Annotated in this window: 99 protein-coding genes, 2 pseudogenes and 1 riboswitch (2 of these 102 running past the window's edge); of the genes and pseudogenes, 51 read left to right on the plus strand and 50 right to left on the minus strand. The window is 71.0% G+C overall.

All coding sequences use genetic code 11. The features are described from left to right. The 4 genes in view from BMW88_RS20465 to BMW88_RS20480 are tightly spaced (each overlapping or abutting the next) and all read right to left on the minus strand, a layout consistent with a single transcriptional unit that may run on beyond the window. On the minus strand, positions 1-781 hold the beginning of the coding sequence (locus BMW88_RS20465) for a thiamine pyrophosphate-requiring protein (protein WP_089952933.1). The gene continues 977 nt to the left of window position 1, outside the view; only the first 781 of its 1,758 coding nucleotides appear in the window; it begins with the start codon at positions 779-781; its stop codon lies beyond the left edge, outside the window. Continuing rightward, entirely contained in the window at positions 778-1,500 is a 723-nt protein-coding gene (locus BMW88_RS20470) for a metallophosphoesterase family protein (RefSeq protein WP_177221210.1), read from the minus strand. Before BMW88_RS20470 ends, BMW88_RS20465 begins: the two co-directional genes overlap by 4 nt. Beyond that, positions 1,497-1,745: a phospholipid-binding protein gene (locus tag BMW88_RS20475; protein WP_089952935.1), complete on the minus strand. Its 249-nt coding sequence runs from the start codon at positions 1,743-1,745 to the stop codon at positions 1,497-1,499. Before BMW88_RS20475 ends, BMW88_RS20470 begins: the two co-directional genes overlap by 4 nt. After that, positions 1,708-2,301: a nucleotidyltransferase family protein gene (locus tag BMW88_RS20480; RefSeq protein WP_089952937.1), complete on the minus strand. Its 594-nt coding sequence runs from the start codon at positions 2,299-2,301 to the stop codon at positions 1,708-1,710. Before BMW88_RS20480 ends, BMW88_RS20475 begins: the two co-directional genes overlap by 38 nt. 78 nt (positions 2,302-2,379) lie before the next feature. Here BMW88_RS20480 and BMW88_RS20485 point away from each other — a divergent pair, with 78 nt between their 5' ends. The 3 genes from BMW88_RS20485 (at position 2,380) to BMW88_RS20495 (ending at position 4,393) form a co-directional block, all read left to right on the plus strand. Then, positions 2,380-2,607 (plus strand): zinc-ribbon domain-containing protein, encoded by a 228-nt coding sequence (locus tag BMW88_RS20485; RefSeq protein ID WP_089952939.1) that lies wholly within the window; start codon positions 2,380-2,382, stop codon positions 2,605-2,607. 278 nt (positions 2,608-2,885) lie between these two features. Continuing rightward, positions 2,886-3,569 (plus strand): SRPBCC family protein, encoded by a 684-nt coding sequence (locus tag BMW88_RS20490; protein ID WP_089952941.1) that lies wholly within the window; start codon positions 2,886-2,888, stop codon positions 3,567-3,569. Next, positions 3,566-4,393 (plus strand): alpha/beta fold hydrolase, encoded by an 828-nt coding sequence (locus BMW88_RS20495; protein WP_089952942.1) that lies wholly within the window; start codon positions 3,566-3,568, stop codon positions 4,391-4,393. Before BMW88_RS20490 ends, BMW88_RS20495 begins: the two co-directional genes overlap by 4 nt. Before the next feature lie 117 nt (positions 4,394-4,510). On the opposite strand, the gene BMW88_RS20500 is transcribed toward BMW88_RS20495, so the two are convergent. Next, on the minus strand, positions 4,511-4,909 hold the full coding sequence (locus BMW88_RS20500; RefSeq protein ID WP_245777931.1) for a DUF2000 domain-containing protein: 399 nt from the start codon (positions 4,907-4,909) through the stop codon (positions 4,511-4,513). Between the two features lie 49 nt (positions 4,910-4,958). Here BMW88_RS20500 and BMW88_RS20505 point away from each other — a divergent pair, with 49 nt between their 5' ends. Genes BMW88_RS20505 through BMW88_RS43365 form a run of 3 tightly spaced genes read left to right on the plus strand, consistent with a single transcriptional unit; the run spans position 4,959 to position 8,489 of the window. Beyond that, positions 4,959-5,720, plus strand: coding sequence for an AraC family transcriptional regulator (locus tag BMW88_RS20505; RefSeq protein WP_089952943.1), 762 nt, complete (start codon positions 4,959-4,961; stop codon positions 5,718-5,720). A gap of 4 nt (positions 5,721-5,724) precedes the next feature. Beyond that, positions 5,725-8,325: an ATP-binding protein gene (locus BMW88_RS20510; RefSeq protein ID WP_177221211.1), complete on the plus strand. Its 2,601-nt coding sequence runs from the start codon at positions 5,725-5,727 to the stop codon at positions 8,323-8,325. After that, positions 8,322-8,489, plus strand: a complete 168-nt coding sequence (locus BMW88_RS43365; RefSeq protein WP_245777932.1) for a hypothetical protein — start codon at positions 8,322-8,324, stop codon at positions 8,487-8,489. Before BMW88_RS20510 ends, BMW88_RS43365 begins: the two co-directional genes overlap by 4 nt. Here BMW88_RS43365 and BMW88_RS20515 read toward each other — a convergent pair. Genes BMW88_RS20515 through BMW88_RS20525 form a run of 3 tightly spaced genes read right to left on the minus strand, consistent with a single transcriptional unit; the run spans position 8,476 to position 10,694 of the window. Then, positions 8,476-9,315: an FAD-dependent monooxygenase gene (locus BMW88_RS20515; RefSeq protein ID WP_089952947.1), complete on the minus strand. Its 840-nt coding sequence runs from the start codon at positions 9,313-9,315 to the stop codon at positions 8,476-8,478. The two genes, BMW88_RS43365 and BMW88_RS20515, sit on opposite strands and share 14 nt — an antisense overlap. A 34-nt stretch (positions 9,316-9,349) precedes the next feature. Further along, positions 9,350-9,946, minus strand: a complete 597-nt coding sequence (locus tag BMW88_RS20520) for a DUF305 domain-containing protein (protein ID WP_089952949.1) — start codon at positions 9,944-9,946, stop codon at positions 9,350-9,352. 4 nt (positions 9,947-9,950) lie between these two features. Beyond that, positions 9,951-10,694: a lytic polysaccharide monooxygenase gene (locus BMW88_RS20525; RefSeq protein ID WP_089952951.1), complete on the minus strand. Its 744-nt coding sequence runs from the start codon at positions 10,692-10,694 to the stop codon at positions 9,951-9,953. Positions 10,695-11,044: 350 nt separating this feature from the next. Between BMW88_RS20525 and BMW88_RS20530 the strand changes: the two genes are divergently transcribed. The 3 genes from BMW88_RS20530 (at position 11,045) to pip (ending at position 13,308) form a co-directional block, all read left to right on the plus strand. Next, a complete protein-coding gene (locus BMW88_RS20530) occupies positions 11,045-11,464 on the plus strand; it encodes a hypothetical protein (protein ID WP_089952953.1) in 420 nt (139 codons plus the stop codon). Between the two features lie 74 nt (positions 11,465-11,538). Further along, positions 11,539-12,081 (plus strand): DUF305 domain-containing protein, encoded by a 543-nt coding sequence (locus BMW88_RS20535; protein ID WP_089952955.1) that lies wholly within the window; start codon positions 11,539-11,541, stop codon positions 12,079-12,081. Positions 12,082-12,360: 279 nt separating this feature from the next. After that, the gene (pip, locus tag BMW88_RS20540) at positions 12,361-13,308 is read left to right on the plus strand and encodes a prolyl aminopeptidase (protein ID WP_089952957.1); all 948 of its coding nucleotides are present in this window, start codon (positions 12,361-12,363) and stop codon (positions 13,306-13,308) included. Here the strand turns inward: pip and BMW88_RS20545 are convergent. From BMW88_RS20545 to BMW88_RS20555, 3 genes are read right to left on the minus strand one after another with little or no spacing between them, the layout of a single operon-like run. Further along, positions 13,305-14,858, minus strand: a complete 1,554-nt coding sequence (locus tag BMW88_RS20545) for a tannase/feruloyl esterase family alpha/beta hydrolase (protein WP_089952959.1) — start codon at positions 14,856-14,858, stop codon at positions 13,305-13,307. The two genes, pip and BMW88_RS20545, sit on opposite strands and share 4 nt — an antisense overlap. Before the next feature lie 50 nt (positions 14,859-14,908). Continuing rightward, positions 14,909-16,882, minus strand: a complete 1,974-nt coding sequence (locus tag BMW88_RS20550; protein WP_089953214.1) for an APC family permease — start codon at positions 16,880-16,882, stop codon at positions 14,909-14,911. 27 nt (positions 16,883-16,909) lie between these two features. Then, on the minus strand, positions 16,910-19,039 hold the full coding sequence (locus BMW88_RS20555; RefSeq protein ID WP_245777933.1) for a bifunctional diguanylate cyclase/phosphohydrolase: 2,130 nt from the start codon (positions 19,037-19,039) through the stop codon (positions 16,910-16,912). A gap of 502 nt (positions 19,040-19,541) precedes the next feature. On the opposite strand from BMW88_RS20555, the gene BMW88_RS20560 reads away from it, so the two are divergent. After that, positions 19,542-22,214, plus strand: a complete 2,673-nt coding sequence (locus BMW88_RS20560) for an AfsR/SARP family transcriptional regulator (protein ID WP_177221212.1) — start codon at positions 19,542-19,544, stop codon at positions 22,212-22,214. A 15-nt stretch (positions 22,215-22,229) separates the two neighbouring features. On the opposite strand, the gene BMW88_RS20565 is transcribed toward BMW88_RS20560, so the two are convergent. From BMW88_RS20565 to BMW88_RS20575, 3 genes are all read right to left on the minus strand, one after another. Beyond that, positions 22,230-23,438: a peptidase inhibitor family I36 protein gene (locus tag BMW88_RS20565; RefSeq protein ID WP_245777934.1), complete on the minus strand. Its 1,209-nt coding sequence runs from the start codon at positions 23,436-23,438 to the stop codon at positions 22,230-22,232. Between the two features lie 62 nt (positions 23,439-23,500). Then, on the minus strand, positions 23,501-23,926 hold the full coding sequence (locus BMW88_RS20570) for a hypothetical protein (RefSeq protein ID WP_089952963.1): 426 nt from the start codon (positions 23,924-23,926) through the stop codon (positions 23,501-23,503). A gap of 75 nt (positions 23,927-24,001) precedes the next feature. Next, on the minus strand, positions 24,002-24,421 hold the full coding sequence (locus tag BMW88_RS20575; protein ID WP_089952965.1) for a DUF2690 domain-containing protein: 420 nt from the start codon (positions 24,419-24,421) through the stop codon (positions 24,002-24,004). Positions 24,422-24,614: 193 nt separating this feature from the next. Between BMW88_RS20575 and BMW88_RS20580 the strand changes: the two genes are divergently transcribed. After that, entirely contained in the window at positions 24,615-25,277 is a 663-nt protein-coding gene (locus tag BMW88_RS20580; RefSeq protein WP_089952966.1) for a DUF2306 domain-containing protein, read from the plus strand. Between the two features lie 27 nt (positions 25,278-25,304). Further along, positions 25,305-25,949, plus strand: coding sequence for a peptidylprolyl isomerase (locus tag BMW88_RS20585; protein WP_089952968.1), 645 nt, complete (start codon positions 25,305-25,307; stop codon positions 25,947-25,949). On the opposite strand, the gene BMW88_RS20590 is transcribed toward BMW88_RS20585, so the two are convergent. Beyond that, on the minus strand, positions 25,921-26,874 hold the full coding sequence (locus tag BMW88_RS20590; protein ID WP_143116167.1) for a hypothetical protein: 954 nt from the start codon (positions 26,872-26,874) through the stop codon (positions 25,921-25,923). The two genes, BMW88_RS20585 and BMW88_RS20590, sit on opposite strands and share 29 nt — an antisense overlap. Positions 26,875-27,038: 164 nt before the next feature. Between BMW88_RS20590 and cobF the strand changes: the two genes are divergently transcribed. The 3 genes from cobF (at position 27,039) to BMW88_RS20605 (ending at position 30,827) form a co-directional block, all read left to right on the plus strand. After that, positions 27,039-27,782, plus strand: a complete 744-nt coding sequence (gene cobF / locus BMW88_RS20595) for a precorrin-6A synthase (deacetylating) (RefSeq protein ID WP_089952972.1) — start codon at positions 27,039-27,041, stop codon at positions 27,780-27,782. A 204-nt stretch (positions 27,783-27,986) separates the two neighbouring features. Next, positions 27,987-28,877, plus strand: coding sequence for a helix-turn-helix transcriptional regulator (locus BMW88_RS20600; protein ID WP_245777935.1), 891 nt, complete (start codon positions 27,987-27,989; stop codon positions 28,875-28,877). Between the two features lie 177 nt (positions 28,878-29,054). Continuing rightward, a complete protein-coding gene (locus tag BMW88_RS20605) occupies positions 29,055-30,827 on the plus strand; it encodes an alpha/beta hydrolase (RefSeq protein ID WP_089952975.1) in 1,773 nt (590 codons plus the stop codon). A 57-nt stretch (positions 30,828-30,884) separates the two neighbouring features. On the opposite strand, the gene BMW88_RS20610 is transcribed toward BMW88_RS20605, so the two are convergent. Further along, the gene (locus BMW88_RS20610) at positions 30,885-31,580 is read right to left on the minus strand and encodes a PP2C family protein-serine/threonine phosphatase (RefSeq protein ID WP_089952977.1); all 696 of its coding nucleotides are present in this window, start codon (positions 31,578-31,580) and stop codon (positions 30,885-30,887) included. A 52-nt stretch (positions 31,581-31,632) separates the two neighbouring features. Here BMW88_RS20610 and BMW88_RS20615 point away from each other — a divergent pair, with 52 nt between their 5' ends. Beyond that, positions 31,633-33,015, plus strand: coding sequence for an HsdM family class I SAM-dependent methyltransferase (locus BMW88_RS20615; protein ID WP_342715167.1), 1,383 nt, complete (start codon positions 31,633-31,635; stop codon positions 33,013-33,015). Between the two features lie 109 nt (positions 33,016-33,124). Further along, entirely contained in the window at positions 33,125-34,075 is a 951-nt protein-coding gene (locus BMW88_RS20620; RefSeq protein ID WP_089952981.1) for a serine/threonine-protein kinase, read from the plus strand. Here the strand turns inward: BMW88_RS20620 and BMW88_RS20625 are convergent. Together BMW88_RS20625 and BMW88_RS20630 are read right to left on the minus strand one after the other, a co-directional pair. After that, positions 33,981-34,844 carry a DNA-3-methyladenine glycosylase family protein gene (locus tag BMW88_RS20625; protein WP_089952983.1) on the minus strand — a complete coding sequence of 288 codons (864 nt, stop codon included), beginning with the start codon at positions 34,842-34,844 and terminating at the stop codon, positions 33,981-33,983. The genes BMW88_RS20620 and BMW88_RS20625 overlap by 95 nt on opposite strands. Before the next feature lie 138 nt (positions 34,845-34,982). Then, positions 34,983-35,693 (minus strand): response regulator, encoded by a 711-nt coding sequence (locus BMW88_RS20630; protein WP_089952985.1) that lies wholly within the window; start codon positions 35,691-35,693, stop codon positions 34,983-34,985. 204 nt (positions 35,694-35,897) lie between these two features. Here BMW88_RS20630 and BMW88_RS20635 point away from each other — a divergent pair, with 204 nt between their 5' ends. Further along, positions 35,898-38,297, plus strand: a complete 2,400-nt coding sequence (locus tag BMW88_RS20635) for an ATP-binding protein (protein WP_089952987.1) — start codon at positions 35,898-35,900, stop codon at positions 38,295-38,297. Between the two features lie 452 nt (positions 38,298-38,749). Beyond that, the gene (locus BMW88_RS20640) at positions 38,750-40,360 is read left to right on the plus strand and encodes a glycosyl hydrolase family 18 protein (RefSeq protein WP_089952989.1); all 1,611 of its coding nucleotides are present in this window, start codon (positions 38,750-38,752) and stop codon (positions 40,358-40,360) included. An 81-nt stretch (positions 40,361-40,441) separates the two neighbouring features. On the opposite strand, the gene BMW88_RS20645 is transcribed toward BMW88_RS20640, so the two are convergent. From BMW88_RS20645 to BMW88_RS20655, 3 genes are all read right to left on the minus strand, one after another. Next, positions 40,442-41,533 (minus strand): serine hydrolase domain-containing protein, encoded by a 1,092-nt coding sequence (locus tag BMW88_RS20645; protein WP_089952991.1) that lies wholly within the window; start codon positions 41,531-41,533, stop codon positions 40,442-40,444. A 91-nt stretch (positions 41,534-41,624) separates the two neighbouring features. Then, positions 41,625-42,704, minus strand: a complete 1,080-nt coding sequence (locus BMW88_RS20650; protein ID WP_089952993.1) for a serine hydrolase domain-containing protein — start codon at positions 42,702-42,704, stop codon at positions 41,625-41,627. Positions 42,705-42,718: 14 nt separating this feature from the next. Then, entirely contained in the window at positions 42,719-43,996 is a 1,278-nt protein-coding gene (locus BMW88_RS20655; protein WP_089952995.1) for a M14 family zinc carboxypeptidase, read from the minus strand. A 229-nt stretch (positions 43,997-44,225) separates the two neighbouring features. Between BMW88_RS20655 and BMW88_RS41965 the strand changes: the two genes are divergently transcribed. Then, positions 44,226-44,363, plus strand: coding sequence for a hypothetical protein (locus BMW88_RS41965; RefSeq protein WP_177221213.1), 138 nt, complete (start codon positions 44,226-44,228; stop codon positions 44,361-44,363). A 19-nt stretch (positions 44,364-44,382) separates the two neighbouring features. Then, on the plus strand, positions 44,383-45,147 hold the full coding sequence (locus BMW88_RS20660; protein ID WP_089952997.1) for an alpha/beta fold hydrolase: 765 nt from the start codon (positions 44,383-44,385) through the stop codon (positions 45,145-45,147). Here the strand turns inward: BMW88_RS20660 and recD2 are convergent. Beyond that, on the minus strand, positions 45,129-47,306 hold the full coding sequence (recD2, locus tag BMW88_RS20665) for an SF1B family DNA helicase RecD2 (RefSeq protein ID WP_089952999.1): 2,178 nt from the start codon (positions 47,304-47,306) through the stop codon (positions 45,129-45,131). The two genes, BMW88_RS20660 and recD2, sit on opposite strands and share 19 nt — an antisense overlap. Before the next feature lie 116 nt (positions 47,307-47,422). Between recD2 and BMW88_RS20670 the strand changes: the two genes are divergently transcribed. The 5 genes from BMW88_RS20670 (at position 47,423) to BMW88_RS20690 (ending at position 56,384) form a co-directional block, all read left to right on the plus strand. After that, entirely contained in the window at positions 47,423-48,112 is a 690-nt protein-coding gene (locus BMW88_RS20670) for a response regulator transcription factor (protein WP_089953001.1), read from the plus strand. Between the two features lie 23 nt (positions 48,113-48,135). Then, complete coding sequence (locus BMW88_RS20675) at positions 48,136-49,107, plus strand: HAMP domain-containing sensor histidine kinase (RefSeq protein WP_089953220.1); 972 nt, start codon at positions 48,136-48,138, stop codon at positions 49,105-49,107. A gap of 71 nt (positions 49,108-49,178) precedes the next feature. Further along, positions 49,179-51,350, plus strand: a complete 2,172-nt coding sequence (locus BMW88_RS20680) for a DUF4153 domain-containing protein (RefSeq protein WP_089953003.1) — start codon at positions 49,179-49,181, stop codon at positions 51,348-51,350. Positions 51,351-51,450: 100 nt separating this feature from the next. Next, the gene (locus BMW88_RS20685; protein WP_089953005.1) at positions 51,451-55,188 is read left to right on the plus strand and encodes a Pls/PosA family non-ribosomal peptide synthetase; all 3,738 of its coding nucleotides are present in this window, start codon (positions 51,451-51,453) and stop codon (positions 55,186-55,188) included. Then, positions 55,185-56,384 carry a M1 family metallopeptidase gene (locus BMW88_RS20690; protein WP_089953222.1) on the plus strand — a complete coding sequence of 400 codons (1,200 nt, stop codon included), beginning with the start codon at positions 55,185-55,187 and terminating at the stop codon, positions 56,382-56,384. Before BMW88_RS20685 ends, BMW88_RS20690 begins: the two co-directional genes overlap by 4 nt. 11 nt (positions 56,385-56,395) lie before the next feature. On the opposite strand, the gene BMW88_RS20695 is transcribed toward BMW88_RS20690, so the two are convergent. Genes BMW88_RS20695 through BMW88_RS20710 form a run of 4 tightly spaced genes read right to left on the minus strand, consistent with a single transcriptional unit; the run spans position 56,396 to position 60,204 of the window. Beyond that, positions 56,396-57,025: an NUDIX hydrolase gene (locus BMW88_RS20695; protein WP_089953006.1), complete on the minus strand. Its 630-nt coding sequence runs from the start codon at positions 57,023-57,025 to the stop codon at positions 56,396-56,398. After that, positions 56,976-58,208, minus strand: coding sequence for an adenylosuccinate synthetase (locus BMW88_RS20700; RefSeq protein WP_177221214.1), 1,233 nt, complete (start codon positions 58,206-58,208; stop codon positions 56,976-56,978). The genes BMW88_RS20695 and BMW88_RS20700 overlap by 50 nt, the downstream gene beginning before the upstream one ends. 2 nt (positions 58,209-58,210) lie before the next feature. After that, the gene (locus BMW88_RS20705; protein ID WP_245777936.1) at positions 58,211-59,197 is read right to left on the minus strand and encodes a hypothetical protein; all 987 of its coding nucleotides are present in this window, start codon (positions 59,195-59,197) and stop codon (positions 58,211-58,213) included. Then, complete coding sequence (locus tag BMW88_RS20710; protein ID WP_089953010.1) at positions 59,194-60,204, minus strand: serine/threonine-protein kinase; 1,011 nt, start codon at positions 60,202-60,204, stop codon at positions 59,194-59,196. Before BMW88_RS20710 ends, BMW88_RS20705 begins: the two co-directional genes overlap by 4 nt. Before the next feature lie 153 nt (positions 60,205-60,357). On the opposite strand from BMW88_RS20710, the gene BMW88_RS20715 reads away from it, so the two are divergent. The 3 genes from BMW88_RS20715 (at position 60,358) to BMW88_RS20725 (ending at position 63,185) form a co-directional block, all read left to right on the plus strand. After that, positions 60,358-61,440 (plus strand): mechanosensitive ion channel family protein, encoded by a 1,083-nt coding sequence (locus BMW88_RS20715; protein ID WP_245777937.1) that lies wholly within the window; start codon positions 60,358-60,360, stop codon positions 61,438-61,440. Positions 61,441-61,462: 22 nt separating this feature from the next. Beyond that, entirely contained in the window at positions 61,463-62,809 is a 1,347-nt protein-coding gene (locus BMW88_RS20720) for an MFS transporter (RefSeq protein WP_089953012.1), read from the plus strand. A gap of 76 nt (positions 62,810-62,885) precedes the next feature. Beyond that, positions 62,886-63,185 carry a hypothetical protein gene (locus BMW88_RS20725; protein ID WP_089953014.1) on the plus strand — a complete coding sequence of 100 codons (300 nt, stop codon included), beginning with the start codon at positions 62,886-62,888 and terminating at the stop codon, positions 63,183-63,185. A 54-nt stretch (positions 63,186-63,239) separates the two neighbouring features. Here the strand turns inward: BMW88_RS20725 and BMW88_RS20730 are convergent, their stop codons facing one another. Further along, positions 63,240-66,470, minus strand: a complete 3,231-nt coding sequence (locus BMW88_RS20730) for a S8 family serine peptidase (RefSeq protein ID WP_089953016.1) — start codon at positions 66,468-66,470, stop codon at positions 63,240-63,242. Between the two features lie 278 nt (positions 66,471-66,748). Then, positions 66,749-67,264, minus strand: a complete 516-nt coding sequence (locus BMW88_RS20735; RefSeq protein WP_143116168.1) for a hypothetical protein — start codon at positions 67,262-67,264, stop codon at positions 66,749-66,751. Between the two features lie 100 nt (positions 67,265-67,364). On the opposite strand from BMW88_RS20735, the gene BMW88_RS20740 reads away from it, so the two are divergent. Continuing rightward, positions 67,365-68,054 carry a hypothetical protein gene (locus tag BMW88_RS20740; protein ID WP_089953020.1) on the plus strand — a complete coding sequence of 230 codons (690 nt, stop codon included), beginning with the start codon at positions 67,365-67,367 and terminating at the stop codon, positions 68,052-68,054. On the opposite strand, the gene BMW88_RS20745 is transcribed toward BMW88_RS20740, so the two are convergent. Both BMW88_RS20745 and BMW88_RS20750 read right to left on the minus strand, forming a co-directional pair. Next, on the minus strand, positions 68,038-68,481 hold the full coding sequence (locus BMW88_RS20745) for a DUF6098 family protein (protein WP_245777938.1): 444 nt from the start codon (positions 68,479-68,481) through the stop codon (positions 68,038-68,040). The two genes, BMW88_RS20740 and BMW88_RS20745, sit on opposite strands and share 17 nt — an antisense overlap. Positions 68,482-68,745: 264 nt before the next feature. Next, on the minus strand, positions 68,746-69,171 hold the full coding sequence (locus BMW88_RS20750) for a cupin domain-containing protein (RefSeq protein ID WP_089953022.1): 426 nt from the start codon (positions 69,169-69,171) through the stop codon (positions 68,746-68,748). A 70-nt stretch (positions 69,172-69,241) separates the two neighbouring features. On the opposite strand from BMW88_RS20750, the gene BMW88_RS20755 reads away from it, so the two are divergent. Beyond that, positions 69,242-70,897, plus strand: coding sequence for an FAD-binding dehydrogenase (locus BMW88_RS20755; RefSeq protein WP_089953024.1), 1,656 nt, complete (start codon positions 69,242-69,244; stop codon positions 70,895-70,897). 74 nt (positions 70,898-70,971) lie between these two features. Continuing rightward, a pseudogene (locus BMW88_RS44445) lies at positions 70,972-71,364 on the plus strand (NADPH-dependent FMN reductase); the annotation flags it as partial. A 30-nt stretch (positions 71,365-71,394) separates the two neighbouring features. On the opposite strand, the gene BMW88_RS41970 reads toward BMW88_RS44445, so the two are convergent. Both BMW88_RS41970 and BMW88_RS44450 read right to left on the minus strand, forming a co-directional pair. Further along, entirely contained in the window at positions 71,395-72,102 is a 708-nt protein-coding gene (locus tag BMW88_RS41970) for a hypothetical protein (protein WP_177221204.1), read from the minus strand. Positions 72,103-72,143: 41 nt separating this feature from the next. After that, positions 72,144-72,413, minus strand: coding sequence for a hypothetical protein (locus BMW88_RS44450; RefSeq protein WP_425434673.1), 270 nt, complete (start codon positions 72,411-72,413; stop codon positions 72,144-72,146). A gap of 138 nt (positions 72,414-72,551) precedes the next feature. Here BMW88_RS44450 and BMW88_RS44455 point away from each other — a divergent pair, with 138 nt between their 5' ends. The 4 genes from BMW88_RS44455 to BMW88_RS20775 all read left to right on the plus strand — a co-directional run bounded on the left by BMW88_RS44455 (position 72,552) and on the right by BMW88_RS20775 (position 76,266). Then, positions 72,552-72,761, plus strand: coding sequence for a hypothetical protein (locus tag BMW88_RS44455; protein ID WP_425434674.1), 210 nt, complete (start codon positions 72,552-72,554; stop codon positions 72,759-72,761). Continuing rightward, entirely contained in the window at positions 72,749-73,159 is a 411-nt protein-coding gene (locus BMW88_RS42825) for a GNAT family N-acetyltransferase (protein ID WP_245777939.1), read from the plus strand. The genes BMW88_RS44455 and BMW88_RS42825 overlap by 13 nt, the downstream gene beginning before the upstream one ends. Positions 73,160-73,332: 173 nt before the next feature. Further along, entirely contained in the window at positions 73,333-75,366 is a 2,034-nt protein-coding gene (locus BMW88_RS20770) for a putative bifunctional diguanylate cyclase/phosphodiesterase (RefSeq protein ID WP_089953025.1), read from the plus strand. A 66-nt stretch (positions 75,367-75,432) separates the two neighbouring features. Beyond that, on the plus strand, positions 75,433-76,266 hold the full coding sequence (locus BMW88_RS20775; RefSeq protein ID WP_089953027.1) for a S1C family serine protease: 834 nt from the start codon (positions 75,433-75,435) through the stop codon (positions 76,264-76,266). 135 nt (positions 76,267-76,401) lie between these two features. Here the strand turns inward: BMW88_RS20775 and BMW88_RS20780 are convergent, their stop codons facing one another. Both BMW88_RS20780 and BMW88_RS20785 read right to left on the minus strand, forming a co-directional pair. Next, a complete protein-coding gene (locus BMW88_RS20780) occupies positions 76,402-77,634 on the minus strand; it encodes an SAM-dependent methyltransferase (protein ID WP_089953029.1) in 1,233 nt (410 codons plus the stop codon). Then, a complete protein-coding gene (locus tag BMW88_RS20785; protein ID WP_089953232.1) occupies positions 77,635-78,885 on the minus strand; it encodes an FAD-binding oxidoreductase in 1,251 nt (416 codons plus the stop codon). It lies immediately after the preceding gene. A gap of 170 nt (positions 78,886-79,055) precedes the next feature. Between BMW88_RS20785 and BMW88_RS20790 the strand changes: the two genes are divergently transcribed. After that, positions 79,056-80,591, plus strand: coding sequence for an acyl-CoA dehydrogenase family protein (locus BMW88_RS20790; protein ID WP_089953030.1), 1,536 nt, complete (start codon positions 79,056-79,058; stop codon positions 80,589-80,591). On the opposite strand, the gene BMW88_RS20795 is transcribed toward BMW88_RS20790, so the two are convergent. From BMW88_RS20795 to BMW88_RS20815, 5 genes are all read right to left on the minus strand, one after another. Continuing rightward, positions 80,588-83,314, minus strand: coding sequence for a hypothetical protein (locus BMW88_RS20795; protein WP_089953032.1), 2,727 nt, complete (start codon positions 83,312-83,314; stop codon positions 80,588-80,590). The genes BMW88_RS20790 and BMW88_RS20795 overlap by 4 nt on opposite strands. 128 nt (positions 83,315-83,442) lie before the next feature. Continuing rightward, entirely contained in the window at positions 83,443-84,594 is a 1,152-nt protein-coding gene (locus tag BMW88_RS20800; RefSeq protein ID WP_089953034.1) for an acyl-CoA dehydrogenase family protein, read from the minus strand. Positions 84,595-84,599: 5 nt separating this feature from the next. Further along, the gene (locus tag BMW88_RS20805; RefSeq protein ID WP_089953234.1) at positions 84,600-86,513 is read right to left on the minus strand and encodes an acetyl/propionyl/methylcrotonyl-CoA carboxylase subunit alpha; all 1,914 of its coding nucleotides are present in this window, start codon (positions 86,511-86,513) and stop codon (positions 84,600-84,602) included. A 2-nt stretch (positions 86,514-86,515) separates the two neighbouring features. Next, entirely contained in the window at positions 86,516-88,108 is a 1,593-nt protein-coding gene (locus BMW88_RS20810) for a carboxyl transferase domain-containing protein (RefSeq protein ID WP_089953036.1), read from the minus strand. A 138-nt stretch (positions 88,109-88,246) separates the two neighbouring features. Beyond that, the gene (locus BMW88_RS20815; RefSeq protein WP_089953038.1) at positions 88,247-89,032 is read right to left on the minus strand and encodes an SGNH/GDSL hydrolase family protein; all 786 of its coding nucleotides are present in this window, start codon (positions 89,030-89,032) and stop codon (positions 88,247-88,249) included. 216 nt (positions 89,033-89,248) lie between these two features. Here BMW88_RS20815 and BMW88_RS20820 point away from each other — a divergent pair, with 216 nt between their 5' ends. Next, positions 89,249-89,821, plus strand: a complete 573-nt coding sequence (locus BMW88_RS20820; protein WP_089953040.1) for an SACE_7040 family transcriptional regulator — start codon at positions 89,249-89,251, stop codon at positions 89,819-89,821. Positions 89,822-90,050: 229 nt separating this feature from the next. After that, positions 90,051-90,512, plus strand: a pseudogene (locus tag BMW88_RS44460) (phospholipase A2 family protein); the annotation flags it as partial. 1,369 nt (positions 90,513-91,881) lie between these two features. On the opposite strand, the gene BMW88_RS43370 reads toward BMW88_RS44460, so the two are convergent. The 4 genes from BMW88_RS43370 to BMW88_RS20845 form a co-directional block, all read right to left on the minus strand. Further along, entirely contained in the window at positions 91,882-92,904 is a 1,023-nt protein-coding gene (locus BMW88_RS43370) for an acyltransferase family protein (protein WP_425434669.1), read from the minus strand. Further along, positions 92,901-93,605, minus strand: coding sequence for an alpha/beta hydrolase (locus tag BMW88_RS20835; protein WP_089953046.1), 705 nt, complete (start codon positions 93,603-93,605; stop codon positions 92,901-92,903). Before BMW88_RS20835 ends, BMW88_RS43370 begins: the two co-directional genes overlap by 4 nt. A gap of 62 nt (positions 93,606-93,667) precedes the next feature. Further along, complete coding sequence (locus tag BMW88_RS20840; RefSeq protein WP_089953048.1) at positions 93,668-94,330, minus strand: response regulator; 663 nt, start codon at positions 94,328-94,330, stop codon at positions 93,668-93,670. After that, complete coding sequence (locus tag BMW88_RS20845) at positions 94,327-95,445, minus strand: sensor histidine kinase (protein WP_089953236.1); 1,119 nt, start codon at positions 95,443-95,445, stop codon at positions 94,327-94,329. The genes BMW88_RS20840 and BMW88_RS20845 overlap by 4 nt, the downstream gene beginning before the upstream one ends. 120 nt (positions 95,446-95,565) lie before the next feature. Here BMW88_RS20845 and BMW88_RS20850 point away from each other — a divergent pair, with 120 nt between their 5' ends. Beyond that, positions 95,566-96,072 (plus strand): hypothetical protein, encoded by a 507-nt coding sequence (locus BMW88_RS20850; RefSeq protein ID WP_089953050.1) that lies wholly within the window; start codon positions 95,566-95,568, stop codon positions 96,070-96,072. Here BMW88_RS20850 and BMW88_RS20855 read toward each other — a convergent pair. Then, the gene (locus tag BMW88_RS20855) at positions 96,044-97,159 is read right to left on the minus strand and encodes an erythromycin esterase family protein (RefSeq protein ID WP_089953052.1); all 1,116 of its coding nucleotides are present in this window, start codon (positions 97,157-97,159) and stop codon (positions 96,044-96,046) included. The genes BMW88_RS20850 and BMW88_RS20855 overlap by 29 nt on opposite strands. 78 nt (positions 97,160-97,237) lie before the next feature. On the opposite strand from BMW88_RS20855, the gene BMW88_RS20860 reads away from it, so the two are divergent. Continuing rightward, positions 97,238-97,924: a TioE family transcriptional regulator gene (locus BMW88_RS20860; RefSeq protein ID WP_089953054.1), complete on the plus strand. Its 687-nt coding sequence runs from the start codon at positions 97,238-97,240 to the stop codon at positions 97,922-97,924. Here BMW88_RS20860 and metX read toward each other — a convergent pair. Beyond that, positions 97,887-98,900: a homoserine O-acetyltransferase MetX gene (metX, locus tag BMW88_RS20865; protein ID WP_089953056.1), complete on the minus strand. Its 1,014-nt coding sequence runs from the start codon at positions 98,898-98,900 to the stop codon at positions 97,887-97,889. The genes BMW88_RS20860 and metX overlap by 38 nt on opposite strands. After that, the gene (locus BMW88_RS20870; protein ID WP_089953058.1) at positions 98,900-100,186 is read right to left on the minus strand and encodes a bifunctional o-acetylhomoserine/o-acetylserine sulfhydrylase; all 1,287 of its coding nucleotides are present in this window, start codon (positions 100,184-100,186) and stop codon (positions 98,900-98,902) included. The genes metX and BMW88_RS20870 overlap by 1 nt, the downstream gene beginning before the upstream one ends. Positions 100,187-100,381: 195 nt before the next feature. Between BMW88_RS20870 and BMW88_RS20875 the strand changes: the two genes are divergently transcribed. Continuing rightward, complete coding sequence (locus tag BMW88_RS20875; protein ID WP_089953060.1) at positions 100,382-101,389, plus strand: Gfo/Idh/MocA family protein; 1,008 nt, start codon at positions 100,382-100,384, stop codon at positions 101,387-101,389. A 22-nt stretch (positions 101,390-101,411) separates the two neighbouring features. On the opposite strand, the gene BMW88_RS20880 is transcribed toward BMW88_RS20875, so the two are convergent. Continuing rightward, complete coding sequence (locus tag BMW88_RS20880) at positions 101,412-102,089, minus strand: NUDIX hydrolase (RefSeq protein WP_218148150.1); 678 nt, start codon at positions 102,087-102,089, stop codon at positions 101,412-101,414. Positions 102,090-102,148: 59 nt separating this feature from the next. Between BMW88_RS20880 and BMW88_RS20885 the strand changes: the two genes are divergently transcribed. Together BMW88_RS20885 and BMW88_RS20890 are read left to right on the plus strand one after the other, a co-directional pair. Continuing rightward, positions 102,149-103,096 (plus strand): SPFH domain-containing protein, encoded by a 948-nt coding sequence (locus BMW88_RS20885; protein ID WP_089953064.1) that lies wholly within the window; start codon positions 102,149-102,151, stop codon positions 103,094-103,096. Between the two features lie 50 nt (positions 103,097-103,146). Next, positions 103,147-103,944, plus strand: a complete 798-nt coding sequence (locus BMW88_RS20890; protein WP_245777940.1) for an NAD(+)/NADH kinase — start codon at positions 103,147-103,149, stop codon at positions 103,942-103,944. On the opposite strand, the gene BMW88_RS20895 is transcribed toward BMW88_RS20890, so the two are convergent. Continuing rightward, complete coding sequence (locus tag BMW88_RS20895) at positions 103,876-105,153, minus strand: MFS transporter (RefSeq protein WP_089953067.1); 1,278 nt, start codon at positions 105,151-105,153, stop codon at positions 103,876-103,878. The genes BMW88_RS20890 and BMW88_RS20895 overlap by 69 nt on opposite strands. 87 nt (positions 105,154-105,240) lie before the next feature. Here BMW88_RS20895 and BMW88_RS20900 point away from each other — a divergent pair, with 87 nt between their 5' ends. From BMW88_RS20900 to BMW88_RS20925, 6 genes are all read left to right on the plus strand, one after another. Continuing rightward, the gene (locus BMW88_RS20900; protein ID WP_089953069.1) at positions 105,241-106,110 is read left to right on the plus strand and encodes an SGNH/GDSL hydrolase family protein; all 870 of its coding nucleotides are present in this window, start codon (positions 105,241-105,243) and stop codon (positions 106,108-106,110) included. Between the two features lie 87 nt (positions 106,111-106,197). Then, entirely contained in the window at positions 106,198-106,590 is a 393-nt protein-coding gene (locus tag BMW88_RS20905) for an SSI family serine proteinase inhibitor (protein ID WP_089953071.1), read from the plus strand. Positions 106,591-106,746: 156 nt separating this feature from the next. Then, positions 106,747-108,624, plus strand: a complete 1,878-nt coding sequence (locus tag BMW88_RS20910) for an ABC1 kinase family protein (RefSeq protein WP_089953072.1) — start codon at positions 106,747-106,749, stop codon at positions 108,622-108,624. 72 nt (positions 108,625-108,696) lie between these two features. Further along, positions 108,697-109,347: a TVP38/TMEM64 family protein gene (locus BMW88_RS20915; protein WP_143116171.1), complete on the plus strand. Its 651-nt coding sequence runs from the start codon at positions 108,697-108,699 to the stop codon at positions 109,345-109,347. A gap of 504 nt (positions 109,348-109,851) precedes the next feature. Continuing rightward, on the plus strand, positions 109,852-111,441 hold the full coding sequence (locus BMW88_RS20920; protein ID WP_089953076.1) for a TROVE domain-containing protein: 1,590 nt from the start codon (positions 109,852-109,854) through the stop codon (positions 111,439-111,441). Positions 111,442-111,516: 75 nt separating this feature from the next. Beyond that, positions 111,517-111,870 carry a winged helix-turn-helix transcriptional regulator gene (locus BMW88_RS20925; RefSeq protein ID WP_245777941.1) on the plus strand — a complete coding sequence of 118 codons (354 nt, stop codon included), beginning with the start codon at positions 111,517-111,519 and terminating at the stop codon, positions 111,868-111,870. A gap of 1 nt (position 111,871) precedes the next feature. On the opposite strand, the gene BMW88_RS20930 is transcribed toward BMW88_RS20925, so the two are convergent. Both BMW88_RS20930 and gcvH read right to left on the minus strand, forming a co-directional pair. Beyond that, positions 111,872-113,236, minus strand: a complete 1,365-nt coding sequence (locus BMW88_RS20930; protein WP_089953080.1) for an L-serine ammonia-lyase — start codon at positions 113,234-113,236, stop codon at positions 111,872-111,874. A gap of 63 nt (positions 113,237-113,299) precedes the next feature. Continuing rightward, a complete protein-coding gene (gene gcvH, locus BMW88_RS20935) occupies positions 113,300-113,683 on the minus strand; it encodes a glycine cleavage system protein GcvH (RefSeq protein WP_089953082.1) in 384 nt (127 codons plus the stop codon). A 62-nt stretch (positions 113,684-113,745) separates the two neighbouring features. Further along, a riboswitch (glycine riboswitch) is annotated at positions 113,746-113,838 on the minus strand. Between the two features lie 228 nt (positions 113,839-114,066). Here gcvH and ald point away from each other — a divergent pair. Continuing rightward, positions 114,067-114,212, plus strand: the beginning of a protein-coding gene (ald, locus tag BMW88_RS20940; RefSeq protein ID WP_089953084.1) for an alanine dehydrogenase. The gene runs 967 nt beyond the window's last position; the window shows 146 of its 1,113 coding nt (coding positions 1-146); its start codon is at positions 114,067-114,069; the stop codon falls past the right edge of the window.

Genomic DNA, 114,212 nt, shown 5'->3' on the forward strand with positions numbered 1-114,212 from the left:
TGCCGAGCAGCCCGATCGACCCGGTCACGTACGGCAGGTCGTCGGGCAGGACGTCCTTGCCCAGCAACGCCTTCGCCACGCCGGCGCCGAGCAGCTCGGCGACCTCGCCGACCTCGGCCGCCGCCCCGCGGGCGCCCTGTCCGATCAGGATCGCGACCTTCTCGCCGGAGTTCAGCACGTCGGCCGCGCGCCGCACCTCCTCGGTGGCCGGCACGACGGTCGACGAGGGACGCGACGGCGGGCTCGACGGGATGTACTTGAACTCGTGCTTCGGGGCCTCGTAGTCCTGCTCCTGCACGTCGTTCGGGATGATCAGCACGGCAGGAGCGCGGTCGGCCCGAGCCGTGCGCATCGCCCGGTCCAGCGCGTTCGGCAACTGCTCGGGCACCGTGACGTCGACCAGGAACGAGGCGACGTCGCGGAACACCGAGTGCAGGTCGACCTCCTGCTGGTAGCTGCCGCCCTGCGCGGTGCGGGCGGTCTGGCCGACGATCGCGACGACCGGCACGCGGTCGAGCTTCGCGTCGTACAGGCCGTTGAGCAGGTGGATCGCGCCGGGACCGGAGGTCGCGAGGCACACGCCGACGTCGTCGCTGAACTTCGCGTACCCCACGGCGGCGAGCGCGGCCATCTCCTCGTGCCGGGTCTGGATGAACTTCGGGTCGTTCTCCGCCTTGCCGAACGCCGCCACGATCCCGTTGATGCCGTCGCCGGGGTAGGCGAACACCTGCTTGACTCCCCAGTCCCGCAGGCGCTGGACGACGAAGTCCCCGACGGTCATGAGCCGTTCCCTTCCAGCACGTAGACCGTGTAGGCGGAACGGATGATGGGCTGCGCGACGTTGCGGACCCGCACGCCGCCCGGCGTCATGCCGTGCTCGGTGCCGAAGTGGGCGTGGCCGTGCACCGCGAGGTTCGTGCCGGTCGCGTCGATCGCCTCGCCCAGCAGGTACGAGCCGAGGAACGGGTAGATCTCCGGCGGCTCACCGCGCAGCGTGTCCGGCACCGGCGCGTAGTGCGTCAGCGCGACCTTGACGTCGGTGTCCAGCTCGGACAGCGCGCCCTTGAGGTTCTCGGCGATGTCGCAGGTGTGCTGGATGAACGCCTTCATCTCGCGTTCGCCGAACGCGCTGCCGCACTTGCCGGCGAACCCGCCGCCGAAGCCCTTGACCCCGGCGACGCCGATCGAGCAGCCGTTCACCCGGTGGGTGAACGTCGTGCCCTCCAGCACCTGGATGCCCTTGTCCTGGAGGGTCTTCGTGACCTCGAGCGGCTTGTCGTCGTGGTGGTCGTGGTTGCCGAGCACGGCGACGACGGGCACCGGCAGGTCGGCGAACTCGTCCGCGACCACCTCGGCCTCGGCGACTGTGCCGTGCCGGGTCAGGTCACCGGCCAGCAGCAGGATGTCCGCGTGCTCGCCGACCTTCTCCAGCGCGGGACGGAGGTGGCCACGCATGTCCTCGCCGAGGTGCACGTCCCCGACGGCGGCGACGCGGATCATCGCAGGTCCTCCTCACCCTCCGGCTCTCCCGCCGGAGTCACCCGCACGTCGTTCAGGATCTTGAGCTGCGGCGCGGCCTCGTGCAGGACCTCCTCCAGCACGGCGCGCCGGTCGGCGCAGGCCACGTCGCCGGAGAGCATCACGTTGTCACCGCGCACGGTGATCCGGATGCCGAGCTCCGCGGTTCTGGGGTCCTCGGCCACCGCCCTACGCAGATTTGCCGCCAGGTACTGCTCGGATTCCATTGGTGCCCCTCCCGATGATGTCCAGGCGCTCGATCAGCAGCAGGAACGCCTCGGCGTACGGGGAGTGCTGCGTCTCCTCGCGCACCTGGTCCCAGTCGATCTGCTCGCGCAGCGCCCTGGCGAACGGCAGCAGCTCGCTGAAGTCGCACCGGTGGCCGTCGAGCACGAGCAGCTTGCTGATCAGCACGAAAGTCGCCGGCATGACGGGCAGCATCGCCGACCCGACGGGCATCTCCTCGGCCATCGCCAGGATCTCGTCGGTGACCGGGCGCTCGTTGGGCCGGAACAGCAGGTCCACCAGCGAGTCGCCGTCGTAGACCTTCAGCAGCCAGTCCTCCGGCGGTTCCGCGGCGCGCAGCCCGCGCTGCACCAGCACCCGCACGGCTTCGGTCGCGTCCTGCTCGCGCACGAGGAGGTCGACGTCGTGCTCACTGGTGGGCCCGCCGCGCGCGTAGCCCGCACACCCGCCCGTCAGCGCGAACGGAATTTCCGCACTGCGTAACGCGGTGGCGACTTTGGTCAACGTCCGCAACAGCTCGTCTTGCACGTCGCTCATGCACGCCCGGTTACCCACCTCAGCGCAACGAGAACCACCAGCCGTGCGTCAATGGGTGAAACGACCCCAGGAGCACACATGGTCATCTTCGGCTGGCGGACGACGATCGAACAGCTGCGGATGCTGACGCTGGTGTGCGGCCACTGCCACCACCAGTCCGCGCACAACCTGTTCCGGCGCTACACGAAGCCCACGATCTTCTTCATCCCGCTGTTCACGATCAGCAGCAGGTACGGGCTGCAATGCACGTTCTGCGGCGTGTCCTACGACATCAGCAAGATGCACGCTCACCAGCTCGTCGGCTGACGGCACGCCGAGCAGCCGGGCGCGTCGTCATCGGTGGTGACGCGCCCGCAGCCGGGGCAGACCAGCTCAAGGAGGCAGGCAGGCTCTGCCTCGGGGACGCGACCGAGGTCCACGGCCACCCGATCGTGTTCATCACCGCGAGCCATCCACCGAGTTTACGCGCGACTCGCCAACGGTCCCTCCGACAACTTTTCTAGTCAAGACTAGTTTCGCCGTCTTGACTAACAGAATCTTCGGCAGCAGGATGGGGCATCCACCGAGCCGGCAAGGGAGCACCGATGGGCCACGCGTTCGAGAGCACCGACGAGTTCGAGGTGCCCGCCTCGGCCGAGGAGGTGTGGGAGGCCATCGCGACGGGACCCGGTATCGACTCGTGGTTCATGGGCCGCAACGAGGTGGCGAACGGGCAGGTCAAGCTCGCCTTCGGCGGGTACGAGCCGACGAGCGGGATCACCGCCTGGGACCCTCCGCACCACTTCGCGCACGACAGCGGCAAGGCGCCGGACGGCCGGTTCATCGCCTACGAGTTCCTCGTCGAGGGCCGCGAGCACGGCAGCACCGTGCTGCGCATGGTCACCAGCGGCTTCCTGCCCGGCGACGACTGGACCGACGAGTTCGAGGCCATGCAGCTCGGCGGCGCGCTGTTCCGGCGCACGCTGGCCGAGTACCTGCGCCACTTCACCGGCCGCACGGCCCGTCCGCTCACGGTCTTCGGGCCGGTGGTGAGCGACTGGGACACGGCGTGGCGGCAGCTCGACGCGGCGCTCGCCGACCGGCTCCCCGGCGCCGTCGAGTACCACCGCAACAGCCACACTCTGGGCCTGCGCACCGAGCGGGGCATGTACCGCTTCCTGCGCGGGTTCGCCGGCCCGATGATCGCCGCGCACCACGTCTTCGAGGGCGCCGAGTCCGAGCAGGACTGGCAGGCCTTCCTCGACACGACCCTGGGAGAGACCCGATGACCCGCTTCACGACCTCCGCCGACGGCACCGGGATCGCCTGCTCGACCACCGGCTCCGGCCCCGCGCTGATCCTCGTGGACGGCGCGATGTGCCACCGGAGGTTCGGCCCGTCCACCGAGCTCGCGTCCGTGCTGGACAAGAACTTCACCGTCCACACCTACGACCGGCGCGGGCGCGGCGAGACCGGTGACGGCGCCACGCCGTGGTCCCTGGAGCGCGAGGTCGAGGACATCGACGCGCTCATCCGGGAGGCCGGCGGCAGCGCGTTCGTGTTCGGCGTCTCCTCCGGTGCCGTGCTCGCGCTGGAGGCGGCGTCACGGCTGCCGGGCATCAGCGGGCTCGCGATCTACGAGGCGCCGTTCGTCGTGGACGACACCTACCGGCCGCGGCCCGCGGACATCGTGCGGCAGATGAACGACCTGCTCGCGCGCGGTGACCGCTCGGGGATGCTGTCGAAGTTCATGAAGATGGTCGGCGCGCCCGGCATCGGCGTCGCGGTGATGAAGCTGACGCCGATGTGGAAGAAGCTGAAGCAGGTCGCGCACACCCTGCCGTGGGACCTCGCGATCCTCGGCGACGACGGCCGCGGAACGCCGCTGCCCACCGGTCGCTGGAACGTCCAGGTGCCGACGCTCGCCATGGACGGCGGCAAGAGCCCGCAGTACCTCCGCAACGCCATGAAGAACGTCGCGGAGGTCCTCGGAGCGAACACCGAGCACAGGACGCTGGCGGGTCAGACGCACATGTACAAGCCGTCGGTCGTGGCGCCGGAACTGGTGGAGTTCTTCTCCCGGGTCCAGCGCACCGCCGGCCCCGTCGCGTAGCCGGTGACGGCGGAGAGCCCGCCGAGCCGGTGGCGCGCCGGGTACCCGGATCGGCCCTGTCGCCGACCTGGGGCAGTGCCGCTCCGCTGGGCCGCTCGGGAGGACCGGGCGCTTCTTTCACGGGTGCATGCGAGCACCCTTGAAGATCTTGTCGACGGCGTTCTTCTGGCCGTGCACCGCGATCCCGACCAGGTCGAGGTCCTGCGTGTGCACCTTGCGGACGGCGGCGCGGTTGTCGGCGTCGTTGCCGGTCGCGAACAGGTCGGCGGTGAAGATGGTCATCGGCTGGTTGCGGCCGAGCGCGCGCTCGTGAGCCTTCTTGACCAGGTCCTTGTCGCCCTGCAGGACCACGACGGGCTGACCGAACATCGAGAGGTACCGCACGTCGTCAGCGTCCACGTACGGCTCGCCGCGGAGCGTTTCGGGCAGCCCGCTGACGAGGAAGGCGGTGACGTTCAGCGCCTGCCAGCCGGCCAGGTCGTCCCGCAACAACACAGCGATCTTGGTGTCGAACATGGACCCACGATCGCGAACGCGCGCGGGTCGCGTCTTGTACGTTTTTGACATGAGCACCGCGGCCTGGAAACCGGCGGTGGAAGGCATTCGGGAGGTCTTCCACGCCTCCTTCACCACGCACGTCTACCCAGCGCACACGCACGACGCGTGGACGTTGATGCTGCTCGACACGGGTGCCGTGCGCTACGAACTCGACCGTCACGAGCACGGCGCTCTCGTGGACGGCGTCACGCTGTTGCCGCCGCACGTGCCGCACGACGGCCGGTCCGCTCACCCGGCCGGTTTCCGCAAGCGCGTGCTCTACCTGGACGACTCGGTCCTGCCCGCCGAGCTGATCGGCAAGGCGGTGGACACGCCGATGCTGGCCGACCCGCTGCTGCGGCAGCGCGTGCACCAGCTCCACCTGGTGCTGGACGAGCCGTTCGAGGCGTCCAGCCGGCTCGCGCTGATCACCGAACGCCTGACGCACCACTTCGCGGGGACCGCGCCCGCACGGCACGCCGACCCCACGCTGGCCGACCGGCTGCGGCAGCTCCTGGACGCCTCGCTGCCCGGCGGCGTGACCCTGAGCGCGGCCGCCGCCGAGCTGCGCACGAGCCCGACGCACCTGGTGCGGGCGTTCACCCGCCGCTTCGGGCTGCCACCGCACCGGTACCTGACCGGGCGGCGCGTGGACCTCGCCCGCGGGTACCTGGTGGAGGGGCGGCCGGCGGCCGAGGCGGCGGTGCTGGCCGGGTTCCACGACCAGTCCCACCTGACGCGCCACTTCCGCCGTGTGCTGGGTACGAGCCCCGGCCGGTTCGTACGCTGACGCCGTGCACGTCGGCATCCTCGGTCCCGTTGAGGCGCACTCCCCGGACGGCAAGATCGCGGTGGGTGGCCCACGTCCGCGCACCCTGCTGGCCGCGCTGGCGCTGCGCGTGGGCGAGATCGTCCCGCTGGACCGGCTGATCGACGAGCTCTACGGCTCGGAGCCGCCCTCGGACGCCGCCAACGCCCTGCAGGGCCAGGTCTCGCGGCTGCGCCGGGCACTGGGCGACGCCGGGCTGGTCGAGTTCCAGCCCGCCGGGTACCGCCTGGTCCTCGCGGCCGAGCAGGTCGACGCCCACCGGTTCGCGGCGCTCGCGGCGGACGGGGAGCGGGAAGCGGAGCGGGGCGACCCGAGGGCGGCGGAGTCCCTGCTGTCCGAGGCGCTCGGGCTGTGGCGCGGGCCCGCACTCGCCGACGTCGCCCTGGCGGACCACGCGACCCGGCTCGAACAGCAGCGGGTCTCCGCGGTCAGCGCGTTGATCGCCGCGCGGGTCCGGCTCGGCAGGGCCGAGGTGCGGGAGATCCAGGACCTGGTGCACCAGCGGCCACTGGACGAACGGCTGCGCGGCTTCCTGGTGCTCGCGCTGGCCCAGCAGGGCCGCCAGGCCGAGGCGCTGCGGGCGTTCGAGGACGCGCGGGCGGTGCTGGCCGACGAGCTGGGCGCGGACCCGTCCCCGGAGCTGCGGGCGATCCACCTGCAGGTCCTGCGCGGCCAGGCGCACCGCGAACCGCCCGCGCAGCTCACCGGTTTCGTGGGCAGGCAGGAGGAGCTGCGGCGGATCGCGGGGCTGACGTCCCGGCTGGTCACGCTCACCGGTCCCGGCGGGGCGGGCAAGACCCGGCTCGCCCTGCGGGCCGCGCCGCCGTCCGCGATCTTCGTCGACCTCGCGCCGGCCAAGGACGTCGCCGCGGCGACCCTGCAGGCTCTGGGGCTCAAGGAGACCGTGCTGGCACCGGAGGACCGGCTCACGCTCGCGCTGCGCGACCGCGACGCGACGCTGGTCCTGGACAACTGCGAGCACCTCGTCGGCCAGGCCGCCCGGCTGGCGCAGCACCTGCTCAGCACGTGCCCCTCGCTGCGGATCCTCGCCACGAGCCGGGAAGCGCTGGGCATCACCGGCGAGGCGCTGTGCCCGGTGCCACCGCTCGACCCCGAGCAGAGCGCGGCGCTGTTCACCGACCGCGCCCGCCTGGTGAACCCCGCGTTCGTGCCGGACCGGCACACCGCCGACATCTGCCGCGGCCTCGACGGGCTGCCGCTCGCCATCGAGCTCGCCGCCGCCCGCACGCGGACGCTGACCACGCGCGAGATCGCCGACCGGCTGGGCGACCGCTTCCGCCTGCTCGGCAAGGGGAACCGCGCCGCCGCGCCCCGCCACCGGACGCTGCGCGCCGTCGTGGAGTGGAGCTGGGACCTGCTCACCGACGACGAGCGTGACCTCGCGGCGGCGCTCGCCACGTTCAATGGCGGGGCGACGCTCGAAGCCGCGGAACAGGTGGGCGGGCACGCCGTCGAGGTGCTCGAGGCGTTGGTGGACAAGTCCCTGGTGGAGGCCTCCGACGGCCGCTACCGGATGCTGGAGACCATCCGCGAGTTCTGCTCGCAGCACAGCCGCGCCGACGCCGCGCACGCCGCCTACTTCCACGCGCTGGCCCGGCGCGCGGACCCCGAGCTGCGCGGGCGCGACCAGGTGGAGTGGCTCGCACGCCTGTCCGCCGAGCACGCGAACCTGTTGCAGGCCGTCGAGTGGACCGTCGCGCACGACCCCGCTCGCGCGCTGCGGCTCATCGGTGACCTCTCCTGGTACTGGTACCTGAAGGGCAGCCGCACGGAGGTCGGGGACCTGGCCCGCGCGCTGCTGGCGCGCGTGCCGGAGGAGTCCACCGAGGAGTACGCGATCCTGCTGGCCCTGGCCGCGCCCGAACGCGTGCAGAGCAAGCTGCTGGAGCTGCGCGGCCCGATCCGCCAGCCATTCGTGCTCATCGCGTGGGCCATGCTGGCCGGTCCGCCGGACCCGTCCACCCCGCGCATCCGGCTGCACGACGAGGTCGAGCGCAGCGAGGACCCGTGGGTCCAGGGCCTGATCGCGTTCAGCACCGCCTACACCGGCTGGATGACGACCGGCGACCGCGAGACCGCGGTCCGCCAGTCCAGGGAGGCGTTGCGCAGGTTCCAGGACCTGGGCGAGCGCTGGGGTTCGGCCCAGGTCCTGGACGTGCTCGCCACCATCACCGAGGACCCGCGGGAAGCCCTCGCGCTGACCGAGGAGGCGCTCCTCGCCGTCGAGGAGCTGGGTGCCGAGGAGGAGCTCGCCGAGCTCCGCGCCCGGCGGGCCGACCGGCTGCTGGCCCTCGGCCGGGAGGAGGAGGCCGAACGCGACTACCTCCAGGCCCTGGACCTCGCGACCACGGCCGGCCTCGCGGCCACCCGCGCGCTCGCCGGCGCGGGCCTCGCCAGGACGGCCCACCGCAGGGGCGAGCAGGCCCGCGCGGACGAGCTGCTGCGGGAGGCCCGGCGGGAACTGGGGTTCGGCTGGCAGCACACGGCGGCCAGGCAGCACGTCGAGGAGCTGCTCAGCGAGCTGGCGCGTACTCGGGAAGCTTGATCGCGGTCGCCGCCCTCAGGTCCATCCGGGCGAACACCGGCATCTTCGGCAACAGCGCGAACACCCGGTCCCGCAGCCACATCCCCGGCCTGGTCGCCGGGACGAGGAACGGCCCGGGGTTGCCCTGGCAGCCGCGCGCGTACGGGCCGATCAGGGCTTCGTAGCGGCGAAGGCGTCGCCGCCCGCCGCCATCTCCCCCGCCAGCACGTAGGCGGAGACGACCGCGAGCCCGGTTCCCATGCCGCCGAGCGTCGACCCGTACCCGGCGTCGCCGATCAAGGCGACCCGGCCGGAGCTGACCGACGGCATCCGGACCCTGCTGACCGAGTCGAAGTAGACCCCCGGCGCCACCAGCGAGTCCGGCATGAGCTCCGGCGGCACCGGGGACCGGTACATCAGCCACCCCGGCGCGCTCACGACGCCCGGCGAGCACGTCAGGTCGTGGTCGTCGCCATCGGCGTCCCAGATCGCGAAGTAGTAGCCCTGGAACTCCGGCCGGTACCGCGGGAAGACCAGCCGCCGCACGCCGGAGCGCATCCCGTCGGCGCCGATCACGAAGTCGAACCGCCGCGAGGGCCCGTGCGCGAACGTCACGTCCACGCCGTCCCCGTCGTCGTGCAGCGACGTGACCCAGTCACCGAACACGTACTCGGCGTCGGCCGCGCTCAGCTCGTACAGCAGGCGCGAGAGGTCGCCGCGGAGGATCTCCACGTCCCCCGCGGTGAACGAGCCGGGCAGCCGCGCGCGTTCGCGCCCGTCGAGGCCGCGGAACACCATGTCGCGCGGTGTCGTGCGCGCTGCCAGCACCGCGTCCAGCACACCCATCCGCCGCAGCACGGACAGGTGCGCCTCGCCGCGGAAGTCCACGGGCTGACCGCCGCCGCGCAGCGACGGCGCCCGTTCCACCACGACCGGTGAGAAGCCGAACCGCGCCAGCCAGTGGGCGAGCGCGGGCCCGGCGATCCCCGCTCCCGAGATCAGTACGTCCATGGGAGCAGACAACGCCGGGCCGCTGACCGGACGCCTACGATCCGCTGATGGCCTTCAGCATCTGCGAGACCTGGCCCTGCCGGGTGCTGACCACGCGCTCCGCGTAGGACGTGGCCTCCGGGTTCATGCCGTCCTTCTTCTCCGCGAGGGCCATCTCCACGGCAGCGCCCTGGTGACCGGCCATCAGGTTGAGGAAGGAGAGGTCGAACTCGGCCCCGTTCTTGTTCTTGGTGTCGTCGATGACCTTGTCGTCGAGCAACGGCTGCCCTCCGTGAGCGGCGTGCAGGTCCGCACCACCGCCTTCCGGTTTGCCCCAGAGCTTCAGCCACGACTTGAGCATCGAGAGCTCCTCGCGCTGGGTCGCGTCGATCGCGCCCGCGAGGTCCTTCGCCTCCTGCTTGGTCGCCTTGGCCAGCGCGACCTGCGAGAGGCTGACGCCGAGCTGCAGGTGGTCCACCATCATCTGCACGAACATCACGTCCGCGTCGTTGAACCTCGCGCTGGCGGCGGGTACGGGTGGTGCGGTGGAGGACGCGCCGTGTCCGTGGGCTCCCTGGCCCCGCGGCACGACCGCCTCTCCCCCGCACCCCGCCAGCGCCAGGACCGCGACCGCGATCACCAGGCGCTTCATCGGATCAGATCCGCTCCCACAACGACGCCACGTTCGGCGGTTCCCAGCCGGTCAGCGAGGTGTGGGCCTGGCGGCACCGGTACGTGGAGCCGCCGTAGGTCACCGTCGCGCCGACGGCGTAGGAGGTGTTCGGCGCCCACGTCCCGCTCGCCGGGGGCTGGGAGGTCGGCGGGTTCGTGGTGGGCGGGGTGGTCGTCGGCGGCTTCGTGGTCGTGGGCGGGGGCTGGGTGCCGCCACCGTTGATGTTGACGTCGATGCAGGAGTAGAACGCGGCACCCGTGTCGGCGATGTTCCAGATCGCGAAGATCTTCTGCCGGCCGGAGAACCCGCTCAGGTTGACGGTGTGCCGGACCGGGTCGACCGGTGCCGCGTTGTTGCCGTTGACGTACCCGACGCGCGTGCCGTTGATGTAGTACTCGTAGTCACGCGTCTTGTGCCGGGCGGTGAACGTCCAGCCGACCGACAGGGTGGTGCCGGTGTCGGTCGCCTTCCAGCCGAAGTTGTCGTTGTTGAGCACGTCGAAGTCGCCGCGGCTGCCGTTGCAGTTCATCATGCCCTTGGGGCCTTCGGCGCTCTGCGGCTCCCACTGGGGAGCACCGCAGTTCTGCACGGCCCCGGTCGCACACTGCGCCGCACGGCTGGGCGGCGACGAGACGTAACCATGCGCGCTGGCCGAACCCACCGGCGTGATGAGGATGATGGCGGGGACGGCGGCCATGACCAGCGCCGCTTTGCGAGAGAGTTTCATCTTCCGAACTCCTTGGATCGTTCCCAGGCAGGGTGGCCCCAGGCAGGAGGGGCGGGAACCGGGAGCGCTGCAGATCGCTCACCGATCCAGTTTCGGTATGGTCTAGACCATAAACCGGGACTCGGAAAGTGGTCAAGCGATCACCGGGCACCGACCTGGAATCGGTGGCTGCCAACAGGTCCACCCGCACGACTGGTCCTGTCCACGTTCGGGCGACAGCGCCGCTCAAGCCATTGGTGCAAACCTGTCGGCAGTGGGTATCCGGTGGCATGCGTGATTTCGACGAGCCCAGCAGGGCGACAGGCCCCGGCGTGGTGGCCGACGGACCGGCAGGAGCCGCAACGGTTCTCGTGATCGATCCAGCAGGCGAGGCCGTGCACGACGAGATCCCCGCGACCTGGCGCGAGCTGACGGACCGGCTCCGCATCGTGTGGCTGCGCGTGCCCGCCGCCCCGAGCTGGAAGTCCACAGTGGACACCGTCCTCACCAGGCACCGCGACGACGAGGCCCAGCCCGTCCTCGACGTGGTGGCCAGCGGCCCGATCGCCGCCGACGTGGCCGACCTGGTGCGAAACCACGAGGGCCTGGTCCGCTCGCTCCTCCTGGTGGACCCGGAGGTCGAGGTCGACGAGCCCTGGATCCGGGTCGTGACCCGCACCGAGGACACCCCGGCGGAGGACGCCCGCATGCCGGCGCCGCTCCCCCTGGGCCACCCCGACGTGGTCTCCGGCGTCCTGAAGGCGCTGAGCGACCTCGACGGCACCAGTTAGGCCCGCGAACTTCCGCTGAACCGGACACAACGGCCACCCGTATCCCTCGTCAGGGAACCGAGACGGGAGGCTTCATGCGTGCGCGTCTGCTCATCATCGTGCTAGGTCTGCTAGCGCTGACGGGCTGTTCATCGGTCGGCGGCGGCAACGCCGGCGAGCCAGCGGCCAACGAGGCGGACGCGACGTTCTCGTTGCGGATGATCCCCCACCACCGCCAGACGATCGACATCGCCAAGGTCGCCATCGAACGGTCGAAGGACCAGTTCGTGGTGAACGTGGCCGACAAGATCGCCACGGCGGAGGCGGGCGAGATCGAGCAGATGGCGACCTACCTGCGCAGCTGGAACATCCAGGTGCCGGGCGACGACGCCAACGCCACCCACAAGATGGCGGGCATGATGACCGCGAAGGACGTCGAGACCCTCAAGGCGGCCCAGGGCAAGCAGTTCGACGACCTCTTCCTGGCCACCCTCTCCCGCCACCTCCGCAGCGGCGTGGACATGGCCAAGGACGCCCAGGCCAAGGGCGAGCACATCGGCTCGAAAGCACTGGCCGGCAAGATCATCGTGTCGCAGACCGAGGTCCTGGACCAGATCAGCGCCAAGCAGAAGTCCTGACGCCGCACACGTCAGCACCAAAGCACTCACACGTCCGCTGCGTCCGCAGTGGACGTGTCGGCGTTCGGGAGCCGCCCGCCCACACCGACCGGCGTGCCATCAACCCGCGCAGGGCGCTGGCCCCCGGAGCGGATCGCGGGGTCTGGGGCAGCGCCCAGGGGGAAGAGCACGCACCGCGAGGTCGCGGAGCAATCCGGGCACCTACGACCAACCGCAGCCCACAGGGCCCTCGAAAAAGGCCGAGCACCACAACCCCGGCCTCCAATACCCTCCCCCACCATGTACTCAAAGGTGGAGCCCTACGCCCGAGGAATGCTGGAAGTAGGCGACAACCAGCGAATCCACTGGGAAGCGAGCGGCAACCCGAACGGCAAACCGGCCTGCGTCTTCCACGGCGGCCCGGGAGCGGGCTCCAACCCGCGGTGGCGCGAGGACTTCGACCCGAGCCACTGGAACCTGGTCCTCTGGGACCAGCGCGGCAGCGGCCGGAGCACTCCGCCGTTGAGCGACCCGGCCACGAGCATGGAGCACAACACCACCCAGCACCTGGTCGACGACGCCGAGAAGCTGCGTGAGCACCTCGGCATCGACAAGTGGCTGCTGCTCGGCGGTTCCTGGGGCTCGACTCTGGTCCTCGCCTACGCCATCGCGCACCCCGACCGCGTCAGCGAGATCATCATCCCGGCGGTCACCACCTCCCGCCCCGAGGAGCACGCGTGGATCACCCGCGGGCTGGGCATGTTCTTCCCCGACTACTTCGAGGCGTTCCAGAACGGCGTTCCCGAGGAGGACCGCGACGGGAACCTGGCTCTCGCCTACAACAAGCTCCTCAACTCACCGGACCCGCGGGTGCGCGAGAAGGCGGCGTGGGACTGGAGCAAGTGGGACCTGTCGACGATCACCGGCGGCGACAACGACTTCACCGGCACCAGGTACGAGGACCCGGTGGAGCGCTACCGGCTGGCGCGGGCCGTGACCCACTACTGGGGCAACGAGGGCTTCCTCCCGCCCGACTACATCTTCGACAACCTGCACAGGTTGAAGGGCATCCCCGGGGTGCTCATCCACGGCCGCAACGACTTCGGCGGGCCGTTGCAGACGGCGTGGGAGGTGGCGAAGAGGTGGCCGGACGCCGAGCTGGTCATCCTGAACGACGCCGGCCACGTCATCGCGGAGGGCAACAGCATGGACAAGGCCATCACCGCCGCCATCCACCGGTTCCGCTAGGGCGCGACGGGTCCGGGCCGGTGGTAGAGGTCCTCACCGGCCCACCGGATCCGGTCGGAGAACCCGAAGCCGGGTGCCGCCACGAAGTTCGCGGCGTCGTCCACGGATCCTGAGCCGTCGTACCTGGCCCGCAAGGGGTACGGGAACACCGGGCGGGTGCGCACGACGTTGCCCTCGGCGTCGACGCCGGACGCGACCACCCGGTCCGGCGCCTTGCCGCCCTCGACCCACGAGACGAGCGCGGGCAACGGGTCGAAGGAGGTCAGGGTGTCGCCGCCGTCGCAGTGCCACATCGACGGCACGACGAACAGCCTCGCCCAGTCCGGGGTCTTGCCGCCGGTCAGGCGCGCCCAGTAGTCGAGCGTGCTCTCGAAGGGGATGCCCTGGTCGCCGGCGCCGTGCCAGATGAGGAGCTTGCCGCCTGATCGCCGGAACTCGCGCAGGTCCAGCGACAACGAGTTCGCCTTCGCGGTCTCCGGCACCAGCCGCCGGAACTCGCGCAGGGTGAACTCGAACGTCTCCAGCGACGAGTGCGGCTTGCCGATCGGGTAGACGAGGTGCTTCAACGCGTTGTCCGCGAGGCTGGCCGCGATGGACTGGCCGAGCTCCGGTACCGGGTTGAGCCAGAACGTCCACGACAGCTCCGAGCCGTGGGCCTGACCGCCGGGGTAGAGCCGCACGCCCTGGTCGGACGGGCCGGCGTACAGGCGGCGCACGCGCGCGATCTCGTCGTCGGTCAGCCGGCCCGCGAGCGTCCCGGGATCGAACTCGCACAGGCGCGGGTCGTCGATCTGCCCGTCCACCAGGCCGTCGAGTCCGTCGCACGCCGCCATCACCGCGTCGTGCAGCACGACGATCTTGTCGTTCGGGATGGCGTTGCGCGCGAGCCAGGCCTGGTAGGCGATGACGCCGGTGTAGTGGGCGGCCGGTGCCGCCGCGATGATGCCGTCGAAGTCGTGCGGGTACCGCTGGGCCAGCAGCAGTCCTTCGCGGCCGCCGTTGGAACAGCCGTTGAAGTACGACTTCGTGGGCGCCTTGCCGTAGAACACCGAGATGATGTGCTTGGAGACCTTCGACAACGCGTGCGGTGCGCGGAAGAAGTAGTCGTCGCGGGCCTTCTGGTCGTTGATGGCCCACGTCGTGTCGAAACCGTTGCCCGGTGGCGTGGCCTGGTGACCGTCGTCGGTCGCCGCCACCGCGGCGTCACCGAAGGCCGGACCGCAGCCCCGCGGGAAGTCCGGCTCGTCGATGATCCCGCAGAACCCGCCGCAGCCGTACTGGAGGTAGCGGCCCTGGTAGCCACTGGTCGGCAGCTTGAGCTGGAAGCCGATCGCTGGTTCGATCGTGCCGCGCACGTCGCAGAACTCCGTGGGCCCGGACACGACCGCGGCCGACGCGACACGGGTGCGGGCATCCGGCACGTCGAACGAGCGCACGAGATCCGCGCACGAACGCACCGGCCGGGTTTCCGGCTCGTGTGCCACGGCGGGAGCGATCCCCGCCGCGACCGTCGCGACAGCGACGGACGAGATCAACAGCTTGCGGAACATGTGTGGCGTCCTTCCCCCTGTAGACGGACGTACAAGGGGAAGTCTGGCAGTTATCCGACGTGCACGCGTGGGCGTCGGGACGGATCCTCTTCGGCCGAGCGGATGATCTCGCGTACGACCGGCGGCGTGTCACCGCGCCCCAGGATCAGGTAGCGGAACAGGTGGCCCAGCGGGTTCCCCTCCGACCACTCGAAGTGCGCGTGCGGGAGCACGCCGGTGGAGTCGCGCAGCGCCAGCAGGATCGCCGCGATCGCGTTCGGCGCCGCGGGCGCGGAGGCGCGCAGCACGCGGTGGCCGTCGACCTCGACGCCCCGCACGCACAGCACGTCGCTGAACGCCGACGGGTCGACGATGTCGATCTCCAGGAAGATCACGTCCGCCGTGCCGGGCACCGGGTTCATGCCGCGCTGCTCGGACTCCTTCTCGTCGTACTCCGCCTTGTCGCCGAACTGGCGGCGGTGCGCGATCAACGTGATCAGCCCGTCGTTCGCGATGGTGTCGGTGATGAACCTCCGCGCGTCGTCGTCGAACTCGATCCGGTCGACGCGCAGCTCGGTGGTGCGCGAGATGCGCGACACCAGCGAGATGACCACGATGCCGAGGATGAAGCCGAAGGAGATCGTGATGCCGTCCGGCTTCTCGATCACGTTCTCCACCAGGGCGTACAGCAGGACCAGCGTCAGCAGGGCGAAGCCGGCCCTGGCGCCGCGCTGACCCTTGCGCCACGCCGACACCGTGACCGCGAACGAGCCGGACACCATCATCGCCAGGATCCCGGTGGCGTACGCGCCGGCCTGCGCGTTCACGTCGGCGTTGAAGATGACCGTGATGATGATGCAGATCACCGTGTAGACGAGCACGACGGGACGGACGGCACGGCCCCATTCCGGCGCCATGCCGTACGACGGCAGGTAGCGCGGCACGATGTTGATCAGGCCCGCCATCGCGGACGCGCCCGCGAACCACAGGATCAGGATGCTGCTGATGTCGTAGGCGGTGCCGAACGCCTCGCCGAGCAGCTCGTGGGCGAGGTACGCGAGCGCACGGCCGTTCGCCGGACCACCCGGCGCGAACTTGTCCTGCGGTACCAGCACGGTGGTGATGAACGACGTCGCGACCAGGTACACCGACATGATCAACGCGGCGGTGGTCAGGAGCTTGCGGGTGTTGCGCACCCGGCTCTCCAGGCGCTCCTCCCGCGTCCGGCCGGAGGCCGCGACGAGCGGCATCATGCTGACGCCGGTCTCGAAGCCGGACAGACCGAGCACCAGCAGCGGGAACGCCAGGACCGCCGGTCCGGCGACACCGAGCAGGCCGTCGCCGTGCGCGCCCAGCGCCGACACCCAGCGGTCGAGCGCGTCCGGTGCCGAGAAGACCTCCACGAGCCCCACGACGGCCAGGACGGCGTTCAGGGCGAGGAACACCGCGACGAGCGGGATCGCGACGCCCACGGCCTCGCTGAAGCCCATCAGGAACACGCCGCCGAGGATCAGCAGCAGCACGATCGTCAACGCCAGCTCATGACCGTGCAACGACTCGGGGACGTACGGGTTCTCCAGCGCGTGCACCGAGGCGTCGGCCGCGGACAGGGTGATCGTGATGATCCACGAGGTCGCGACGAACCCGAGCAGCACCAGCACGAAGACCTTGCCGCGCCAGAACGGCAGCAGGTCCTCCAGCATCGCGACCGAGCCCTGGCCGTGCGGGCTCTCCCGCGCCACCCGCCGGTACATCGGCAGCATCCCGAGCAGCGTCAGCGCGACGATCAGCAACGTCGCCAGCGGCGACAGCGCGCCCGCGGCGAGCGCGGCGATGCCCGGCAGGTACGACAGCGTGGAGAAGTAGTCGACGCCCGTCAGCGTCATGACCTTCCACCACGCGTGCGGCTTGGCGTGCGCCTCGCGGCTCTCCGGCCCCGAGGGCGCCACCCGGTCCGCGAGCAGCCACCTGCCCACCGGACCGCCGGGCGCGGCCGGTCGTGCGGGGCTCGGCACCTCGGCGGGGATGGCGTACTCCGTGCTCATGGCCCAGAGCATGCCACCGCCAGGTGGTCAGGGCCGGAACTCGGCCGGGAAACCAGCCTCCTGAATGGACAATCCGGACGGGCGGAGCATTCCGATGGTGCCCTGGGTGTGCAGGTCCAGGAACATGTCCACGACGTCCGGGTCGAACTGCTCGCCCCGGCCGGCCCACAGCTCGCGCCGCGCCCGCTCCTCGCCCAGCGCGGTCTGGTGTGGACGGTTCGACCTCATCGCCGCCCAGGCGACGCAGACGGACAGGATCCGCGCCTCGGCGCGGATGTCCGCGCCGCGCAGCCCGTCCGGGTAGCCGGTGCCGTCGTAGCGCTCGTGCTGCTGCCTGATCACGTGCGCCACGCCCGCGAACCCCGGCACCATCCTGGCGAGCCGGTAGCCGAAGTCGGGGTGCTGGCGCAGCAGCCGCCACTCCTCCTCGGTGAGCGCGCCGGGCTTGGTGAGCACCACCTCGGGGATGATGATCTTGCCGATGTCGTGCAGGCGGCCAGCGAGCTGCGCGACCCTGATCGTCGGCGCGTCGAGCCCGAACTCGCCCGCGGCCACGCCCGCCCAGCGCGACACCGACCGGCTGTGGTCGTAGCGCTGCAGCCACCCGTCCACCCGGTCGGCGACCTGGCAGAGGAACTCCGCCATGGCGCCGTCGGTGTCCGGGTCGACCGCGGGCAACGGCTCCGGGCCGACCGCAATGCGGTTGCGGCCCGCCGCCTTCGCCGCGTACAGCGCGCGGTCGGCGATCACCACGATGTCGTCGGGGCCGTCGCCGTGCGTCGGGAAGCTCGCCGACCCGACGGACACCGTGACGGACAACGGGATGTCGTCGTTGCCCGCGTTGACCGGGATCGGCTTCTCCGCCACGCGTTCGCGCAGCCGGTTCGCGATCACGGACAGCCTGCCGGGACCGGCCTCCGGCACGAGCAGCGCGAACTCCTCGCCGCCGTAGCGCGCGAGCACCTCACCGGAGCGCGAGGCCGCGCGCAGCCGGGCGGCGACCTCCATCAGCACGTCGTCGCCCGCGGGGTGGCCGTAGTTGTCGTTGATCGACTTGAAGCGGTCGACGTCGATGATGAACACCGCGACCGAGCCGTCGTTGCGCCGCGCGCGGGCGATCTCCAGCGGGAGCTGGGCCTCGAAGAACCTGCGGGTGTGCAGCCCGGTGAGGCTGTCGGTGATCGCGAGCTTGCGCTGGTCGGCCACGAGGCCCGCGAGCCGGGCGATGATCAGCAACGACAGCAGCGCGCTGCCCGCCGCGATCACCAGGACGTCCTGCGACGACTCGCCGACGTCGTGCACCAGCATCAGCACCGGCGCGGCGAGCGCGGCCGACGACAGCGCGATGATCCGGCCGCGGCTCAGGCCGACGTCCTTGACGTGCCCGCGGTCCACCAGCCGCGCCATCGTCGGGTGCAGCGCGGCGGCACCGATGCACAGGTTGGCCGACAACCAGATGGCGTCGAGGAAGTTGCCCGCGTGGTAGCTGCCGTCGAGCCGTTGCAGCACGTAGATCGTGTCCGCGGTCAGGATGCCGAGCAGGTTGCCGGTCAGCAGGATGAACGCGCGCGGCCGCGGACCGGCTCCGAAGATCAGCCGCAGCGCCACCACGAAGAGCGCGAGGTCCATCATCGGGTAGCCCAGCGACGCGATCTTCACCAGCACCGGTGACGTGAGCCGCGCCTGCGGGCCGATCACGTAGAGCCAGGAGGCCATGCCCGCGACGACCGCGAGCACCGCGGCGTCGAGCAGGCTCGGCAGGTCGAGCCCCGGGGTGCGGCGGCGGATCAGCAGGATCACGCCCGCCACCATCAACGGGTAATGCCCGAGGTAGAAGATGTCCGCGTACGAGGGGTAAACCGTGTGCTCGAAGATGTAGTGCGAGGCGTAGAACGTGAGGTCGGCGATCGCGTAAACGACCTGGCTGAGTGCGAGGAACACCCACGGCCGCCGCCATTGGGGGCGGTTGCGCTTGACACCGGCGAAAGTCGCGACCGCGGCCGAGGCGCTGATCGTGCAGTAGAGCACCACCCGTACCGTTTGCCCCGTCGTTCCCGCAGGGCTGACCGGAATCAGGTAGTAGACGCCCAGCAGCAGGTGACCCACCACCAGGTACATCCACCACGCTCCGGTCCGGCCGGCACGGAAGATGGTCACACGAGACCCCTCGTTCTACGACTTCGTCGAGCCAGGTGATGATGCCCGACTTGGGATGATCGCGGCACCGCCGTTACTCCAATGAGGTGACCCACCAATACTGACGCTACCGCAGAGCACTGTTCTGTTTTCCGCGTGAAAGAAATCCGAGTGCCACTGCGGCAACCGGGTGCGCGGACCCTTCCAATCCGCCTGCGGGCGTATCAGGCGGCACTACGACGACTTGATGCCGGACGTGTCGCCGATCCTCGCCCGCGGGCGGTCCCCGAACGATTTTCGCACGACTTTTTGCCGCTTGACGGTCAATCGCGCACCTTGTGCGCGAAAGAGGTGGCTCCGGGTGCACCTTCGGCCTGTTGGCGTACCCCGGACGAGGTGGTGGGACACCCATCTGTCGCTTTCGCACGACCGATCCGTCTCGTTTCAGCGCTCACCGCCACCACCGAGCACCGGCTGCCCCGGCGGTCACTCGCGCGCGACCCGCCTGGCTATCGTGAGAACCGTGGACGGCGTTCGGTTCGGGGTGCTCGGGCCGCTGCTCGTCACGCACGGGCAGCGGGTCGTGCGCGTTCCCGCCGGCCAGCCCCGCCAGGTCCTCGTGCTCCTGCTGCTGCACGCCGGCCGGACCGTCGGCGTCGACCACCTGATGTCGGTCCTGTGGGACGGCGATCCGCCCGCCAGCGCCCGCAAGGCCGTCCAGGTGCACGTGTCACAGCTCAGGAGGGCGTTGCGGGACCTGCCGGGGGTGAGCCTCGGGTGGTCGCGGCAGGGGTACCGGCTCGACATCCCCGACCGCTCGCTCGACCTCCAGCTCTTCCGCGAGGCGGAGGACCCCGACGAGGCGTTGAGCCACTGGCGCGGGCCCGCGCTGGCCGAGCTGACGACGGACACCCGGCTCGCGAGCGAGCTGGAGGAGGAACGGCTCGCCGCGGTCGAGCGCAGGGCCGACAAGGCGATCAAGGAGGGCCGGTACCACGAGGTGATCGGCGAGCTGACCCGGCACGTCGCCGAACACCCGACCAGGGAGCGGTTGCGGGGCGCGCTGATGATGGCGCTGCACCGCGGCGGGCGGCAGGCGGACGCCCTGCGGACCTACGACGAGGGACGGCGCCGGCTCGCCGAGGAGCTCGGCCTCGACCCCGGCCAGGAGCTGCGGGACCTGCACGCCGCGATCCTGCGCGGCGACGTCCCCGCCGTCCCGCGCGAGCTGCCGAAGGCCCCGGAGCCGTTCGTCGGGCGGCGCGCGGAGATCGAGCTGATCACCACCTCGGCCGACCCGGTGATCGCCGTGCACGGACCCGGCGGGCAGGGCAAGAGCGCGCTCGCCACGGCGGCGGCGCACGCGGTGGCCGAGCGCTTCCCCGACGGTCAGCTGTACGCGGACCTGCACGGCGCCACGCCGGGGCGGTCACCGCTGTCCCCCGCCGAGGTGGTCCGGCGGTTCCTGCGCGCCCTCGGCACGCCACCGCTCGCGGTGCCCGCGGACGTCTCCGAAGCCGCCGCGCTCTACCGGTCGACGCTCGCCCGGCGGAAGGTGCTGGTGCTGCTCGACAACGCGGTGGACGCGGCGCAGGTCGCCCCGCTGCTGCCGGGGCAGCCGGGCTCGGTGGTGCTGATCACGAGCCGGCGGATGCTCGCGACGCTCGGCGCGCGGCACGTGCGGCTCGGCCCGCTTCCCGAGGACGACGCGCTGCTCCTGCTCGGCGACGACAGCGCGGCGGCGAAGCAGATCGCGCGGGCCTGCGACCACCTGCCGCTGGCCCTCACCATCGCGGCCGCCCGCCTGCGGGCGCGGCCGGACTGGACGACGGCGACGCTCGCGAGGCGGCTCGCGGACCGGCGGCACCGGCTGGACGAGCTGCACTTCGACGACCTCGGCGTCAGGTCGAGCTTCCAGATCGGCTTCGAGGGCCTGGCCGAGCGGTCGACGAGGGCCTTCACCCTGTTGTGCTGCCTCAACGTTCCGACCGTGAGCGAACGGACGGCGCGGGCGTTGCTCGGGCAGGACGACGTGGACCGCGTGCTGGACCCGTTGGTGGACGCCAAACTCGTCGAACCGTGCGGCGCACAGCGGTACCGGGTGCACGACCTGCTCCGGCTGTTTGGCGCCGAGCGCGTGGGTGACGAGAAGCACGAGGCACTCGCCCGAGCGCTCACGCACTACCGCGAGACGCTCGCCGCGGCGCTCGGGCAACTGCGCCCGCACGCCTACGGCGCCCTCACGGACCTCGCCGCGCAGCAGCACATCGACGAGCCGTTGCGGTGGTTGACCGACGAGGCCGAGAACCTGCTGGCGGCGGCCAGGTCGACGATGGCGGAACCGGAGCTCGCCCACCACGCGCTGGCCATCGCGCACATGCTCTACCCGCACCTGTTCAAACAGGACAGGGTCGCCGACCTGGTCGAGCTGGGCCGGGTCGCGGACCGGGCGGCGCGCACGGTCGGCACCTCGGCCGCGGTGCAGACGGCGCTGCTGGTGCAGTCGGCGGCGAACCGCCGGATCGGCTCGTTCGAGACCGCCCGCGCACAGCTCGAAGAGGTGCTCGAGGCACGTGCCGACGACCCGTTCGGGCAGGGGCGCGCGCTCGTCGGCATCGGCACGATCCACCGGGAGCTGGGTGAGCTGGAGCTCGCCGAGTCGGCCCTCGTGGCGGCGCTGAAGCTCACCACCGAGCACGGACCTGCCGGGGCGCAACGGGTCCCGCTGTCCGCGCTGGCCCAGGTGCACCAGGTGGCCGGCCGGTACGGGCAGGCCCTCGACGCCGCGGTGGAGAGCCTGGCGCACGCCCGTGCGCACCGGGACACCGCCGGAACGGCGTACGCGCTGGCCTCGCAGGGTCAGGCGCTGTTCCGGCTCGGCCGGCTGGACGAGGCCGAGGAGGCGCTGACCGAGTGCATCGGCCTGTGCCGGGTGACGGGCGAGCACAACGACGAGTGGCAGGCCCTGCTGTGCCGGGCGGAGGTGCGGCTGGCCGCGGGGAGGACCGCGCAGGCCGTCGAGGACGCCGAGCGCTGCCTGGAGATCACCGGCGCCCGCGGCGACCGGTACGGCGAGGGCGTCGCGCACCTCGTGCTCGCCGGGGCGGGCCGGGAAGAACACGCGGACCGGGCGGCCGAACTGCTCGGCACACCCGGTCTGCGCAGGGACAACCTGCTGGACAGCCTGATCAGCTGACCAGTTCGCGTTCGATCAGTCGCCGTACGGGTTCTGGATCGACACGTGCACGTGGTCGTAGTGACCACCCGTCACACCGCTGCCGGCGGTGTAGGTGCGCCACCCCTCGGACGAGCGGGCCACGCTCCAGATCTTGCCGTCCCAGATCACGTAGCGGACGTCGAGCGCGGCGGCGTGCTGGCGCAGCCAGTTCGCGAGCTTCCAGCCCTGGGCCTCCTGGGCGGCGTTCGGGTACTGGCCGATCGCGTCGGAGATCGTGCAGTCGAGCGCGTTGCCGGTGTTGTGGTTGCTCGTCGACGGCTCGCCGGGCCGGTAGTCGCCCACGTAGCACTGCGTCTCACCGGTCAGCTGGGCGATCTGCGTGTCGACGAACTGCGTGCGCGCGCTGGCCTGCGGTGCGCGGACGGCCTCCTCCGGGTGCGGGTTGTTCGGCGGAGCGGGGTAGGGACCGGGGTCGCCGGGGTCGGGGTCCGGGTCGCTGCCACCGCTGTCACCGATGCGGTGCGAGGCGTTCTCGTTCTTCAGCCCGGTCTTCAGGTTGCCCTTCGCACCGGCGGGGAACGTCTGGCTGGTGCCACCGTAGTTGCTGTTGAAGTAGACGGTCACCGGCTTGCTGGTGCGGTTCCAGACGGAGGCGGCGTTGTTCTTGACGCACAGGCCCTGGCCGTTGCCGGCGCCCTTGAACTCGTAGCAGCTCGGCTGGCTGTCGCCGTAGTTGGCGACCGAGGTCTCGAAGTCGGACACCGAGCCCGCCTGGTCGCTGTTGTAGTACAGGCAGAACTCGTCGTCGTGGCAGACGCCGTCCCGCGCGTCGGCCGGAGAACCGATGCGGTGCGAGGCGTTCTCGTTCTTCAGCCCGGTCTTCAGGTTGCCCTTCGCACCGGCGGCGAACGTCTGGCTGGTGCCCGCGTAGCCGCTGTTGAAGAACACCGTGACCGGGCTGCCCATCCGGTTCCAGACCGCGGCCGCGTTGTTCTTCACGCAGACGCCCTGACCGTTGCCGGCGCTCTTGAAGTCGTAGCAGGTCGGCTGGCTGTCGCCGTAGTCGGAGATGGAGGTGTTGAAGTCGGAGACCGAGCCGGCCTGGTCGCTGTTGTAGTACAGGCAGAACTCACCCGACTCGCAGACGCCGTTGCGCGCCGTCGCCGCGGATGCCGGAGAAGTACCGAAGAAGACGCTGATCAGCGCACCGATCATCGCCACGAACGTCAATCTCTTCAACACCGTGAGCCCTTCTTCTTGCCGAGTCCCGGAAATTCAGGCGCAGTGCTCTTGCCGGTCACGGCTCAGCACCGCTGGTCCGTGGCCGCGTAACCCTCGCCGCTCGACCACTCGAGCTGGCCGTAGGCCTTGGTGCACACCGAAAGCGTGTTGGCGCCGGAGGACCACACCTCCTTCTGGTGGTTGCCGCCGCACTTGTAGTCGGCCAGGCCCGAGCTGGTGGAGACGCCGGAGCAGGCCCACCAGGTGCCGCTGTGCGAGTTGCGGAAGCCCTCCCACACGTAGGTGTAGGCCCAGTTCTTGTTGCACCCCTTGAACTGCTTCACCGATGCGACGGTGGTGCCGCCCGACTTGATGTAGGCGGTCTCGCCGATCTGCGTCACCTGCGAGCAGTTCGGGTTGGTCTCGGCGTTCGCCGGCGAGGCGATCCCGAGCAGGGCGCCGACGACGAGCGCCGCGGTGCCGACCGAGCTTGCGATCTTGACGAACATGCTTCTCCCTCTGGAAAACAGCGGTGGTGCGAGACGGAGGTCAGTCGGTGATGTAGCCGGTCACGGCACGCCCCCTCAGCAGTCGCTCGACTGGAGCCGGGCGGTGTGGTGGGCGCCGTCGCGGTCGACGTAGGCCACCTCGCCGCGGGCGCAACCGGGCGCGTACACCATGTTTCCCCAGTGGTTGCCCGGCGTTCCCGGCGCGACGAAGCCGACGCGGTCGCTGCTCGTCCACACGGTGATGCGCAGTGCCGAGTCGCCGCCGGAGTAGTTCGAGATCCGCACCCAGTTCGTCCGGCACGCGGGCGACCAGCGCAGCTCGGCCGTGCCGGACGTGAACATCGCCGCGGTGTCGGCGACCGTCGTGCTACCGGCGCACCCGGCGGCGACGGGGTCCTCGCCGTTGCACCCGCGTCCGCTGCACGACGCGGCTTGCGCGTCCGGCGCCGCCAGGAACAGGAGCGCGGTCGCGGCGATCAGGGCTGTCGGCTTCATGGCGCTGACCCTGCCGGGGTGCGCTCACAGCGACCTGACAGCTACACCCCGTCAGGTGTCAGCGGGGTGTCAGAACCGCAGCACAACGCTGTTCCGTCACCGTGCACAGCCCGGACGCGGCCGCCGGGCCGCCTTGCCCGGGACGTCAGCGAGCGGTGCGTGAGCGGTAAGCGGTTGTTGTGATCGTGGCGCCATGACGTGGTTGCGCAAGCCTTGGGTGGGCCCGTTGGCCTTCGTGGTGGTGGCGTTCGTGGCGTTCTCGCTGCCGCCCTACCTCACCGGTGACCGTGTGCAGGCGCGCGTGCAGTCGGACTGGGGACCGCACTACCCCCTGCTCGTCGTGCACGTCGTCTGCGGGGCGGTCGCGATTCTGACGTGTGTGGTGCAGATCTGGCCGTGGTTCCGTGGCCGCTTCCCCGCATGGCACCGCCGCATCGGCCGTGTCTACGTGTGGGGCGGTGTGCTCCCCAGCGGTCTGGCCGGGCTGGTCGTCGGCTGGATGACGCCGTTCGGGCCGGTCGCGGCGGTCAGCAACGTGATGCTTGCCCTGCTGTGGCTGCTGTTCACCTCACTGGCGTGGCGTGCGGCGCGGCGGCGGCAGTTCCGGGACCACCGCAAGTGGATGATCCGCAGCTTCGTGCTGACCGTCTCGATCATCACCAACCGGATCTGGGGCGTGCTCGCGTTCCTCTTCCTGGCGGGCAGCGTGCCGGAGGAGGAGCTGCCGAACACGATCGCCGGCATCTCGACGTGGACCGGCTGGGTGGTGCCGCTGCTGGTCTCGCAGTGGTGGCTGGAGCGCAGGCCCGCGCAGCGCCCCGCGGCGGTCGAGCAGCGGGAAACCGTTCCCGTGTGAGGGTCGTGGCGGCTACGGTCGGCACCCATGAGGCTACTGCTCGCTGTCTTGATGATGGTCGTCCTCGCCCCGGTCGCGTCCGCCGAGCCGCTGACCAGGCCGCCGACCGCGAAGTGCGAGTTCATCCCGACGCCGGAGAACCCGGCGGCGCGCCCGGTGCCGGTGCCGTCCGCCGTCGTGCCGGCGAAGGGCACGGTGAAGGTCACCATCGTGACGAACTACGGCGTGGTCGTGGCGAAGCTCGACCGCGCCAACGCGCCGTGCGCGGTGGAGAACTTCGCGCACCTGGCGCGGCACTGGTTCTACACGATGACGCAGTGCTGGCGCCTGACCGACACCGCGCGCCTGGGCGTCCTGCAGTGCGGTGACATCTACCGGGCCGAGGAGGGCGGCCCCGGCTACCGGTTCGCCGACGAGGTGACCGGCGCCGAGACCTACCCGCGCGGCACCATCGCCTACGGCAACCAGGGACCCGGCACGAACGGCAGCGAGTTCTTCATCGTGCACTCGTTCGCCAACATCCGGCCCGTCTACACCGTGATGGGCCACGTCATCCACGGCATGGACACGCTGGACCGGATCGTCGAGGCCGGGATCGTGCCGCAGCCGGACGGGACCCTGGACGGCGCGCCGAGGAAGCCGGTCAGGATCCTGCACGTTCTCGCAGGCTAGCCAGGACCTTCCCGACGATCCCGGACGGGAGCATGCCGAGCCCGTCCAGCAGCTCGGGACCGCGCTCGCCGGCCAGGACGCGCCGCAGCGCCCGTGCCAGCGGCGCCGAGTCGGCTCCGCGCTCCAGGCCGGCGAGCGCGGTCTCGAGCTGTCCGGTCAGGTCCGCGGCGCCGGACGCGTGCAGCACCACCGCGGTCATGACGGGCGTCCAGTCCCGCATCGCCTCGCCCGCCCGCTCCATCGCGCGGTCGACCACCTGCTGCAGCTCGTCGGGGACCTCCTGCGGCAGGCGGTCGAGCAGCTCCCGCAGCCGCACGCCCCCGGTTTCCCCCGCCAGCGCGCAGATGTCGTCCAGCGCGATGCGTTCCGGCAGGCCGAAGGCGAACGCGAACATCGCGATCATCTCGATCTCGGCGCCGAGGGTCGGCGCGTTCGTCCTCACGGCGATCAGCGCCGACGCCAGGTAGTGCGCGAGCACCGCGGGCGACGCCCTGTCCAGCCGGCCGAGCAGCACGGCGAAGTCGTGGTGGCCCGTGCCGATCTCGCCGGGATCGCCTGCCTCGTAAGCCCGGCGCAGCGCCTCGGCCTTCGCCTCGACGGCCCGGTCGTGCCGCCCCAGCCGGTCCTCGAGCGCCGCCAGCTCGTCCCACCGGCCGAGGCGGCGCAGGTACGGCGCGGCGTGCGCGAGCAGACCGGGCTTCTCGACGTCGGCGGCGACCTCCAGGGACGCGATCCAGTTGGCGGCCCACTCCTCGGCCACCGCCCGCGCGAACCCGGGATCCACCACCGCCCGGCCGGCCTGCTCGGCGGCGGCCAGCAGGCGCACCCGCTGCCCCTCGAACTCGACCAGGCCGTGCTCGGCCAGCACCGCGAGCTGGTCGTCGGCGTCGCGGAGGAAGTACCGGTACCGGTCCTGCTCCTCCATGCAGCACAACCTGAGGAACACCTGCTGAGTCCGCGCCGGCAACTCCACCCGTGCAGCTTCGAACGCGCCTGCCCCGCCGTCAACACCCGCGTCGGCACCCGGCCGGTCGCGCGCGGTTGATCGACCGGCCGGGTGCCGGCGGCGCGCTGAGTTAGTGTGTCTCGGTGCGAAAGATCCTGGTCATCGGTATCGGCGCGGGCAACCCCGACCACCTGACGGTGCAGGCCGTCAAAGCGCTGCAGACGGTCGACGTGTTCTTCGTGCTGGACAAGGGATCCGTGAAGCAGGAGCTCGTCGACCTGCGCGCCTCGATCCTGGCGGAGCACGTGACGCGCCCGTACCGCTGGGTCGAGGGCCGCGACCCGGAGCGCGACCGCACCCCGGCCGACTACGTCGCGACGATCGACGCCTGGCGCCGGGCCCGCGCGGACGTGTGCCTGGAACTGCTCGCCGAGCTGGGCGAGGACGAGGTCGGCGCGTTCCTGGTGTGGGGCGACCCGTCCCTGTACGACTCGACCCTCGCGATCCTCGACGACCTGCTCGGCCGCGGCGTGGAGTTCGACGTCGAGGTGATCCCCGGCGTGACCTCCGTGGCGGCGTTGACGGCCGGTCACCGCGTGGCGCTGAACCAGGTGGGCAAGCCGGTGCAGATCACCACCGGGCGCCGGCTGGCGGCCGGGTGGCCGGCCGGAGTGGACGACGTGGCCGTGATGCTGGACGCCACGTACTCGTTCGAGGGCGTCGACCCCGACACGTGGATCTACTGGGGCGCCTACCTCGGGATGCCCGACGAGGTCCTGGTGTCCGGGCGGGTCGGGGACGTGGCCGCGCGGATCCGTGCCGTGCGCGAGGAAGCCCGTGCGCGCAAGGGCTGGATCATGGACACCTACCTGCTGCGCAGGACCTGATCCCCGTTCCGGCGGCGAGACGGTCCACAAAGGACAGAGTGCCTCGCTGAACCGGTGGCCGCCACCACCGCCGCACGGAGCGTTCGACGGGCTGACGGGTCGCGCAGCCGGGCGTGCCGCGGACCTCCCCGGCCGCGGCCCGGCCGTCCCGCGTCGCGCATGTTCGACCAGGTACCTTCGATTCAGATCACCGAAGGGAGTCGTGTGCACCAGGGGCTGTCGCCGGAAGCCGAGGAGCTCTACCTGGCGATGCTGTGCGGATCTCCCGCGGAACCCGGCCCCGCGCACGACGAGCTCGTCCGGGTGGGGCTGGTCAGGAACGACGCGGTGCGGCCGCCGCGGTCGGCGCTGGCCGCGATCGCGTCGAGCCACGAGGCCGCTGCCGCGAGGGCCAGGGAGACCGCGGAGGTGCTGGCCGCCGCCTACGCCGAGCACGGCGCGAAGGAGGTCGACTTCGTCGAGGTGCTCACGGAGGCGGACGAGGTGATCAGCACGTTCGAGGAGATGCAGGGCCAGGCCAAGTGCCAGGTCCGGGCGCTCGACCCCGGTTCGTACCTCAGCCCGCAGCCCGAGGCGAGTCCCGCCCAGCCTCCCGCGCTCGCCCGCGGTGTCGCGTACCGGGTCGTGTACGACTCCGGGCTCCTGCAGACCGAGGCCGGGTTCGCCTCGGTCCAGGAGAGCATCGCGGCGGGCGAGCAGGCGCGGACGTTCCCCGGGGTGCCGCTCAAGCTCGTGATCGCCGACGCGGACCGGGCGTTGATCGCGGTGCCGACGGTCACCGGCGGGAACGTCGTCGCGCTCCTCATCCACCCGTCCGTGTTGCTGAGCGCGTTGATCGAGCTGTTCGAGGCGTTCTGGCGGATGGCCGTGTCGATCACGCCGGGCGGCCACGCGGACACCGTCGAGGAGCCGACGACGGCGACCCGGAGGTTGATGGCGCTGCTCAGCGCCGGTTTGACGGACGAGTCGATCGCGCGCGAGCTGGGCGTCAGCGAACGGACCGTGCACCGCCGGGTGAGCCGGCTACAGCAGTTGCTCGGTGCGCAGACCCGGTTCCAGCTCGGCGTGCAGGCCTCACGACGCGGCTGGCTCTAGTTACCCCCAGTCACGACCATCGCGGGTGTTCATCACTCTGCGAACCCTTCCGGTGACAGTTTCCGGACATGGCGACTTCCTGCCATCACCCAGGAGTGTCAAACGGCGGCTTCCCCCTTCTCCCCAGTTGCAAGCGCGGCCTCACCGGCCGTGCGGGGGCAGATAGGGGATCCACCAGTGAGGAAGTACTTCAGAGGCGGTGTCGCCGCGCTGACCGGGGCGCTGGCCGCGACGAGCCTCGTGCTCACGCCCGCGGCGGGCGCGGCGCCGGCGCGGGAACCGGACACGGCCACGCTCGCGGGTGCGCTGACCACCCAGGCCGTGCAGTGGGAGGAGTGCGCGTTCCCCGGCGTCGACGAGGCGACCGTCGCGAAGTTCAAGACCGTCAAGGGGCTCGCCTGCGCCACCGTCCAGGTGCCGCGCGACTGGCACAACCCCGCCGACGGCAACACGATCGGCATCCGGGTCTCCAAGACCGAGACCGCGTTCAAGGGCACCAGCCGCCAGGGCATCGCGCTCGTCAACCCCGGCGGTCCCGGCGGCTCCGGCCTGCCGTGGGGCGCGGCGATGGCCCTGCGCTCCCCGGTGCTCGCCGGCCAGTACGACTTCATCGGCTTCGACCCGCGCGGTGTCGGCCTGTCCACGCCGCTCACGTGCAGCTACACCGTCCCGAACAGCACCGACGTCAACGTGCTGAACAAGGCGAAGGTCGACGGCTGCCTGGCGAACCCGCTGACCAAGTTCATCAACACCGAGCAGACCGCCTACGACATGGACTTCATCCGCGTCCTGCTCGGCGAGAAGAAGATGAGCTACATCGGCTACTCCTACGGCACGTGGCTCGGCACCTGGTACGCCGCCACGTTCCCGGGCAAGGCGCACCGCTTCCTGCTCGACTCGGCCGTCGACGCCTCGCAGCCCACGCTCGAGAAGACCTGGGACCTCCAGCCGCGCACCCGCGACCGCCAGTTCCAGGAGGCGCTGCTGCCGTTCATGGCGCGCAACGACGCCGACTACGGCCAGGGCACCGACCCGATGGAGATCCGCCGCAAGTGGGAAGAGGGCGGTGGCACGCGGGAGTTCGTTGGCCAGCTCTTCGTCGCGTGGTTCGTGATCCCGGCGATGTACGACACCTCGCAGTACCCCACCGCCGCGGCCGCGGTCGCCGCGGTGATCGCCACGGCGACCCCGGCGGGCACCGACTCGGAGCGGGTCGAGCAGATCGTCGCGAGGATGCTGGCGGTCCCCGGCCTCACCGACGAGAACAAGGCGTTCATCGCCAAGGGCAAGCAGAACGCGCTCGCCGCGATCGCCAAGAAGGAGCGCGTCGCGGTGAAGACCACGACCGCCGCCGCGGAGGTCGAGTCCTGGGACGCGTCGTTCGAGGCGATCCGCTGCCAGGACGGTCAGTGGAACCAGAACCTGCACTTCTGGAACTACTGGCTGGCCGACCTGACCATGAACGCGCCGTTCATCGCGCCGTTCATGAGCACTCCGCTGTGCGCGTACTGGCCGGCCACGATCTCGATGCCGAAGCCGGACAAAAAGACGTTCCCGCGCCTGCTGGTCGCGCAGAGCGAGCTCGACGCCGCCACCGCGTACGAGGGTGGTCTGGCCACGGCGAAGGCGCTGCCGAACGCGAAGATGATCAGCGTCGACAACGAGGGCTCGCACGGCCTGTTCCCGTACAACACGGACTGCGTCGACGACCCGATCGTCTTCTACTTCCAGACCGGTGCGACCCCGCGCAAGCAGTTCACCGGCTGCCAGGCGCTCCCGCTGCCCGGTGAGGACAAGACCTACGACGTCGGCGGCAAGCTGGCCAACGGCAAGGTGAAGATCAAGATGATCACGCCGGCCGTCAAGGAGGCCAACAAGATCGTGAAGGACCTGCTCAGCGGTTCCGCCACGGCGGCGGCCGACGAGTCGGGCATGCCGGCCAACCTGTAACACCCGTGATGAGCCACGACCCCCCGGCGCGTCGCGCCGGGGGGTCGTTCCAGTTCCCTAGCGCTGCCACCACTTCTTGCGGACCACGTCGACGACCACGCAGGTGATGTTGTCCGGGCCGCCGTTGCCGTTGGCGAGCGCGACGAGCTGCCAGGTCGCCTCCGTGCCGTCCTCAGTGGACAGCAGGATGTCGTGGACGTCCTCGATGTCGGTGTAGTCGGTGAGACCGTCGCTGCAGATCAGGTAGCGGTCCTCGATCCTCGCCTGGTGCCAGGAGAGGTCCGGCTCGTGCGAGTTGCCCGACTGCAGTGCCCGCAGCACGTACGCGCGGCGCGGGTGGACGAGTGCCTCCTCCGGCGTCATGCGACCGGCGTCGACGAGCGCCTGGACCATCGTGTGGTCGTGGGAGATCTGGCGCAGCTCGCCCTCCCTGAGCAGGTACGCGCGGGAGTCGCCGATGTGGGCGAGCTGGAAGGCGAGGCCCTCCCAGCGCATCGCGGTGAGCGTGGTGCCCGCCCCCTGCGGGACCTCCGCGTCGAGCCGGCGCGCGATCTCGGCCACGGCGGGGCCGAGATCGCCCCGCCACTCGGCGAGGACGTTCACCGCGAGGGCGCTCGCGAGCTCGCCGTGCTCGTGGCCGCCCATGCCGTCGGCCACGGCCTGCAGGTCCGCGCGGACGTAGACCGAGTCCTCGTTGTGCTCGCGCACAAGCCCGGAATCGGTCGCCACGGCGATGCGCAGCTCGTGAGTCATGGCTTCAGTAGAACACTTGTGAAGTCACTTCACAAGCAATACGGTTGTGAACGTGGATGAGACGGTCAACGCCGGTGACATCGCGCGCCTCGCCGACGTGGGGCGGGCGGCCGTCTCGAACTGGCGACGGCGGTTCGAGGACTTTCCGGCGCCGGTGGGCGGGACGGCCTCCAGTCCGTTGTACCTGCTGCGCGACGTGGAGGCGTGGCTGCGCCGCAACGGCAAGCCGTTCCGGGTCTCCCCCGCCGAACGGCTCTGGACCCGGCTGCGCACCGTCGACGACCTGAAGCTCGGCGAGGCCCTGGCCGCCGTCGAGGCCGACGCGGCGACGTTCGAGTTCCTGCACGAGCGCTACCTGGAAGCCCACTCGCGCCTGGTCAACCCCACTCCGCCCGAGGTGGTCGACATCGTGCTGGCCACGACCGACGGCGACACGGTGATCGATCCGGCGTGCGGCACCGGCAGCCTGCTGAAGGCTTCCGCCGCCCGCCGGAAGATCGGGCAGGAGCTGGACCCCGTGTCCGCCGCCATCGCGCGCCGGCGCCTGCCCGGTGCGCGGATCGTCACCGGTGACTCGTTGCGGCACAACGGCATCGACCACCGCGCGGACGCTGTGATCTGCGACCCGCCGTGGCACGACCGCGCGTGGGGCCACGAGGAGCTGGTCGGCGACCCGCGCTGGACCTACGGGCTCCCCCCGCGCGGCGAACCGGAGCTGGCGTGGGTGCAGCACTGCCTCTCGCTGGCCAAACCCGGCGGCCTGGTCGCGGTGCTCCTGCCGTCGGCGGCGGCGTCCCGGCGGCCGGGCAAGCGGATCCGCGGCAACCTCCTGCGCGCCGGCGCGCTGCGCGGGGTGGTGACCGTGCAGCCGGGCCGCGACCTGTGGCTGCTGCGCAACCCGGTCGGCAGGGCGCCGGACCACATCGCCCTGCTGGAGCGGCCCGGCCCGGTCGAGCCGAACACGCGGGTCATCGACCTGCTCGACGACGACGTCGACCTCAGCCCGTCCCGGCGCAGCGGCACCGACGTGTCGGCCTACCTGGAGGCGCAACCGGCGTTCGCCGTCCCGCCCCTGCCGCGGCTCCTGCCGCAGGCCGGCACTCCGATGACCACGATCGGCGACCTGGTCCGCTCCTGCCCCGGCCCGCACGTCGTCGTGGCCCCCACCGGCGCGACCTACGGGATCGACCCGGCCAGGCTGGACCCCGACTTCCTCGAGGGCCTGCTGCGCGCCGCGTTCGCCCGCACCCCGACCGGCTCGACCCGGCTCGACGTGCGCCGCACCCAGGTGCCGTCGCTGCCGATCGCCGGGCAACGCCGCTACGGCCGGGCGTTCGCGCAGCTCAAAGCCCTCGAAGCCAGCTTGGAGGAGGCTGCCGCGCTGGTCCGTCTGGGCTATCATGGGCTCCTCAGCGGACAGATCGAGCCGGCGTGACCGCACCAGGTTCACCCGATCGAGATGCCCTGAAACGTTGTTACCGATCCCTCGCTGTACGAGGAAGCGCGCGGGCCGGCGAACGGGGACCTGCGGTTAGGCTTCGCCCGTGCTGATCGCCGATCGCTACGAGCTCGACGACCTGCCGCTGGGGCGGGGTGGCATGGGTGCCGTGCACGAGGCCAGGGACCTGCGCCTGGACCGGCGGGTCGCGGTGAAGCTCCTGCGCCTCCCCGGCAGCGACGACGAGGTGCGGCACCGCTTCACGCGCGAGGCGCGGATCGTCGCCAACCTGGAGCACCCCGGCGTCCCGGTCCTCTACGACTTCGGCACCTACGAGCAGCGCCTGTTCCAGGTGATGCAGTTCGTCGACGGCGTCACGATCGCCGACCTGGTGGGCGAGTTCGGCCCCCTGCCGGAGGCGTGGGCGGCCACCATCGCCGCCCAGGCCGCCGCGGTGCTCGCGGCCGCCCACGAGCGCGGCATCTGCCATCGCGATCTGAAGCCCACCAACCTGATGCTGTGCCAGGACGGCGCGGTGAAGGTGCTGGACTTCGGCCTCGCGCTGCTGCGGGAGAGCGACGTCGCGCCGTTCAGCCGGGCGGGCCAGATCCTCGGCACGCCGTCGTACATGGCCCCCGAGCAGATCCAGCGCGGGACCGCCGAGCCCCGCAGCGACCTGTACGCGCTGGGCTGCGTGCTGCACGAGATGCTGACCGGTGAACAGCTGTTCACGGGCCCCACGGCGTACGCGGTGTTCGACAAGCACGTCAAAGAACCGCCGCGGCGGGTGGCGAGCCCGCTCGACCCGGTGGTGCAGCGGTTGCTGGCCAAGGACCCCGCCGACCGGCCGGCGACGGCGTTCGAGGTTTTCGGGGCCCTGCAACCGTTTGCGCAGGACCCGCCGCCGCTGCCGGGCTTCGTGCGCGACGGGTCGGCGGCGGCGATGTACGCGAGCGTGCAGCTCAGACCGGGATCCGGTTCACCTCGTGGTCACCGGTCGCCCACAAGTGCTGCACCGCGTACGCACGCCACGGCCGCCACGCCTCCGCACGCCTGAGCAGGGCCGCCGGTGTGACCGGCAGCCCCAGGGCCTCGGCGGCCAGCTTGATGCCGAGGTCGGTGGGCAGGAACGCGTCCCGGTCCCCCAGCGACCGCATCAGGATCGACTCCACCGTCCACGGCCCGAACCCGGGCAGCGAGGTCAGCCACTCCCGCGCCACCGCCCGGTCGGCGCCCGGCGACAGGTCCAAACCGGACCGCAGCGCTCCCAGCAGCGCGGCCATCGTGCGCCGGCGCGACTCGGGCATCGCCAGCTCCGCGGGGTCGAACTCCAGCGGGAACAGGAACAGGTCGCCCACCGGCGTGCCGTGCCGCGCCACGAGGCGCGCGGCGTGCGTCCGCGCGGCTTTCGTCGACACCTGCTGCCCCAGCACCGCGCGAATGGCGAACTCCGCGCCGTCCACCGTGCGCGGCACCCGACGACCGGGTGCGGCGGAAACCAGCGGTGCGAGAAGCGGGTCAGCGGACAGCACGGCATCGACCTCGGCCGGATTCATGTCGAGGTCGAGCAGAAATCGGCAGAGGTCCAGAGCTTTGTCCAGATCTCGCTCGTCGGACAGTTCCACAGTGCACGCGATGTGGTCCGGAAAAGGTTGCAAAGCCGCGATGCCACAACCGGAAGGAAGTCGCAAGTTGCGCCGGTAGACACCGTCGCGCCACTCCTCCACGCCGGGAACCGCGGTGGCGATGAGGTGGCCGAACAGGTTGCCGGGATGCAGAGGTGCTTGAAATGGCAAGCATTCCGAGAACGTGTGCAGCAGCCGCATGGACCAAGCATGCCCGGATTCCAACCGAGACGCTGGCGGGAATACGACCTCATTCCGGACGGGGCCAACCGGGTGATCTGCTTCGCAGCCGGAAAATCCGTGGCTAGGCTGGTTCTGCGCCGTTGCGGGAGGGCCGGTTCAGCAGGGAAGGGCGGCGTCGCGTGCGATGAGAGCGGCTTGGACGCGGTTGTCGCACCGCAGTTTGGTCAGCAGCCTGCTGACGTGGGCCTTGATCGCCCCTTCCGAGAGGTACATGAGCCTTGCGATGCGCGCGTTCGCCATGCCCTGCGCCAGGTACACGAGCACTTCCTGCTCGCGCCTGGTGAGCAGGCTGATGCGGCTGCGCGCGGCGTCGCGGCGTTCGGAGTCGGCGCCGGTGAAGTGGTCGACGAGAGCGCGGGTCGCGGACGGCGAGAGGACGGCTTCACCGGCGGCGACCGCGCGCACGGCGTTCACGAGCGCGCCGGGTTCGCCGTTCTTGAAGAGGAATCCCGCCGCTCCGGCGCGCAACGCCGGGAAGAGCACCTCCTCGGTCTGCGGGGTGCACAGCACGACGACCTGGGTTCCCGGCGCGTGCCTGCGGACCATCCGCACCGCGACCAAGCCCTCCATGCCGGGCATGGCGGCGTCCACCAGCAGCACCTGCGGACGCCGGCGCCGCACGAGCTCCACCGCGCCACCACCATCGCTCGCCTCACCGACCACCACGAGACCGGACCGCTCCAGCACACCGCGGACGCCGGCGCGCAGCAGGACCTCGTCGTCCGCGATGCCGACGGTGATCGTGCGCGGCTCGTCCACCAGTTGCAGACCTGTGCTCGCCCACGAGGTGCTGGGTGTCAACGTCATGCGCGCTCCCTGTCAGACCGGACCAGTCACCAGTTTGTTCCCGAACGAGCCACTGGGGAAGGCAGGCATAACGACCAGGTCGCGACCCGTCTCGCGCACGCGGAGGCGCAACGGACCGCACGCGGCAGGTCATCGGCCCCGACCTGCGCGTTCGCCGCGGCGCGACGGGGACGGCCCGCCGTTACGGCTGGAGGAGAAGGACTCATGACCAGCACCGGACGATGCGCCTTGTGCGCCGGCGCGCTGCCTCCCGCCACCTCCGGACAGCGCAGGTCCTACTGCTCCAACGCCTGCCGCCAACGGGCCTATCGCCGCCGCACCACCGTTTCCGCGACGACGGCCGCAAGGCAGCACCCGCGCGTGCTCTCGAACCTGCCCGCCGCGCGCGACACGTTCGTCGGGCGCCAGCAGGAGCTCACGAAGCTCGACCAGTTGTTGCGCAGGCACCGCCTCGTCACGCTCGTGGGCAGTGCGGGCGCGGGCAAGACGCGGCTCGCCCTGGAGGCCGCGGGACGGCTGCGGCGCGGGCGGACGGACCGGGTGCTGCTCGTCGAGCTCGGCGAGCTGGGCCCGCACGACGTGCTGCCCGCGGTGGCCGGAGCGCTCGGCGTGACCGCGCAACCGGACGAACCGTTGCGCGACACCGTCATCGAGACGCTCGTCAACATGAGGGTGGTCGTGGTCCTCGACAACTGCGAGCACCTCCTCGACACGTGCGCCGAGCTCGTCGACCTGCTGCTGAACCGCTGCCCCGGGGTGCGGGTGCTGGCCACCTCGCGGGAAGCGCTGTGGATCACCGGCGAGGTGAGCTTCCCCGTCGAGGGGTTGCCCGTTCCCCCAACGGATCGGGACCTGGTCGCCACGGCCGCGCCGCGCTCCGAGGCGGTGAGGCTGTTCGTCGACCGGGCCCGGGAGCGCGAGCCCGGCTTCCGGTTGACGGCGGGGAACACCGCCGCCGTCGCGCTGCTGTGCGCGCGGCTGGAGGGCATGCCGTTCGCGATCGAACTGGCGGCGCGGTGGGTGCGGTTGCTGCCGGTCGCGGACATCTGCGACCGCGTGGACGAGCCGCTGGAGCTGCTGACGCTGGGCTGCCGCAAGTCCCCGGCGCGGCAGCGGTCGCTGCGCGAGGCGATCGAGTGGAGCTACCGGCTGCTGGAGCCGGCCGAGCAGTCCGCGCTGCGGCGGCTGAGCGTGTTCGACGGCGACTTCGACCTGGTCGCGGCCACGGAGGTGTGCTCGTCGCGGCAGTCCGCGGAGCCCGTGCTGGACGTGCTGTCCCGGTTGCAGGCCAAGTCGTTGCTGACGGCGGTCCCCGGCACGACCCGGTTCCGGCAGCTCGAACCGGTCCGGTTGCTCGCCAGGGAGAAGCTGCTGGCGGCCGACGAGCGGGACATCGCCCACGAGGCCTTGGCCCGGTGGTTCACCGACCTCTCGGACGCGCTGATCACCGCGCCCCTGTCGGTGTCCGCCGAGGTGCAGCACCGGCTCGACGACCACGCGGACAGCCTGCTCGGAACCGTCGAGTGGGCGGCGGACCGGGCCGACGAACGGTTGCTGTTGCTCACCTCGGCGCTGGCCGACTGCACGGCACGGCGCGGAAAGCTGGGCCTGGCGCGCGCGATGCTGCGCGACGCGTTGCGCCGACCGTCCACTCGGGACGATTACCGGTGCGTCGCGCTGAACCACGCCGCCCGGCTGGCGGCCGAGCAGGGGGACCACGGCGAGGCGGCCGAGCTGTCCGGTGAGGCGGCGCGGCTGGCGCGGGACATCGGGCAACCGGCGTTGGCGATGAGCTGCCACAGCACGCTTGCGGCTGTGCAGCAGTCATCCGGCGAGTGGGAGGCGTCGGCCAAGAACAACACCGAGTGCCTGCGGGTCGCGGAGTTGCTGGGCGAGCCGCTGGCTCGTGCGACGTGCCTGGTGGATCTGGCTCGCACGGCGTTGTCGATGGGCAAGCCGGAACGGGCGGAGAGGAACGTCCTGAAAGCGCTGCCGCTCTCACGTGCGTCGGGTGCTCCCGCGCGCATCGCCTCGGCTTTGAACACACGCGGCGCCGTGGCGTTGGTGCAGGACGACCCGGACGAGGCCATGCACGCCTTCCAGGAGGCCCTGCGGATGGACGGTTTCAACCCGTTGACCGCGCCGGACGCGCTCGAAGGCTTGGCCGTGGTGGCGTCGATGCGAGGTCGGGCCGAGCGCGCGCTGCGGCTCGAAGCCACCGGACGGGCCATGCGACGTTCGGTCGGGGTGGTGCCGAACCCGTTCTGGGCGGAGAAGGTCGCGGGGGCCATGCGCACCGCACGGCGGATACTGCCTGCCGCACGCGCCGAGGCCGCCTCCACGCCGTTGACCGCCGCAGAGACCGAGGCGCTCATCCAGGACGAGGTGTGGCTGGACCGCACGGCCGCCGATGACTCGCTGGACGACCACGAGCGACGGCTGATCGCGCTGCTCACCTCGGGCCTCACGAACAAGCAGATCGCGTACCGGCTCGCGGTGTCCGTGCGGACCGTCGCCTCCCGGCTGCAACGGCTGCGGGACAAGCTGGGACTGCGGAGCCGCGAGGACGTCGCGGCCTGGGGCGCGGAACGCGCCATCGGCTGAGCGCGCCATCGGCTGAGCGCGCGGCCCGTGGCCGACGGGTCTCCCCGGCTTGCCACAGGTGTTCGAAGGAGGTGCCCGGCCGGAACGGGCGGTCCGCGGACATCCGCGGTCACCGGATCCGCGGGCCGGCGCACCGAAGGTCGCCGGAAGGCGGTCGTGCTCCTCCGGCTGCACGCGGCAGGAACTCAGCCCACGCCACGCAGAACGCTTTGGCATGGAACGAAGTCAGGGCTGTCGTCCCCTCCTCCGTCAGTGATCCGCACCGGACTCGACCGGGAGGGCTGCCGTCTCGGCGCCCCTCCAATGGTTAACCAAGTAGACAAAAATGGACAGCCCCGGTTTCGGAACCGATCACGGACTGCTCCATTCGAGTGACGGCAGAGGTCTAGACCTTGACCGGGAAGTGGTCTAAACCACATCGTTCCCGGTACCCCCTGCGACTGAGGAGACCGATGTCCAAGTTCCGATGGCATCTAGCTGCTCTCTTCGCGGCCGTCGCCGCGATGGTCCTCGGCATCGTCGTCGTGCCCGCTGCTAGCGGTGCCGGTGGCGTGTCCGCCACGTTCTCCAAGGGTTCGGACTGGGGAACGGGCTTCGAGGGCAAGTACACGATCACGAACAACTCCACGGCGGCCCTGACGTCGTGGACCGTCGAGTTCACGCTTCCCGCCAACCACCGCGTGACCTCGGTTTGGGACGGTAGCTACACCACGTCCGGTCAGACCGTCACGGTCAAGAACACCTGGAACGGCAACATCGGCGTCGGCGGGTCGGTGAGCTTCGGCTTCAACGGCGCGTACACCGGCACGTTCGGTGCGCCGACCAACTGCAAGCTCAACGGTGGTTCGTGCGAGGCGGGCGGGACGAACCCGACCACCACGACCACGACGTCCACCACCACCACGACGACCACGACGACGACCACGACCGGTCCGCCGCCGCCTCCAGGGAAGATCAACCTGGGTTACTTCGCGGAGTGGGGCGTCTACCCGGCTCGCAACTACCAGGTGAAGAACATCGACACCTCCGGTTCCGCGAGCAAGCTGACGCACATCAACTACGCGTTCGGCAACGTGACCAACGGCCAGTGCACCATCGGCGAGGCGTTCCCGGCCATCGAGAAGGCGATGACCGCGGCGGAGAGCGTGGACGGCGTCGCCGACACGTGGGACCAGCCGGTGCGCGGCAACTTCAACCAGCTGATGAAGCTGAAGAAGAAGTACCCGCACATCAAGGTCCTGTACTCGTTCGGTGGCTGGACCTGGTCCGGCGGCTTCGGCCAGGCCGCGCAGAACCCGGCGGCGTTCGCCGAGTCCTGCTACAAGCTGCTCGAGGACCCGCGCTGGGCGAACCTGTTCGACGGCATCGACATCGACTGGGAGTACCCGAACGCCTGTGGTCTGACCTGCGACACCAGTGGTCCGGCCGCGTTCAAGAACCTGTCGCAGGCCCTGCGGGCCCGCTTCGGCTCGAACTACCTCGTCACCGCGGCGATCACCGCTGACGGCTCGGCCGGCGGCAAGATCGACGCGGCCGACTACGGTCCCGCCGCGCAGTACCTCGACTGGTACAACGTCATGACGTACGACTACTTCGGCGCGTGGGCGGCTCAGGGCCCGACGGCTCCGCACTCCCCGCTCACGTCGTACAGCGGCATCCCGACCGCCGGCTTCAACTCCGAGGCCGCGATCTCGAAGCTGCGCAGCAAGGGCGTTCCGGCCAGCAAGCTCCTGCTCGGCATCGGCTTCTACGGCCGCGGCTGGACGGGTGTCACGCAGGCCGCCCCCGGCGGCACCGCGACGGGTCCGGCTCCCGGCACGTTCGAGGCCGGCATCGAGGACTACAAGGTCCTGAAGACCAAGTGCCCCGCCACCGGCACGATCGCGGGCACCGCCTACGCGTTCTGCAACGGCGAGTGGTGGAGCTACGACACCCCGCAGACGATCACCAGCAAGATCCAGTGGGCTCGCAGCCAGGGTCTCGGCGGCGCGTTCTTCTGGGAGCTCAACGGTGACACCCCGAACGGGGAGCTGATCACCGCGATGAAGAACGCCCTCGGCTAGCCGGGGTAGTTCTTCCACAACACCGGGAGGGGAGCTGGTCAGCCCAGCTCCCCTTTCGCGTGCCCTCGACCAGATCAGCGATCAGCAGAAGACCTCGTCGAGGAGCTTGGCGAAGGCGTCGCCGGGGTCACCGGAGGTCGGTGCGCTGGTGGCCGACAGCTCCAGGCGCTTCTTGGTGTCCGGCGTCGACAGCAGCTCCGTCGAGTAGCCGGGGATGCCGCCGCCGTGGCCCCACACCTTCGTGCCGCAGGGCAGGGTCTGCACGGCCAGGCCGAGGCCGTACTCCGGGCTGACCTCCGTGGTCCTGCTGATCTCCTGCTGCTGGGCCGGCTTGAGCAGCCTGCCGCTCGACAGCGCCACGATGAACGTGTCCAGGTCGCGGGTCGTCGAGATCATCTCGCCGGCCGCCCACGCCACCGACGGGTTGAGGCGGGTGATGTCGGTGGGCTTGCCGTTCACGGTCCAGTAGCCGTGGGCGTGCGGACCCCTGATGTTCGGGTTGTCGCCCGGCACCTCGGTGTCGCGCAGGTGCAACGGCTTCAGGATCCGCTGCTCGACGGCCTTCTCGTACGGCTTGCCGGTCAGCTCCTCGACCAGCAGGCCCGCCACCACGTAGTTGGTGTTGGAGTAGCTCCACCGGGTACCGGGCTCGAAGTCGAGCGGCTTGGCCGTGGAGATCGCGAGGAGCTCCTGCGGCGACCAGTGCTTGTAGCGGATCTTCTCGAACTCGTCCGGGCTGAGCGGCAAGGCGTTGGTGTAGTTGAACAGGCCGCTGGTGTGCTGCAGGACCTGCCGGACGGTGATGCGGTCGTCGATCAGACCGGGCAGGTAGCGCACGACCGGTGCGTCCAGGTCGACCTCGCCCTCGCCCGCGAGTTGCAGCAGCACCGTCGACACGAACGTCTTGGTGATGCTGCCGACGCGGAACCGGCCGTCCAGCGGCACCGGCCTGGCGCTGTCCAGCTCCGCCTTGCCGGACCGGGCGGTGAATCGCTCCCGCCCGTCCGTGACGCGGGCCTGCACGCCGAGCGCTCCCCCGCTGCGCGTGATCTGGTCGAGGGCCTGCTGGACGACCTGGCGGTCGGCGTTGCCCACCTCCGCCGACGCGACGCCCGCCGTGGTCAGGACCAGCAGGCTCGCCGCGGTGACTGTGGCTGTCAATCGAATCCCCATGCCCCCACCCTGGCCGGGCGCGGAGCCGTCCGCATCCACCCTGAGTCGCAACACGTCTCGGGGTTTGCCCTTGGGACGTTCAGCGGGGCGTTCAGCAGAAGATCTCGTCGATGAGCCGGGAGTAGCCCGGTGAGGGGTCACCGGTGCCGAGCCCGGCGGTGGCGGAGAACTGGGCGCGGCGCTGGAGGTCCGGCGTCGAGTAGGCGTAGCTGACGAAGCCGGGCACGCTGCCGGGGTGGCCGATGATGGTGGTGCCGCACGGGGCCTTCTCCACGAAGACACCGAGGCCGTAGTCCGGGCTGACCGGGGTCGTCCTGGTGAGCTCCCGCTGCTGGGCGGGCTTGAGCAGCCTGCCGGTGAGCAGCGCGGTCTGGAAGGTGTCGAGGTTCCGGGTGGTCGAGATGACGTCACCGGCGGCCCAGAAGACGGACGGGTTCCAGCGGGTGGTGTCGACCGGCCGGCCGTTCACCAGGCCGTACGAGCGGGCGTGCGCACCGCGGATACCGGGGTCGTCGCCGGGGAACGTGGTGTCGCCGAGGCGCAGCGGCTCCAGGACGCGGTGGGCGACGGCCTCCTCGTAGGTCTTGCCGGTGACCTTCTCGATCAGCAGGCTGAGGACGACGTAGTTGGTGTTGTTGTACTCCCACGCGGTGCCGGGCTCGAACTGGAGCGGCCTGCTCGTGGCGAGCGCGACGAGCTCCTCCGGCCGCCACTGCCGGTAGCGGATCTCCTCGAAGCCCTGCGGGTTGAACGGCAGGGCGTTCGTGTAGTTGAAGAGGCCGCCGGTCATCTGGAGCAGGTGGCGGACGGTGATCCGGGGGTCGACCAGGCCCGGCAGGTGGCGGTCGACGGGCTCGTCCAGCGAGACCCGGCCCTCGCCGACGAGCTGCAGCACGACGGTCGAGGTGAACGTCTTGGTGATGCTGCCCGCGCGGAACCGGCCGGTGACCGGCACCGGGCGCGGGTGGTTCAGCTCGGCGGTGCCGGAACGCGCCGTGAAGCTGTTCCGGCCGTCCGTGACGCGCAGCTGCACCCCCTGCGCGGCCGCGCGCGTGATCTCGTCCAGCCCCTGCTGGACGATCCCGCGGTCCACCCGCTGGTCGTCGGCGACCGCGGTGCCGGTGAAGAGCAGCCCGAAGGCGGTGATGGTGGCGAGCAAGCGTTTCCCCATGCCACCACAATGCGTCAATAGGGGCGTTTCGCTGCATTCATGGCCGAAACGAGCATGGGCCGCACTTTCGGCCAATGCACGCTCTGCTGGCACGAGTACAGCGGGACGAAACCACCGCATTCGCCCGTCTGGGCGCCGATCTCCCACACGAAGCTCGGCACGCCCAGGTCGTCGTACACCCAGTCGTCCGTGGCCCCGGAGGCGTTGTAGAGCAGTTCACCGGGCTGCCCGGCCCGGAAGCCGGACTGCGCGGCCATGTCCTGCGCGATCCTGCGCAGCGCGGCGTCGTTGCCGGTCTTGCGGGTGCTCCAGCCCCACGGGAAGAGAACGTAGTTGCCGTAGCTGTGCATGGAGATCACCGCGCCGGTGGTGTCCGGTGTGGCCGCCGCGGTGTCACCGGGCGCGCGGGTGTCGCGGTAGAGCTTGCGCCACAACGACTGCAGTGCCTGGAGCTCCACCTCCGAGTCGGCGTGCGGGCCGCGGTAGACCTCGCTGCACTTGTTGGTCGACGAGCCGGCCTCTCCCCAGTGCGAGCCGGCGTTGCGGTTGAGGTCGACGCCGCGCGGACCGGAGGTGCAGGTGCCGTTGGCGTTCTTGCGGTGCAGGACCGGGACGTCGCCACCGGACTCGACGATCTCGACGCCGTCGGGGTTCGCGATCGGGACGACCCAGACCTCCACGTCGCCCAGTGCCGCGGTGAGGTCGGAGCCGACCAGGTCGTCGATGAACCGCCACGCCATGTCGCCGGTCGTGATCTCACGGGCGTGGAGCTGGCCCATCACGAACAGGCGCGGTTTCGGCGCGGTGGGCGTCAACGCGCAGTCACCGGGACTTTTCCGGGTGATGCAGATGGCTTTGAGGTCGTACCCGCCGGCGCCCTGGGTCTTGCGCCAGGAGTCGCCGTAGTCGACGACGGTGGCGAGATCGGGGTGCGCGGCGGCCACCTCGTCGAGGTGGGCGAGGTGCGCGGTGATGGTCCGGTAGCCGCCGTAGTACGTCGAGTCCGCCGGAGAACGCGGCGCCCACTGGGACGGGGGCACCACCTTCTCGACGGAGGACCGGAAACCGTCGGCGCGCAGGTCGTCCGCGGTGTCCGCGTCGCCGAGGACGAACAGGTCGTCGCCGTCGCGTTGCTCCAGCACGTCGTAACCCCGGCCGAGCAGCCGCTGGGCGGAGTCCCCCAGCGGGGCGGGCACGCGCAGCACGAACGTCGCTTGTGGACCCTCCGCCGGAGCCGGCGCGGGGCTCAGGACCAGGGCGAGTGAGGCGAGCAGGGCGACGACGATCCGCATGATCGACGATCATGGGACGTCCCGGCGCACCGCGCCAGTCGGTTCGACCGACCGGATGATTACCGCCCGGTTCACGGGACCGGGAAAGCGCCACTTGGCAGACTGTGACGAAAATCAATAGGATTTTCCCCAGCACCGCAGCGGTTATTGTGCTGACAGGCCGAAACCGACTCGACGGACAGCGAGGACCGCACACACCAGTCTCGGGAAGAAAACGGGAGCGCGAGCCATGGACCACCTCTACAACGACGGTGTCGCTGAGATCTCCTACCACGGGTCGCCGGACCACCTGTACTTCCCCTGGCGCGGTTCCCTCACTGACGACGACGAAGGTCTGGAGCCGACCATCGTCCGCAGCATGGACTGACGAAACCCGGGGGTCCCCCATGTCCGGCCTGTCCACCGTCGTCAAGGGCACCGGCCCGGCCCTGCTCCTCGTGCACGGCGCGGGCGGCAGCATCCAGGCCAACTACGGCCCGGTCCTCGGGACCCTCACCCAGCACTTCACCGTCATCGCACCGGACCTGCCGGGATCGGGCGGCTCCCCGAAGGCCGCGGGAGCGCTCGACCTGGACAAGCTCGCCGACGACCTCGTCGACATCGCCGTGCGGGCCGGGCACGAGTCGTTCTTCGTGTCCGGCTACTCGATGGGCTGCGCGGTCGCCGTCACGGCGGCGGTGCGGCACCCCGACCGGGTGCGCGGGCTGGTGCTGAGCACCCCGTTCGCCAAGATCGACGCCGCGACCAAGGCGAAGATCGACGAGTGGAAGTCGCTGCTGGACGGGTCGCGCGCGGTGCTGTCGCGGTTCATCCTGTCGGTGATGTGCAGCAAGGAGTACCTGGCCAGGCTGACCCCGGCGCAGGCGGAGGGCTTCGCCGAGCTGATCGGCGCGAGCGTGCCGACCGGCTCCCCCGCGCACGTCGACCTGATCCTGAAGATCGACCTGACCGGCCTGCTGCCGCGGGTCACCCAGCCGACGCTGGTGATCGGCGCGTCCGGCGACCAGCTCCTGTCCCGCGAGCTGGGCAAGGAGGTCTCGGACCTCATCCCCGGCTCGAAGTACACCGACATCGCGTGCGGCCACGCCATCGCGCTGGAGGCGGCGATGCCGTGGTCCCGGCTGATCACGGACTACCTGACGTCCATCTGAGCGGTGCGGAGGCGGTGGGCCAGCGCCGTGTGGCGGCGGCCCGCCCCCACCGTCCGGACGGCCTGGCCGATGGCCCGTTTGCTGCCGACGAGGACGACGAGCTTCTTCGCGCGCGTGACGGCGGTGTAGAGCAGGTTGCGCTGCAACATCATCCACGCGCTGGTCGTGATCGGGATGACCACGCACGGGTACTCGCTGCCCTGTGACCGGTGGATGGTCATGGCGTAGGCGTGGCTCAGCTCGTCCAGCTCGGAGAACTCGTAGTCGACCTCTTCGTCCTCGTCGGTGCGGATCGTGAGCTTCTGCTCGACGGGGTCGAGTGCGATGACGATGCCGAGGGTGCCGTTGAAGACGCCGTTGCGGCCCTTGTCGTAGTTGTTGCGGATCTGCGTGACCTTGTCGCCGACCTTGAACACCCTGCCGCCGAACCGCTTCTCCGGCAGGTTGTCGCGCGACGGGGTGAGCGCTTCCTGGAGGACGGTGTTCAGCGCGCCGGCGCCCGCCGGGCCGCGGTGCATCGGGGCGAGGACCTGGATGTCCTTGCGCGGGTCGAGCCCGAACCTGCGCGGGATGCGGTTCGCGACCACATCGACCGTCGTCGTCGCGGCCTCCTCCGCTTCGTCGGTGCTGAAGAGGAAGAAGTCCGGAAGTCCCTGCACCAGCGGGTAGTCGCCGCTGTTGATGCGGTGGGCGTTCGTGACCACCCCGGACTCCTGCGCCTGCCGGAAGATGTGCGTGAGGCGGACGTTCGGGATCGGGCTGCCCTGCGCCAGCACGTCCCTGAGCACCTCGCCCGCGCCGACCGACGGGAGCTGGTCGACGTCGCCGACGAGCAGGAGGTGGGCGCCGGGCGGGACGGCCTTCACGAGCTTGTTGGCGAGCAGCAGGTCCAGCATCGACGCCTCGTCGACGACCACCAGGTCGGCGTCGAGCGGGTGGTCGCGGTCGTACGCCGCGTCGCCGCCGGGCCGCAGCTCCAGCAGCCGGTGCACGGTGCGGGCCTCGTGCCCGGTCAGCTCGGTGAGGCGCTTGGCCGCCCGTCCGGTGGGCGCGGCGAGGACGATCTTGGCGCCCTTGGCCTGGGCCAGCCGGACGATCGAGCGGACGGTGAAGCTCTTGCCGCAGCCGGGGCCGCCGGTCAGCACCGCGACCTTCCGCGTCAGCGCGAGCCGCACGGCCTCGGCCTGGTGCTGCTCCAGGTCCGTGCCGAGCCAGGCGAACGCCTTGTCCCAGTCGACGGACGCGAAGGCCGGCATGCGGTCGGTGTCCGCGTGCAGCAGCCTCTTGAGCTGGGACGCCATCGAGATCTCCGCGCGGTGGAACGGGACCAGGTAGATGGCGACCTCGTCGTCGGGCAGGTCCTCGCGGACCACGCCCTCCTCCTCGACGAGCTCGGCGAGGCAGTCGATGACCAGGCCGGTGTCGACCTGGAGGATCTTGACGGCCTCCGCGATCAGGGCCTGTTCCGGCAGGTAGCAGTTGCCGTCGGTGGTGGCCTCGGACAGCGTGAACTGCAGACCGGCCTTGACCCGCTGCGGGCTGTCGTGGGGGATGCCGACGGCCTTCGCGATCAGGTCCGCGGTCTTGAAGCCGATGCCCCAGACGTCGCTCGCCAGCCGGTACGGCTCCTCCTTCACGACCTCGATGGCCTTGTCCGCGTACTGCTTGTAGATGCGGACGGCGAGGCTCGTGGAGACGCCGACGCCCTGGAGGAAGACCATGACCTCCTTGATGGCCTTCTGCTCCTCCCAGGCGTCCGCGATGAGCTTGGTCCGCTTCGGGCCGAGCTTCGGGACCTCGACCAGGCGCTCGGGCGTGTGCTCGATGACGTCCAGCGCGTCGACGCCGAAGTGCGTGACGATCCTGTCCGCGAGCACCGGGCCGATGCCCTTGATCAACCCGGAGCCGAGGTAGCGGCGGATGCCCTGGATCGTGGCGGGCAGCACCGTCGTGTAGTCGTCGACGTGGAACTGCTTGCCGTACTGCGGGTGCGAGCCCCAGTGGCCGCGCATGCGGATAGACTCGCCGGGCTGCGCGCCGAGCAGCGCGCCGACGACCGTGACCAGGTCGCCGCGGCCGGTGTCGACCTTGGCGACGGTGTAGCCGTTGTCCTCGTTGGCGTAGGTGATCCTCTCCAGGACCGCTTCGAGGACGTTCATGCCCCGAACCTACATCGGCCCGTTCCCGGTCCGCGCCGGACGACCGCGCGGCTTCTGCACACGATCTTCACAACTTGTCCCGGCGTCCTCCACGACATGCCCATAAAGTCGCCGTCATGACAGGTCAGCGCCGGGTCCTCGTAGTGGAGGACGACATCACGATCGCCGAGTCCGTCGCCGCGCGGCTGCGGGCGGAGGGCTTCGTGGTGTCGGTGGCCCACGACGGGCCGTCCGGGGTCGCCCAGGCCGCTTCGTTCCTGCCCGACCTGGTGGTCCTGGACGTGATGCTGCCGGGGTTCGACGGCCTCGAGGTGTGCCGGCGGATCCAGGCGTCGCGGTCGGTGCCGGTGCTGATGCTGACCGCGCGGGGGGACGAGACCGATCTGCTGGTCGGCCTCGCCGTGGGAGCCGACGACTACCTGACCAAGCCGTTCTCGATGCGCGAGCTGGCGGCACGGGTGCACGTGCTGCTGCGGCGGGTCTCGCGGGCCGCGTCGTCGCGGTCGCTGGAGCTCGGCGACCTGGTGATCGACCTGGCCTCGCGCCGGGTGTCGCGCTCGGGCACCGAGGCGCACCTGACGCCGACCGAGTACGACCTGCTGGTGTTCCTGGCCGAGCGCCCGTCCGCCGTGCAGTCGCGGGAGCGGTTGCTGGCGCAGGCGTGCGGGTGGCACGAGGGGGCCTCGTCGCGGACGGTCGACAGCCACGTGAAGGCGCTGCGGCGCAAGCTCGGGGCCGACCTGATCCGGACCGTGCACGGGGTGGGGTACGCGCTGGAGGTCCCGCGCGAGGAGGTGTCCCCGTGAAGCGGGTGCTGGAGCTGCTCGACATGCTCCCGCGCCCGCTGGACTCGGTGCGGTCGATCAAGCTCAAGCTCGGCATCGTCATCGTGGTGTCGGGGTGCGTGTCGTTCGCGTACTTCCGCTACGTCACGGGATGGCTGCCGCCGCGGACCACGTTGATCGCGCTCGTGCTGGGACTGCTGACCTCGCAGCTCCTGGCGCACGGCATGACCTCTCCGCTGCGGGAGATGACCTCGGCGGCGCGGTCCATGGCCTCCGGGGACTACTCGCGGTCGGTCAGGGCCACCTCGTCCGACGAGGTCGGGCAACTGGCGGAGGCGTTCACCGTGATGGCCGCCGACCTCGCCGCCGCCGACCGGCAGCGGCGGGAGCTGATCGCGAACGTCTCGCACGAGCTGCGGACCCCCATCTCGGCCCTGCAGGCCGTGCTGGAGAACGTGGTCGACGGCGTGGCCGCGGCCGACGCGGCGACCATGCGGACCGCGCTGGCCCAGACCGAGCGGCTGGGACGGCTCGTGTCGGAGCTGCTCGACCTGTCGAGGATCGACGCCGGCGTCCTGTCGCTCAACCGGGAGCCGCTGCCGGTGTCCTCGCTGGTCGCCGACGTGGTGGCCGAGGCGGCCGTGGCCGCTCCCGCCGCGTCGTTCTCGATCGACGTCCCCGCGGACCTGACGGTGCTCGCCGACGGGGAACGGCTCCACCAGGTGCTGGTGAACCTGGTGGACAACGCGGCCCGGCACGGACCCACCGGGGGGTTGGTGTCCGTGTCGGGCCGTGCGGCCGGTGACTCGGTCGTGCTGGAGGTGCGCGACGAGGGGCCGGGCATCGCCCTGGCCGACCGGTCGCGGATCTTCGAGAGGTTCACCAGGGGGGAGCGGGCGGGCGGTGGCGGGACGGGACTCGGTCTCGCCATCGCCCGGTGGGTGGTGGACCTGCACGGCGGGACGATCGCCGTCGTGGACCCCGGCTCGTGCATCCGGGTGACCTTGCCCCGCTGACTTCTTCGGTTCGCACTTCTGCTCGGTGTGACGGTGACGCGCGCCCTTTTCCGGCGCCAGGGAGAGAAGAAATGACCGACTCGACTGATTCGACCGACTCGACCGGCCCCGCGGGGGCCTCCTCGCCGGAGGGGACACCGCGGTCGCGGTACCGGCACTTCCGGAAGGTCGGGTACCGGCCGGTGGCGGCGGGCTCGCCGGAGCGTTCGGTGGCGGCTGAGGAGACCTCGGGCGCCTCGGCGGAGAAGGCCGCCGAGGCTGGTGGAGACCGGGAGGGCGCCGAGGGCGCGCGGCTGGCGGACACACCGGCGTCGCGCTCCACGGCCGCGGAGGCCGCGGAGGCCGCGGAGGCCGCGCTGCCCGCGGGTACGACGGCGCCGCGGCAGGTGACCGCAGGGGCCACCGAAGGCCCGCAGCACGCAGACACGACGGCGCCACAGCCCACGACCGCGGAGCCCGCCGAAGCCTCGCGGCCCGCGGGCTCAACGGCGCCGCGCCAGGCGACCGCAGGGGCCGCCGAAGCCCCGCGACCCGCAGAAACAACGGCGCCACAGCCCACGACCGCGGAGCCCGCCGAAGCCCCGCGGCCCGCGGGCTCAACGGCGCCACAGCCCACGGCCGCGGAGCCCACCGGGGCCCCGCGGCCGGTGGGCACACCGGCACCGCAACACGCGACCCCAGAGCCCACCGGACGGCCCGCCGAAGCCCCGCGACCCGCGGGAGTGGCCACCGCGACCCTGCCACCGCCCTCGGCGTGGCAGAGCCAGCCGCGCCACCTCGCCCCGCCGGTGGTCGTGCCGGCCCCCGGCGTCCCGCTCCTGCCCTGGTGGACCCCACCCGCGGCGGGCGCTCCCGGCAAGGTGCTCGTCGCCGGACTCGTGGCGGGGCTCGCGGGGGCCTTCCTCGCCCCGCCCGGCAACGGCGTCGGCTGGTTCCTCGCGGGCCTGGCCGGTGTCGGCGGCGTGCTGGTCGCCACGGGCAGGCCGACCGCCGAGCGGGCGCTGTGGCTGGCCGCGGCCCTCGCGTTCCTCGCGATGGGCTTCCTGCGCGCGGCCGAGTGGATCTTCCCGCTGTGCGTCCTGGCGTCCATCGCGTGCGGCTCGATCGCCGTGGCGGGCGGCAAGACGGTGCGCGGGCTGCTGTTCGGCGTGGTCGGTGTCGGGCTCGCCGGGTTCCGGTCGATCCCGTGGGTGGCGAAGGGTCTCGCCAGGCGCGGGCCGATCGGCGTCCGGCCGTTCGCCTCCGCCGGTGTGGCGCTGGTGCTGCTGGTGGTGTTCGGGTCGTTGCTGGCGGGGGCGGACCAGGCGTTCAACGACTTCCTCGAGGGCCTGGTGCCGGACCTCGAGATCGGCGTGTACGTGCGGATGGGGTTCTACGGAGTGGTCGCGGCGCTGGGCGCGCTGGGGGCGTGCTACCTCGTCGCGGCGCCGGCGACCATCGACGAGGACGCCGAGGTCAAGCCGGGGTCGTTGCGGCTCAAGGACTACGGGCTTCCGGTCGGCGTACTCGTGTTGCTGTTCACCGGGTTCGTGGGGACGCAGCTCGCGGTTCTGTTCGGTGGCGAGGCTTACGTGCTGAGGACGGCGGGTGTCACGTTCGCCGAGTACGCGCGGTCGGGCTTCTGGCAGCTCCTGTGGGTGACGATCCTGACGCTGGGCGTCATCGCGGGCGTGGCGCGGTTCGCGGCGAAGAAGACCGCGCGGGACCAGCTCTGGCTGCGGCTCCTGCTCGGGGCGCTCGCGGTCCTCACCTTGGTGATCGTGGCGAGTGCGTTGAGCCGCATGTGGTTCTACCAGCAGGCGTACGGGTGGACGGTGCTGCGGCTGCTCGTCGCGTCGTGCGAGGTGTGGCTCGCGGTGGTCTACCTGATGGTGATCGCGAGCGGGATCACGTTGCGCGCCAAGTGGTTGCCGAAGGCGATCGTCGGCACCGGGGCGGCGTTCTTCCTCGCCGTGGTGGTGCTGAACCCCGAACGGGTGGTCGCCGACTACAACGTGTCGCGGTTCGAGGCCACGAAGAAGATCGACACGGCTTACCTGGCGCAGCTCTCGGAAGACGCGGTGCCCGCGCTGCTGCGGTTGCCCGAGCCGGAACGGTCGTGCGCCTTGCAGTGGGTGCGGAACCGCACGTTCGAACAGGACTGGCGGGAGTTCAACCTGGCGCGCCACAACGCCAGGAGGTCACTCGAAGGTGTCCCGGTGACTGGGCTCACCTGTGAGTCGTCCTACTTCGGAGAGCGGTAGTCCGTGAAGCGCGGGTAAAGTTGTCGGTCTGCCAGTTGCCGAGAGGGTGAGAAGTGACGCTGTCGTGACCATTGCGGCCGAACCCGTTGTTCTTCGATCGATGTTCACGGCAGGGGGTGCGCCCACCCCGCGCACACTGCTGGACATCCTGCGCGCGAGTGCCGAACAGCACCCGGACGCGCCGGCCGTCGACGACGGCACCACCGCGCTCACGTACCGCGCGCTGATCTCGGAAGTGCTCCAGCTCAAGGAGAAGCTCGCCGCCGAAGGTGTCGGGGTCGGCGACCGGGTGGGCGTTCGCGTGCCGTCCGGGACCGCCGACCTCTACGTCTCGATCCTCGCGACCCTCGCGGCGGGCGCGGCCTACGTGCCCGTCGACTTCGAGGACCCCGACGAGCGCGCCGAGCTCGTTTTCGGTGAGGCGCAAGTGAGTGCGGTGCTCGGCGAAGGCCGATCCCTTGCGCTGCACGGCACTCCGCTCGGCGTGCCCGGCGAGCCCGGCCTGGACGACGACGCGTGGATCATCTTCACGTCCGGTTCCACCGGCAAGCCCAAGGGCGTCGCGGTCACGCACCGCAGCGCCGCCGCGTTCGTCGACGCCGAGGCGCGGCTCTTCCTGCCCGACGAGCCGATCGGGCCGGAGGACCGGGTGCTGGCGGGACTCTCCGTCGCGTTCGACGCCTCCTGCGAGGAGATGTGGCTCGCCTGGCGCCACGGCGCCTGCCTGGTGCCCGCGCCGCGCTCGCTGGTGCGCACCGGCATGGACCTGGGGCCGTGGCTGGTCGAGCAGGAGATCACCGTCGTCTCCACCGTCCCGACGCTGGCCGCGCTGTGGCCGGTCGAGGCGCTGGACGACGTGCGGCTGCTGATCTTCGGCGGCGAGGCCTGCCCGCCGGAGCTGGCCGAGCGGCTCGCCGTTCCCGGCCGCGAGGTCTGGAACACCTACGGCCCGACGGAAGCGACCGTCGTCGCCTGCGCCGCGCGGATGACCGGCGACGGTCCCGTGCGCATCGGCCTGCCGCTGGCCGGCTGGGAGCTCGTCGTCGTCGACGCCGGGGGCGAGGTCGTGCCGATGGGCGAGCCCGGCGAACTGGTGATCGGCGGCGTCGGCCTGGCGCGCTACCTGGACGCCGAGAAGGACGCGCAGAAGTACGCGCCGCTGCCCTCGATGGGCTGGGACCGCGCGTACCGCAGCGGTGACGTGGTCCGCGCCGAGCCGGAAGGCCTCGTCTTCCTCGGCCGCGCGGACGAGCAGATCAAGCTCGGCGGGCGGCGCATCGAGCTGGGTGAGGTCGACGCGGCGCTGGCCGCGCTGCCCGGTGTCGCCGGTGCCGCTGCCGCCGTGCGCACGACGCGGGGCGGCAACCAGATCCTCGTCGGCTACGTGGTGGCCGGCGAGGAGTTCGACCAGGAGGCTGCCGTCGAACGGCTGCGGGCCGAGCTGCCCGCCGCGCTGGTGCCGCTGATCGCGGTGGTCGGCACGCTGCCGACGCGCACGTCCGGCAAGGTCGACCGCGCCGCGCTGCCGTGGCCGCTCGAGTCGATGGACACCGCGGGCGTGGTGTTCTCGGGCCTCGAGGGCTGGCTCGCGGAGCAGTGGGCCGCGGTGCTCGGTTCCGGGCCTTCTTCCGAGGACGCGAACTTCTTCTCCTCCGGCGGCAGCTCGCTGGGCGCCGCCCAGCTCGTCTCGATGGTCCGCACGCGCTACCCCAGCACGTCGGTGTCGGACGTCTACCAGAACCCGACGCTGCACGGGCTGGCGCGACGGCTGGAGTCGTACGGCGAGGCCGCCGAGGTGCACGAGGTCGCGCCGACGCCGCGCTGGACCGGCGTGCTCCAGACGTTGCTGATGATCCCGCTGCTGACCGTTGCGGGCGCGCGCTGGGTCGTGGCGCTGACGGCGCTGTCGAACGTGCTGGGCTGGACCTCGGTCTCGTGGTGGTGGGTCGCCGCCGGAGCCGTGGTGTTCCTCAGCCCCGCCGGACGGCTGGCGATCTCCGCCGGCGGCGCGCGGCTGCTGCTGCGGGGCGTGAAGCCCGGCGAGTACCCGCGCGGTGGCTCCGTCCACCTGCGACTGTGGACGGCCGAGTTGCTGGCGCGGATGTCGCGCGCGACCGACCTCTCCGGCTCGTGGGTCACCCACTACGCGCGGGCGCTGGGCGCGAAGATCGGTCCCGGTGTGGACCTGCACTCGCTGCCCCCGGTCACCGGCATGCTGAAGATCGGGCGCGGCGCCGCCGTCGAGCCCGAGGTCGACCTGTCCGGCTGGTGGCTCGACGGGGACCGGCTGCGCATCGGCCGCGTCCGGATCGGCGCCGGTGCGACCGTGGGCGCGCGCAGCACGCTGTTCCCCGGCGCGCGGATCGGCAAGCGGGCCGAGGTGGCGCCCGGTTCGGGTGTCGTGCGGTCCGTGCCGACCGGTCAGCGCTGGGCGGGCGTTCCGGCGACCCGCGAGGGCAAGGCGGCGCGCTCGTTCCCGGCACGCCGCCCGCAGCGCTCGCGCTCCTGGAACCTCATGTACGGCGTCTCGTCCGGCCTGCTGGGCGTGCTGCCGCTGCTGGCGGCGGCTCCGGCCCTGCTGTACGTGCTGCGCCGGCCGGTGACGCTCACGTCGGCGTTGTGGGACGTCCCGGTCGCCTCGGCGATCTGGTTCGGCTCGTACGCGCTGCTGGTGCTGGTCTGCGTGCGGTTGCTGGGCATCGGCCTGCGCGAGGGCCACTACCCCGTGCACAGCCGCGTGGCGTGGCAGGCGTGGACGACCGAGCGGTTGATGAACAACGCGCGCTCGGCGCTGTTCCCGCTGTACGCGTCACTGTTCACGCCGGTGTGGCTGCGGCTGCTCGGCATGAAGGTCGGCCGCCACGTCGAGGCGTCCACCGTGGTCGCGCTGCCGAAGATGACCCGCGTGGACGACGGCGCGTTCCTGGCCGACGACACGATGGTCGCGACCTACGAGCTGGGCGGCGGCTGGCTGCGCATCGCCAACGCGCGGGTGGGCAAGCGGGCGTTCCTGGGCAACTCGGGCATGACCGCGCCCGGCCGCAGCGTGCCGAAGGGCGGGCTCGTCGGCGTGCTGTCGGCGGCTCCGAAGCGGGCCAAGGCCGGGTCGTCGTACCTGGGCATGCCGCCGATGAAGCTGCCGCGGGCGGCCGAGGTGTCCGACCAGTCGCGCACGTTCGCCCCGCCCAGGCACCTGATGTGGGCACGGGCGCTGGTCGAGCTGTGCCGGTTCGTCCCGGTGATGCTGAACGTCGCCCTGGTCGTGCTGGTGCTCTTCGCGCTGAAGGAGTTCGGGCTCCGGTGGTCCGGCGTCGTGCTGCTGGGTGCGGGCGTGGCCGCGTGCCTGGTCGCGGTGATCGCCAAGTGGGTGCTGGTGGGCCGTTTCAAGGTGCGCGAGTACCCGCTGTGGTCGGCGTTCGTGTGGCGCAACGAGCTGGCGGACACGTTCGTCGAGGTGCTCGCGGTGCCGTGGCTCATCGGGTTCTCCGGCGGCACGCCGCTGATGAACCTGTGGCTGCGCTCGCTGGGCGCGTCGGTCGGCCGTGGCGCGTGGTGCGAGTCGTACTGGCTGCCCGAGGCCGACCTCGTGTCTCTGGGCGCCGGAGCGACGGTCAACCGCGGCTGCGTCGTGCAGACGCACCTGTTCCACGACCGGATCCTGCGGATGGACCGCGTGGAGCTGGGCGCCGGTTCCACCCTGGGCCCGCACGGCATCGTGCTGCCCGGCGCGTCCGTCGGCACCCACACCACGATCGGACCCGCCTCGCTGGTCATGCGCGGAGAGGATGTACCGTCGGGAACCCGTTGGCTGGGCAACCCGATCTCCGCGTGGACATGAGCTTCTCCGTACACCATTACGCGCTAGAGCTTGACTACAAGCCGCACTCCGCGCGCCTCTCCGGGCGCGCGGTGCTGCAGGCTTCCTGCGCCTCCCTGAGCTCGTTCTCGCTGTCCTTCGGCCCGTTGCGGATCTCGAAGGTGCTGGTGAACGGCACACCCGCGCGCTACGGGCATTCCGGCGGCGTGCTGAACGTGCGCGCGGCCGTGCGGGGGTCCTTCTCGGTCGAGGTGCGGTACTCGGGCACCCCCGTGCCGGTCTCGACGCCGGAGTGGGGCGACCTCGGCTGGGACCAGCTCACCGACGGCGCGATCGTGGCCTCGCAGCCGATCGGCGCGCCGTCGTGGTTCCCGTGCCTGGACGAACCGCGGTCCAAGGCCTCCTACCACCTGGAGGTCACCGCGCCCACCCCGTACACCGTGGTGTGCAACGGGGTGCTGGTGGACGGCAAGGTCTCCGGCAGCACCACGCGCTGGACGTACTCGATGGCCGCGCCGATGGCGACCTACCTCGCCACCGTCCAGATCGGACAGTACGTCGAGGCGCTGCCGGACGTGTGGGCGCCCGCCCGGTTGCGCCGGGCGGTGGCGCACGACTTCGGGCGCCAGAACCAGATGATCTCGTTGTTCTCGTCGCTGTTCGGGCCCTACCCGTTCGCGAAGTACTCGGTCGTGGTGACCGACGACGCGCTGGACGTCCCCGTCGAGGCCCAGGGGCTGTCGACGTTCGGCGCCAACCACGTCGACGGGCGCAGGGGGTCGGAGCGGCTGGTGGCGCACGAACTGGCGCACCAGTGGTTCGGCAACTCCGTCGGGATCGCGGCCTGGGAGCACATCTGGCTGAACGAGGGCTTCGCCAGCTATGCGGAGTGGTTGTGGTCCGAGGCGTCCGGCGGCCGGTCCGCGGACGCCTGTGCGGCCGGCGCCAGGGACCTGCTGCGGCGGCTGCCGCAGAACATCGTGATCGGACAGCCCGAGCGGGCCGAGTGGTTCGACGACAGGGTGTACAAGCGCGGGGCCCTGGCGGTGCACGCGCTGCGCCGCGAGATGGGCGACGACTCGTTCTTCGCCCTGCTGCGGGAGTGGTGTGCGCGCAACCGGCACGGTGTCGTGACGACCGAGGACTTCCTCGCGCTGGCGGGACATCGCGACCTGCTCACCCGCTGGCTGTTCAAGCCCGAGCTGCCGCAGCGCTAGCCGGTCCGGAGCTAGCCGGTCCACTTCCACACCGACGGCGGACGGCCGCCCTTGGGCAGTGCCGCGGCGTGCTCGCTGGTGCGTTCGAGACCGGGCACCCGGTCCATCGTGCGGCCCAGGTTGGCCGGGTAGGGGCGGTCACCGGTCAGGGACTCGGTCACGTCGAGCGCCTGGGCGGTGGTGAACTCCGGCCCGAGCAGCCCCGCGGTGAACGCCACGTCCCGCCAGAGCTTGTCCGCCAGCAGCGGCCGGCAGTCGGCGACGATCCGGTTGTGGTCGAAGGCGAGCGCGGGCACGTCGTCCAGCCGGCTCCAGACGGCGAGGCCGCCGGTCGGGCGGGCGACCGTGGCCCACAGCGCGACCGACAGCGTCGGGCCGCGCGGGTCGCGCGAGGGCTCGTCGAAGGTGGCGAGCTGACCGGTCGCCGTCACGGACTCCGCGGCGAGGCCCAGTTTCGCGGTGACGGCCCTGGTGCTCGCGTCCCGCAGCCGCTCGCCCCTTCCCAGCAGGACACCGGGGAGCGCCAGCTCGCCCGCGAACGGCTCCAGCGCGCGCGGGGCGACGCCCAGCAGCACCGCGCGCGCGTCCGGGTCAAACCGGAGCACGACCACGTCCACCGACACCAGCGTCGACTCGATCATGCCGTGGATTCTCCCGCACCGCGTAGTCCGCCCTGGACGGGCCCGCCCCGGTCACGAGCACCTCGACGCCGAGCAGATCTTCCAGGTACGCCACGGGATCGGGCAGGTCCTCCAGCACCTGACCGGCGGCGACCTGGAGGCCGTCGGCGTCCAGGTGCGTCACGGCCAGTCCGTCGATGCCGCCGCAGCACCGCACGGCGTAGCGCAGCAGGTCGGCGTCCAGGTGCCCCGCGCGCCACGCGCCCTGGAACTCCCCCGTCCCGTTGTGCGCCTCCGGGAACCGCTCCAGGACGCCCTGGTCCTCCGTCGGCAGCGGACCCGCGCCGTGCCGCGTCTGGTAGGTCCTGGTCACGCCGAGCACACGGGCACTTCGGCCGCCGAGCAGCGCACGGGCGTTGCGCGGGGTCGTGGTGGACCAGGTCGTGTGCGGGTGGAAGCCGTGGGTCTCGTCCAGGAGGACGCCCTGCGCGCCCTCGAAGACGAGCCGTCCGGCGGCGGCGAGCCGCCCCGCCTCGTCCCCGGTCGTGATCCGGACGGCGTCCGCGAACGAGCGGTACAGCTCGACCAGCTCGTCCACGCTCGTGCCGTCGCCGGCCAGCGGCTCGTAGAACCGGGCGAGCACGTCCAGCCGGCGCCTCAGCTCGCGCGGGTCGCGGCAGTCACCGACCCTCGGCGCGGGGCCCGGCTCGCCGAGCACCCGCTGCTCCTCCACCACCTCTCCCCGCCGCGCGCCCCGCTCGCCGAGCAGGCCGTACCAGACGGTCTCGCCGATCCCCTTCCCGCACGACCCGTGCCGGTCGCCGCCCCTGGCCCGCTCCCGCGCCCGGTTCGCGGCCACGTGGAACGGCGTCGTGAGCAGCGCGCCCGCGTCGACCGAGAGCAGCGAGAGCGGGTCGGCGACGCCGATGGCCTCCAGCTCCCGCGACTCGGCCGCCAGCGCGATCGGTTCGACGAGCACGTGCGAGGAGAGCCAGGTCGGCACGCCCGCGAGCGTGCCGGACCCGAACTGGCTGAAGGTGTGGTGCCGGCCGCCGGCCACCACGTTGTGCGCGGCCTGCGCTCCCCCGTTGAACCGCACCACGGCCGACACCGGCCCGTCGGCGCACAGCGCGTCGACCACCGCTCCCTTGCCCTCGTCACCGAACCCCAGCCCGACGACGATGACGTGGTCCTCGTCCGCCATCGTCAGCTCAGCGCCACGTCGTCGGGACCGTCGATGCCCAGCGGGGCGGCCGAGGCGGTCAGCGACCGCGTGCCGACCGCGGCCAGTGCCCTGCCGACGGCCTGGCTCTCGGCGGCCGACCCGACCTCGGCGAGGTCCACCAGGGCCTGGCCGAGGTCCACCACGCTCTCCTCCACACCGATCGTCGCGGCGATCAGCTCGCACACCGCGCCGGGGTCGTCGAGCTTGAGGAAGTTCTGGCCGAGGATCGCCCGCCAGTGCTCACCGATGGCCTCGTCGTGGAAGTACGACGACTGGTTGGGCAGGATGAAGTACACGTGCCACTTGCGGGCGAGCTCGCGGTAGACCGACACCGGGTCGATGTCCTGGGCGATCTCGTCACCGATGACGCGGCGGATGTGCCTGGCCTCCAGCCGCGGCTTGTTCAGCTCGTCGCCGATGATGAACAGGTAGCCCTTCCTGCCGCGCTTCTGCCAGGCGTCGGTGACCACGTGCCGGGCGATGAAGTACGCGGCCAGCTCGTAGGACTCGCTCTTCTGCCCGCCGCCGCCGCCTTCGAGGAAGATGTCCCGCAACTGCTCGTCCATGCGGTTGTCCGACTCGAACTGGCCGACCTGCAACGGGACGCGGTCGCTGTCGGCGTCACCGATGCCGCCGAACATCAGCTGCGGGTCGGTGAGGTACCCCTTGCGCTGCAACAGGCCGTGCAGCTTGCCGAGCTTGCCCTGCATGATCCGCGGTACGCTGCCCATCGACCCGGTCACGTCGAACAGCACCGCGATCGGTGTCGAGTCGGCGTGGTCGGGCGAGTCGCGGCACTCGCGGAACCCCACGCCCAGCGGGTCGAGCGACGGGGCCGCCTTCCAGCTCGCCGCGGGCTGCGCCTTGACCGAGGCGGTGTAGCCGAAGTCCGCGATTCCCTTGGCAGCGCGGAAGGTCTTGGCCGCGGCGTAGGCGTTGTCGTCCCACTTGCCGTGTCCCATCGTCATGCTCCTGTCGTCTTGGGGAGGACGAACGGGCGGAAGACCCGTGCGCCGTAGAGGTCGTCGAGCAGTTCGTCGTACTCGCCCAGCAGGTCGACGGTGTCAGGCCGCCGGGACGGGCGTTCCTGCACGCACCCGCGCGCGAAGGCGATCTGCCGATGTTCGTCGTGCGCCAGCAGGTCGAGCATCAGCGTGTGTGCCATGTGGACGTCCGTCGCGGCGGTGACCGGTTCGCCGGCGAGGACCTCCGGCGGGTAGGTGATGGCGCGGCTGGTCGCGAGGAGCCGCTGTCCCGGCTCGACGGCGAAGGACCAGCCGGCCAGCACGATCCCGTGCTGTTGCGGGTGCACCATGACGTTCTCGGCGGTGACGGCGCCGTGCACCAGACCGGCCTGGTGCGCGCCAGCCAGTGCTTTGAGCAGCCTGCGGTGCATCCACGCGTAGTCGCGGCCGTCCAGCCCCGCGGGGAACGCGCGCCGGACGTCGGCGAGCGTCACGAAGCCGTCCAGCAGGGGATCGAGCACCGTGAAGGCGCGCGAGCCCTTGGCGACCTCGCCCGACGTGTCGAGCAGACGCGGGTAGTAGGGGCGCAGCCAGTGGTGCCGGTCGGTGAAGCGCTCCAACGACCGCAACGCCTGCCATTCGCCGTGCAGCAACGGGTTGAGCCCCGGGTTGCGCACCACCTTGACCACGTGTGGACCGTCCGATTCGTACAGGTTGGCGACGCTGCCCACCGCGAACGGTTCCCCGATGCGGTAGACGCCGGTCCTGGTCCTCATCTCGACGGTCGCGCCGTGGGTCCACTCGTGGTGCAGGCGGGTCAGCACGGCCGACGCCGCGTGTGCTCGCGTGTTGCCCGGTCCGACCACATCGGGGTGCAGGACCGAGGCCAGCGCGCGGTAACGGCGGCGCGCCTCCCTGCGCTTGCCGGGGTCGGCGGTGCGGGGCCCGAAGAGCCCTTCGGCCGTTGCGGCGCGTTCGACCAGCTCCAGCGCCTCCGATGTGGTGAACATGGTTTGAGTCTATGTAACTCAAACCTGGAAGGCAACGGCCCCCGCCGAATTGCCCGGCCCGCCGGGACTGGCCACAGTGGCGTCCGTGAGCGGGCTCATGGTGTTCCTCCGTTGAAACGCCGGGTACCCGGTCTTGATCCGAAAGGAGGAAACGTGCTGTTCGTCGTCATGGGCTGTTCCGTGGCTTTCGCACTGCTCGTGGTGGAGGTGATCCACCGGCTGGTGCGCCGCTTCACCCACAGCGGCAAGATGTACCGCCCCGGCCAGTTGTTCGGGGCGCTGCTCGCCGCTCAGATAACCCTCAGCGTGTACCCGGTCGACCTGCCGGTCGTGCTGCACGTCCTCGGGATCGCGCTGATCCTGGCCGGCGCGTGGCTGCTGGCCGCGCTCATCAGCACGTTGGTGGACATCTCGCTGTCGCGGATCCGCACCGACGTCACGGACAACCGGCACGCGCGGCGCGTGCACACGCAGGTCATGCTGGTCAGGCGCCTGGTGCTGGTGGTCATCGGCGTGCTGGCCGTCGGCGCGATACTCATGACGTTCCCCGGCGCACGCGCCGTCGGGTCCACCGTGCTGGCCTCCGCCGCCGTCATCGGCGCCGTCGCGGCGTTCTCCGCGCAGTCCCTGCTGGGCAACCTCATCTCGGGCCTGCAGATCGCGTTCAGCGACGCGGTGCGGCTCGACGACGTCGTGGTGGTCGAAGGCGAGTGGGGCCGGGTCGAGGACATCACGCTGACGTACGTCGTGCTGCACCTCTGGGACGACCGCCGGCTGGTGCTGCCGACCTCCTACTTCCTCAAGACGCCTTTCCAGAACTGGACGCGCACGCAGTCGGCGCTGCTCGGGACCGTGGAGCTCGACCTGGACTGGACGGTGCCGGTCGAGGCGATGCGGCAGGAGATGCGGTCCATGCTGGAGGGGAGCGACCTGTGGGACGGGCGCGTGTCCGTGTTGCAGATCACGGAGGCCACGCACGGGTTCGTGAGGGTGCGGGCGCTGGTGAGCGCGGCTGACGCCGGCAAGCTGTGGGACCTGCGCTGCCTCACGCGCGAGCACCTGGTCGACTGGGTGCAGCGCCAGCACAGTGGCGCGTTGCCGCAGGTGAGGACGCGGGCGGTGACCGGGGCGAAGCGGCAGCAGCCGGCCAGCGACCACCACACGGACGCACGCGTGTTCGGCGAGAGCGCGGACGGCGCGTTGCGGGAGCAAGCGTTTGCGGGGCCGAAGCAGTGACGGCAACCCGCACACTGGTCGCATGAGGACTGGGGACCAGGTCGTCCAGGGCCTGCCGTGGCGGTGGCGCGCGCAGGGGACGATCTTCATCATCGGCGGGCTCGGGTTCCTGTTCGACGCGTGGGACGTCACGCTCAACGCGTTCCTGATCCCGCTGGTCAGCGCCGAGTGGAACCTGTCGCTGGCCGAACGCGGCTGGGTCGGCACGGCGAACCTGATCGGCATGGCCGTCGGCGCGTTCGCGTGGGGCGCCATCGCGGACACCATCGGGCGCAAGAAGGCGTTCAGCCTGACGATCCTGATGTTCTCGGTGTTCACCGTGGCCGGGGCCGCGTCACCGGACTTCGTGACGTTCTGCGTCTTCCGGTTCCTGGCCGGCGTCGGGCTCGGCGGCTGCATCCCGGTGGACTACGCGCTGGTCGGCGAGTTCACCCCGGCCAAGGTGCGCGGGCGGGTGCTGGCGGCGATGGACGCGTTCTGGCCGCTCGGCGCCACGCTGTGCGGGCTCACCGCCGTCTACCTCACCGACCTGGGGAGCTGGCGGCTGCTGATGCTCACGATGGTGCTGCCCGCGCTGCTGCTGTTCTGGATCCGGCGCTCGATCCCCGAGTCGCCGATGTTCCTCGTCGCCAAGGGCCGGCCGGACGAGGCCAAGAAGGTCATCGACGACCTGGTCGCGCGGACCGGGGCACCGCGGGAGGAGTGGCGGCTCCCCGACCCGCGGCGGCTGCAACGGCTCTCCCCCAAGGTGATGTTCACGCAGCTCAAGGACATCTGGCGGTACGACCCGCGGCGCACGGCGGCGTTGTGGCTGCTGTTCCTGGCGGTGTTCCTGCTCTACTACGGCGCTGTCACGTGGCTGCCGAGCATCCTGAAGGCCCAGGGCTACGGCACGTACGCGGCGTTCATGGTCACGACGCTCACCGTGGCGGTGGGCATCGTCGCCGCGCTGGTCAGCGCCTGGCTGGTGGAGGTGTTCGGGCGCAAGTGGGTGATCGCGATCAGCGCTCCGCTCGCGGCCGTGGCGCTCACGCTCTTCGCGCTCCAGCTCGACGTCGACTTCGCCGCCAGGGCGTGGATCACGCTCTTCGGCGTGCTGATCCAGGTCGCGATCCCCGCGCTGTACGCGTTCGCACCGGAGCTGTACCCGACGCACCTGCGGGCCAGCGGCTTCGGGTGGGCGTCGACGATCAGCCGGGTCGGGGCCGGGTTCGTGCCCGTCCTGTTCGGAGCGCTGTTGTGGCCGAACCTGGGGCTGGCCTGGACTTTCGCGGTGATCGGGGCCGTGGTGGTGGTCGCCGTGACCGTGATGATGTTCCTGGTGCCGGAAACCCGCATGCAACCGCTCGTGGAGCCCGTTCCGTCCTAGGTCCATGAGAAGACCGCTCGCCGTCGCGTTTTGCGCGCTGGCTCTCGCAAGCTGTGGTGCGAACGGGGTTCCAGCCGTGCCGAACGCGGAGGTGCCCGTCGTGCCCACGGCGAAACCGGACAGGAACCGGATCGAGCAGGCGAAGCGCGACGGCCACCTCACCGTGCCACTGATGATCTCCGTGCGGCCGGGACGCGACGAGGAGGTCGAGCAGGCGTTGACGGCGCTGGGCGCGACCGTCGAGGCGCGGGACCGGAGGATCGGCTACCTGCGGGCCGAGGTGCCGGTGGACAAGGTGGAAGACGCGTACCTGGTGACCGGCGTGTCCAAGGTGGACGTGGACGAGCCGCTCGGCAACCGGCTGCCGGAACCGTAGAAAGCCCCAGGACCACGTGGGTCCTGGGGCTTTCCGCGTTCATCCGGTCAGACGTCAGCCGACGGACTGGACGATCACGGCGCCACGGCCGACGGCGGTCTCGTCCGCCGTGCGGACCTCGAGATCACCGCGCAGCACGCGGCCGGCACCGGGCTGGCCGAGCGGCGTGAGGACGCCCGTGGCGTTCCACGTCGCACCGGCGGCGCGGGCGGCGTTGGCGTCGGACACGGTGAGCGTGCCGAGAGCGGCCGAGGTGTAGACGTCGAAGTAGTCGTACGCCGTGGTGCCCTGCGGCACCGCGTAGCCCTCCACCTGGACGCGCCACAGACCGGCGGCCGGCTTGGTGAGCGTCACCGACTCCTCGGAGTCGGCGTCAGCCGACGAAGTCGCGACGAAGCACGTGCCGGTCGTGCAGTCCAGCAGGGCCAGGTCGAGGTCGGCGCCCTGGTCGGCGGTGTTGCCGATCGTGGCGGTGATGCTCGACGCGCCGGCCGGGACCTGGATGTCGAAGAACTTGCTCTCCAGGTTCGCGATCGACGGGCGGTCCTGCTTCGCGCTGCCGACCGCGCCCGCCGCGAGCCGTCCGGTGAACGCGGCCTGCGTGTTCGTGACGGTGTAGCCGCGCTCGACCGGGGTGCCCAGCGCCGCGGACGCGATGACGTCCGGGGTCGGGCTGATCGACGTGCCGAGGACGGACGCGGTCACCGAGTACGGCGCCGTGTCGGCGTCGGAGGTGCGGCGGGCCTCGACCACGACCTCCCACACACCGGCGATCGGGTTGGCCACCGTGCGGCTGGTGGGGCTGCCACCGGCACAACCGGCGCCCGCGTCCGGGTTGTAGCAGTTGGTCGAGCTGGTCACGTCCAGCGGCACACCCTGCGGGGTGAAGCGCAGGAAGCGCACCTGGCCCTTGCCCGCCTCGGCGCCACCGGCGGCCATGTCGACCCTCAGCGCGGTCGTGCCCTTCGGCACGTTCACGAAGAGGCTGGTCGACTGGTTGCGCGCGATCGTGCCGGACTTCGTGACCGAGAACTTGTTGGCGGCGGTGAAGTTCTCCGCCGCGAACACGGTGTTCAGCGTCTGCACGTCGACACCGGGGGTCTCCGGGTTGTCGAGCTGCAGCACGGCGCTGTGGACGCCCGCGGTCTTGGCCTTGACCTTGACCGGGAACAGCACCGGCGTGTTCAGCGGCAGGCTGACCTTCTTCGGCGCGGTGAACGTGCCGTCGTTGCCCTTCCAGGAGACCTTGTAGTCCTCCTGGTCGTGGCCCGTGGTGCGGGTCAGCGTGTAGGTGCGGGTGTACTCCTGGCCCGCCGTCACGCCCTCGCGGTCGTGGATGCCGACACCGACGTTCGGGGTGGCGAGCTGTCCGCTCTGGACGGTGCTGACCTGCACGGCCGTGGTGACCTGGTCCGGCACGGAGTGCTTGTCCAGCAACGACCAGGCGGCGTTGGTGTTGAACAGGCCGGCGCCCTGCTCGTAGGCGCCCAGGGTGTCGACCCACTTGGCGCTGCGCTGGATCGCGTAGCGCAGCTCGGCGCTGGTCGGGCGCTGCCCGTTGTGCGTGGCCTTGAACGCGCTCACGAGCAGCGCGGCCGCGCCGGTCGCCTGCGGTGCGGCCATCGAGGTGCCGTTGAACTGCGAGTACCCGGCCGGGAGGGCGTAGGTGCCCGCCACCGGGCCACCCGGCTGCCAGCGCGGCGTGGTGGAGATGGCCGAGCCCGGTGCGACGATGTTCGGCTTGAAGCCGCCGTCCTCACGCGGGCCGCGCGACGAGAAGCCGTGCAGGCCCTGCTTCTGCGCGGTCTTCGAGCCGTAGTTGGAGAGCCAGGTCTCCTTGGTGATGTACGAGCCGACGCTCACCGCGTCCGTGGCGACCGACGGGTCACCGACGGTGTTCGCGCCCGCACCCGAGTTGCCCGCCGAGATGAAGATCTGGACGTTGTACTCGTTGATCGTGCGGTTGTAGAGCTCGGCGCGCGCGTTGTTGCCGTCGTTGAGCGACGGCAGGCCACCGATGGAGATGTTCACGACGTCGGCGCCGTTGCGCGCGGCGTAGAGGACACCGTCGATGAGGCCGGAGTTGGTGCACGACGGCGTGGTGAGGCAGGCCTTGATGGCCATCAGCTTGGCACCGGGCGCGGCACCGGCCATCTTGCCGTCGAACATCTTGTGGGCGGCGGTGATGCCGGCGACGTGGGTGCCGTGGGCGGCCGAGATGCCCAGGTTGACGTACGGCGTGCCGGCGTTGTCGTAGATCGAGCGGTCGGTCTGCACGACGAACGCGATGCGGTCGATCACCGGGGTCGCGGGGTTGTCGGTGCCGAAGAAGCCGACGTCCTGCTTGACCTTGTAGTCGAGCATCCGCTTGTTGTTGGTGAAGTTGCCGTCACCGTCGGTGTCGACGAAGACTTCCTTCGTCGTGATGTCCTGGATGACGCCGAAGGTGTCGACGCGGTCGCCGTCGCGGTTGATGTCACCGCCGGTCTCGCTGTTGGCCAGGTTCAGGTCGCCCGCGGTCTCGCGGAACAGGCCGAACGAGTAGGGGCCACCGGTCGCGGGCGCGGTCCACTCGCGGCCGGAGTCGGTGAACTTGCCGACGCGGCCGGTCTTGGTCATGGTGACCCAGGTGCCGTCGCCGGAGTTGGTGGCGTTCGCGTTGTACCAGTCGATGATCTTGCGCTCACCGGTGCTGGTCGTCTGCAGGGCCGGGGTGTCGAGGTCGATGCCGGAGTCGATCACGGCGATCGTGGTGCCGCGGCCGTCCCACTTCGGGTGCGCGGTGGCGAACTGCGCCGCCTGCGTGTCCTGCGTCGGCATGTACGGGTTGGTGCGCGGCGTCTTCGAGTCCGGCGCCTTCTGCGGGGCCGGGTTCTCCATGCCCTGCGGGCGCGGGTCGTCGAGCGCGATCAGCCCGTCGACGTCGATCGTGGTGACCGAGGCGAGCTTGGCGGCCTTCTCCGCGTTGTCGCGCGGGATGGTGACCTTGACGTAGTCGACGTCCTTCTCGGTCTTCTGGACCGTGGCGCCGAGCGCCTTGAGGTCGTTGACCGCGGCGTCGGTCCTGCCCTCCTCGGCGGCGACGAGCAGGTCGACGGTCGGCTTGCCCTGGCGGGCGGCCTCGTCGACGAGCTCGCGGTCCTTCTTGTCCAGCTGCTTGTCAGCGGCCGGCTGCTCTTGCGGAGCGTTCTGCGCGATGGCAGGGGTGGCGGCGAAGCCGAACCCGGTAGTGCCCAGCACCGCGGTCAGCAAGACCGTTCCGGTGCGGCGTCTCCAGTTCTTCACGGCGCATGTGCCCTTCGTGGGGTAAAGAGTGCCCGAAGCACATCTCTTCGCCTCGCGAACGACAATCGTCGGAGTGGAGCATTTTCCGGATCCACATTGGACTGTTCAGGGGCTTGAAATCGCACGCCTGAAATGCTGCGCGTTTCCCTTTGAACGTGGAACGAGCAGGTGTCCTCCAGTCAAGGGCTGATGGAGGGGAATGTCAAGGGATCTGTCAACGGTGAAATCGGTTGGCCTGTAACAGGGTACTCGTCCGAGACGATGGACTGTTCGCTGTTTCAGCGCAATAGCGAACGCAATCGGGACCGCACCCGAGCCACGAGGCCCTGGCCGGTCGCGAGCGCTTTCGGCTGCGCCCCGCACCTGCCGCATTCGCCGCGGTGCGCTTCCAGCGCCCGCTGGAGCTCGGTGACCTGACGCGCGGTCCGTTCGGGCACGACGTCCTTCCGGACCGAGAGCAGGCTGAGCTCCGCCAGCGCCTCCCGGCCCCCGCGCACCCGGACGGCGGGCGCGATGGTGTGGAAGAAGATCAGGTTGCGCCGGCGCGCGGGTTCGACCGCCCGGACGTCGCACCACGGGATCGTGGCCTGCCGGTCGAGGCTGCGCGAGGTGATGCCCTCGGCGGTGAGCTTCGTGCCCATGCCGAGGCTGCGCCACGCCACCGTGCCGCCCATCAGGGACCACATGCCGCCGAAGACGTAGCCGTACCACGGGCCGCCCGCCATCGCGACCGGTCCGCTCGCGGCGACCGCGGCGCCGAGGCCCACGAGTACCCATCTCCACCTGGTGTGCATCTCTGCCGTCCCTCCTCTCCCAAGGACGTGCGAGGCCCTCCCCTCGTTGAGTGACACCGTTCCGCAAGACTGGAGGCAGCTCAGGCGCTACCTTGCGCGCATGGACCTGAAGCCGGTCGCCGACGAGCTCTACGGGCTGCCCCCGAAGGAGTTCACCGCGGCTCGCAACGCCGCGGCCAAGCAGACCGACGACAAGGACCTGGCCAAGGCCATCGCCGAGCTGCGCAAGCCCACCGTGGGCGCCTGGGCGGTCAACCGCCTGGTCAGGGACGCGCCGGAGGGCCTGGAGGAGGCGCTGGGCCTCTCGACCGCGCAGCTCACCATGCGGGAGCTCGGCCACAAGCGCAAAGAGCTGATGGAGGCGCTGGTCTACCGCACGCTGGAGCTGACCGGCCCGCTCGCGGACGACGCCGTCACGCAGGTCCGCAACACCCTCACGGCCGCGATGGCCGATCCCGAGTGCGCCGAGCAGGTGCGGCAGGGGCACCTGACCAAGGCGCTGGAGTACTCGGGCTTCGGGTTCGCGCTGCCGGTGCCGGAGCCGGAGGGGGACGACGGGGAGGACCCGCTCGCCCGCAAGCGCCGGGAACGGCAGGAGCGCAAGCGCGCCGAGGCCCGGCAGGCCCTGGACGAGGCCGAGCAGGCGCTCGGGGAGGCTCAGGCCGACCAGCTCGCGGCGCAGCGGGCGTTCGACCGGGCCGCGGAACGGCTGGAGGACGCCAAACGGGTCACGGCGGCCGCGGAGAAGGCCCGCAAGGCCGCGGAGCGCAAGCTCACCGACCTGAGCTAGAGCGGTCGAGCGGGCCCCACTCCTCGGACCGCTGGGCGCTCACCAGCTCCTCGCACTCGGTCAACGCCTCGTCGGCCACCCAGGCGAGCGGCTCCTGACACGTGACCAGCGGCTCGTTGTCCGGGCCCCGGCCCACCTCCTCGCCCCTCAGCACCCACGCCCGGACGTCCGGGCCGCGCAGGTCGCGCAGGTGGCGGTAGTCGAAGAGCCGGCGCGCCACCCACAGTTCGCGCGAGCGGTCGCCCCACCACGGCTCCACCCGCAGCGGGCTCGCGGACAGGCCGGGCAGCTTCACCCCGGTCAGCGAGTCGTTCGACGTCGTCGCGGCGTCCGCCTCTGGGCCTTTCGACCAGCGCACGTAGACGTCGTCGCCCATCACCTCGACCAGGCCGGCCAGGTTCGTGATCGTCGGGAGTCGAGATGTCACGTCAGGTGACGTACCCGCCCGCACCTGAAGGAAACCTGAAGGAGTTGAGCCTGGTCACAGTGAAAGCCGACCGGAACACGGACTGCCGGTTGTACGTTCAACAATGTGGTTGGCCGCTGGCGCTCGAGCTGCGCGCCAGGGCGATCCGACACCCCCAGGTCGGAAAAGCCCTTCCGCAGGCGCTGCGTGCTCGCGCCGCGGTCAACCCGCCGTCGACCGGCACTCCGGAACCCCCCTCACCGGTGGTGGCGGTCGGCGGCACCCTCAACCAGGCAGGTTGTACTGGTCGTGGCGGGCGTAGAAGGCCTCCAGCTCCTCCGGTGGCAGGTCCTTCGCCCGCCCGATCTCCAGGAAGAAGTCCTCGCGGGCGATGCCCGGCGTGAAGAGGATCAACATGCGCACGGGGGCGTCGCTGTCGTTGCGGAACGCGTGGGGGCGGTTCGGCGGCACGTAGAGGAAGTCGCCCTCGCCACCCTTGATCCACTCGTCGCCGTCGAAGAGCGTGATCTCGCCTTCCAGCACGTAGAACGACTCGGAGAAGGTCTTGTGGAAGTGCGGGCGCGCACCGGGCTGCCGCGCCTGCATCCGCCACTCGAACAGGCCGAACTCGCCGTTCGTCACCGATCCGGGTGCCACGAACCGGGCGGTTCTCGTGCTGAAACCCACCTCGGCGGCCGGTCGGAAGCTCATGCGTTTCTCCCCAGAAAGTGAAGTTGATTCAGGTCTCGTGCGTGACCAGCGGTGGATCTAGACTCGCCCGATGGCACATGACGCGGATGTCATCGTCGTCGGCGCGGGCCTCTCCGGTCTCGTCGCGACCGCAGAGCTCGCGGACGCGGGTCGCAAGGTCATCCTCCTCGACCAGGAGCCGGAAGGCTCGCTCGGCGGTCAGGCCTGGTGGTCGTTCGGCGGGTTGTTCATGGTGGACACCCCCGAGCAGCGCAGGCTGCGGGTCAAGGACTCGCACGACCTGGCGTTGCAGGACTGGCTGGGCTCGGCGGCGTTCGACCGGGAGAGCGACCACTGGCCCCGGCTGTGGGCGCAGGCCTATGTGGACTTCGCCTCCGGCGAGAAGCGCTCCTGGCTGCACGGCATGGGGATGCGCTGGTTCCCGTTCGTGCAGTGGGCCGAGCGCGGCGGCTACCTGGCCGACGGCCACGGCAACTCGGTGCCGCGGTTCCACGTCACCTGGGGCACCGGGCCGGGCGTGGTCGAGCCGTTCGAACGCCGCGTGCGCGAGGCCGTGGCGAAGGGGCTCGTGACGCTGAAGTTCCGGCACCGCGTCACGAACCTCAACGTCACCGGCGGTGTGTGCGACGGCGTGTCCGGAGAGGTGCTGGAGGCGTCGTCGGTGGCGCGCGCCGAACCCAGCTCCCGGGCCGTGGCCGGCGAGTTCTCGCTGAGCGCCCAGGCGGTCGTCGTCACCTCCGGCGGCATCGGCGGCAACCACGACCTGGTGCGCAGGAACTGGCCGGAGCGGATGGGCACGCCGCCGAAGTTCATGCTGTCCGGCGTCCCCGACTTCGTGGACGGGCACATGCTCGAGGTCACGCAGAAGGCCGGTGGCGCGATCATCAACGCCGACCGCATGTGGCACTACCCCGAGGGCATCGCGAACTACGCGCCGGTGTGGTCGCGGCACGGCATCCGCATCCTGCCCGGCCCGTCGCCGCTGTGGCTCGACGCCGACGGCAAGCGCCTGCCGATCCCGCTGTTCCCCGGCTTCGACGCGCTGGGCGCGTTGCAGCACATCACGACCCACGGCCACGAGCACTCGTGGTTCGTGCTGAACAAGAGGATCATCGGCAAGGAGTTCGCGCTGTCGGGCTCCGAGCAGAACCCGGACCTCACGGGCAAGGACACGCGCGCGGTGCTGAAGCGCGCGATGCCCGGCGCCGTCGCACCGGTCGAGGCGTTCGCGCGGAACTCGAAGGAGTTCATCCAGGCGGGGACCGTCGCGGACCTCGCGCGGGGCATGAACGCGCTGACCGGTGACTCGCGCATCGACGCCGCCGCCCTGGAGAGGACGATCGTCGAGCGCGACCGGCAGGTGACCGCGGGCCTGAGCAAGGACATGCAGGTCAACGCGATCCGCTCGGCCCGCCACTTCCTGACGGACAAGCTGATCCGCGTCGTCGAGCCGCACCGGCTGCTCGACCCGAAGGCCGGTCCGCTGATCGCCGTGCGGTTGTCGGTGATCACCCGCAAGACGCTGGGAGGCCTGCACACCGACCTCTCCTCGCGGGTGCTCGACACGTCCGGCCGGCCGCTGCCGGGGCTCTACGCCGCCGGCGAGGCCGCCGGGTTCGGTGGCGGCGGCGTGCACGGCTACCGCGCGCTGGAGGGGACCTTCCTCGGCGGCTGCCTGTTCTCCGGCCGGGTGGCGGGGCGTTCGGCGGCCGACGCGGTGTCGTAGCAACGACTTCCGCGCCGTTCTCGCGTGGTGGACGCGGGTTGACGGTCCCCCGGCTTGCGGCTGTGCTGGAAGGCATGACGCAGATCGGTGTTCTGGCCGGCAACCCGCGGCCCGCCTCGCGCACCCTGCAGGCCGCGCTGACCCTGCGGGAGGCGCTCGCCTCGGCGCTGGGCGTGCCCGTCGACGGGCCGGTGGTGGACGCGGCGGAGCTGGCGCCGCAGGTCTTCACGGAGCCGGACGCGGTCGGGGCGGCGCTGGAGGCGCTGGGCCGGGCCGAGGTGCTGGTGGTGGCCACGCCGACGTACAAGGCCGCGTACACCGGGCTGCTCAAGGCCGTGCTGGACCAGGCGCCGGCGGGATGGTTGCGGGGCAAGGTGGTCGTGCCGCTGCAGGTCGCCGCGTCGGACCGGCACGCGCTCGCCGTCGAGGTGCACCTGCGGCCGGTGCTGACCGAGCTGGGCGCGCTGGTGCCGCAGGCGTTGTTCCTCAACGAGAGCTCACTGCCGGCACGCGTCACGGACTTCGCACTCGACTCGGGCGTGCGTGTTCGGCCGCGCGAACGCCGCGAACGCCTTCCCCGTCGTGTAGGGGCCGACGGCGAAGCGGAACGGGTCCTCCTCGCCCCTCTCCTTGATCAGCCGGCCTTCCGCGGAGACGCGCACGAGCCCGGCGGCGTCCTCGGAGACGTCGCCGACGGCGCGCAACGACCGCAGCACCGGGTCGGCCGTGCGGGAGAGGGAGTGGACCGGCAGGCGGGCGTCGATCAGACCGTTGGCGCGCACCACGTCGGGCGTCGTGGTGCTGCCCGCCAGGAGCGCGCCGTCGACCGCCTCGACCCACATGTGGGCGCCGATGACCCGCACGATTCCCGCGCGGGACAACGCCAGCAGCTCCTCCAGCCGGTCCGGTGGCGGACCGGAGGCGAGGTAGCTGAAGTAGCCGTGCCACCAGCCGTCGAACGGCATCAGCCCCGCGAGCTGGCCGTAGACCGACAGCAACGCGAGGAACGCCCCCAGGTCGGCGCTGTGACGGGGGTCGGAGCGGCGGCGCAGGTCCGCCTCGACGTAGGACCGCAGGTACTCCTGGAACTCCTCGCCGGACGCGAAGGTCAGGCCGGCCAGCGGCCGGTCGAGGCGCTCGAAGTCGATGCGGTCGGCGGGATCGGGCACCGCGAGCGCCTCCAGCGACGTCTTCCCGTGCAGCAACCGCGTCCGAACGTGTCGTTCGGCGGCTCCTCCCCCGCCGCCTACGCCGCGGGCGGGGCGGAAGCGGACATCTTCTGCCTGTGGGGCGAGCCGCTCGCCGAGACCGCGCAGCAGATCGAGTCGGTCAAGCAGGCGGCGAGGGACGCGGGCAGGACGGACGTGCCGAGGATCCAGGTCGCGTTCCGGCCGATCATCGCGCCCACCGAGGAACTGGCCTGGGAGGAGGCGCACCGGACGGTCGAGCGGATCGAGGCGCGCAAGGCCAACGCGCCGCTCAGTCTCAGGCACTCGCCGTCGAACCCGGAGAACACCGGCTCGCAACGGCTCCTGGCGGTCGCCGAGCGCGGCGAGCGTTCGACCGCGCGCTGTGGACGCCGACGGCGAAGGCGACCGGTGGCGCAGGCAACTCCAACGCGCTGGTCGGCACTGCGGAGACCGTCGCGCAGGCGTTGCTGGACTACTACGACCTCGGCGTGGACATCCTGTCGGCACGCGGGTACGACCTGCTCGGCGACGCCATCGACTTCGGCCGGTACGTGATCCCGCTGGTGCGCGAGGAGGTCGCGAAGAGGGACCGGGCCAAGGCCGCACGACCACGCTCGAAGTGCGCCGGGTCCGGCAGCCGGATCCGGCCGCGGCGCCGTTGGTGGCGGAACTGACGTACGAGTACACGTCCCGCTACGGACTCTCCGGTGCAGAGGAGATGCAACGGCCCGCGGACGTTTTCGAACCACCGCACGGACAATTCCTGCTGCTCGTCGAAGCCGGTGAGGCGGTGGCCGGTGGCGCGTTCATGCGCCATGACGCGGAAACCGCTGAGCTGAAACGAATCTGGACGCATTCCCGGCACCGCCGGCGCGGGTTGGCGCGGCGCGTGCTCGCCGAACTCGAAAAGGAGGCGAGAACGTTTGGGTACAGGCGAGTTCACCTGACGACCGGACCACGTCAACCCGAGGCCAGAGGGCTCTACCTGGCGACCGGGTACACGCCGTTGTTCGACGTGGGGACAGACCCGGTGACAATTGGTCCGCTCGTCTTCAGCAAGGAGATTCATTAGGACGAACGAGTGAATTCGTGGTGGATCCGCCGGTTCTCGAACGGGAATCCGGATTTCGTTGGACAGGCCGGAGCAGGTCAGTAAGCTGGACGCGGTTGCGCAGGCGCGCCGATTGGCGTCCGACGATCGATCAGCAGATCACACCGGTCCCCACGAATGGCCATCCGAGCTGAATGAACACGGTCGACAACCGGGAGCAAGCCGTGCGCTGGGCGGCGGCGATCTCCGGCACGCACCTCGCGGGCTTCGCGCGGGGAAAGCTCGAGCTGCTGCTCGCCGGTTACGTGGAGCAGCTCCTCGGCGGCGGCGTGGACGCGGCCCGGCAGGTCGGCCGGTCGATGGTGCGGAACGACTTCATCTCCCCGGCCACGCTGGAGCAGACGCTCGCCGTCCTCGGTGAGCACACACCGCCGGCCCAGCTCGGCGCGCTCGCCGCCGGGTACGCGGAGGGGCTCCGCGAGCGCACGCTGGACCGGCGGGAGGTCACCCGCACGGCCGCGATCACCGCGATGCGGCGGGCCGAGAGCGCGGTCAGGGCGAGCGAGGCCAAGTTCCGCGCGGTCTTCGAGAGCTCGGCGTTCGGGATCATCGTGAGCGGTCTCACCGGCGAGCTCGTCGACGTCAACGAGGCGTTGCTCGTGATGCTCGGCTACACCAGGGCGGACCTGCCCGCGCTGAGCGGCCGCGACCTGGTCCACCCCGACGACAGACCGGGCCTGCGCGAGCTCGCGAAGCGGCTGATCGCGTCCGGCTCCGGCGACGTCCGGGTAGAGAAGCGGATGATCCGCAGCGACGGCGAGACGATCCAGACGCACATGGCGATGTCGCTGGTGCGCGGGGAAGAGGGCTCGTCGCCGTACTTCGTCACGATGGTCGAGAACATGAACGAGATGCGCGCGTTGCAGACGCAGCTCGTCCGGCAGAGCCTCAACGACATGCAGACCGGCCTGCCCAACCGCGCGCAGTTCCTCGGCTGGCTCGAGGGCGCGGCCGGCTCCAAGGGCCCGGACGCGCTCGCGCTCGTGCAGGTCGACATCGACGGGTTCCGCGGCGTGAACGACGCGTTCGGGCACGACGCCGGCAACCGGGTGCTGATGCACGTCGCGACGCACCTGCGGGCGGTCTTCACCGAGGACGTCGGCAGGGTGGCGCGCATCGGCGAGGACGAGTTCGGCGTCCTGATCAAGGACCCGCGGGACGTGCGGAGCGTCGTCGCCCTGGTCGAGGACTTCACCGCACGGCTGGAGGAGCCGATCTGGATCGCCGGGAACGGCGTCGGGGTGACGACCAGCGCCGGCATCGTCGTGCGGGCGGCGCGCGGCGGCGACGCGGGCGAGGTGCTGCGCGCGGCGGACGTCACGGTCGGCTGGGCCAAGCGCGACGGCAAGGCGCAGTGGGCGTTGTACGACAAGGAACGCGACCAGCGCGACAGGGAGAGGTACGCGCTCGCCGCGTCCATCCCCGGCGCGCTGGAGGAGGGCCGGTTCCGCGTCGACTACCTGCCGGTGCGCTCGCTGGCCGACGGGGCGGTCACCGCCCTCGAAGCCAAGATCGTCTGGGAGCACCCCGAGCGCGGGGTGCTGTGCCCCGGCGCCTTCCTCGACCAGTCCTCCGCCAACGGCATGGTCGTGCGGCTGGTGCGCTGGGCCCTGGAGGACGCGTGCCGCCAGGCGGGCGAGTGGTACGCGGCGCTGGGCCCCCGGATGCCGGCGCTCACGATCGACCTGCCGCCGCGCCTGTGCCAGGAGCCCGAGCTCGTCGCGGAGGTGGCGCGCGTGCTGGAACGCACCGGGCTGCCCGCGTCGTTGCTGCGCTTCGAGCTGCACGAGCACCTGCCGGCGTTGCTGACCGACGAGCAGCTCGAGGAGCTGACGATCCTCGCCGAGCGCGGTGTCGGCCTCGTGCTGGACCAGGTGAACGGCGGCAACGTCGGCGTCGACCGGTTGCGCCTGCTGCCGTTGAGCGGCGTGAAGTTCACCGGTGCCGTCGTGCACGGCCTGGACGCGGACGCCAACCCCGTCGACGAGAGCGCGTCGGTGGCGTTGCTGACGTGGGCGTCGGCTCTGCGGGTGCCGCTGTACGCCGAGGACGTGCGCACCGAGGCCGAGGCCGCGCGGCTGGCCGAGCTGGGCGTGACGGGCGCGCAGGGACCGCACTTCGGGCCACCACTGGCGGCCGCGGAGGTCTCCTCGCTGCTTCTCACCTGATTCTTATCAGGGTTTGCACGGCTTTCCGCACAGCTCGTTCACATGATGGCGGTCCATCGTGGAGCCATGACCGAGCAGAGCTTCCCCGCGATGAGCGGGACACTGGTGGAACCGCAGCCCGCCGTCGCGCCGACGCCGAAGTTCTGGCGCCGCACGGCTCCCGCGCTCACCGCGGCGGCACTCGTCGCCGGGTTGTTCGGAGGTGTCACCGGCGCCGTGGTCGCCTCTCCGGACGGCACTTCCGCGGGGTCGTCCGTGGTGGCGCAGACGGTGTCCAGCTCGTCCGCTCCGGACTGGTCGGCGGTGGCCTCCACCGTGCTGTCCTCGGTCGTCCAGGTGAACGTCGGCGACGGCCTCGGGTCCGGCGTCGTCCTCACCGCGGACGGCAGGATCCTCACCAACAACCACGTCGTCGCCGCGGCCGGCGGCCAGGTCACCGTGACGCTGAACGACGGCCGCCAGGTGCCGGCCACCGTCGTCGCCACGGACCCGGCCTCGGACCTGGCCGTGCTGCAGGCCTCCGGCGTCTCCGGCCTGACCCCGGTCAAGTGGGCGGACTCGGCCTCGGTGAAGGTCGGGGACGCGGTCATGGCCATCGGCTCGCCCTCGGGCCTGCAGGGCACCGTGACCACCGGCATCGTCTCGGCGCTGGACCGCAAGGTGACCGTGCCCGGCGAGACGCGGCGCGCGCAGCCGGTGTCGTACCAGGCGATCCAGACCGACGCGTCGATCAACCCCGGCAACTCCGGCGGCGCGCTGGTGAACGCGGCCGGCGAGCTGATCGGGATCAACTCGGCGATCTACTCACCCGCGTCGAGCAGCGGTGAGGCCGGGAGCGTCGGGATCGGGTTCGCGATCCCGTCGAACCAGGCCAAGCAGATCGTGGACCGGCTGAGCTGAGGCAGCGGCTGAGCGCGCCACCCGGCCGTGGGCACGCAGCCGCCTCTTCGCCGGAGCACCGCGCCCACCAGGGCTGCTCACCACCGCGGAGCGGGTGCCGGCCACCCGCTCCGCCCGGTTCAGGACAGCCGGATCTCAGGACAGCCAGTCCGGCCGCAACGGCATGTGCGAGGCCGTCCCGTCCAGCCGCACCCCGAGGACCTGGTGGAGCTGGATGTCGTTGCGCTCGAACCCGAGCCGCGACGCCGCCAGGTACAGCCGCCACACCCGTGCCCTGGCCTGCCCGACCTCCTCCACGGCCTCGTCCCAGTGCGCCTCCAGGTTCCGGCCCCACGCCGCCAGGGTCAGCGCGTAGTGCTCGCGGAGGTTCTCCTCGTGCCGCACCTCGAACCCGGCGTCGTGCACCTGCGACACGACGTGACCCGGCCCGACCAGCTCACCGTCCGGGAACACGTACCGGTCGATGAAGGGCCCGGACAGCGCCCGCTGCTTGTTGTCGGGCCGGGTGATGCAGTGGTTCAGCAGCCGGCCGCCCGGCTTCAGCTTGCGGTACAACGACGAGAAGTAGGCCGGCAGCTTGGCCTTGCCGATGTGCTCGGTCAGGCCGATCGACGACACCGCGTCGAAGCCGGACTCGTGCACGTCGCGGTAGTCGAGGTGGCGCACCTCGGCGAGGTCGGACAGGCCGGCCTCGACGATCGCCTTCTGCGCCCACTCCGCCTGGTTGCGCGACAGCGTCACGCCGATCGCGCGCACGCCGTACTCGCGCGCGGCGTGCATGACCATGCCGCCCCATCCGCAACCGACGTCGAGCAGCCGCATGCCGGGGCGCAGCCCCAGCTTGCGGGCCACCAGGTCGTGCTTCTCGAACTGCGCCTCCTCCAGAGTGGACTCGAGCGACGGGTACACCGCGCAGGTGTAGGCCATCGACGGGCCGAGGATCCACTCGTAGAACTGGTTCGAGACGTCGTAGTGGTGCGCGATGGCCTGCCGGTCGCGGGCCTTGGAGTGCCGCAACCCGCGCAGGCGGGTCTCCTGCGGCGGCGGGGACACCTTGTGCGACAGGCGGACCCGGCCGAGGAAGCGCAACAGCTCCACGCGCTGCGACCACGGCAGCTCCCGCAGCGAGAAGTCGGAGAGCTGGGCGAGACCCGCGTGGACGTCGCCGACGATCTCCAGGTGACCGGTCACGTAGGCGCGGGCGAGACCCAGCTCACCGGGCGCGGAAGCCAGGTAGGACAAGGCTTCCGGCGTCTTGACGTTGATCGAGACGGCAGCCGAGGACGGACCGGCGGTACTGCCGTCGTATGCCTCGAAGCGAACGTCGCTGCCACCCGTGATGCGCTGGAAAATGGAGGCCAACCGCATTCATCGTCCCCTGACACACTTGGCGTACAGATCAGGCAGGCGGTTCGTCCGGTCGTACCGGGACTTCACGGACCGGTAGTGCGAACCGTTGTAGTGCCGCCAGAACTCGTCCTCCTCGTAGTAGGAGTCCGAGTACAGCGACTTGTGGCCGCCCAGCCGCGCCACCTCGCGCTCGATCAGCCGGTTGCGGTCACCCATCCGTTCTCCCGGCCGCACCGGGACCTCCGACCAGAACCCGACGTTCACGTACAGCACGTCCGGGTTCATCGGGTACAACGGCCAGCCCGTGGTGTCGCGCAGGCGGACCGGGCACAGCCACACCGGCGAGATGCCGATCTCGCGGTCGAAGAAGTCGAGGAAGTCCGGCAGCGCGGAGACCGGGATCTCCACGTCCTGGATCACCGGCTCCACGTCGACCCTGGGCCGCAGCCGCCGGTGCTTCGCGACGAGCTTGCGGTACACGTCCGAGCGCAGGTACCGCTTGGGCCACAGCCGGCGCACCACGGGGTGCTGCGCCCCGAACGCCCGGGAGCACCAGAACCAGTCGGTGTCCCAGCGCCACAGGTAGTCGTGGATCGTCAGGTGGTCCGTGCGCCGCTTCTGGATGGACCGGTAGTAGATCTCGTTGCCGGTGTAGTCGGACGTGTAGGGCGCGATGTCGGCGTAGTGGCCCAGCGTCAGGTACATCTCGCCGCGGGAGAACACGGTGCCGTCGACGAAGTCCGCCGAGCCGTCCTCGCACACCTCCTCGATGACGGCGGCGCACTCGGCGAACGACCCGAACGGCACGTGCCGCAGCCGCACGAACGGGCGCACCGGTTCCAGCTCGACCTCCAGCCGCAACGCGTACCCCAGCGTCCCGTAGGAGTTGGGGAACGCGCGGAACAGGTCGTCGTCCGGTTTGGCCACCACGACCTCGCCGTCGCCGGTGAGGATCTCCAGCTCCCGCACGGACTCGTGCGGCAGTCCGTTGCGGAAGGACGTCGACTCGATGCCCAGGCCCGCTACCGCACCACCGATCGTGATGGTCTTGAGCTGCGGCACCACCAACGGCATCAAGCCGTGGCGCAGTGTCGCGGCGACGAGGTTCTCGTACGTGGTCATGCCCTGCACCTGTGCGGTGCGTCCGGCCGGGTCCACCGACAGGACCTGGTCGAACCTGCCGACGTCGAGTCCGCCCGCCTGATCGGGGCGGAAGCGGAAGAGGTTCGACGTCTTCTTCGCGAGCCGCACTGGCGCACCTTCGCGCATCGCGGCGTACTGCGCGGTCAACGCAGCCACGGCCGTGCTGTGCCCTTGGTCCCTCACGCCGACGACGTTATTCCTCGTCACGGCCGTTGGCACGTCCAAAAGCCCGAATGGACGTGCGATCTTTCGCCGCACCCTGCCCAAAGTTACTACTCAGTAGTAACGTGCGGGGCATGGCTACGCACGAGGTGACCAACCAGGTCCCGCCGCTGAGCGGTCACGACGTCGCGGACGACCCCGCCCTGCTGACCTGGGTCGACAACGCCGAACTGCACGAGCTGGGCAGGCTCGCGGGCAGCCACGAGTGGCAGGAGCGCGGCCGGCTCGCGAACGCGTACCCGCCGGTCCTGCACACGCACGACCGGTACGGGAACCGCATCGACGAGGTCGAGTTCCACCCTGCCTGGCACGAACTGATGAACGTGGCCGTTTCGCACGGATTGCACGCCTATGTCGACGGTGAGCACCTCGAGCGGGCCGCCAAGTTCTACGTGTGGTCCCAGGTGGAGGCGGGCCACGGGTGCCCGATCTCCATGACCTGCGCGGCGGTGCCCGCGCTGCGCGTCTCGCCGGAGCTGGCCGCCACCCACGAACCCCTGCTCACCGCGCGGACCTACGACTTCGGGCTCCGGGCACCCCTGACGAAGTCCGGCCTGATCGCCGGCATGTCCATGACGGAGAAGCAGGGCGGGTCGGACGTCCGGACGAACACGACGGTCGCGCGGCCGGTGGCCGACGGGTACGTGCTCACCGGGCACAAGTGGTTCACCTCGGCGCCGATGTCGGACGTGTTCCTGACGCTCGCGCAGGCACCCGGCGGGCTGACGTGCTTCCTGGTGCCGCGGGTGCTGCCGGACGGCACGCGCAACCGGTTCTTCCTGCAGCGGCTGAAGGACAAGCTCGGCAACAGGTCCAACGCCTCCGCCGAGATCGAGTACGACGAGGCGTTCGCGCACCGGGTCGGTGACGAGGGCCGCGGCGTGCGGACGATCATCGAGATGGTCAACTCGACGCGCCTGGACTGCGTCCTCGGCACCGCGGCGGGCATGCGGCTCGGCCTCAGGCAGGCGGCGCACCACGCCGCGCACCGCACGGCGTTCGGCGCCCGCCTCGTCGACCAGCCCGCCATGCGCAACGTGCTGGCGGACCTCGCGATCGAGTCGGAGGCGGCGACCACGACCGCGATGTGGCTCGCGCGGCACCGATCGCGGCTCGGGCTCGCGGTCACCAAGTACTGGGTGTGCAAGCGCGGTCCGGCGCACGCGGCCGAGGCGCTGGAGTGCCTGGGCGGCAACGGCTACATCGAGGACAGCGGCATGCCCAGGCTCCTGCGCGAGTCGCCGCTGATGTCGATCTGGGAGGGCTCCGGCAACGTCGCCGCGCTCGACGTCCTGCGCGCGGTGCAGAGGGAACCCGAGTCGGTGCGCGAGTTCCTCGACACGGTCACCGGCGTCGACCGGCGCATCGACGACGCGGTGGCCGTCCTCGGCCCCGCGCTGTCCGATGTGGACGAGTCGCAGGCGCGCCGGGTCGTCGAGAGGATGGCGCTGGTCCTGCAGGGCGCCCTGCTGGTCAGGCACGGCCACCCCGCCGTCGCGGAGGCGTTCCTCCGCTCCCGGCTCGGCGGTGACTGGGGCGTCGCGTTCGGCACGCTCCCCCGGTCCACCGACTTCGCCACGATCATCGAGCGGGCCGTCCCGCAGCTCTAGGCCGGACACCCGTCCGGCCGGCGCGGCGAGTCCGGTCCGTACAGGTCACCGGTGAGGTAGACGCACACCGGCTGCTGCCCGAAGTCGTGGATGTCGGCGATCTCCAGGATCGTGAAGTTGCGCGTCTCCCCCACCCGCGACGCCTTGAAGTTCGTGCGTCCGGTGGCACCGAAGAAGTCGAGCTCGCGCAGCTCCCCGCCGATCGCACCGCGGTGCGGGGTGTGCCCCTCCAGGCGGAGCTGGGCGTTGCGCACGGCGTCGAGGAAGAGCCCGGCCGCGTCGTAGGCGACGGCCAGGTGCTCGCCCGGCCACGGCTTGACCGGCTTGTCCTCCGGCGGCAGCGCGGAGCTCTGCACCTCCCCGGCCAGCACGCTGTACCCGGCGCAGAAGGTGTTCAACGGCAGCCCGCCGCGGACCTGCTGGTCCGGCTTGCCGTCCACGCAGGACCGGCCCGCGATGGCCACCAGCCCGGCCATGCTGACGTACGACACGCGCATCCCGGCCAGCGAGTCGTGCGACCGGCTGCCCTTCTGCGCGATGAACCGGATGATCGCGTCGTCGGCGAGGATGCGCGGCAGGCGGTTCTTGTCGTAGCAGTCCTTGCCGACCGCCCGCAGGAACTCGCCGAAGTGCTCTTCCCGGCCCGCGAAGAACACCATCTCGCGGGAGTGGTCCTCGGCGCACTGCGACGGCACCTCCTGCGGGCCGTTGGCGTACTCGTCGGTCTCGTAGTGCACCTTCGACCTGGCGAGCTCCTGGCCCAGCACGGTGACCAGGTTGTCCAGGTACACGTCGTCCCGGCCCAGCTTCGGGTGGTGGATCGTCACCTTGGTCACGCCGAGGTGCTGGGCGAACCGCCGGACGAGGTCGGCCTGCCGGACGTTGCCGGGGATCAGCTGGAAGTACGTCGCCGACAGGCTGGGCAGCGACGCCTCGGTGAGGGTGGTGCCGATGGTGGGCACGCCGAGCGAGCCGAGCAGGGCGATGACCCGCTGGGTCTGCGCGACGCTGCGGTCGAGCCCGATCACCCCGATGATGCTCCGGTCCTCCTCCAGCAGCGGGGTGAGCATGTTCGTCAGGACCTCGTGCGCGCGTTTCATCGTCGCGCCGCCGTTGGCGACCACGATGCGCAGCAGCGGCCCCGAGTTCGACTTGTCGTTCTGCTGCCGTTGCTTGAGCAGCATCCCCTCCAGCTCCTCGGCCCTGGAGTGGTCGGCGTCGGGGTTGGTGTCGGGGTGGGTGAGGCTGGAGAAGTAGAGCAGCGACACGAGCGGGCGCCTGGTGTCCGCGGCGCGCAGCCGTTCCGCCTCCTCGTTCTGCGCGAACACCGCCTGCTGGGTCCACCGCAGCCGGGGGTTGGAGCCGAACACCTGGCTGCTGTTGTCGCTGTAGCCGACGCACTCGACGTGGCCGTCGACGTCCATGAGCCGCGTCGACACGCCCCGCGAGATCGCGGAGCCGACGATCGAGCAGTTCGCCTCGATGTGGTTCTGCACCGTCACGAACCCCGGCAGCAGCAGCACCGCGGCCGCCGCCGCGATGATCGCCTCCAGCCGCCGCGACCGCGCGAGCCAGCGCACCGGCGCCGCCCGGAAGGCGGGGGCGTTCTTCCACTTCTTCTTGTCCGGGCTCGCCGACGGCAGTTTGATCATCAGGTAGCGGGCGTCCGGGGCGAGCATCTGCCGTTTGCGCGGCAGCTCCTCCTTCCACGTCGCGAGCGCCTCCTCGGTGTCGTCCGGCGCGACCGGCGTGGTCCCGAGCCGCTGCGAGAGCGCCGGCTGCACCGAGCTGGCCGCGATCACCAGCAACGGGTCCAGCTCGCCGGTCTCGTTGCGGACGTCGTTGATCAGCTCCAGCAGCTCCCAGCCGCCGTTGTCCTCGGTGACCCCGTCGAGCAGCACCGGGATGTAGGCGGTGCGCCGCCAGCCCGCCCGGCGCGGCAGGAACCGCCGGCGCCGCCGGTACGCGATCCGCAGGTCCTCCAGGAACGCGTGCACGAGCAGGAGCTTGATCTGCTCCTCGTTCTCCGACTCGCGCCTGCCCAGCGTGAGCCGCTCGGCGAACCCGAGGAACTCGATCGAGTGGTTGGGCAGCGCGAAGTTCTGCCCGCGCATGAACCACTTCGACTCGCGCGCGAGACCGGGCACCCGCTTGCCGAGCCACCGGAACCCCGCCTTGCTGCCCACCCACGCCACGAGCCCGAGCCCTAGCCGCGTCACGAGGTTCGGGATGAACGCGTCGACGGCCCGGTTCACCGCCTCGCCGTTCTCGGAGGTGCGGCCCGTCCACTGCCGCAGCAGCTCGATGACGCTCGCCCGGTCGTCGCGCCCCGGCTTGCGCGGCAGCCGCTTGCTCGTCAGCCAGTCGACGAGCCGGTAGTGGTCGAACCGGGTCAGCCGCTCACTGCCGACGTGCACTCCCGCGAGCTGATGGCACAGCACGTCGAGCAACGGCAGCAGCGGCGGGGTCTCGCGCGCTTCCGGTGGCCATCTTTTGTCCACTTCCGCGTTCACCGCGGACAGGTCGACATAGGCGTGCGGTATTGCCGGACGACCCTCGTCGAGCTTCTGCTCCAGAGTGCGCAGAAATGCCGTCGGGCTCTCTTCGCTCTCCAGGTAGAGCAGCGGAAGCGGCTGGTCACCGACCACTTCCTCGGTCTTGCTCCGGTAGAAGAACCCCGGCCGGTCGCACAGCTTGCTGATGACCTCCAGGAGAACTGACAATCCGGGGAAAACCGGTTCCGTCCGGCTACCTGTCATCTGCACCCTCACACACTCGTGCGGAAGGCAAACGACGGTAGCCGGACCCGGTCATTCGGACCCGTGTTTTCCGGACGATTAGGTGGAACGGGCTACAGGCCGAGTTCGCGGGCGATCAGCATCTTCTGCACCTCGGAGGTGCCCTCGCCGATCTCCAGGATCTTCGCGTCGCGGTAGAAGCGGCCGACCGGGTACTCGTTCATGAAGCCGTAGCCGCCGAAGATCTGCGTGGCGTCGCGGGCGTTGTCCATCGCCGCCTCGGACGACACGAGCTTCGCGATGGCCGCCTGCTTCTTGAACGGCTCGCCGCGCAGCATCCGGGACGCGGCCTCGTAGTAGGCAAGGCGCGCGGTGTGCACGCGGGCCTCCATCTCGGCGATCTTGAACTGGATGGCCTGGTAGGTCCCGATCTTCGCGCCGAACGTCTCCCGCTCGTGGGCGTAGCGGACCGACTCGTCGACGCAGCCCTGGGCGAGGCCGACCGACAGCGCGGCGATGGCGACGCGGCCCTCGTCGAGGGTGCGCAGGAACTGGGCGAAGCCGCGGCCGCGCTCGCCGAGCAGGTTCGCGGCGGGCACCCGGCAGTCGGCGAACGACAGCTCACGCGTGTCCGAGGCGCACCAGCCGACCTTGGAGTACTTCTTCGACACCGTGAAGCCCGGGGTGCCGGACGGGACGATGATCGACGAGATCTCCTTGCGGCCGTCCGGGCGCGTGCCCGTCACGGCGGCGACCGTCACGAGACCGGTGATGTCCGTGCCGGAGTTCGTGATGAAGGCCTTGGTGCCGTTGATGACCCACTCGTCGCCGTCGAGGCGCGCGGTGGTGGCGAGGGCGCCCGCGTCGGAGCCGGAGCCCGGCTCGGTGAGGCCGAAGGCGCCGAGCATCGCACCGGAGGTGAGGGACGGCAGCCACCGCGCCTTCTGCTCGTCGGTGCCGAACCGGTAGATCGGCATCGCGCCCAGCGAGGTGGCCGCCTCCACCGTGATCGCGACGGACGAGTCGACGCGCGCGAGCTCCTCCAGCGCCAGGCACAGGGCGAAGTAGTCGCCGCCCATGCCGCCGTGCTCCTCGGGGAACGGCAGGCCGAGCAGGCCCATCTGCCCCATCTTCGCGACGATCGGGTACGGGAACTCGCCGCGCTCGTAGTACTCGCCGATGACCGGGGCCACCTCGTCCCGAGCGAACTCCTCGACGGTCTTGCGCAGGTCCTCGTACTCGCTCGGGAGCCTGAAGTCCAACATGGGTGTCACTCCTCGTGAGAGACGACGAGAGCCAGCACCTGGTCGAGTGCGACCTGCTGGCCCGCTTGCACGTTCACCTCGGCGAGCACGCCGTCGACCGGTGCGGTCACGGTGTGCTCCATCTTCATGGCCTCGACCACGAACAACGCTTGACCGGCGGTCACTTCCGCGCCCTGCTGCGCGCGCACGACCAGCACGGTGCCGGGCATCGGCGACTTGACCGGACCACCCGAGGCAGCGGCGCCGCCGGACGCCCCCACCAGGAACGCGGCCTCGGTCAACGCCCAGGACGCCCCGTCGTGGCCGAGCCACAGCACGTCGCCGTCACGGGCGATCGCGTACCGGCGCGACCCGACCAGCAGGTCACCGCCGTCTCGCCGCGCGCGTGCCTTGACCGGTTCTCCCGCGCCCACGACGACCTCGTCGCCCCGCACGCGCACGTCGACGTCGTTGATCCGCCACGTCGTCCACGCGTGCTCGCCGACGCGCCAGCCGGAGAGCTGGTCCCACGGGTCCTCGCCGCGCGGCTCCAGGGAGCGTTCCAGGCCCGCCGCCACGTAGACGTCGTCCGGGATCTCCGCCGACGTCAACGCGGCCAGCTTCCGCTCGACCAGGCCGGTGTCCAACGCGCCGGAGCGCACGTCCGGGTCGCGCAGCAACGCCCGCAGGAACGGGATGTTCGTCGTGACACCGAGCAGCACCATCTCGCCGAGCGCGTGGTCGAGGCGCCGCAGCGCCTCCTCGCGCGTGCGGCCGTGCGCGATCACCTTGGCGAGCATCGGGTCGTAGTCCGAGCCGACGACAAGTCCCTCGTACAGCCCGGAGTCGACGCGGACCGACGTGGGCTCGCGCAGCGCCAGCACCCGGCCGCCGGTCGGCAGGAAGCCGCGCGCCGGGTCCTCGGCGTAGACGCGCGCCTCGACCGCGTGGCCGTCGAGCCGCACGCCGAGGTCCAGCACCTCGCCGGCGGCGACGCGGAGCTGCCACTCGACCAGGTCGACGCCGGTGACCATCTCGGTCACCGGGTGCTCGACCTGCAGCCGGGTGTTCATCTCCATGAAGTAGTAGTCGCCGGAGGCACCGTCCACGATGAACTCGACGGTGCCCGCGCCCACGTACCCGACCGAGCGGGCCGCGTCGACGGCGGCGGAGCCCATCGCCTCGCGCACCCGCGGCGTGAGCAACGGCGACGGCGCCTCCTCGATGATCTTCTGGTGCCTGCGCTGGAGGCTGCACTCGCGCTCACCGAGGTGGACCACGTTGCCGTGCGCGTCGGCCAGCACCTGGATCTCGATGTGCCTCGGGTTCGTGACGAACCGCTCGACCAGCAGCGTGTCGTCGCCGAACGACCCGCGCGCCTCGCGCCGGGCCGACTCGATCGCCTCGCGCAGCGCGGACTCCTCGTGCACGAGCCGCATGCCCTTGCCGCCACCGCCCGCGGACGGCTTGAGCAGCACCGGGAAGCCGATCTCCAGCGCCGCGCCGACGATCTGGTCGTCGGACATGCCCTCCTCGGTGCGCCCCGGTACCACCGGCACGCCCGCCGCCGACACGGTCAGCTTCGCGCGGATCTTGTCGCCCATCGCCTCGATCGCCGACGCGGGCGGTCCGACGAACACGATGCCCGCCTCGGCGCAGGCCGCCGCGAACGCCGTGTTCTCGGCGAGGAAGCCGTAGCCGGGGTGGATCGCCTGGGCCCCGGTGGACACGGCGGCCCGCACGATCTTCTCGATCGAGAGGTAGCTCTCGCCGGCCGCCGCCGGCCCGATCCGGACGGCCTCGTCGGCCATGCGGACGTGCAACGCGTCGGCGTCCGCGTCGGAGTAGACGGCGACGGAACGGATTCCGAGCGACTTGAGGGCGCGGATCACCCTGACCGCGATCTCCCCGCGGTTCGCCACCAGCACGCTGTCGAACATGATCACATCCGGAAGACGCCGTAGGAAACATCGTCGAGGGGGGCGTTCGCCGCGCTGGACAACGCGAGCCCGAGCACCATGCGGGTGTCACGCGGGTCGATCACGCCGTCGTCCCACAGCCGCGCTGTCGAGTAGTACGGGTTGCCCTGGTCCTCGTACTGCCGGCGGATCGGCGCCTTGAACGCCTCCTCGTCCTCCGCGGACCACTCGTCGCCGAGCTGGTCGCGCCGGACCGTCGCCAGCACCGACGCCGCCTGCTCGCCGCCCATGACGGAGATGCGGGCGTTCGGCCACATCCAGAGGAACCGCGGCGAGTACGCCCGGCCGCACATCGAGTAGTTGCCGGCGCCGAACGAGCCGCCGATGATCACGGTGAACTTCGGGACGCGCGCGCACGCCACCGCCGTCACCATCTTGGCGCCGTGCTTGGCGATGCCGCCCGCCTCGTACTCGCGGCCGACCATGAAGCCGGTGATGTTCTGCAGGAAGACCAGCGGCACGGAACGCTTGTCGCACAACTGGATGAAGTGCGCGCCCTTCACGGCGGACTCGCCGAACAGGATGCCGTTGTTCGCGATGATCCCGACCGGGTGGCCGTGGATGCGCGCGAAGCCGGTGACGAGCGTCTGCCCGTACTCCTCCTTGAACTCCTGGAACTTCGAGCCGTCGACGATCCGCGCGATCACCTCGCGCACGTCGTAGGGCGTCCGGGAGTCCGTCGGCACCACGCCGTAGAGGTCGTCGGGGTTGACCACCGGGGCCTCGACCGGCGCGACGTCCCACGGCCGCGGCGCCCGCGGCCCGAGCGTGGAGATGATCGACCTGACCATCTTCAGCGCGTGCGCGTCGTTCTCCGCCAGGTGGTCGGTGACGCCGGACGTGCGCGAGTGCAGCTCGCCGCCGCCGAGGTCCTCGGCCGACACGACCTCGCCGGTCGCGGCCTTCACCAGCGGCGGGCCGCCGAGGAAGATCGTGCCCTGGTTCCGCACGATGATCGCCTCGTCGCTCATCGCCGGCACGTACGCCCCGCCCGCGGTGCACGACCCGAGCACGGCGGCCACCTGCGGGATGCCCTTCGCGGACATCGTGGCCTGGTTGTAGAAGATCCGCCCGAAGTGCTCGCGGTCGGGGAACACGTCGTCCTGCTTCGGCAGGAAGGCGCCGCCGGAGTCGACCAGGTAGATGCACGGGAGGTTGTTCTGCAGCGCGACTTCCTGCGCGCGCAGGTGCTTCTTGACCGTGATCGGGTAGTAGGTGCCGCCCTTGACCGTGGCGTCGTTCGCGACGATCACGCACTCGCGGCCGGAGACCCGCCCGACGCCGGTGATGATGCCCGCGGCCGGCGCCTCGTCGCCGTACATGCCGTTCGCGGCCAGCGGCGACAGCTCCAGGAACGGTGAACCGGGGTCGACCAGCGTGTCCACGCGTTCGCGCGGCAACAGCTTGCCGCGGTCGACGTGGCGCTGACGTGCTTTCTCGGGACCGCCGAGCGCGGCGGTGGCGAGCTTGCCGCGCAGCTCGTCGACGAGCGCGGCGTGCTCCTTGGCGTAGCGGTCCGACGGCTCGGCTGCGCTGCGCAGGACAGGTGCGTCCATGCTCCCCAGACCTCAGGTTAGCGGGCGTTAACAGCGCTATGTTAACGCCCGCTCACCTGACGGTCCACCAGTGCCGCTCAAGAGCGGACCGAACGCAGGTCACCCCCCATTTCGGGGACTCCCAAGTTCCGGAACGACTCAGCCGACGACGCTCCGCAGCGCGGGCAGGTAACCGCTCTGGTGACCGGCCCGGTTCGGGTGGTAGGACTCCTCGACCGGCCAGCTCAGGCTGTTGAGCCACCAGTCGGACGAGCAGATCTCGTGCCCGGTGAACGCCCCGCGCACGTCGACGTAGGTGAACCCGGCGGCGGCGGCCCGCGCGCTGATCGTGGCGTGCAGCGCGTCCGAACCGGAGTTGATCGCGGCCCGCTTGGTGTCGCTCAGGCCGACGTTGCAGGTGCCCGGCACCTTGTAGATGCGCGGGTAGCCGAGCACGACGACGCGCGCCGACGGGGACTTCGACCTGATCGTGCCGTAGACGTTGGTGAGCAGCCCGGGCAGCGTGTTCGCGGCGTAGGCCTTGGCCGTGTTGACCCGGTTGACGCAGTCCTGGTCGGAGCCGAAGGTGCACGTGGTGATGACGTCGGTGAAGCCCGCGTCGTTGCCGCCGACCTGCACGGTGACGAGGTTGGTCGCCGTCGTGACGGCCGCCGCCTGGTTGACGACGTCGCCGGTGCGCGCGCCGGAGCAGGCGACCGACCGGAAGCTCGCGGGCGCCGTGGCCGCCGCCCACAGGGCCGGGTAGGCGAGCGGGCCGCGCTTGCAGCTCCCGCTGGTGCCGTCGTACGAGCCGGTGCCGAGGCCGGAGGCGTACGAGTCGCCGAGCGCGACGTAGTTGACGGGTGCCGCGCTCGCGGGGTTGGCGAGCGCGATGACCGCCGCGGCGGCGGTGACCACCGAGGCGATGAAGTGACCAGGACGCATCGAAGACTCCCGGAGGGGCCGCAGGGATGATGCCTTGCACGGCAATGGTTGCTCACGCGTGAGAGCCGTGTGAAGTATTGGTCAATAGTCAACACTTGGGGCTTGTACCTGCGGAAATTCCACCCATCGGACGACCCGCGCCACACCGTGGGGGTGACCGGCGGTGCCGGAAATCCACGGGGATGGCGCCAGGTAAACGCCTGCTAACCTCCCCGTGTGGCCGAGAAACCCTCACGTCGGGACCAGATCCTCAACGCCGCGGCCGAGCTCTTCGCGCGGCACGGCTTCCACGGCGTGGGCATCGACGACATCGGCGCGGCCGTCGGCATCTCGGGTCCCGCGCTCTACCGGCACTTCCGCAGCAAGGACGCGATGCTCGGCGAGATGCTGACGTCGATCTCCGAGCGGCTGCTCGACGGCGGCCAGTCCCGCGTCGACGCGGCGACGAGCGCCGAGGAGGCGTTGCGGGAGCTCATCGGCTGGCACGTCGACTTCGCGCTGGACGACCCGGCGCTCATCACCGTGCAGATGCGCAACCTCGCCAACCTGACCGACCCGGACCGCCGGCGCGTGCGCGCGTTGCAGCGGCGGTACGTCGAGGTGTGGGTGGAGACGATCCGGCGCACGGTGCCGGACTTCGACGAGCCGACCGCGCGGGCGGCGGCGCACGCGGTGTTCGGGTTGATCAACTCGACCCCGCACAGCGCGCACCTCGACCGCGACCAGATGGCGTCCCTGTTGTCGCGCATGGCACTCGCCTCGCTCACCCCGGCCGTGGTGACGTCCTAGCGCGATCGGCAGGAGCCGAGGTCCGGTGCGGGTCCGCCTCCCACGGCCTGGGCGGGTCCGCGCGGAAGCGATCAGCAGGAGCCGGGGTCCGTCGCGAGCCGCCCTCCGGACGGGAACGGCCCGGCACCGGGTTCGCCGCGCACCCCGCGATCCACCGGGCGGCGGGCGACGCGCGACTGACCTGGTGAATTGGCGGGCAGCCGAGACCCTTCCGTAACCTTGCCGGTCAATGGGCGCGCGCAAACTCCTCCTCCGGCTTCCCGCCTGGTTCCGGTTCACGGTGATCACGCTCGCGGTGTTCGTCTGCGGGGTGATCGCCTCCCGCCCGGTCACCGGGGACAACGGGGTGCCGCCCAGCGGTGACGTCATCGCCGCGGCCAACGCCGTCGAGGCGTTCGTCTCGCCGTCCCCGACCCACGACCCGCACGTCAACCTGCCGTCGGACTTCGCGGGGCAGACGGGCCGCAACCCCGTGACGGTGAAGGCGCCGGACGGGACGTTGCGGGTGGTCGACGCCTCGGGGGGCTGCTCGGGCCCGGCCGGTGACACCGAGTGGGACTTCGGCACCGCGTGCCGCGCGCACGACCTGGGCTACGACCTGCTGCGCTACGCCGACCGCAAGGGCGACCCGCTCGGGCAGCACGCGCGCAAGGCGCTGGACGACAGGCTCGCCGAGGACCTCCACGCGCAGTGCCGGCTGAACCCGCGCGGCGCCGAGGGGAGCTGCCACGCGGTCGCCGAGGCCTACGCCCTGGGGCTGAAGTTCAACTCGTGGCGGCAGCGGTGGGGACCGCCCGGTCACGAACCCGTGGTGGCGTGGGCCTTCGGCAGTGCGGTCGTGGTCTTCCTGCTGCTGGCACGTCTGCACGGCCGGCGGCGCGACGACTCGTTCGCGGGCACCGCGAGCCCGCTGCCCGCGGCGCTGGCGCACGCCGAGCAGGACCGGTACGCGACGTTCCTGCGGCTGTTCAGCCTCGCCCTGCTCGTGCTCGGTGAGACCGTGGCGATGCTGGCGCACCTGAGGGGCTTCGGCACGCCGTGGCTGTGGGCGTTGCAGGCGGTGCCGCTGTTCTTCTTCGCGGGCGGGCACGCGAACCTGCGGAGCTGGCAGGCCCACGAGGGCGGGTTCGGCTGCTGGGTGTCCAGCCGGACGTCGTGGCTGCTGCGGCCGGTGCTCGCGTTCGTGCTGCTGTGGGTGGTGCTGTTCGCCGCGCTGAACCTGCTCGACGTCGAGGTGGACGCGTACAGCAGGCTGATCACCCACCCGCTGTGGTTCCTCGGGGTCTACCTGGTCGCGGTGGCCGCGACGCCCGCCGCCGCGTGGCTGCACGAGCACTTCCGCCGCACCACCCCGTTCGTCCTGGTGCTGGTGACGCTGTTCGTGGAGGTCGCGCGCACGTCGACGGAGTGGCGGACCGGTGGGTACGCGAACCTGATCGTCGGCGCGTTGCTGATGCAGCAGGCCGGGTTCTTCTACGCCGACGGCACGCTGACGTCGCTCTCCCGCAGGATGCTCGCCGCACTGGGCGCGATCACGTTGCCCGCCCTGGTGTTCTTCAGCGGCTACCCGCGCTCGATGATGGTGCTCGGCCTCGCGCAGGTGTGCCTGGCGCTGCTGGCGCGGGACCGGGTCACCGCGTGGCTCAAGGGCAGGTCGTGGCACGTCGTGCAGTTCGCGCGGCGGGCGCCGATGACGGTGTACCTGGCCTACCTCGCCTGCGTCGGCGCGCTGGTCGGGCTGCTGGGGCTCACGCAGGCGCCGATCTGGCTCGTGCTCCTGCTCGTGCCGCTCATCCTGCTGTTCCACCGGTTCGAGCGGCGCCTGGTCCGGTTCCCGCGCCTGTCGCACGAGTCGCACCGCACCCGGCTCGCCACCGGCACGGGCGTGGTGTTCGGGACGCTCGGCGTGCTCGGGTTCGTGGTGAGCGGGTTCCTCGGCGACGGGGTGCTGGTGCTGCTGCCGGTCGACCCGCTGCAGAACGTCATCCACCTCCTGCTCGGCTGGTACCTGGTCCACACCGCGCGCACCGGGAGCTGCGACACCCGGTTGCCGTGGCTGCTCACGGCGCTGGCGTGCGTTCCGCCGATGCTGGCGCTGGACCCGGCTCCCGCCGTGGTGGTGCTGCACGCCGGGGCGATCGGCCTCGCAGTGCTCGCAGCCATCCCCAGGTCACTGCCGCGCACACCGGCAGCCACAGCAGCCGCTGCCACACCCAGCCCGGATGCTCTGGTGGCTGCTGCAGCCCCGGCAGCGGCCCCCACGCGCTGACCGCCAGCGTCACGGTGACCAGCGCGCTCTGGTGCGCCAGGAAGATCCCGAGCGCCTGCCTGTTCAGCCACGTCACGGCGGTCAGCCCGCCGAGCCTGGTCAGCGCCGGCGCGATGGTGAGCACCAGGCCGATCTGGGCGAACGCCAGCGCGAGCGTCGCGTGGTTCGGCGGGTTCAGGTTGGACACCGCCGCGCCGGGGATGCCCACGGCCGACACCGGGTAGCCGCCGAACGACGTCAGCAGCGCGTACCCGACCACGCCGGCCACGAGCAGTGGCGGACCGGGGATCCTCCTGCGGGCCAGGGCGTGCCCGAGCTGCCAGGCGGCCCACCAGACCGCGTACGGCACGATGAACACCAGCACGACCGGCACGAGCACACCCCACGAGTGCTCGTCCAACTTGCGCACCACCGGTCTCATGGCCAGCAGGACCAGGTAGACCCCGAAGAACCACAGGGGTGTCGTGACCAGGAAACCGATGTTGTAGACGGTCCCCTGGTCGACGCCGCGCACCGACAGTCCGAACAGGACAGCCGCCCACGCGCCGAGCACCAGCAGCGTCGGCACGGCGAGCTGCCTCAGCCGGACGAGGAACGGGGTCCGCGAGTGCGCGGCCGCGTAGCCGCCCACGAAGAAGAACAGGCCGAGCGTCTGCAACACCCAGGAAACGGGCGTGAGCTCGGCCAAGTGCCTGAGCGGGCTGTCGATGTACATACCGGTCGGCGTGTCGACCAGCGCGGTGACGAGCCAATGGCCGAGCACGACGGTGACGACGGCAATGGCCCGAACGGCGTCTATGAACGGATTCCTCACAGTTTCTCCCCCGATGCGATCCGCACTAGCGCGCTCAACGTCTCGCTGCCCGGCTCGTAGTAGGTGTCGTGCTTGCCGCCCTCGAACCGCAGCACGGTCGCGCCGAAGCCCTCCGACGCCGGATCGGTGCCGTGCCCGAGGTCGCCCAGCCGGACGTTGGGCACGAACCGCATCCAGTCACCGCCGGCGCGGATCGCCCACACCCGCGCGCTCGTCCCCAGCTCGGACACCGAGCGCACCCGCACGCCGGGGCTGCCGGTGAACACGATGTCGTCCACGTCCAGCTCGGGTGCCGCCAAGGCGACGACGACCGAGCCGTAGCTGTGCCCGAAGACGTGGATGCGCGCGTTGGTGTGCAGTGCCCGCACGAACTCCACGAGCGCGACCGCACCCTGACGGGCGAGCGACCCGGTCGTGGCGTCCACCCCGAGCCCCTGCGGCGTGCGGTAGCCGAGCCACGCGATCACCACGAGGTCGTCGCGGCGTGCCTGCTCGTGCAGGTTCGTCGCCATCTTCCCGATGGTGCGGTCGAACCGGTCGACGTCCACGTCGGACCCCGGCACGACGATGACGACGTCGCGGGCGGTCGCGAGGTCGCCGACGACCGCCACCCTGCGGGCGACGTCGGACCTCCACTCGGCGACCGGCGGCACGACCGCGGGGACGGCGATCAGCAAGAGGAACAGCACGGCTCGGCGCATGCACCGAAGCTAGGAGGACCACGCCGTCGAGATCGTCCCGCTGGCGTGCCGTTCCGCCGCTGCTACCCCGGTACCACGAGCCCGCTCTCGTACGCCGCGATCACGGCCTGGGCGCGGTCGCGGAGACCGAGCTTGGTGAGCACCCGGCTCACGTGCGTCTTGACCGTCTGCTCGGCGAGCACGAGGTGCGCGGCGATCTCCGCGTTCGACATGCCCTGCGCGACCAGCACGAGGATCTCGGTCTCGCGTTCGGTGAGGACGGTGAGCCGCGCGGGCCGCACGCGTTCGGTGCGGCGGGACCGCACGAAGTCCTCGATCAGGCGCTTGGTGATCGAGGGCGCCAGCAGCGCCTCCCCGGCGGCCACCACGCGCACGGCGTTGAGCAGCTCGCGCGCCGGGGCGTGCTTGAGCAGGAACCCGCTCGCGCCGGCCTGCAACGCCTCGTAGACGTAGTCGTCGAGGTCGAACGTGGTCAGCACGAGGACCTTGACGTCGTCCGCGTCGTCCGCGCCGCCCAGCAGCAACCTCGTGGCGGTGAGGCCGTCCATCTCGGGCATGCGGATGTCCATCAGCACGACGTCCGGTCTGACCGTACGTGCCAAGGCCACGCCCTGCACGCCGTTGCCCGCCGCGCCCACCACCTCGATGTCGTCCTGCGCGTCGAGCAGCGCGGAGAAACCCTCGCGCACCATCTCCTGGTCGTCCACCACGACCACCCTGATCACTTGTCCCCCAACGGAATCCTCGCGCGCACCAGGAAGCCGCCGTCCTCGGTCGACTTCACGGTGAGCGTGCCGCCGTGCACCGCCACGCGTTCCCGCATGCCTATCAGGCCCTGCCCGCTGCCACCGCCCCTGGACGGCCCTCCGGCGGTGTTGGTCACCACCACGTCGAGCTGCCCACCGCTCTTGTGCACGCGGACCGACGCCCTGGAGCCGGGCGCGTGCCTGGTGGCGTTCGTGAGCGCCTCCTGGACCACCCGGTACGCGGTGAGGCCGACCGCCTCCGGCACGTCGTCCACGTCGACCTCGGCCTCGTCGCCGGGCCGCGCCAGCTCCGGGATGCGGCTGATGCCGGGCTGCGGCTCGCGCTGCGGCGCCTCGCCGTTCGTCCTGAGCACGCCGAGCAGGCGCTGCATGTCGGTGATGGCCTCCCGCGCCGCGTCCCCGACCTCGGCGAACTCCCTCTCCGCCTCCTCGTTGAGCCCCTTGATGCGGTAGGGCGCGGTCTCGCACCTCACGACCACCATCGACATGTGGTGCGCCACCACGTCGTGCATCTCGCGCGCGATGCGGGCCCGTTCCTCCAGCGCGGCCTTGGCGTCGCGCTCTTCCTCCAGCTCGCGCTCCGCTCTGCCGCGCGCGCCGAGGAGGTAGACCACCGCGGCGATGATGGGCACGAAGAACGCCATGTCCGCGGCCTGCGGCTCGGAGAGCGCGATCAGCGCGGTGCTGAGCACCGTGGCCGCGATGACGATCCCCCGCGAGTAGAACGCCGCGACCGCGACGAACAGCGGCGGCGCGGTCCAGTACTGGGAGGCGGCGGCGCCCTCGCCGTCCATCAGGACGCTGACGAGGTAGAACCCGGGCACCGCCAGCCGCCAGGCGAGCAGCGGGGAGCGGATCAGCAGCGCGTACGGTCCGAGCGTGGCGAGGAAGATGGCGACCCACCAGCCGTCCGAGTCGCTCTGGCGCACGTACGCGACGCTCGTGACGACCGCCCAGACGAACGCATAGATGATCAAGGCGGCGAAGGCCGGCAGCCGCCACCGGCCGAGCGCTCTGGGGAGAACCCGCGTGTGGTCGGGGGCGAGGACCGTCCGGTACAACGTGCGGAACACCACCCGATGCTAGGTGGGTTCCCCGATTCCCACATTGACCTGCGGAGTGACGTACCCCGGTAGCGGTCTGATCAAGATGGGGCATTGCGAATGCGTGACACCGCGCGGTAGGCAGTACCAGTGAGACCACCACAGGACCCAGATCGCTGGTCACGGCTGACGGCCGTGGCCGGTGAGGCCCTGGCCGCGGCCAGGGCCGGTGAGGACGCTGTGGCGGTGGACCTCGTGACCGGTTACCTCAGCGGGTCCCCCGAGGGCAACGAGGAGATCCGCGAGCTGGTGCTGCTGCTCTTCGCCGAGTCCAGCAGCATGGTCGGCGCGCTCGGGTCCGGCGGCGCCACGCCGGTGAAGATGCAGGTCTTCGACGAGGACGGCAACGAGGTCCAGATCGACGACGCGGACCCGCCCGTGCGCACCGCGATCCGCGCGCTGCTGGCCGAGGTGCACGGCGACCAGGAGGCAGCCGCGGAGCAGATCGAGATCGCCCTGGCCAACGGGGCACCGCAGGAGCTCGCGACGGTCGTGCTGCAAGCCCTGCGGTGGACCCTCAAGCTGGCGGTCGAGTGCGAGACGCGCGACCTGCCCGTCGCGCCGTGGATCACCGCGTCACTGGACGACCAACCCTGACGTGCAACAGCGCGTCCACCCCGGTCATGAGGTGCTGGTCGAGCGGGAAGTAGCCCATCTCCGGCGTCGTGTCGGTGCGGGTCTCGCCCGCCGGCATGTCCGCGGTCAGGCCCCAGGTGGTGAACCGGCTCTGGAGCTGCCCCTCCAGGGTGCCGCTGTCCGGTTCACCGAGCCCGAAGGTGTCGTTGCGGCCGAGCGTTCCGCCGATGACCGTGTACTGGTCGCCGAGGATCGGCGCCACGAGCGCGCCGGCGGAGAACCACTCGATCCGCTCGCCGGCCATCTCCATGGAACTGCTCGTGCGCTGCAGGTGGGCGTTGTGCGCGAAGACGAACGTCGGCCCGCGCGACGCCTCCGCGCGCCGGATCTCCAGCAGGTTGCGGGCCATCACGCCGTCCCTCATCTGGCAGAGGCGGTTGAGGCGCACGCCCAGCGGGTTCGGCTCGGCGCACTCCCGGTGGTACTGGAGCAGGCTGAGCCCTGCCGTCAGGTGCGTCTCCGCGCGGTACCAGGCGTCGTCGACGGTCCTGCGCTCGTGCAGCCGCCTGAGCATCCCCGTGCCGATCTCGCGCAGCCTGATCGCTTCCTCCGACCGTCCCGGCGACTTCGTGAGGTCCATGACGGCCTCGTCGCGACTCCACTTCTCGTCGTCGGTCGTCAGGTCGACGTCCTCGCCGAGGTAGTCGCGGGCGTGTTCGAGGTAGGGCCGCGGGCTGGGCGCGCTGGTCGTCTCGGTCTGGAAGTCGAAGCCGTGGAACGCGAGGCGCTCGTGCTCTGGCCGGTCGGCGTTGTAGTCGCGCATCCACGCGACCAGCTCGCGGTTGGCCGGCCAGTTCTCGCCGAAGGTGTGGGAGAAGCCCTCCTTCATCACCTCGTCGAGGTCACCGGGCCCGCCCCGGACGTAGTCGTTGACGAGCAGACCGCGCACGCGGCAGGTCTCCAGGGCGATCGAGCGGAAGCCGGCGGCGGTGAGCTGCTCGAACAGCTCGTTGCGGACCCAGGTGTGGGCGTGCTCGCGGTGCGTCGGCTCGCCGAAGCCCAGGAGCTCGGTGAAGGGACTGATGAACTCGTGAATGTCCTGGCTCATGTGGTTCAACCGTAACATTGAAAGCTCTGTTGAGACTTTTACGCCGAATACCTGCTTTATGCGGATAAAGTCTCAACGGTGCGTCCAGCCGACCTAGCGCGTGAGCACGGCATCTCGACCCAGGCCGTGCGCAACTACGAGCAGTCTGGGTTCATCCCGCCCGCGGCGCGCACCGAGTCCGGGTACCGCGTCTACACCGAGGTGCACGCGGCCGCGTTGCGGGCGTTCATCGCGTTGATCCCCGCCTTCGGGCACGCCCGCGCCGGCCAGATCATGAACTCGGTCCACTCCGGCCGGCTCGACGACGTGCTGGTGGCCGTCGACCGCGGCCACGAGCAGCTCCTGCGCGACCGCGAGACCCTCGACTCGGTCAGCGGGGCCGTGCGGGACCTGGCCGGCTTCGCACCGGTCCTCGAGCCGCGCACGATCGGCGAGCTCGCGCGTCGTCTCGGCGTCACGCCGGCGACGCTGCGCGCGTGGGAGGAGGCGGGCGTCCTCACCCCCTCCCGCGACGCCGCCGGCCACCGCACGTTCCGCGCGGAGGACGTGCGGGACGCCGAACTCGCGCACCTCCTGCGGCGCGGCGGTTATCCGTTGGCGCGCATCGCGTTGGTGGTGCGGCAGATCCGCACCGCGGGCGGCACCGACTCGCTGGGCGCCGCCCTCGCCGAGTGGCGGCGGCGCCTCACCGCGCGGGGCCTCGCGATGCTCGCCGCCGCCGGGCGGCTCAACGAGTACCTGACCGCACGCGAACCAGTTCCGTGACGAGCGCGCCGACCTGCTCGCTCTCGATCAGGAACGCGTCGTGCCCGTGCGGCGAGGTGATCACCCGCAGGTCGTCGGCCCCCGGGATGCCCGCCGCCAGTTCGCGTTGCTGCACCAGCGGGTACAACCGGTCGGAGTCGACGCCGGCCACGATCGTGCGCGCCTCGACCCTCCGCAGGGCCGCCGCGACGCCGCCGCGTCCGCGCCCGACGTCGTGCGAGTTCATCGCCTCGGTCAGCGCCACGTAGCTGGCCGCGTCGAACCGCCGCGCGAGCTTCTCCGCGTGGTGGTCCAGGTAGGACTCGACCTCGAAGCGCCCGTCCTCCTGCCTGCGCCGGCCGAACCGCGCCTGCAGCTCCCGCTCGCTGCGGTAGCTGATGTGCGCGATCCGGCGGGCGATGCCCAGTCCCCGCACCGGATCGGCGTTGATGGCGTGCACCTGGGCGGACGCGAGCCCGATCTGCTCGGCCGACGCCGCGGCCGCGGTCGCGAGCAGCAGCAGCGACTCGACCCGGTCCGGCTGACCGACCGCCCACTCCACCGCCCGCATCCCGCCCATCGACCCGCCGAGCACGGCGGCCCACCGGCCGACGCCCAGGTGGTCGGCGAGCAGGACCTCGGCCGCGACCTGGTCCCGGATGGTGAGGGCGGGGAACTCCGGGTACTGCCAGGGCCCGGTGCTGCCCTGGCAGCCGCCCAGCACGTTCGGCGCCACCACGAAGAACCCGTCGAGCGGACGGCCGGCCCCGATCAGCGCCTCCCACCAGCCCGGCGTCGGGTGACCCGGCTCCACACCCCCGGCGACGTGGCTGTCACCGGTGAGGGCGTGGAGCACGAGCACCGCGTTGGAGGCCTCGGCGTTCAAGGTCCCCCACGTCTCGTACGCGAGCTGGAAACCAGGCAGTCCCGCGAACGGCGCGGCGTGGGTGAACCACTTCCGCCGGCCGTCCGGATCACCGAACCGCCAGCCGCCCACTACAACTCCGACTTCGCCGCGCGGAAGCCCGCCTCCAGGTCCTCCTTGAGGTCCTCCAGCCCTTCCAGGCCGACCGACAACCGCACCAGACCGGGCGCGACACCCGCGACGAGCTGTTCCTCCGGCGTGAGCTGGCTGTGCGTCGTCGACGCCGGGTGCACGATCAGCGACCGCACGTCCCCGATGTTCACGAGCTGGCTGAACAGGGTCGTGCCGTCGACGAACGCCCGTCCCGCCTCGACCCCGCCCCGCAGCTCGAAGCTCACGACCGCGCCGGTGCCCCTGGGCAGGTACTTCCGCGCGTTCGCGTGGAAGGGCGACGACGCGAGGCCCGCGTAGTGGACCTTCTCGACCTCGTCGCGCGCCTCCAGCCACTCGGCGAGCGCCTGGGCGTTCTGCACGTGCCGCTCGACGCGCAGCGACAACGTCTCGATGCCCTGGATGACCAGGAAGCTGGTCAACGGCGCGATGGCCGCTCCGGTGTCCCGCAGCCCCTGCACCCGCAGCTTCGCCGCGAACGCCCCGTGCCCGAGCACCGGCCAGTACCGCAGCCCGTTGTAGCTGGGGTCGGGCTCGTGGAAGTCGGGGAACTTCTCCGCCGGGTACTCGAACTTGCCGCCGTCCACGACCACGCCGGCGATGGCCGTGCCGTGCCCGCCGAGGTACTTCGTGGCGGAGTGGATGACGATGTCCGCGCCGTGCTCCAGCGGCTTGAGCAGGTACGGCGTGGGCACCGTGTTGTCGACGACCAGGGGCACCTGGTTCTCGTGCGCCACCCGCGCCACGCCCTCGATGTCGAGCACGTGGCTGCGCGGGTTGGCGAGCGACTCGCCGAAGAACAGCTTGGTGTTGGGCCGGACCGCCGCCTGCCACGCCGCCAGGTCGTCCGGATCGTCCACGAAGGACACTTCGATGCCGAGCTTGGGCAGCGTGTAGTGGAACAGGTTGTAGGTGCCGCCGTACAGCGACGCGCTGGACACGAGGTGGTCGCCCGCCCGCGCCAGGTTCAGGATCGCGGCCGTCTCCGCGGCCTGCCCCGAGGCGAACGCGACGGCGGCCACGCCGCCTTCGAGCGCGGCGACCCGCTGCTCGAGCACGTCCTGCGTGGGGTTGTTGATGCGGGTGTAGATGTTGCCGGGCTCGGCGAGGGCGAAGAGGTCCGCCCCGTGCTGCGTGTCCCGGAAGACGTAGGAGGTGGTCTGGTAGATCGGCGTGGCGCGAGCACCGGTGGCCGGGTCGGGCGCGGCGCCCGCGTGGATCTGAGTCGTTTCGAAGGACCAGGACATGGCTGTGCTCCAGTTCCGTGCGCTGACTGAGTGGGCTCTGGATCAACGGAGGCGACGACAGGCCATGCTCGTGACGCGGACGTAGTCCACGTGGCGCCGGCGGACGAGCAACGTGCTCATGGTCACCGACCGTAGGGGTCCGGATGGCCCCGCCGACAGTCCGTCCACCAGGTGAGAACGCTTAGGCTGATCTCCATGCGCACAGCTCTCGTCGGCTACGGACTAGGTGGGGCCGCCTTCCACGCACCGTTCATCGCGGCGACCGAGGGCCTGGAGCTCTCGGCGGTGGTCACGGCGAACCCGCGGCGCCGAGCCGAGGTGGCGCAGCGCTACCCGTCCGCCCGCCTGCTGTCCTCTCTGGACGAGGTGTGGACCGGCGGCTTCGACCTCGTGGTGATCACCACCCCGAACCGCTTCCACGCGACCCACGCCCGCCAGGTCCTCGAACACGGGCTCAACGTGGTGGTCGACAAGCCCTTCGCGGCTTCGGCCGCGCAGGCCAGGGCGCTGGCCTCGCTCGCGTCGGCACGGGGCCTGCTGCTCGTCCCGTTCCACAACCGCCGCTGGGACGGCGACTTCCTGACCGTCCGGAAGCTGCTCGCCACCGGCGCCCTGGGCGCGGTCCACCGCTTCGAGTCCCGCTTCGAGCGCTACCGGCCCGAGGTCAAGTCGTCGTGGAAGGAGTCCGGCGAGCCGGAGGACCTGGGCAGCATCCTCTTCGACCTCGGCACCCACCTGGTGGACCAGTCGGTGGCGCTGTTCGGCCGCCCCCGCTCGGTCCACGCCGAGATCGCCACCGTCCGCCCCGGCGCCAAGGCCGACGACGACGTCTTCCTCTCCCTGACCCACGACAACGGCGTCCGCTCCCACCTGTGGATGAGCGCACTGGCCGCCGACCTGGGCCCGCGCTTCCGCGTGCTCGGCCACGACGCCGCCTACGTGAAGCACGGCATGGACCCCCAGGAGGAGCGGCTCAGGGCCGGCGAGGTTCCGGCGGGTCCCGGCTGGGGCGAGGAACCGGAGTCGGCCTGGGGCAGGCTGGGCGGCCGTCCCCACCGCACCGAGCCGGGCGCCTACCAGGACTTCTACGCCGCGGTGGCGGCCGGAACGGCGCCCGTGTCCCCCCAGGACGCGGTGACGGGCCTCGAGGTGCTCGAGGCGGCCGAGCAGTCCGCGGCGACGGGCGAGAGCGTCCGCCTCTGAGCGCGCCGCCGGGGGACGGGCCTCAGCCCCGCACCAACGGCGGGTGCAGCACCGCCGCGTCCCCCCGCCGGTACAGCGCGGCCGGCCGTCCCCCGTCCCGGGCGGTCGTCTGCCCGGTGGCGGTCAGGAAGCCCTCCGCCCCGGTCACCTTGCGGTGGAAGTTCCGCGGGTCCAGCGAGACGCCCCAGACGATCTCGTAGACCCGCCGCAGCTCCGCCACCGTGAACTCCCGGCCGCAGAACGCGGTTCCCAGCGGCGTGTACTCGAGCTTGGCCCTGGCCCTCTCCACGCCGTCGCCCAGGATCACCGAGTGGTCGAACGCGAGCGACGACACCTCCGAGACCGGCACCCAGGACGCGGCCGCGGCGTCGGTCCCCGCCACCGGCACCGGCAGGTCGGGCGCGAGCGCCAGGTAGGCGACGGACACCACCCTCATCCGCGGGTCGCGGCGCGGTTCCCCGTAGGTCCCCAGCTGCTCGAGGTGCAGCCCGGACACCCCGGTCTCCTCGGCGAGCTCCCTGGCGGCGGCGTCGTCCACGGACTCGGCGATCCGGACGAACCCGCCCGGCAACGCCCACCGCCCCCGGAACGGCGCCTCTCCCCTGCGGACCAGCAGCGCGCACAGCGCATCGGAGCGCACGGTCAGCACCACGAGGTCGACCGTGACCGCGAAGGGAGGGAAATCACCTGGCGAGTACACGCCGGCGAGTATAGGGTTATCGTCAGATCGACGAGAAGACCCGACCGAGGAGCCGCGACATGGCCGACATCAGCACCTACCCCGGACTCCGCCACCTGCGGGGAGCCCCGACCGTCCACATCAGACACATTAGGAAGGGTGAGGTGGTCCACGAGGGCACCGGCCTGAGCTTCTGGTTCCGCCCCAGAACGGCGGTGCTGAGCGAAGTCCCGGTCGACGACCGGGAACTGCCGATGCTCTTCCACGCCCGCACCGGGGACTACCAGGACGTCACCGTCCAGCTGACGGTCACCTACCGCTGCACCGACCCGGAGACCGCCACCTCGAGGATCGACTTCTCGATCGACCCCGACACGGGCACCTGGCGCCGGGACCCGCTGAGCCAGATCGCGAACACCCTCACCGAGAGCACCCAGCAGCACGCGCTGGAGGTCCTCGCCACCCTGGACCTCGACACCGCCATCCGCACCGGCGTCGAGCGGGTCAAGCAGCAGGTGGCGGAGAACCTCACCGCGGACCACATCGGCCTGCGGATCACCGACGTCCGGGTCGTCGCCATCCGCCCCGACGCCGACATGGAGAAGGCGCTCCAGACCACCGTCCGGGAACGCGTGCAGCAGGAAGCCGACAAGGCCACCTACGAGCGCCGCGCGATCGCCGTGGAACGCGAGCGCGCGATCGGTGAGAACGAGCTGCAGAACCAGATCGAGCTCGCGAAGCGCGAAGAGCTCCTCGTCGTGCAGCGAGGGGCGAACGCCCTCCGGAAGGCGGAGGACCACGCCAGGGCCAGCCGGGTCGCCGACGACGCCAAGGCCGAGAGCATCCGCAAGCTCGCCGAGGCGGAGGCGGCCGGCGAGAAGGCGCGCCTCGACGCCTACCGGGAGGTCCCGCAGAGCACCCTGCTGGCGCTCGCGGCCAAGGAGCTCGCGGGCAACCTGCCGGAGATCGGCAGCATCACGCTCACGCCGGACCTCGTCCAGCCGATCCTGCAACGGCTCGCGCGATGAGCCTCGCACCGCGAATCGTGCTGGTGCACAGGCGCACCGAGCTGACAGAGTTGCTCGCACGACATGGCACCCGCGGCCAGGTCGAGTTCTTCCTGAAGTCCCGCGGCAGAACCCTGGACGAGGTGGTGCACCGTGACCAGCAGACCCGGAAAGCGCTGGGAGACGTCAGCGCCGCGATCCCGCTCGACTGGCGCCGCGGCGTGGTCGAGAGGGAAGACCTGTCCCGGTTCCTGTTCGCGCCCGAGGACGTAGTCGTCATCGTCGGGCAGGACGGGCTGGTCGCGAACGTCGCGAAGTACCTCGACGGCCAGCCCGTGATCGGCATCAACCCCGAGCCGGGCGTGCTCGCGAAGCACGCCCCGCGGGACGCCCGGGAACTGTTGCACAGCACCGACGACACCGAGGACCGCACGATGGTCGAGGCCCGCTCGGACGACGGCCAGGTTCTCCTCGCGCTCAACGAGGTCTACGTCGGGCACCCGAGCCACCAGACCAGCCGGTACCGCGTGCTCGGCGAACGCCAGGCGTCGTCGGGCGTCCTCGTCGGCAGCGGCACCGGCGCGACGGGCTGGTGCGGCTCCGCCCACCGGGAGAGGGCGAGCGCGACCAGGCTGCCGGAACCCGCCGAGCGCAGGCTCGTCTGGTTCGTCCGGGAGGCGTGGTCCTCGCCGGGCACCGGCATCGCGCACACCGAGGGCGAGATCACCGGCAAGAGCCTCGACATCGACGTCGAGTCCGACGGCCTGGTGGCGTTCGGCGACGGCATCGAGAGCGACGCGCTACGGCTGCACTGGGGTCAGCGGCTGAGCATCGGGCTCGCCGCCCGCCGGCTCCGCCTCGTGCGCTGAGCCGATCACCAGCAGGCAGGTGCCGGACAGCACCGCGCCCGCGATCAGGTAGAGCGCGATGGCCCAGGTTCCCGTGCGCAGCAACGACTGCGCGACGAGCGGGGCGAGCCCGCCACCCAGCACCGCGCCGAGCTGGAAGCTCAGCGCCACCCCGCTGTAGCGCACCCTGGTCACGAAGAGCTCGGCGAAGTACGCGGCCGACGGGCCGAACAACGCCGCCGAGCCCGCGAACCCGAGCACCATCGCGAAGGTGAACCAGCCCGAGTCCGTCAGCCAGAACAACGGGAACGCGAACGCGGCCTGGAAGACCGCGCCGCCGAACATCACCGGCAACCGCCCGACCCGGTCCGACAGCCGGGCGAACGCCGGCACCGCGACCACCTGTGCCAGCGACCCCACGACGGTCGCGACGAGCAGGTCGTCCGCCGAGATCCGCAACGCCGTGCGGCCGTAACCGATCATGAACACGCTCAGCACGTAGATGAAGACCGTGAAGCCCAGGTTCACACCGGCGCCCAGCAGCACCACGCGCCACCGGGTGCGCAGCACCTCGGCGATCGGCAACCGCGACCTCTCCACCCGCGCGAACCGCGGGCTCTCCGACACGCGCAACCGGATGTAGAGGCCGATCCCGACCAGCACGAGCGAGAACAGGAACGGCAGCCGCCAGCCCCAGCTCAGGAAGTCCGGTCCGGACGCGCGCGACGACAGGTACATCGCCAGGTTCGCCAGCACGAGCCCGACCGGCGAGCCGATGAACACCCAGCTGCCGTACCAGCCCCACCGGCCCGGCGGCGCGTGCTCGACGGCCATCAGCGACGCACCGCTCTGCTCGCCGCCCATGAAGAAGCCCTGCACCAGCCGCAGCACCACCAGCGACACCGGAGCGAGGATGCCCACCTGCGCGTACGTCGGCAGCAGGCCGATCATCGCCGTCGAGACACCCGTGACCGACAACGTGATCACGAGCATCGCCCGCCGCCCGACCCGGTCGCCGAGGTGCCCGATCACCGCGCCGCCCAGCGGCCGGGCGAGGAAGCCCGCGCCGAACGTCGCGAACGCGAGCAGCACCCCCACGCGCGGGTCGAACTGCGGGAAGAAGATCTTGTCGAACACGAGCGCAGAAGCCGTGCCGTAGAGCAGGAAGTCGTACAGCTCGATCGCGTTGCCCGCCGCCGATGCCGCGGCCGCCTTGCGCACCCCCGTCATCGTTCCAGCCTGGTGGAGGGATTGACAGTGCGCAATGGTCCGGCCACCCTTCGTCCTACGCTCCTACTGCTCAGTAACGAGGTAGCAATGACGCGCCGAGTGACTGTTGTTTCCCTGCTCACGGCCATGATCGCCACCCTGCTGGCACCACCCGCCGGCGCCGCCCCGAGGTATCGCAACTACGTCTCGCTCGGGGACTCGTTCGTGTCGGGACCGTTCATCCCCCTGCAACGGCTCGATCCGTTGAGCTGCTTCAAGTCCACCCAGAACTACCCGTCCGCCCTCGCGAGGAGGCTCGGCATCGCGAACTTCACCGACATCTCCTGCGGTGGAGCGCAGACCAAGGACATGGCGGGCGTGCAGAGCGGCGTTCCCGGCCAGTCCGTGCCCCAGTTCTCCGCCTTGGAGGCGGACACGGACCTCGTCACCATCTCCATCGGCGGCAACGACATCGGCTTCTCCGACATCATCCTGACCTGCGCCGGCAAGAGCGTGCTCGACCCTGGCGGCGCGCCCTGCAGGGCGAACTACGGCGACTCCCTCTCCCAACGCGTCGCCGCGACCGCGCCCAAGGTCGCCGAGGTGCTCAGGGGCATCAAGCAGCGCTCCCCCAACGCCAGGATCGTCGTGGTCGGCTACCTGCGGATCCTGCCCCCGGCCGGTGGCTGCTGGCCGGTCGTGCCCATCTCCCGGGGCGACGTGCCGTACCTCGACGACGTCCAGAGGCAGCTCAACGCCATGCTCGGCGCCCAGGCCCGAGCCGCCGGCGCCACCTTCGTGAACCCCTACGACATCAGCCTCGGCCGCGACACGTGCGCGGCGCCGTGGGACAAGTGGGTCGAGGGCATCATCCCGACCAGCCCGGCCTTCCCGGTCCACCCGAACGCCGGCGGCATGGCGGCGGTCGGTGCCCAGGTGGCCGCGGCGCTCGCGGGGACGGAGTCCGCGGGCGTGTAGTTGCACGCGGTTCCGGCGGTTTACACGATCCGGTGTTACCGCCGAGTTGGTTGGAGATCCGGGTCCTCGCCGCGCCAGAGTGGTGGCATGGCAAGGACCCGACTTCTTTTTGCCTGCCTCGCGCTGGCCGTGCCGCTCGTCCCCGCGACGGCCTCGGCGTCACCCCTGGCAGCGCCCCTGCACGCATCCGGCCTGGTGCTGTCGGTGCAACCGGAGAGCGGCCCGCTGCGCACCACGCAGCTCAACTGCGAGCCCTCCGGTGGGCTGCACCCCCACGCCGAGCAGGCGTGCGACCAGCTCACCCCCGTCGAAGGCGACTTCCGCAGGCTGGAAGAGACCGGTGCGATGTGCACGATGGAGCTGAACCCGACCAAGGCGACGTTGCGCGGCAAGTGGCGCAAGAAGCGGATCGACTTCCAGCAGGTGTACTCGAACCCGTGCGTCGTGCGCGCGTTCACCGGCAAGGTCTTCGACTTCTAGAAGCCGCGCCACCGGTGTTCCAGCGCACCGCCGTCGCGCTGGAACACCGGTGGCGTTCCACCCCCGCCCTCCGCCGATGCGCTCCGGGGCCGGCGGTTCCGCCGATCTTCCGCGACCGGCCCCCTCGCGCCCGAGAGCCTGCCTAGGCTGCGGATCATGGGGGATTTCCTGGTCCACACGGTCGCCTTCCCGATCACGTTCCTGCTGCTGGTCCTCGGCATGTCGTTGGCAGCACGCCGGATCCTGGGCCTGCGCATCGGCCTGCTCCGCACCGCGCTGGCCTGCCTGCTGGCGATGTCGATCGCGTCGGGCCTCTTCGGCGAGACGAGCGCGACACCGTCCTCGGCGCTGACCACGATCCAGCTCGGGCTGTCGCTGCTGGTGGTCATCGGCCTGCTGGCGTTCGCCGAGGTGGTCGTGCCGACCGGCTCGATCCCGCCGCCGACGGAGTGGTGGGGCATGCTGCGCCGCCGCGTCGCCCGCACCCGCCGGTACTCGCGCATCACCGCGATCGCGTTCCGGCACGGCCTGGGCCCCTACCTGCGCGGGCGCGAGCGGTCGTCCACCGGGCTCGCGCGGTCGCTGCGGCTCGCGTTGCAGGACGCGGGCGTGACGTTCGTGAAGCTCGGCCAGGTGCTGTCCACGCGGGCCGACCTGCTGCCGGAGGACTTCGTCGACGAGCTCAGCCTGCTGCAGGACAAGGTGCCGCCGGCGAAGTGGGACGAGATCCGCGCGGTGCTGGAGTCCGAGCTCGGGCCCGGCACGTTCCTGGAGGTCGACCCCGAGCCGCTCGCGGCGGCCTCCATCGCCCAGGTGCACCGGGCCGTGCTGGCGTCCGGGGCCGAGGTCGTGGTGAAGGTGCAACGGCCGGACGTGCGGGCGGTGGCCGAAGGCGACCTCGACATCGTGTCGAGGCTCGCGGAGACGTTGCAGCGCACGCGGTGGGGCTCGGCGCTGGGCGTGCGGGACCTCGCGGCCGGGTTCGCGGCGGCGTTGCGCGAAGAGCTGGACTTCCGGGTCGAGGCGCGCAACATCGCGGCCGTGGCGGCGGTGGCGGACACGTCGGTCGGACTGCCGCACGTGCACCTGTCGACTCCGCGCGTCCTCGTGATGGACCGGCTCGACGGCGTGCCCGTGCGGGCAGCCGCGGCGGACGACGGGCTCGCCAGGACGTTGCTGCGGTTCGTGCTGCGGCAGGTGATGCTCGACGGCGTCTTCCACGCGGACCCGCACCCAGGCAACGTGCTGCTGCTGTCCGACGGACGGCTCGGCCTGCTCGACTTCGGCTCGGTGGGGCGGATCGACTCGAGCCTGCGGTCGGCGCTGCAACGGCTGCTGCTGGCCATCGACCGCGGCGACCCCGCCGGGCTGACCGACGCGTTGCTGGAGCTGACCTCGCGGCCGGAGGACATCGACGAGCAACGGCTGGAGCGCGCGCTCGGCCAGTTCATGGCACGGCACCTGGGCGCGGGCATGCGGCCCGACGTCGAGATGTTCGGCGACCTGTTCGCGCTGGTGTCGCGGTTCGGGCTGAGCGTCCCGCCCGAGATCGCGGCGGTGTTCCGGGCCCTCGCGACGCTGGAGGGCACCCTGGGCGTGCTCTCGCCGGGCTTCAACATCGTCGTGGAGTCGCGGGCGTTCGCGGCCGAGCAGATCTCCGAACGCCTGTCACCGGAGTCCGTGCGGCGCACGATGACCGAGGAGCTCCAGGCGGTGCTGCCGATGCTGCGGCGGCTGCCGCGGCGGGTCGACCGGATCACCGGCGCGCTGGAGCAGGGCCGCCTCGGGATGTCGGTGCGGGTGTTCGCCGACGAACGCGACCGCTCGTTCGTCACGGGACTGCTGCACCAGGTGATGCTGACGGTGCTGGGCGCGACCGCGGGCGTGATGGCGGTGCTGCTGCTCGGGTCCTCCGGCGGACCGCGGGTGGTGCCGGACGTCGGGCTCCACCAGGTGTTCGGCTACAACCTGCTGATCGTCAGCGTGCTGCTGGGCCTGCGCGTCGTCGTCGCGGTGTTCCGGCCGCGTTCCTAGAACCGGACGCGACCGGCGTGTCGTACCGGCCGGCGGATTGTCCGGCGGATCGCGGTGGGCGACCATCACCCGATGAGTTATGAGACAGGCGTCCGGTGGAAGTGGATCCCGGCCGTCGTGCTCGGCTTCGTGCTGCTGAGCTGGATCGTGTTCGAGGCGCTCGACCTCATCGACTTCGACGGGGTCGTGACGTGGGTGCGCGGCATCGACCCGCTGCTGGCCGCGGCGGTGATCCTCGGCCTGCTCGTCGTGGACGTGCTGCTGCCCGTGCCGTCGACGCCGCTGATCGTGCTCGCGGGAACGGCGCTCGGCCTGCCCCTCGGGCTGGCGCTCGCGGTCGTCGGCTCACTGGGCTCCTCCGCCGCGGGGTACGCCCTGGGCAGGTACGCGGGACCGGTGCTGGTGCGCAGGGTCGTCACCATCGAGGAGCTGACCGAGATGCGCCGGTGGGGCCGTCAGTTCGGGCCGTGGTTCTTCGGGGTGGCGCGCGGAATCCCGATGATGGCGGAAACGGTCTCGGTGTCCGCGGGCGTGTCGCGGGTGTCGTTCCGCACCTTCATGCTCTTCACCCTCGCCGGAACCGTCCCGATCTGCGCCGCCTACGTGTTCGCGGGGTCGCAGGCCGACACGGTCGAGCAGATCGTGATGATCAGCGCGGTCGGTTTCCTGCTGACCGTGGGCCTGTTCTACCTCCTGCGCCGGCTCGTGAAGACGGCGCCGTAGGAAAAATCGCTGGCGCGACGTGGTTGTATGAATGTGCGCCCGGTGCGCAGCGGAGGGTTACTTCTGGCGATCACTCAGGTTCGACTCCTGAGGCCGGCCCCGGCCGGTCTCGCTCACCCCGGTGAGCAGTCACCTTCCGCGACCTGACCTCGGGCGTCCGCACAACTCCACCTCCGCCGAAATCAATTCGCTGGCGCGGGGTGGTTGTGCGGGAAACAGCACCCGGTGCGAAGCAGAGGGCTACTTCCCTTTCCCGGAAATGCCCTTCGGGGCATTCACCTTCTGCGACACCGATCTCGGGAGCGCACAACTCCACACGTGTCCGGTGCGAAGCAGAGGGTTACTTCCACTGCAAATGGGCGGGTTGCGGGTTCGAGTCCCGCCAGCCGGAAACCGGCTGTAGCTCAACCGGCAGAGCAGCAACGTACCTTCCGCGACCTCGATCTCGGACACGCGTGGAGTCCGTGAGCTCCCCTTCTTCTTGCTTCGAGGGGGAAAGAGCCGATGGCGAAGTTCAACGTCTTCCGCGCACGCCCGGCGGGCACCAGCCCGGTCGCCACGGCGCGGGCGCCGTCCGGCCGCACGTACGAGGGCGGCGACGGCTACGCCCGTGACACGAAGTCCGAGCTGTTCCTGCTCGCCGTGTCGAACATGGGCGGCGAGGACACCTTCTACGAGTCCGGTGCTCGGCGCGACACGCGCTTCGCCGACCTCGTCCACCAGGCCGCGCTCGCGGATCCCGAGTGGACCGCGCGCCTGCTGAAGTGGCTGCGCGGCGAGGCGAACATGCGCACGGCCTCGCTGGTCGGCGCGGCCGAGTTCGTCCTGGCTCGGCTCGCCGCCTCCTCGGACGCGGGCGTCACCAACCGGGCGGTCGTGGACTCCGTGCTGCAGCGCGCGGACGAGCCGGGCGAGCTGCTCGCCTACTGGACCTCCCGCAACGGCCGGCGGGTGCCGAAGCCGATCAAGCGCGGCATCGCGGACGCGGTGCGACGCCTGTACGACGAGCGCGCGGTCCTCAAGTGGGACAGCGACGCCCGTGGTTTCCGCATGGCCGACGTGCTGAACCTCGCCCACCCCTCGCCCGCCGCTCCCTGGCAGGGCGCGCTGTTCCAGCACGTCCTCGACCGCCGCCGCTGTGCCGACGTGGCGGTTCCGGACGAGCTGCGCACGATCGCGGCACGCCGTGCGCTGATGGCGTGGCCGGTCGAGCAGCGGCGCGCGCTCTTCACCCGTCCCGACGCGGCGGACGTGCTGCGCCGGGCCGGGATGACGTGGGAGGCCGTGGCCGGGTGGTTGCAGGGTCCGCTGACGAAGGAGGTGTGGGAGGCGCTCGCGCCGTCGATGGGTTTCATGGCGCTGCTGCGCAGCCTGAGGAACTTCGACCAGGCCGGCATGTCCGACGAGGTGGCGGCGACCGTCGCGGCACGCCTGGCCGACCCCGGCCAGGTCGCGCGCTCCCGGCAGTTCCCGTTCCGCTTCCTGTCCGCCTACGAGGCGGCGCCGAGCCTGCGCTGGGGTCACGCCCTGGACCAGGCGTTGCAGGCGTCGCTGGGCAACCTGCCGGCGCTGCCGGGCCGCTCGCTGGTCCTCGTCGACACCTCGGCGTCGATGACGCACGGCGCGATCTCGGCGAAGTCGAAGGTCACCCCGGCCAAGGCCGCGGCGGTGTTCGGCGTCGCGCTGGGCGCGAAGGGCGAGCAGGTCGACGTGGTCGGGTTCGCGGACGGCACGTTCCGGCACGACGTTCCGCGCGGGGCGTCGGTCGTCCGCGAGGCCGACCGGTTCCTCGAGCGGATCGGCGAGGTCGGGCACGGCACCGACATCGCCGGGGCCCTGAGGCGCTCCTACCGTCGCCACGACCGCGTGTTCGTCATCTCGGACATGCAGACGGTCTCCGGACACCACGGGACGAGCGTCTCGGACGCCGTGCCGCGGCACGTGCCGATCTACGGGTTCAACCTCGGTGGCTACGGGATGGCCGCGTACGCGACCGGTGGGGGGAACCGCCACGAGTTCGGCGGCCTGTCGGACGCGACGTTCCGCATGGTCCCGCTGCTCGAGGCGGGCCGGAACGCGGACTGGCCGTTCTGAGGCGTGAGGGCTCCCTGACCGGGAGAGCCCTCACACTTACTATCAGTTAGCGTTATGACCAGCTATGATGCCGATATGGAGTACAACGTGTTCGCGAAGGCGTGCCCGTCACGTCACACGTTGGAGCACGTCACCGGCAGGTGGGGCGGCCTGACGATGGGCGTGCTCGTGGACGGTCCGCTGCGCTTCAACGAGTTGCGCCGCCGGGTCGACGGCATCAGCGAGAAGATGCTGTCGCAGACGTTGCAGGCGCTGGAGCGCGACGGGCTCGTGCACCGCGAGGCGCAGCCCACGAACCCGCCTCGCGTCGACTACAGCCTCACGCCGCTCGGCCGCGAGACGGCCGAGCGGCTGCTCGCGCTGATCCACCACCTGGAAGCGCGGATGCCGGAGGTGCTCGAGGCGCAGCAGGCGTACGACACCCGCTGACTCAGCACTCGATCACGTTCACGGCCAGGCCGCCGCGCGCGGTCTCCTTGTACTTCACCGACATGTCCTTGCCGGTGTCGCGCATGGTCTTGATGACCTTGTCCAGCGACACGAAGTGCGAACCGTCACCGCGCAACGCCATCCGCACCGCGGTGATCGCCTTGATCGACGCGACGGCGTTGCGCTCGATGCACGGGATCTGCACCAGTCCGCCGATCGGGTCGCAGGTGAGGCCGAGGTTGTGCTCCATGGCGATCTCGGCCGCGTTCTCGACCTGTTCGGGAGTGCCGCCGAGCACCTCGGCCAGCCCGCCGGCCGCCATGGAGCACGCCGAGCCGACCTCGCCCTGGCAGCCGACCTCGGCGCCGGAGATCGAGGCGTTCTCCTTGAACAGCACGCCGATCGCGCCCGCGGTGAGCAGGAAGCGGACCACGCCGTCGTCGTTGGCCCCCGGCACGAACCTCGTGTAGTAGTGCAGCACCGCGGGCACGATGCCGGCGGCGCCGTTCGTCGGGGCGGTGACGACCCGGCCGCCCGCCGCGTTCTCCTCGTTGACGGCCAACGCGAACAGCGTCACCCAGTCCATGACGCGCAACGGGTCGGTGGCGAAGTGCTCGCTCTCCAGCCGCTTGCGCATCTCGGCGGCGCGCCGGCGCACCTTCAGGCCGCCGGGCAGGACGCCGTGCTCGGTGCAGCCGCGTTCGACGCACTCCTGCATGACGTGCCAGATGTGCAGCAGCCCTTGGCGCACCTCGGTTTCCGACCGCCACGACAGCTCGTTGGCCATCATGATCCCGCTGATCGACAGGCCGGTCTCCCGGCAGCGCGCGAGCAGCTCGTCACCGGTGAGGAACGGGTGCGGCAACGGCGTCGAGTCCGGCTTGATCCGGTCGGTGCCCGTGGCGTTCTCGTCGACGACGAAGCCGCCGCCGATCGAGTAGTAGACGGCGCGCTCGACCGGCTCGCCGGCGCGGAACGCCTCGAAGCTCATCCCGTTGGGGTGCAGCGGAAGCGACTTGCGGCGGTGCATGACGAGGTCGCGGTCGTGCGCGAAGGCGATCTCGTGCTCGCCGCCGAGCCGCAGCCGTCCGCCGGAGACGATCTCCTCGACGCGGGTGGCCGCGACCGCGGGGTCGACCTCCTCGGGGAGGTTGCCCTCGAGCCCGAGGAACACGGCTTTCGGGCTGCCGTGGCCGTGCCCGGTCGCGCCGAGCGAGCCGAACAGCTCGACGTGCACGCGGTCCACTTCGCGGGCGCGCGCACCGAGCTTCTCGACGAACATCGCCGCCGCGCGCATCGGGCCGACCGTGTGGGAGCTGGACGGTCCGATGCCGACGGAGAACAGGTCGAAAACGCTGATCGCCACTGATCAGTCCTTCGTGGTGGTGGAGCGGTCGGTCCGGCCGGTTTCAGTCACTTGGAGCCGCATTCAGCCACTCTGGGTGAGTTCCGCGTACTTGGCCGCGGTGAGCAGGTTCTCCGCCGACTCGACGCGGACCTTGAACAGCCAGCCGGCGCCGTACGGGTCGTTGTTGACGATCGCCGGGTCGTCGACGACAGCGCTGTTGACCTCGATCACCTCACCGGTGACGGGCGAGAACAGGTCGCTGACGGACTTGGTGGACTCCAGCTCGCCGCAGACGGAGTTGGTGACGACCTGCGCGCCGACCTCGGGAAGCTGGACGTAGACGATGTCGCCGAGCGCGTCCGCGGCGTAGGAGGTGATGCCGCAGGTCAACGGGTCCTGGGTGCCCGGCGTCCAGTCGACCCACTCGTGCTCGACGGTGTAGAGCAGGTTGTCGGGGAACTCCACGGCGACTCCTCTGGCTGTGACGGATCAGGACGAAATGCGCCCCCTCCGCCGTGCAGAGTTGCCTACCCCGGGTGGTCTTGCTGCCTGAGAGTGTGCGGGAGCTTGCCCCTTCGGCGCCCCGACTGGCACGTCGAGGTCTCTCCCACTCGGGTTCTGGTGCCCCACGGGCACCGCGGCCGGTCTTCAGTTCTCGGGCCGAACGCTATGTGCGGTCACCGCCGGGTGTCAACGCGGGACGGTCGAGCGGCACGCGGGCGTGGCGCAGGTCGCTCTGTTTCAAGTGAACAACCAGCGGGGTATTCGATAGTGCCACCTGCACAGTGACATGACCTTCCCCCTGCTCCACATTGTGAGATGAGAGCCAGCCGAACGGAGGAGTCATCGTGCGGATCGCAGTTCCTCGCGAGATCAAGAACCACGAGTACCGCGTCGCCCTCACGCCGGCGGGTGCTCACGAGCTGACCAGCCGCGGTCACGACGTGTACGTCGAGCAGGGCGCCGGTCTGGGCTCCGCGATCACCGACGAGGA

The organism is Lentzea xinjiangensis (genome assembly GCF_900110955.1).
Taxonomy (GTDB): Bacteria; Actinomycetota; Actinomycetes; order Mycobacteriales; family Pseudonocardiaceae; genus Lentzea; species Lentzea xinjiangensis.

What these genes read in the sequence shown, in the direction of transcription:
- BMW88_RS20575 (WP_089952965.1), bottom strand. Translation starts at nt 24,421, where the DNA reads ATGAAGCCGACAGCCCTGATCGCCGCGACCGCGCTCCTGTTCCTGGCG.
- BMW88_RS20855 (WP_089953052.1), bottom strand. Translation starts at nt 97,159, where the DNA reads ATGAGCCAGGACATTCACGAGTTCATCAGTCCCTTCACCGAGCTCCTG.
- BMW88_RS20720 (WP_089953012.1), top strand. Translation starts at nt 61,463, where the DNA reads ATGAGGACTGGGGACCAGGTCGTCCAGGGCCTGCCGTGGCGGTGGCGC.
- BMW88_RS20905 (WP_089953071.1), top strand. Translation starts at nt 106,198, where the DNA reads ATGGCAAGGACCCGACTTCTTTTTGCCTGCCTCGCGCTGGCCGTGCCG.
- BMW88_RS20735 (WP_143116168.1), bottom strand. Translation starts at nt 67,264, where the DNA reads ATGCACACCAGGTGGAGATGGGTACTCGTGGGCCTCGGCGCCGCGGTC.
- BMW88_RS20580 (WP_089952966.1), top strand. Translation starts at nt 24,615, where the DNA reads ATGACGTGGTTGCGCAAGCCTTGGGTGGGCCCGTTGGCCTTCGTGGTG.
- BMW88_RS20740 (WP_089953020.1), top strand. Translation starts at nt 67,365, where the DNA reads ATGGACCTGAAGCCGGTCGCCGACGAGCTCTACGGGCTGCCCCCGAAG.
- BMW88_RS20670 (WP_089953001.1), top strand. Translation starts at nt 47,423, where the DNA reads ATGACAGGTCAGCGCCGGGTCCTCGTAGTGGAGGACGACATCACGATC.
- BMW88_RS20885 (WP_089953064.1), top strand. Translation starts at nt 102,149, where the DNA reads ATGGCCGACATCAGCACCTACCCCGGACTCCGCCACCTGCGGGGAGCC.
- BMW88_RS20770 (WP_089953025.1), top strand. Translation starts at nt 73,333, where the DNA reads ATGAACACGGTCGACAACCGGGAGCAAGCCGTGCGCTGGGCGGCGGCG.
- BMW88_RS20660 (WP_089952997.1), top strand. Translation starts at nt 44,383, where the DNA reads ATGTCCGGCCTGTCCACCGTCGTCAAGGGCACCGGCCCGGCCCTGCTC.
- BMW88_RS20485 (WP_089952939.1), top strand. Translation starts at nt 2,380, where the DNA reads ATGGTCATCTTCGGCTGGCGGACGACGATCGAACAGCTGCGGATGCTG.
- BMW88_RS20805 (WP_089953234.1), bottom strand. Translation starts at nt 86,513, where the DNA reads ATGTTCGACAGCGTGCTGGTGGCGAACCGCGGGGAGATCGCGGTCAGG.
- BMW88_RS20505 (WP_089952943.1), top strand. Translation starts at nt 4,959, where the DNA reads ATGAGCACCGCGGCCTGGAAACCGGCGGTGGAAGGCATTCGGGAGGTC.
- BMW88_RS20520 (WP_089952949.1), bottom strand. Translation starts at nt 9,946, where the DNA reads ATGAAGCGCCTGGTGATCGCGGTCGCGGTCCTGGCGCTGGCGGGGTGC.
- BMW88_RS20655 (WP_089952995.1), bottom strand. Translation starts at nt 43,996, where the DNA reads ATGCGGATCGTCGTCGCCCTGCTCGCCTCACTCGCCCTGGTCCTGAGC.
- BMW88_RS20475 (WP_089952935.1), bottom strand. Translation starts at nt 1,745, where the DNA reads ATGGAATCCGAGCAGTACCTGGCGGCAAATCTGCGTAGGGCGGTGGCC.
- BMW88_RS20490 (WP_089952941.1), top strand. Translation starts at nt 2,886, where the DNA reads ATGGGCCACGCGTTCGAGAGCACCGACGAGTTCGAGGTGCCCGCCTCG.
- BMW88_RS41965 (WP_177221213.1), top strand. Translation starts at nt 44,226, where the DNA reads ATGGACCACCTCTACAACGACGGTGTCGCTGAGATCTCCTACCACGGG.
- BMW88_RS20775 (WP_089953027.1), top strand. Translation starts at nt 75,433, where the DNA reads ATGACCGAGCAGAGCTTCCCCGCGATGAGCGGGACACTGGTGGAACCG.
- BMW88_RS20470 (WP_177221210.1), bottom strand. Translation starts at nt 1,500, where the DNA reads ATGATCCGCGTCGCCGCCGTCGGGGACGTGCACCTCGGCGAGGACATG.
- pip (WP_089952957.1), top strand. Translation starts at nt 12,361, where the DNA reads ATGTACTCAAAGGTGGAGCCCTACGCCCGAGGAATGCTGGAAGTAGGC.
- BMW88_RS20790 (WP_089953030.1), top strand. Translation starts at nt 79,056, where the DNA reads ATGGCTACGCACGAGGTGACCAACCAGGTCCCGCCGCTGAGCGGTCAC.
- BMW88_RS20710 (WP_089953010.1), bottom strand. Translation starts at nt 60,204, where the DNA reads ATGTTCACCACATCGGAGGCGCTGGAGCTGGTCGAACGCGCCGCAACG.
- BMW88_RS20705 (WP_245777936.1), bottom strand. Translation starts at nt 59,197, where the DNA reads ATGACGATGGGACACGGCAAGTGGGACGACAACGCCTACGCCGCGGCC.
- BMW88_RS20625 (WP_089952983.1), bottom strand. Translation starts at nt 34,844, where the DNA reads ATGCGGCTGCTGCACACGTTCTCGGAATGCTTGCCATTTCAAGCACCT.
- BMW88_RS20545 (WP_089952959.1), bottom strand. Translation starts at nt 14,858, where the DNA reads ATGTTCCGCAAGCTGTTGATCTCGTCCGTCGCTGTCGCGACGGTCGCG.
- BMW88_RS20875 (WP_089953060.1), top strand. Translation starts at nt 100,382, where the DNA reads ATGCGCACAGCTCTCGTCGGCTACGGACTAGGTGGGGCCGCCTTCCAC.
- BMW88_RS20585 (WP_089952968.1), top strand. Translation starts at nt 25,305, where the DNA reads ATGAGGCTACTGCTCGCTGTCTTGATGATGGTCGTCCTCGCCCCGGTC.
- BMW88_RS20515 (WP_089952947.1), bottom strand. Translation starts at nt 9,315, where the DNA reads ATGGACGTACTGATCTCGGGAGCGGGGATCGCCGGGCCCGCGCTCGCC.
- BMW88_RS20900 (WP_089953069.1), top strand. Translation starts at nt 105,241, where the DNA reads ATGACGCGCCGAGTGACTGTTGTTTCCCTGCTCACGGCCATGATCGCC.
- BMW88_RS20925 (WP_245777941.1), top strand. Translation starts at nt 111,517, where the DNA reads ATGGAGTACAACGTGTTCGCGAAGGCGTGCCCGTCACGTCACACGTTG.
- BMW88_RS20570 (WP_089952963.1), bottom strand. Translation starts at nt 23,926, where the DNA reads ATGTTCGTCAAGATCGCAAGCTCGGTCGGCACCGCGGCGCTCGTCGTC.
- BMW88_RS20785 (WP_089953232.1), bottom strand. Translation starts at nt 78,885, where the DNA reads ATGCGCGAAGGTGCGCCAGTGCGGCTCGCGAAGAAGACGTCGAACCTC.
- recD2 (WP_089952999.1), bottom strand. Translation starts at nt 47,306, where the DNA reads ATGAACGTCCTCGAAGCGGTCCTGGAGAGGATCACCTACGCCAACGAG.
- BMW88_RS20755 (WP_089953024.1), top strand. Translation starts at nt 69,242, where the DNA reads ATGGCACATGACGCGGATGTCATCGTCGTCGGCGCGGGCCTCTCCGGT.
- BMW88_RS20700 (WP_177221214.1), bottom strand. Translation starts at nt 58,208, where the DNA reads ATGGCGGACGAGGACCACGTCATCGTCGTCGGGCTGGGGTTCGGTGAC.
- BMW88_RS20525 (WP_089952951.1), bottom strand. Translation starts at nt 10,694, where the DNA reads ATGAAACTCTCTCGCAAAGCGGCGCTGGTCATGGCCGCCGTCCCCGCC.
- BMW88_RS20680 (WP_089953003.1), top strand. Translation starts at nt 49,179, where the DNA reads ATGACCGACTCGACTGATTCGACCGACTCGACCGGCCCCGCGGGGGCC.
- BMW88_RS20640 (WP_089952989.1), top strand. Translation starts at nt 38,750, where the DNA reads ATGTCCAAGTTCCGATGGCATCTAGCTGCTCTCTTCGCGGCCGTCGCC.
- BMW88_RS20695 (WP_089953006.1), bottom strand. Translation starts at nt 57,025, where the DNA reads ATGATCGAGTCGACGCTGGTGTCGGTGGACGTGGTCGTGCTCCGGTTT.
- BMW88_RS20750 (WP_089953022.1), bottom strand. Translation starts at nt 69,171, where the DNA reads ATGAGCTTCCGACCGGCCGCCGAGGTGGGTTTCAGCACGAGAACCGCC.
- BMW88_RS20535 (WP_089952955.1), top strand. Translation starts at nt 11,539, where the DNA reads ATGCGTGCGCGTCTGCTCATCATCGTGCTAGGTCTGCTAGCGCTGACG.
- BMW88_RS20810 (WP_089953036.1), bottom strand. Translation starts at nt 88,108, where the DNA reads ATGGACGCACCTGTCCTGCGCAGCGCAGCCGAGCCGTCGGACCGCTAC.
- BMW88_RS20895 (WP_089953067.1), bottom strand. Translation starts at nt 105,153, where the DNA reads ATGACGGGGGTGCGCAAGGCGGCCGCGGCATCGGCGGCGGGCAACGCG.
- BMW88_RS20915 (WP_143116171.1), top strand. Translation starts at nt 108,697, where the DNA reads ATGAGTTATGAGACAGGCGTCCGGTGGAAGTGGATCCCGGCCGTCGTG.
- BMW88_RS20685 (WP_089953005.1), top strand. Translation starts at nt 51,451, where the DNA reads ATGTTCACGGCAGGGGGTGCGCCCACCCCGCGCACACTGCTGGACATC.
- BMW88_RS20610 (WP_089952977.1), bottom strand. Translation starts at nt 31,580, where the DNA reads ATGACTCACGAGCTGCGCATCGCCGTGGCGACCGATTCCGGGCTTGTG.
- BMW88_RS20910 (WP_089953072.1), top strand. Translation starts at nt 106,747, where the DNA reads ATGGGGGATTTCCTGGTCCACACGGTCGCCTTCCCGATCACGTTCCTG.
- BMW88_RS20630 (WP_089952985.1), bottom strand. Translation starts at nt 35,693, where the DNA reads ATGACGTTGACACCCAGCACCTCGTGGGCGAGCACAGGTCTGCAACTG.
- BMW88_RS20590 (WP_143116167.1), bottom strand. Translation starts at nt 26,874, where the DNA reads ATGGAGGAGCAGGACCGGTACCGGTACTTCCTCCGCGACGCCGACGAC.
- BMW88_RS20645 (WP_089952991.1), bottom strand. Translation starts at nt 41,533, where the DNA reads ATGGGGATTCGATTGACAGCCACAGTCACCGCGGCGAGCCTGCTGGTC.
- BMW88_RS20550 (WP_089953214.1), bottom strand. Translation starts at nt 16,882, where the DNA reads ATGAGCACGGAGTACGCCATCCCCGCCGAGGTGCCGAGCCCCGCACGA.
- BMW88_RS20500 (WP_245777931.1), bottom strand. Translation starts at nt 4,909, where the DNA reads ATGTTCGACACCAAGATCGCTGTGTTGTTGCGGGACGACCTGGCCGGC.
- BMW88_RS20870 (WP_089953058.1), bottom strand. Translation starts at nt 100,186, where the DNA reads ATGTCCTGGTCCTTCGAAACGACTCAGATCCACGCGGGCGCCGCGCCC.
- BMW88_RS20495 (WP_089952942.1), top strand. Translation starts at nt 3,566, where the DNA reads ATGACCCGCTTCACGACCTCCGCCGACGGCACCGGGATCGCCTGCTCG.
- BMW88_RS20800 (WP_089953034.1), bottom strand. Translation starts at nt 84,594, where the DNA reads ATGTTGGACTTCAGGCTCCCGAGCGAGTACGAGGACCTGCGCAAGACC.
- BMW88_RS20815 (WP_089953038.1), bottom strand. Translation starts at nt 89,032, where the DNA reads ATGCGTCCTGGTCACTTCATCGCCTCGGTGGTCACCGCCGCCGCGGCG.
- BMW88_RS20650 (WP_089952993.1), bottom strand. Translation starts at nt 42,704, where the DNA reads ATGGGGAAACGCTTGCTCGCCACCATCACCGCCTTCGGGCTGCTCTTC.
- BMW88_RS20635 (WP_089952987.1), top strand. Translation starts at nt 35,898, where the DNA reads ATGACCAGCACCGGACGATGCGCCTTGTGCGCCGGCGCGCTGCCTCCC.
- BMW88_RS20780 (WP_089953029.1), bottom strand. Translation starts at nt 77,634, where the DNA reads ATGCGGTTGGCCTCCATTTTCCAGCGCATCACGGGTGGCAGCGACGTT.
- BMW88_RS20920 (WP_089953076.1), top strand. Translation starts at nt 109,852, where the DNA reads ATGGCGAAGTTCAACGTCTTCCGCGCACGCCCGGCGGGCACCAGCCCG.
- BMW88_RS20480 (WP_089952937.1), bottom strand. Translation starts at nt 2,301, where the DNA reads ATGAGCGACGTGCAAGACGAGCTGTTGCGGACGTTGACCAAAGTCGCC.
- BMW88_RS20835 (WP_089953046.1), bottom strand. Translation starts at nt 93,605, where the DNA reads ATGCGCCGAGCCGTGCTGTTCCTCTTGCTGATCGCCGTCCCCGCGGTC.
- BMW88_RS20675 (WP_089953220.1), top strand. Translation starts at nt 48,136, where the DNA reads ATGCTCCCGCGCCCGCTGGACTCGGTGCGGTCGATCAAGCTCAAGCTC.
- BMW88_RS20690 (WP_089953222.1), top strand. Translation starts at nt 55,185, where the DNA reads ATGAGCTTCTCCGTACACCATTACGCGCTAGAGCTTGACTACAAGCCG.